Origin of the sequence: Stappia stellulata (assembly GCF_020176715.1) — a bacterium.
Taxonomy (GTDB): domain Bacteria; phylum Pseudomonadota; class Alphaproteobacteria; order Rhizobiales; family Stappiaceae; genus Stappia.
Map to the genome: position 1 here is coordinate 1 of NZ_JAIVMF010000009.1, position 114,178 is coordinate 114,178.

100 protein-coding genes and 1 other RNA gene (1 of these 101 cut by a window edge) are annotated in these 114,178 nt (G+C 66.5%); 31 read left to right on the forward strand and 70 right to left on the reverse strand.

Annotation, left to right across the window (positions count from 1 at the left end; translation table 11 throughout):
* Positions 1 to 248: 248 nt before the first annotated feature.
* The 8 genes from LC092_RS12080 to LC092_RS12115 form a co-directional block, all read right to left on the reverse strand.
* Positions 249 to 1,031, reverse strand: coding sequence for a succinate dehydrogenase iron-sulfur subunit (locus LC092_RS12080; protein ID WP_224806791.1), 783 nt, complete (start codon positions 1,029 to 1,031; stop codon positions 249 to 251).
* A gap of 55 nt (positions 1,032 to 1,086) precedes the next feature.
* Positions 1,087 to 1,932 carry an FkbM family methyltransferase gene (locus LC092_RS12085; RefSeq protein WP_224806792.1) on the reverse strand — a complete coding sequence of 282 codons (846 nt, stop codon included), beginning with the start codon at positions 1,930 to 1,932 and terminating at the stop codon, positions 1,087 to 1,089.
* A 35-nt stretch (positions 1,933 to 1,967) separates the two neighbouring features.
* Positions 1,968 to 3,797: a succinate dehydrogenase flavoprotein subunit gene (gene sdhA, locus LC092_RS12090; protein WP_224806793.1), complete on the reverse strand. Its 1,830-nt coding sequence runs from the start codon at positions 3,795 to 3,797 to the stop codon at positions 1,968 to 1,970.
* A gap of 4 nt (positions 3,798 to 3,801) precedes the next feature.
* Positions 3,802 to 4,185 carry a succinate dehydrogenase, hydrophobic membrane anchor protein gene (sdhD, locus tag LC092_RS12095; RefSeq protein ID WP_224806794.1) on the reverse strand — a complete coding sequence of 128 codons (384 nt, stop codon included), beginning with the start codon at positions 4,183 to 4,185 and terminating at the stop codon, positions 3,802 to 3,804.
* A 13-nt stretch (positions 4,186 to 4,198) separates the two neighbouring features.
* A complete protein-coding gene (sdhC, locus tag LC092_RS12100; protein ID WP_224806795.1) occupies positions 4,199 to 4,582 on the reverse strand; it encodes a succinate dehydrogenase, cytochrome b556 subunit in 384 nt (127 codons plus the stop codon).
* A 195-nt stretch (positions 4,583 to 4,777) separates the two neighbouring features.
* Complete coding sequence (locus tag LC092_RS12105; protein ID WP_224806796.1) at positions 4,778 to 5,458, reverse strand: sulfate transporter family protein; 681 nt, start codon at positions 5,456 to 5,458, stop codon at positions 4,778 to 4,780.
* 80 nt (positions 5,459 to 5,538) lie between these two features.
* Positions 5,539 to 6,480, reverse strand: a complete 942-nt coding sequence (gene nudC, locus LC092_RS12110; RefSeq protein ID WP_224806797.1) for an NAD(+) diphosphatase — start codon at positions 6,478 to 6,480, stop codon at positions 5,539 to 5,541.
* 41 nt (positions 6,481 to 6,521) lie between these two features.
* Complete coding sequence (locus LC092_RS12115) at positions 6,522 to 6,941, reverse strand: HIT domain-containing protein (protein WP_224806798.1); 420 nt, start codon at positions 6,939 to 6,941, stop codon at positions 6,522 to 6,524.
* A 199-nt stretch (positions 6,942 to 7,140) separates the two neighbouring features.
* On the opposite strand from LC092_RS12115, the gene LC092_RS12120 reads away from it, so the two are divergent.
* The 6 genes from LC092_RS12120 to LC092_RS12145 all read left to right on the forward strand — a co-directional run bounded on the left by LC092_RS12120 (position 7,141) and on the right by LC092_RS12145 (position 13,271).
* On the forward strand, positions 7,141 to 8,778 hold the full coding sequence (locus LC092_RS12120) for an acyl-CoA synthetase (RefSeq protein ID WP_224806799.1): 1,638 nt from the start codon (positions 7,141 to 7,143) through the stop codon (positions 8,776 to 8,778).
* Between the two features lie 55 nt (positions 8,779 to 8,833).
* Positions 8,834 to 8,930: signal recognition particle sRNA small type (gene ffs, locus LC092_RS12125), an RNA gene on the forward strand.
* Between the two features lie 154 nt (positions 8,931 to 9,084).
* Positions 9,085 to 10,992, forward strand: coding sequence for a DNA polymerase III subunit gamma/tau (locus LC092_RS12130; protein ID WP_224806800.1), 1,908 nt, complete (start codon positions 9,085 to 9,087; stop codon positions 10,990 to 10,992).
* A gap of 53 nt (positions 10,993 to 11,045) precedes the next feature.
* On the forward strand, positions 11,046 to 11,366 hold the full coding sequence (locus tag LC092_RS12135; RefSeq protein WP_224806801.1) for a YbaB/EbfC family nucleoid-associated protein: 321 nt from the start codon (positions 11,046 to 11,048) through the stop codon (positions 11,364 to 11,366).
* Positions 11,367 to 11,373: 7 nt separating this feature from the next.
* Positions 11,374 to 11,982 carry a recombination mediator RecR gene (gene recR / locus LC092_RS12140; RefSeq protein ID WP_224806802.1) on the forward strand — a complete coding sequence of 203 codons (609 nt, stop codon included), beginning with the start codon at positions 11,374 to 11,376 and terminating at the stop codon, positions 11,980 to 11,982.
* A 77-nt stretch (positions 11,983 to 12,059) separates the two neighbouring features.
* The gene (locus LC092_RS12145) at positions 12,060 to 13,271 is read left to right on the forward strand and encodes a lytic transglycosylase domain-containing protein (protein WP_224806803.1); all 1,212 of its coding nucleotides are present in this window, start codon (positions 12,060 to 12,062) and stop codon (positions 13,269 to 13,271) included.
* Positions 13,272 to 13,394: 123 nt separating this feature from the next.
* Here the strand turns inward: LC092_RS12145 and LC092_RS12150 are convergent, their stop codons facing one another.
* From LC092_RS12150 to LC092_RS12195, 10 genes are all read right to left on the reverse strand, one after another.
* Positions 13,395 to 14,885 carry a BCCT family transporter gene (locus LC092_RS12150; RefSeq protein ID WP_224806804.1) on the reverse strand — a complete coding sequence of 497 codons (1,491 nt, stop codon included), beginning with the start codon at positions 14,883 to 14,885 and terminating at the stop codon, positions 13,395 to 13,397.
* Positions 14,886 to 14,973: 88 nt separating this feature from the next.
* Positions 14,974 to 16,605 (reverse strand): ABC transporter ATP-binding protein, encoded by a 1,632-nt coding sequence (locus LC092_RS12155; protein ID WP_224806805.1) that lies wholly within the window; start codon positions 16,603 to 16,605, stop codon positions 14,974 to 14,976.
* Positions 16,602 to 17,105: a type II toxin-antitoxin system VapC family toxin gene (locus tag LC092_RS12160; protein ID WP_224806806.1), complete on the reverse strand. Its 504-nt coding sequence runs from the start codon at positions 17,103 to 17,105 to the stop codon at positions 16,602 to 16,604. The genes LC092_RS12155 and LC092_RS12160 overlap by 4 nt, the downstream gene beginning before the upstream one ends.
* 3 nt (positions 17,106 to 17,108) lie before the next feature.
* Entirely contained in the window at positions 17,109 to 17,345 is a 237-nt protein-coding gene (locus LC092_RS12165; protein ID WP_224806807.1) for a hypothetical protein, read from the reverse strand.
* Positions 17,346 to 17,398: 53 nt separating this feature from the next.
* Positions 17,399 to 18,556, reverse strand: coding sequence for an ABC transporter permease (locus tag LC092_RS12170; RefSeq protein WP_224806808.1), 1,158 nt, complete (start codon positions 18,554 to 18,556; stop codon positions 17,399 to 17,401).
* Between the two features lie 4 nt (positions 18,557 to 18,560).
* Positions 18,561 to 19,670, reverse strand: a complete 1,110-nt coding sequence (locus LC092_RS12175) for a microcin C ABC transporter permease YejB (RefSeq protein WP_224806809.1) — start codon at positions 19,668 to 19,670, stop codon at positions 18,561 to 18,563.
* Positions 19,671 to 19,755: 85 nt separating this feature from the next.
* Positions 19,756 to 21,636: an extracellular solute-binding protein gene (locus LC092_RS12180; RefSeq protein WP_224806810.1), complete on the reverse strand. Its 1,881-nt coding sequence runs from the start codon at positions 21,634 to 21,636 to the stop codon at positions 19,756 to 19,758.
* Positions 21,633 to 23,525 (reverse strand): extracellular solute-binding protein, encoded by a 1,893-nt coding sequence (locus tag LC092_RS12185; RefSeq protein WP_224806811.1) that lies wholly within the window; start codon positions 23,523 to 23,525, stop codon positions 21,633 to 21,635. The genes LC092_RS12180 and LC092_RS12185 overlap by 4 nt, the downstream gene beginning before the upstream one ends.
* 196 nt (positions 23,526 to 23,721) lie before the next feature.
* Positions 23,722 to 25,122 carry a diguanylate cyclase domain-containing protein gene (locus LC092_RS12190; RefSeq protein ID WP_224806812.1) on the reverse strand — a complete coding sequence of 467 codons (1,401 nt, stop codon included), beginning with the start codon at positions 25,120 to 25,122 and terminating at the stop codon, positions 23,722 to 23,724.
* Between the two features lie 698 nt (positions 25,123 to 25,820).
* Positions 25,821 to 26,384, reverse strand: coding sequence for a c-type cytochrome (locus tag LC092_RS12195; RefSeq protein ID WP_224806813.1), 564 nt, complete (start codon positions 26,382 to 26,384; stop codon positions 25,821 to 25,823).
* Between the two features lie 205 nt (positions 26,385 to 26,589).
* Between LC092_RS12195 and LC092_RS12200 the strand changes: the two genes are divergently transcribed.
* From LC092_RS12200 to LC092_RS12210, 3 genes are read left to right on the forward strand one after another with little or no spacing between them, the layout of a single operon-like run.
* A complete protein-coding gene (locus tag LC092_RS12200) occupies positions 26,590 to 27,354 on the forward strand; it encodes a 3-deoxy-manno-octulosonate cytidylyltransferase (protein ID WP_224806814.1) in 765 nt (254 codons plus the stop codon).
* 16 nt (positions 27,355 to 27,370) lie between these two features.
* Complete coding sequence (locus LC092_RS12205) at positions 27,371 to 28,261, forward strand: prephenate dehydratase (protein ID WP_224806815.1); 891 nt, start codon at positions 27,371 to 27,373, stop codon at positions 28,259 to 28,261.
* Between the two features lie 25 nt (positions 28,262 to 28,286).
* Complete coding sequence (locus LC092_RS12210; protein WP_224806816.1) at positions 28,287 to 29,288, forward strand: adenosine kinase; 1,002 nt, start codon at positions 28,287 to 28,289, stop codon at positions 29,286 to 29,288.
* A gap of 99 nt (positions 29,289 to 29,387) precedes the next feature.
* On the opposite strand, the gene LC092_RS12215 is transcribed toward LC092_RS12210, so the two are convergent.
* Together LC092_RS12215 and dapB are read right to left on the reverse strand one after the other, a co-directional pair.
* The gene (locus LC092_RS12215; RefSeq protein WP_224806817.1) at positions 29,388 to 30,008 is read right to left on the reverse strand and encodes a 2,3-bisphosphoglycerate-dependent phosphoglycerate mutase; all 621 of its coding nucleotides are present in this window, start codon (positions 30,006 to 30,008) and stop codon (positions 29,388 to 29,390) included.
* 38 nt (positions 30,009 to 30,046) lie between these two features.
* The gene (gene dapB, locus LC092_RS12220; protein ID WP_224806942.1) at positions 30,047 to 30,850 is read right to left on the reverse strand and encodes a 4-hydroxy-tetrahydrodipicolinate reductase; all 804 of its coding nucleotides are present in this window, start codon (positions 30,848 to 30,850) and stop codon (positions 30,047 to 30,049) included.
* Positions 30,851 to 31,370: 520 nt separating this feature from the next.
* On the opposite strand from dapB, the gene LC092_RS12225 reads away from it, so the two are divergent.
* Positions 31,371 to 32,279, forward strand: a complete 909-nt coding sequence (locus tag LC092_RS12225) for a substrate-binding domain-containing protein (RefSeq protein WP_412103577.1) — start codon at positions 31,371 to 31,373, stop codon at positions 32,277 to 32,279.
* Positions 32,276 to 35,035 (forward strand): EAL domain-containing protein, encoded by a 2,760-nt coding sequence (locus LC092_RS12230; protein WP_224806819.1) that lies wholly within the window; start codon positions 32,276 to 32,278, stop codon positions 35,033 to 35,035. The genes LC092_RS12225 and LC092_RS12230 overlap by 4 nt, the downstream gene beginning before the upstream one ends.
* Before the next feature lie 183 nt (positions 35,036 to 35,218).
* Here the strand turns inward: LC092_RS12230 and pnp are convergent, their stop codons facing one another.
* The 26 genes from pnp to LC092_RS12360 form a co-directional block, all read right to left on the reverse strand.
* Positions 35,219 to 37,336, reverse strand: coding sequence for a polyribonucleotide nucleotidyltransferase (gene pnp / locus LC092_RS12235; RefSeq protein ID WP_224806820.1), 2,118 nt, complete (start codon positions 37,334 to 37,336; stop codon positions 35,219 to 35,221).
* Between the two features lie 246 nt (positions 37,337 to 37,582).
* The gene (gene rpsO, locus LC092_RS12240) at positions 37,583 to 37,852 is read right to left on the reverse strand and encodes a 30S ribosomal protein S15 (protein WP_224806821.1); all 270 of its coding nucleotides are present in this window, start codon (positions 37,850 to 37,852) and stop codon (positions 37,583 to 37,585) included.
* Between the two features lie 3 nt (positions 37,853 to 37,855).
* Entirely contained in the window at positions 37,856 to 38,830 is a 975-nt protein-coding gene (gene truB, locus LC092_RS12245) for a tRNA pseudouridine(55) synthase TruB (RefSeq protein WP_224806822.1), read from the reverse strand.
* 5 nt (positions 38,831 to 38,835) lie between these two features.
* Complete coding sequence (rbfA, locus tag LC092_RS12250) at positions 38,836 to 39,258, reverse strand: 30S ribosome-binding factor RbfA (protein WP_224806823.1); 423 nt, start codon at positions 39,256 to 39,258, stop codon at positions 38,836 to 38,838.
* 94 nt (positions 39,259 to 39,352) lie between these two features.
* Positions 39,353 to 42,037, reverse strand: coding sequence for a translation initiation factor IF-2 (gene infB, locus LC092_RS12255; RefSeq protein WP_224806824.1), 2,685 nt, complete (start codon positions 42,035 to 42,037; stop codon positions 39,353 to 39,355).
* 7 nt (positions 42,038 to 42,044) lie between these two features.
* Positions 42,045 to 42,719 (reverse strand): RNA-binding protein, encoded by a 675-nt coding sequence (locus LC092_RS12260; RefSeq protein ID WP_224806825.1) that lies wholly within the window; start codon positions 42,717 to 42,719, stop codon positions 42,045 to 42,047.
* Positions 42,720 to 42,740: 21 nt separating this feature from the next.
* Positions 42,741 to 44,396: a transcription termination factor NusA gene (gene nusA / locus LC092_RS12265; protein WP_224806826.1), complete on the reverse strand. Its 1,656-nt coding sequence runs from the start codon at positions 44,394 to 44,396 to the stop codon at positions 42,741 to 42,743.
* Between the two features lie 116 nt (positions 44,397 to 44,512).
* Positions 44,513 to 45,130 (reverse strand): ribosome maturation factor RimP, encoded by a 618-nt coding sequence (gene rimP, locus LC092_RS12270; protein ID WP_318245924.1) that lies wholly within the window; start codon positions 45,128 to 45,130, stop codon positions 44,513 to 44,515.
* A 259-nt stretch (positions 45,131 to 45,389) separates the two neighbouring features.
* The gene (gene trmB / locus LC092_RS12275; protein ID WP_224806827.1) at positions 45,390 to 46,076 is read right to left on the reverse strand and encodes a tRNA (guanosine(46)-N7)-methyltransferase TrmB; all 687 of its coding nucleotides are present in this window, start codon (positions 46,074 to 46,076) and stop codon (positions 45,390 to 45,392) included.
* Between the two features lie 77 nt (positions 46,077 to 46,153).
* Positions 46,154 to 47,326 carry a methionine adenosyltransferase gene (metK, locus tag LC092_RS12280; RefSeq protein ID WP_224806828.1) on the reverse strand — a complete coding sequence of 391 codons (1,173 nt, stop codon included), beginning with the start codon at positions 47,324 to 47,326 and terminating at the stop codon, positions 46,154 to 46,156.
* A 113-nt stretch (positions 47,327 to 47,439) separates the two neighbouring features.
* On the reverse strand, positions 47,440 to 47,847 hold the full coding sequence (locus LC092_RS12285; protein WP_093809872.1) for a helix-turn-helix domain-containing protein: 408 nt from the start codon (positions 47,845 to 47,847) through the stop codon (positions 47,440 to 47,442).
* Between the two features lie 205 nt (positions 47,848 to 48,052).
* Positions 48,053 to 49,672, reverse strand: coding sequence for an apolipoprotein N-acyltransferase (lnt, locus tag LC092_RS12290; protein WP_224806829.1), 1,620 nt, complete (start codon positions 49,670 to 49,672; stop codon positions 48,053 to 48,055).
* 180 nt (positions 49,673 to 49,852) lie between these two features.
* On the reverse strand, positions 49,853 to 51,091 hold the full coding sequence (locus tag LC092_RS12295) for a transporter associated domain-containing protein (RefSeq protein ID WP_224806830.1): 1,239 nt from the start codon (positions 51,089 to 51,091) through the stop codon (positions 49,853 to 49,855).
* Between the two features lie 18 nt (positions 51,092 to 51,109).
* On the reverse strand, positions 51,110 to 51,637 hold the full coding sequence (ybeY, locus tag LC092_RS12300) for an rRNA maturation RNase YbeY (RefSeq protein ID WP_224806831.1): 528 nt from the start codon (positions 51,635 to 51,637) through the stop codon (positions 51,110 to 51,112).
* Entirely contained in the window at positions 51,634 to 52,653 is a 1,020-nt protein-coding gene (locus LC092_RS12305) for a PhoH family protein (RefSeq protein ID WP_224806944.1), read from the reverse strand. Before LC092_RS12305 ends, ybeY begins: the two co-directional genes overlap by 4 nt.
* Before the next feature lie 120 nt (positions 52,654 to 52,773).
* The gene (miaB, locus tag LC092_RS12310) at positions 52,774 to 54,210 is read right to left on the reverse strand and encodes a tRNA (N6-isopentenyl adenosine(37)-C2)-methylthiotransferase MiaB (RefSeq protein ID WP_224806832.1); all 1,437 of its coding nucleotides are present in this window, start codon (positions 54,208 to 54,210) and stop codon (positions 52,774 to 52,776) included.
* Positions 54,211 to 54,299: 89 nt separating this feature from the next.
* The gene (locus tag LC092_RS12315) at positions 54,300 to 55,154 is read right to left on the reverse strand and encodes a lysophospholipid acyltransferase family protein (protein WP_224806833.1); all 855 of its coding nucleotides are present in this window, start codon (positions 55,152 to 55,154) and stop codon (positions 54,300 to 54,302) included.
* A gap of 4 nt (positions 55,155 to 55,158) precedes the next feature.
* Positions 55,159 to 55,608 (reverse strand): Fur family transcriptional regulator, encoded by a 450-nt coding sequence (locus LC092_RS12320; RefSeq protein ID WP_224806834.1) that lies wholly within the window; start codon positions 55,606 to 55,608, stop codon positions 55,159 to 55,161.
* A 107-nt stretch (positions 55,609 to 55,715) separates the two neighbouring features.
* Entirely contained in the window at positions 55,716 to 56,204 is a 489-nt protein-coding gene (gene rimI, locus LC092_RS12325) for a ribosomal protein S18-alanine N-acetyltransferase (protein WP_224806835.1), read from the reverse strand.
* Positions 56,201 to 56,890 (reverse strand): tRNA (adenosine(37)-N6)-threonylcarbamoyltransferase complex dimerization subunit type 1 TsaB, encoded by a 690-nt coding sequence (tsaB, locus tag LC092_RS12330; protein ID WP_224806836.1) that lies wholly within the window; start codon positions 56,888 to 56,890, stop codon positions 56,201 to 56,203. The genes rimI and tsaB overlap by 4 nt, the downstream gene beginning before the upstream one ends.
* 177 nt (positions 56,891 to 57,067) lie before the next feature.
* Positions 57,068 to 57,622, reverse strand: a complete 555-nt coding sequence (locus LC092_RS12335) for a NifU family protein (protein WP_224806837.1) — start codon at positions 57,620 to 57,622, stop codon at positions 57,068 to 57,070.
* Between the two features lie 267 nt (positions 57,623 to 57,889).
* Positions 57,890 to 58,384: a universal stress protein gene (locus LC092_RS12340; RefSeq protein WP_224806838.1), complete on the reverse strand. Its 495-nt coding sequence runs from the start codon at positions 58,382 to 58,384 to the stop codon at positions 57,890 to 57,892.
* A 75-nt stretch (positions 58,385 to 58,459) separates the two neighbouring features.
* Positions 58,460 to 59,764: an ATP-dependent protease ATPase subunit HslU gene (gene hslU, locus LC092_RS12345; protein ID WP_224806839.1), complete on the reverse strand. Its 1,305-nt coding sequence runs from the start codon at positions 59,762 to 59,764 to the stop codon at positions 58,460 to 58,462.
* A 25-nt stretch (positions 59,765 to 59,789) separates the two neighbouring features.
* Positions 59,790 to 60,878, reverse strand: coding sequence for a hypothetical protein (locus LC092_RS12350; RefSeq protein WP_224806840.1), 1,089 nt, complete (start codon positions 60,876 to 60,878; stop codon positions 59,790 to 59,792).
* Positions 60,875 to 61,438 (reverse strand): ATP-dependent protease subunit HslV, encoded by a 564-nt coding sequence (gene hslV / locus LC092_RS12355; protein ID WP_412103578.1) that lies wholly within the window; start codon positions 61,436 to 61,438, stop codon positions 60,875 to 60,877. The genes LC092_RS12350 and hslV overlap by 4 nt, the downstream gene beginning before the upstream one ends.
* Before the next feature lie 135 nt (positions 61,439 to 61,573).
* On the reverse strand, positions 61,574 to 62,428 hold the full coding sequence (locus LC092_RS12360) for a DMT family transporter (protein WP_224806841.1): 855 nt from the start codon (positions 62,426 to 62,428) through the stop codon (positions 61,574 to 61,576).
* 436 nt (positions 62,429 to 62,864) lie between these two features.
* Here LC092_RS12360 and LC092_RS12365 point away from each other — a divergent pair, with 436 nt between their 5' ends.
* From LC092_RS12365 to LC092_RS12380, 4 genes are read left to right on the forward strand one after another with little or no spacing between them, the layout of a single operon-like run.
* Complete coding sequence (locus LC092_RS12365; protein ID WP_224806842.1) at positions 62,865 to 64,079, forward strand: aminotransferase class V-fold PLP-dependent enzyme; 1,215 nt, start codon at positions 62,865 to 62,867, stop codon at positions 64,077 to 64,079.
* Positions 64,076 to 64,933, forward strand: coding sequence for a thioesterase II family protein (locus tag LC092_RS12370; RefSeq protein WP_224806843.1), 858 nt, complete (start codon positions 64,076 to 64,078; stop codon positions 64,931 to 64,933). Before LC092_RS12365 ends, LC092_RS12370 begins: the two co-directional genes overlap by 4 nt.
* 38 nt (positions 64,934 to 64,971) lie before the next feature.
* Positions 64,972 to 66,894: a non-ribosomal peptide synthetase gene (locus LC092_RS12375; protein ID WP_224806844.1), complete on the forward strand. Its 1,923-nt coding sequence runs from the start codon at positions 64,972 to 64,974 to the stop codon at positions 66,892 to 66,894.
* A complete protein-coding gene (locus LC092_RS12380) occupies positions 66,884 to 71,161 on the forward strand; it encodes a beta-ketoacyl synthase N-terminal-like domain-containing protein (protein ID WP_224806845.1) in 4,278 nt (1,425 codons plus the stop codon). Before LC092_RS12375 ends, LC092_RS12380 begins: the two co-directional genes overlap by 11 nt.
* 9 nt (positions 71,162 to 71,170) lie before the next feature.
* On the opposite strand, the gene LC092_RS12385 is transcribed toward LC092_RS12380, so the two are convergent.
* The 7 genes from LC092_RS12385 to LC092_RS12415 all read right to left on the reverse strand — a co-directional run bounded on the left by LC092_RS12385 (position 71,171) and on the right by LC092_RS12415 (position 77,787).
* Positions 71,171 to 72,358 carry an MFS transporter gene (locus LC092_RS12385; protein ID WP_224806846.1) on the reverse strand — a complete coding sequence of 396 codons (1,188 nt, stop codon included), beginning with the start codon at positions 72,356 to 72,358 and terminating at the stop codon, positions 71,171 to 71,173.
* A 62-nt stretch (positions 72,359 to 72,420) separates the two neighbouring features.
* Entirely contained in the window at positions 72,421 to 72,993 is a 573-nt protein-coding gene (locus tag LC092_RS12390) for a hypothetical protein (protein ID WP_224806847.1), read from the reverse strand.
* Entirely contained in the window at positions 72,990 to 73,280 is a 291-nt protein-coding gene (locus LC092_RS12395) for a chorismate mutase (RefSeq protein WP_224806848.1), read from the reverse strand. Before LC092_RS12395 ends, LC092_RS12390 begins: the two co-directional genes overlap by 4 nt.
* Positions 73,240 to 74,304 carry a hypothetical protein gene (locus tag LC092_RS12400; RefSeq protein WP_224806849.1) on the reverse strand — a complete coding sequence of 355 codons (1,065 nt, stop codon included), beginning with the start codon at positions 74,302 to 74,304 and terminating at the stop codon, positions 73,240 to 73,242. The genes LC092_RS12395 and LC092_RS12400 overlap by 41 nt, the downstream gene beginning before the upstream one ends.
* Entirely contained in the window at positions 74,301 to 76,307 is a 2,007-nt protein-coding gene (pabB, locus tag LC092_RS12405) for an aminodeoxychorismate synthase component I (protein ID WP_224806850.1), read from the reverse strand. Before pabB ends, LC092_RS12400 begins: the two co-directional genes overlap by 4 nt.
* A gap of 1 nt (position 76,308) precedes the next feature.
* The gene (locus LC092_RS12410; RefSeq protein WP_224806851.1) at positions 76,309 to 76,959 is read right to left on the reverse strand and encodes an anthranilate synthase component II; all 651 of its coding nucleotides are present in this window, start codon (positions 76,957 to 76,959) and stop codon (positions 76,309 to 76,311) included.
* Positions 76,960 to 77,205: 246 nt separating this feature from the next.
* The gene (locus LC092_RS12415) at positions 77,206 to 77,787 is read right to left on the reverse strand and encodes an NADPH-dependent FMN reductase (protein WP_224806852.1); all 582 of its coding nucleotides are present in this window, start codon (positions 77,785 to 77,787) and stop codon (positions 77,206 to 77,208) included.
* 117 nt (positions 77,788 to 77,904) lie between these two features.
* Between LC092_RS12415 and LC092_RS12420 the strand changes: the two genes are divergently transcribed.
* A complete protein-coding gene (locus tag LC092_RS12420) occupies positions 77,905 to 78,300 on the forward strand; it encodes an MmcQ/YjbR family DNA-binding protein (RefSeq protein ID WP_318245925.1) in 396 nt (131 codons plus the stop codon).
* On the opposite strand, the gene LC092_RS12425 is transcribed toward LC092_RS12420, so the two are convergent.
* Positions 78,297 to 78,749, reverse strand: a complete 453-nt coding sequence (locus LC092_RS12425; protein WP_224806853.1) for an Lrp/AsnC family transcriptional regulator — start codon at positions 78,747 to 78,749, stop codon at positions 78,297 to 78,299. The genes LC092_RS12420 and LC092_RS12425 overlap by 4 nt on opposite strands.
* A 148-nt stretch (positions 78,750 to 78,897) precedes the next feature.
* Between LC092_RS12425 and LC092_RS12430 the strand changes: the two genes are divergently transcribed.
* Positions 78,898 to 80,103, forward strand: coding sequence for a methionine gamma-lyase (locus tag LC092_RS12430; protein WP_224806854.1), 1,206 nt, complete (start codon positions 78,898 to 78,900; stop codon positions 80,101 to 80,103).
* Positions 80,104 to 80,295: 192 nt separating this feature from the next.
* On the forward strand, positions 80,296 to 82,689 hold the full coding sequence (locus LC092_RS12435; RefSeq protein WP_224806855.1) for a transketolase: 2,394 nt from the start codon (positions 80,296 to 80,298) through the stop codon (positions 82,687 to 82,689).
* Here the strand turns inward: LC092_RS12435 and LC092_RS12440 are convergent.
* A complete protein-coding gene (locus LC092_RS12440) occupies positions 82,667 to 83,587 on the reverse strand; it encodes a LysR family transcriptional regulator (protein WP_224806856.1) in 921 nt (306 codons plus the stop codon). The two genes, LC092_RS12435 and LC092_RS12440, sit on opposite strands and share 23 nt — an antisense overlap.
* A gap of 102 nt (positions 83,588 to 83,689) precedes the next feature.
* Here LC092_RS12440 and LC092_RS12445 point away from each other — a divergent pair, with 102 nt between their 5' ends.
* A complete protein-coding gene (locus tag LC092_RS12445; RefSeq protein ID WP_224806857.1) occupies positions 83,690 to 84,187 on the forward strand; it encodes a lactoylglutathione lyase family protein in 498 nt (165 codons plus the stop codon).
* Positions 84,188 to 84,275: 88 nt separating this feature from the next.
* On the opposite strand, the gene LC092_RS12450 is transcribed toward LC092_RS12445, so the two are convergent.
* The 4 genes from LC092_RS12450 to dnaK form a co-directional block, all read right to left on the reverse strand.
* Entirely contained in the window at positions 84,276 to 84,881 is a 606-nt protein-coding gene (locus LC092_RS12450; RefSeq protein ID WP_224806858.1) for a class I SAM-dependent methyltransferase, read from the reverse strand.
* 94 nt (positions 84,882 to 84,975) lie between these two features.
* Positions 84,976 to 86,103: a molecular chaperone DnaJ gene (gene dnaJ, locus LC092_RS12455; RefSeq protein ID WP_224806859.1), complete on the reverse strand. Its 1,128-nt coding sequence runs from the start codon at positions 86,101 to 86,103 to the stop codon at positions 84,976 to 84,978.
* 12 nt (positions 86,104 to 86,115) lie between these two features.
* Positions 86,116 to 86,979, reverse strand: coding sequence for an FkbM family methyltransferase (locus LC092_RS12460; RefSeq protein WP_224806860.1), 864 nt, complete (start codon positions 86,977 to 86,979; stop codon positions 86,116 to 86,118).
* A 101-nt stretch (positions 86,980 to 87,080) separates the two neighbouring features.
* The gene (dnaK, locus tag LC092_RS12465; RefSeq protein ID WP_224806861.1) at positions 87,081 to 89,015 is read right to left on the reverse strand and encodes a molecular chaperone DnaK; all 1,935 of its coding nucleotides are present in this window, start codon (positions 89,013 to 89,015) and stop codon (positions 87,081 to 87,083) included.
* A gap of 464 nt (positions 89,016 to 89,479) precedes the next feature.
* Here dnaK and LC092_RS12470 point away from each other — a divergent pair, with 464 nt between their 5' ends.
* The 5 genes from LC092_RS12470 to LC092_RS12490 all read left to right on the forward strand — a co-directional run bounded on the left by LC092_RS12470 (position 89,480) and on the right by LC092_RS12490 (position 96,935).
* Positions 89,480 to 90,964 carry a SulP family inorganic anion transporter gene (locus LC092_RS12470; RefSeq protein ID WP_224806862.1) on the forward strand — a complete coding sequence of 495 codons (1,485 nt, stop codon included), beginning with the start codon at positions 89,480 to 89,482 and terminating at the stop codon, positions 90,962 to 90,964.
* Positions 90,965 to 90,995: 31 nt separating this feature from the next.
* Entirely contained in the window at positions 90,996 to 91,850 is an 855-nt protein-coding gene (locus LC092_RS12475) for a universal stress protein (RefSeq protein WP_224806863.1), read from the forward strand.
* 211 nt (positions 91,851 to 92,061) lie between these two features.
* A complete protein-coding gene (gene pdxH / locus LC092_RS12480; RefSeq protein ID WP_224806864.1) occupies positions 92,062 to 92,703 on the forward strand; it encodes a pyridoxamine 5'-phosphate oxidase in 642 nt (213 codons plus the stop codon).
* A gap of 164 nt (positions 92,704 to 92,867) precedes the next feature.
* Positions 92,868 to 94,850 carry a sigma-54-dependent Fis family transcriptional regulator gene (locus LC092_RS12485; RefSeq protein WP_224806865.1) on the forward strand — a complete coding sequence of 661 codons (1,983 nt, stop codon included), beginning with the start codon at positions 92,868 to 92,870 and terminating at the stop codon, positions 94,848 to 94,850.
* 285 nt (positions 94,851 to 95,135) lie between these two features.
* The gene (locus LC092_RS12490; protein WP_224806866.1) at positions 95,136 to 96,935 is read left to right on the forward strand and encodes an NAD(P)/FAD-dependent oxidoreductase; all 1,800 of its coding nucleotides are present in this window, start codon (positions 95,136 to 95,138) and stop codon (positions 96,933 to 96,935) included.
* Positions 96,936 to 97,013: 78 nt separating this feature from the next.
* Here the strand turns inward: LC092_RS12490 and LC092_RS12495 are convergent, their stop codons facing one another.
* Together LC092_RS12495 and LC092_RS12500 are read right to left on the reverse strand one after the other, a co-directional pair.
* Positions 97,014 to 99,464, reverse strand: a complete 2,451-nt coding sequence (locus tag LC092_RS12495) for a YbcC family protein (RefSeq protein WP_224806867.1) — start codon at positions 99,462 to 99,464, stop codon at positions 97,014 to 97,016.
* Positions 99,465 to 99,474: 10 nt separating this feature from the next.
* Complete coding sequence (locus tag LC092_RS12500; RefSeq protein WP_224806868.1) at positions 99,475 to 101,115, reverse strand: proton-conducting transporter membrane subunit; 1,641 nt, start codon at positions 101,113 to 101,115, stop codon at positions 99,475 to 99,477.
* Positions 101,116 to 101,217: 102 nt separating this feature from the next.
* Between LC092_RS12500 and LC092_RS12505 the strand changes: the two genes are divergently transcribed.
* The 5 genes from LC092_RS12505 to modC all read left to right on the forward strand — a co-directional run bounded on the left by LC092_RS12505 (position 101,218) and on the right by modC (position 105,302).
* Positions 101,218 to 102,165 carry a LysR family transcriptional regulator gene (locus LC092_RS12505; protein ID WP_224806869.1) on the forward strand — a complete coding sequence of 316 codons (948 nt, stop codon included), beginning with the start codon at positions 101,218 to 101,220 and terminating at the stop codon, positions 102,163 to 102,165.
* Between the two features lie 52 nt (positions 102,166 to 102,217).
* The gene (locus LC092_RS12510) at positions 102,218 to 102,598 is read left to right on the forward strand and encodes a winged helix-turn-helix domain-containing protein (RefSeq protein ID WP_224806870.1); all 381 of its coding nucleotides are present in this window, start codon (positions 102,218 to 102,220) and stop codon (positions 102,596 to 102,598) included.
* 72 nt (positions 102,599 to 102,670) lie between these two features.
* The gene (gene modA / locus LC092_RS12515; protein ID WP_224806871.1) at positions 102,671 to 103,459 is read left to right on the forward strand and encodes a molybdate ABC transporter substrate-binding protein; all 789 of its coding nucleotides are present in this window, start codon (positions 102,671 to 102,673) and stop codon (positions 103,457 to 103,459) included.
* Positions 103,460 to 103,494: 35 nt separating this feature from the next.
* Positions 103,495 to 104,190: a molybdate ABC transporter permease subunit gene (gene modB / locus LC092_RS12520; protein ID WP_224806872.1), complete on the forward strand. Its 696-nt coding sequence runs from the start codon at positions 103,495 to 103,497 to the stop codon at positions 104,188 to 104,190.
* Positions 104,187 to 105,302 carry a molybdenum ABC transporter ATP-binding protein gene (gene modC, locus LC092_RS12525; protein WP_224806873.1) on the forward strand — a complete coding sequence of 372 codons (1,116 nt, stop codon included), beginning with the start codon at positions 104,187 to 104,189 and terminating at the stop codon, positions 105,300 to 105,302. The genes modB and modC overlap by 4 nt, the downstream gene beginning before the upstream one ends.
* On the opposite strand, the gene LC092_RS12530 is transcribed toward modC, so the two are convergent.
* Positions 105,299 to 106,495 carry a cation:proton antiporter gene (locus LC092_RS12530; protein WP_224806874.1) on the reverse strand — a complete coding sequence of 399 codons (1,197 nt, stop codon included), beginning with the start codon at positions 106,493 to 106,495 and terminating at the stop codon, positions 105,299 to 105,301. The two genes, modC and LC092_RS12530, sit on opposite strands and share 4 nt — an antisense overlap.
* 260 nt (positions 106,496 to 106,755) lie before the next feature.
* On the opposite strand from LC092_RS12530, the gene LC092_RS12535 reads away from it, so the two are divergent.
* On the forward strand, positions 106,756 to 107,184 hold the full coding sequence (locus LC092_RS12535) for an Hsp20 family protein (RefSeq protein WP_224806875.1): 429 nt from the start codon (positions 106,756 to 106,758) through the stop codon (positions 107,182 to 107,184).
* Between the two features lie 115 nt (positions 107,185 to 107,299).
* Positions 107,300 to 107,551 (forward strand): DUF1150 family protein, encoded by a 252-nt coding sequence (locus LC092_RS12540; RefSeq protein WP_224806876.1) that lies wholly within the window; start codon positions 107,300 to 107,302, stop codon positions 107,549 to 107,551.
* Positions 107,552 to 107,647: 96 nt separating this feature from the next.
* On the opposite strand, the gene ptsN is transcribed toward LC092_RS12540, so the two are convergent.
* The 8 genes from ptsN to LC092_RS12580 form a co-directional block, all read right to left on the reverse strand.
* On the reverse strand, positions 107,648 to 108,112 hold the full coding sequence (gene ptsN / locus LC092_RS12545; protein ID WP_224806877.1) for a PTS IIA-like nitrogen regulatory protein PtsN: 465 nt from the start codon (positions 108,110 to 108,112) through the stop codon (positions 107,648 to 107,650).
* A gap of 79 nt (positions 108,113 to 108,191) precedes the next feature.
* Complete coding sequence (gene hpf, locus LC092_RS12550; RefSeq protein WP_224806878.1) at positions 108,192 to 108,767, reverse strand: ribosome hibernation-promoting factor, HPF/YfiA family; 576 nt, start codon at positions 108,765 to 108,767, stop codon at positions 108,192 to 108,194.
* Positions 108,768 to 109,164: 397 nt separating this feature from the next.
* Positions 109,165 to 110,733, reverse strand: coding sequence for an RNA polymerase factor sigma-54 (gene rpoN, locus LC092_RS12555; protein ID WP_224806879.1), 1,569 nt, complete (start codon positions 110,731 to 110,733; stop codon positions 109,165 to 109,167).
* A gap of 119 nt (positions 110,734 to 110,852) precedes the next feature.
* Positions 110,853 to 111,635, reverse strand: coding sequence for an LPS export ABC transporter ATP-binding protein (lptB, locus tag LC092_RS12560; RefSeq protein ID WP_224806880.1), 783 nt, complete (start codon positions 111,633 to 111,635; stop codon positions 110,853 to 110,855).
* 163 nt (positions 111,636 to 111,798) lie between these two features.
* Positions 111,799 to 112,359 (reverse strand): lipopolysaccharide transport periplasmic protein LptA, encoded by a 561-nt coding sequence (gene lptA / locus LC092_RS12565; RefSeq protein WP_224806881.1) that lies wholly within the window; start codon positions 112,357 to 112,359, stop codon positions 111,799 to 111,801.
* Positions 112,356 to 113,078, reverse strand: coding sequence for an LPS export ABC transporter periplasmic protein LptC (lptC, locus tag LC092_RS12570; RefSeq protein WP_224806882.1), 723 nt, complete (start codon positions 113,076 to 113,078; stop codon positions 112,356 to 112,358). Before lptC ends, lptA begins: the two co-directional genes overlap by 4 nt.
* Before the next feature lie 122 nt (positions 113,079 to 113,200).
* The gene (locus tag LC092_RS12575) at positions 113,201 to 113,836 is read right to left on the reverse strand and encodes a ribonuclease D (RefSeq protein ID WP_224806883.1); all 636 of its coding nucleotides are present in this window, start codon (positions 113,834 to 113,836) and stop codon (positions 113,201 to 113,203) included.
* 63 nt (positions 113,837 to 113,899) lie between these two features.
* Positions 113,900 to 114,178, reverse strand: partial view of an N-acetylmuramic acid 6-phosphate etherase gene (locus tag LC092_RS12580; protein WP_224806884.1) — the end only. 645 nt of this gene lie beyond the right edge of the window; only the last 279 of its 924 coding nucleotides appear in the window; its start codon lies off the right edge, out of view; it ends in the stop codon at positions 113,900 to 113,902.

Sequence of the window (114,178 nt, forward strand, 5' to 3'; positions counted from 1 at the left end):
TGCAAACGCAGTGCCTGCTCGCCGCCGCAGCCCAAAACATCAAGAAGATCGCAATGGCCCTCACAAAGCCCCCAAAACAAGCCCCAGCCTGAGGTGGCTGGACCAACCTAACCCTGAACCAAAACCGCTCAAAACCTCAGAACCAAAACTGCAAAAAAACAAACCCGCCGAAATCGACGGGTTTGTCAGCAGTCTGAGCCGCCCCGAGGGGCGGCTTTTCCGACTTTCGATGATGAAACCCGAGCGCGTCAGACGCGGCGTTCGACCATCATCTTCTTGATCTCGGCGATGGCCTTGGCCGGGTTCAGTCCCTTGGGGCAGGCCTGCGAGCAGTTCATGATCGTGTGGCAGCGGTAGAGGCGGAAGGGGTCTTCCAGATCGTCCAGACGCTCGCCGGTCGCCTCGTCGCGGCTGTCGATCAGCCAGCGGTAGGCCTGCAGCAGCACGGCCGGGCCGAGGTAGCGGTCGCCGTTCCACCAGTAGCTCGGGCAGGAGGTCGAGCAGCAGGCACAGAGAATGCACTCATAGAGCCCGTCGAGCTTGGCGCGGTCCTCGTGGGACTGGCGCCACTCCTTTTCCGGAGCCGGCGTCGTCGTCTTCAGCCAGGGCTCGATGGAGCGGTGCTGGGCGTAAAAGCGCGTCAGGTCCGGCACCAGGTCCTTGACCACCGGCATGTGCGGCAGCGGATAGATCTTCACCGGACCGGCGCCGATCTCTTCCATGCCCTTGGTGCAGGCCAGCGTGTTGGTGCCGTCGATGTTCATCGCGCAGGACCCGCAGATGCCCTCGCGGCAGGAGCGGCGGAAGGTCAGCGTCGGGTCGATCTTGTCCTTGATGTAGATCAGACCGTCGAGGACCATCGGGCCGCAGTCATCCTTGTCGATGAAATAGGTATCGACGCGCGGGTTGCGCCCGTCGTCCGGGTTCCAGCGGTAGATCCGGAACTCGTGCAGGTGGTTGGCGCCGGTCGGCTTGTCCCAGACCTTGCCCTCCGTCACCTGGGAGTTCTTGGGAAGCGTCAGCTGTACCATCTCGTTTCGCTCCGCGTTTGGCCCGCCGTCGTCGGCGGCCTCGTCATCTTGATCTTCAGGCGGACCGCCTGAAGATCGTGTTGTCCTTGGTCGCCCCGGCCGCGCGGTAGCCGCGCGCCTGAAGCCGTGAAATGCAATCGTCCTGCCAGTGCTCCCGGCAGTTCGTCTCCAGCAGGATGGCGCCCGGAAGGTCGCTGTCGTCGAGCCCCTGCAGATAGGGCAGCAAGGCCCGGTCCTCAAAGCCCTCCACGTCGATCTTCAACACGTCGACACGCTCGATGCGGTGGTCCGCCAGAATATCCGCAAGCGGGCGGACCTGCACGGGACGGGACCGCCAGTCGCCGGCCCATTCCCCGGTCGTCAGGTCGCTGACCAGCGTCGCGAAACCGCAGTTCGACGGTTCGCTCCACAACTCGAGCACCTCGTCGCGGGCGCCGACCGCGACATTTTCCACCTCGACATCGCCCAGCCGGTTGGCGGCCAGGTTGAAGGCGAGCTTGGCGGCCGTATCGCTGTCCGCCTCGATCGCCAGCACCCTGGCGCCGCGACGGGCGGCATCGAGGCTGTAGCTGCCGACATTGGCGCCGATATCCACGAAGACGACGCCCGGCCCCAGAACCTGCGACAACAGCCCGTGCTCGGCGCGTTCGGGAAGCCGGCCCCGGGCCATGATCTTGCGATCGTCGTAGTTGGCCTCTGGATAGAGACGAAAGCGCAGGCCATCGGCCTCCCGGTCGAACGGTCCGCGATAGTGACGGGCGACGAAGGCCCGCAGGCGCTTGCGCCAGCGCGGCGACAGTTCGTGCCGGTCGGCCAGCGCCCAGGCGAAGCGCGCCCGCCCCCCGGCACGATAGGTGCCGAAGGGAGAGTTCACATCCGTATACCTTGCCGCAATCGACATGGAGTTTCGCCTTTCGCTGCCCGGCGGGCGCGTGCTCAGTAGACGCGTGCCTTGGGCGCGATCTTCTTGGGATCGATGCCGCCCTCGGCCAGGGTCGTCAGCGGCTCGGTCACGACGGCGCGATAGTCGAGCCTGACCTTGCCGTCCTCGGCGACCCAGGCAAGCGTATGCTTGCGCCAGTCGTCGTCGTTGCGACCGCCGAGGGGACCGTCCTTGAAGTCCTCGCGGGCATGCGCGCCACGGCTTTCCTTGCGCGCCTCGGCGCCATAGACCGTGGTGATCGCATTGGCCATCAGGTTCTCCAGCTCCAGCGTTTCCACCAGATCGGAGTTCCAGATCATCGAGCGGTCGGTGACCTTGAGGTCGGACAATTCCCCCCAGATCGAGGAAATGCGCTGGCAGCCCTGCTCCAGGCTTTCCTGGGTGCGGAACACGGCGGCGTCTTCCTGCATGGCGCGCTGCATCTTCTCGCGCAGCTGAGCCGTCGGCGTCTTGCCGTCGGCATGGCGCAGCTTGTCGAAGCGGGCCATGATCTTGTCGCAGGAGGCCTCGTTCGGCGTCGGAACGGCGGTCTTCGGATCGACGATTTCCGCCGCGCGAATGGCCGCGGCCCGGCCGAAGACGACCAGATCGATCAGCGAGTTGGAGCCGAGACGATTGGCTCCATGGACCGAGGCGCAGCCCGCTTCGCCAACCGCCATCAGGCCCGGCTGGATCGCGTTCGGATCGTCCTTGGTCGGGTTGAGCACCTCGCCCCAATAGTTCGTCGGGATGCCGCCCATGTTGTAGTGGACGGTCGGAAGCACCGGGATCGGCTCCTTGGTCACATCGACGCCGGCGAAGATCTTCGCCGATTCCGAGATGCCCGGCAGGCGCTCGGCCAGGATGTCCGGGTCCAGATGGTCGAGATGCAGGAAGATGTGGTCCTTGTTCTTGCCCACGCCGCGACCTTCGCGGATTTCCATGGTCATGCAGCGCGACACGACATCGCGCGAGGCAAGATCCTTGGCCGACGGCGCATAGCGCTCCATGAAGCGCTCGCCCTCGGAGTTGACCAGATAGCCGCCCTCGCCGCGCGCGCCCTCGGTGATCAGGCAGCCGGCGCCATAGATGCCGGTCGGGTGGAACTGCACGAACTCCATGTCCTGGAGCGGCAGACCCGCACGGGCCACCATGCCGCCGCCGTCGCCCGTGCAGGTATGCGCGGAAGTGGCGGAGAAATAGGCGCGGCCGTAACCGCCGGTCGCCAGAACCACCATCTTGGCGGAGAAGCGATGAATGGTACCGTCATCAAGATTCCAGGCGATCACGCCCTGACACACGCCGTCTTCCGACATGATCAGGTCGAGCGCGAAATACTCGATGTAGAATTCGGCGTTGTTCTTCAGCGACTGGCCGTAGAGCGTGTGCAGGATGGCGTGGCCGGTGCGGTCGGCGGCCGCGCAGGTGCGCTGCACGGGAGGGCCTTCGCCGAAGTTCTGCATGTGACCGCCGAAGGGGCGCTGGTAGATGCGCCCGTCCTCGGTGCGCGAGAAGGGCACGCCGTAGTGCTCCAGCTCGTAGACCGCCTTGGGCGCCTCGCGGGCCAGATACTCCATCGCATCCGTGTCGCCGAGCCAGTCGGAGCCCTTCACGGTGTCGTACATGTGCCACTGCCAGCTGTCGGGCGTCATGTTCTGCAGGCTGGCGGCAATGCCGCCCTGCGCCGCGACCGTATGCGAGCGGGTGGGGAACACCTTGGAAATGCAGGCCGTCCGCAGACCCCGTTCGGCCATGCCGAGCGTTGCCCTGAGGCCCGCGCCACCGGCCCCGACCACCACAACGTCATAGCTGTGATCGACGAAGGTATAGGCTTGTCCTGCCATGTATTCAGCCTCCGAAGCTGATCTTGAGAACGGCGAACACCGACGCGAGGCCGATGAACGTCGAGAAGAAGATGTTGCCCATCAGGGCGAGGAATTTCAGGCCTTCGCCGTGGATGTAGTCCTCGATGATCACCTGCATGCCGAGCTTCATGTGATAGACGGCGGACAGGATCACGAGGAGCAGGACGATCGCGACGAGCGGATTGGCCAAAGCCGCGGAAACGCTCGCGTAATCGCCGCCCTGAAGGGCCACGACCAGAACCACGAAAAAGGAAATCAGCACCACATTGGCCACGGCGGTGACCCGCTGGCGCCAGAAATGCGAGGTCCCGTCCTTGGCCGAGCCAAGCCCGCGGACCCTGCCGAGAGGCGTGCGCATGTCATTCATCGTCTCATCTCCCTCAGCGAACCGCGTAGCCGATGACCCACAGCAGGATCGTGACCGCGACGGAGCCGATGATCGTGGCGCGGGCGAGCCATTCGCGCGCCTCCGTGCCGAAGCCGTAGCCCATGTCCCAGATGAAATGGCGCAGGCCGCCGAGCATGTGGTGGATCAGCGCCCAGGTGAAGCCGAACAGCACCAGCCGTCCGAGGAAGGATCCGAAAATCCCGTTCACGAATTCGAAATAGGCCGGCCCCGCTGCCGCGGACACCAGCCACCAGGCGACCAGGATCGTGCCGAAATACAATGCAGCGCCCGTGATGCGGTGCAGGATCGACATGACCATGGTCATGATGGGCTTGTAGATCTGGATATGCGGCGACAGTGGCCTGCTGTTTTTCATCCCGACATCCGGCATGGGTTGTTCTCCCGTCTCCCCTCAGCATCTACCGCTTACGTAAACGTTAGCTATAACAGGGGCTTGTATTGCAGCCTTCTACCCCCATCGCGGCGGCACGTCAAAATATCCTATCGGCCAAGGCGGATCGGGATTGGCAACAGCACAGCGAGGGACGTCCGCGGCGTCGCGGGAAAGCCGTCAATCGGGACGCAATTGCGATGACGTATAGGTAAGGCGCTTGTTCAGATGCACCATCATCACGGTCGCGAAAATCGGCGTCAGCAGGTTGAGGAAGGGAACCGCCAGAAAACCCGCGATCGCCAGCCCGGACAGAAAAACCGTTCCGGAGTGGGCCTGGCGAAAGGCGCGCGCCTCCGCCGGCGGCCTGTGCCGCATCGCGGCAAACTCGAAGAACTCACGGCCGAGCAGATAGCCGTTGACGACAAAGAAGGCGATCAGGTTGACGCCGGGCACCAACAGCAGGAACAGCGCAAAGATATTGCCGAGGATCACCACGCCGGTGAACTTGATCGCCTGGGGGATAGCCTCTGCAAGCGGCATCGGCCGTCCCGGCGGGTCCTGCGGATAGCTTCCCCGTTCGACGACCTCGGCGATATCATCCTGCAGGATGCCGGCGATCACCGCCGTCACGGGTGCGACAAGATAGCCGAGCACGAAGATCGCGCCGATCCCCGTGAGCAGCGAGAGCACCGTTTCCAGCCAGGGATAGGGAAGGGTCACCAGCGTCGCGACGGCCGCGTTCAATGCCACCCAGACCAGCAGGAGCAACAGCAGCGTATAGCCAAGCGTCTTCCAGAAGATCGCGCGCAGCGGCTGTTCGAAAATCTGGGTGAGTGCGCGCAGCGCGGAGGAAATCATTTTCGTCGGACGTCCTGATTCGGGGGCATGTCGGTCCGCTTCAGGTAGGTAACGGGACCGCTCGGCACAAGCCGCGCCGGTCAGTCCGCCTCCACCCAGGAGCGAATCAGCCAATGGGCGATGGACAGCGGCGGCGGGATCTTCAGCCCCTCGGGGTGACGCTCCTCCAGCATGGCAAGCGTCTCGTCGCGGCTGAACCAGCGGCAGGCCTCAAGCTCGGTCTCGTCCATGCGGATCTCGGTGCTCTCGGCGCGGCCCTCGCAGCCGATCATCAGCGAGGCGGGGAACGGCCAGGGCTGGCTCGCACGGTAACTGACGGCGCCGACATGAACGCCCGCTTCCTCCATCACCTCGCGCCGCACGGCTTCCTCGATGGTCTCGCCCGGCTCGATGAAACCGGCGAGCGTCGAGAACACCCCTTCCGGCAGGCGCGGCGGGCGCCCCATCAGGCAGCGGTCGCCATCGGTGACGAGCATGATTGCCACCGGATCGGTGCGCGGGAAATGCAGGCCGCCGCAGGACGGGCAGTCGCGGCGATAGCCGCCCTGGGTCATGGTGCTGGGCGCGCCGCAACGCGAACAGAAGCGATGGGTCGCGTGCCAGTGCAAAAGCGCGCTGGCCTGCGCCAGAAGTCCGAGGTAGCCGGGCGGCAAAACGCCCTGCACGGCGAGCGAGCGCGTGTCGATACATTTCAGATTGGCATATGCGGCCTCGATGTCCTCCACCGAGCGCGCCAGCGGAACGGCGAAGACGGGAGACGCATCCGGCTCGCGGAAGCCGAGCAGAACGCTGTCGTCGACGATCATGGCAAGGTCATCGCCAAGCGGGCGGGCGTGCAGGATGTCGAGCCGCCCGTCCGCGACGTCGATCACCGGGCGTCCTTCGCACATGAGCAAAAAGCGGGCGACGTCGGAGCCGCGGTGCGCCTCGAACCAGGCGGCGTCGCCGCGATGCTCGGACTGGCGCTCGAGCGGATTGCCCTTGAAGGCGAAATCGAAACCGATCTGCGGCAGGTCGTTCATGCGGTCATCGTCCTCGTGTCACGCCATGCGGTGCTGCGGGCTCACTGGAGTTCCCGCGCCACCGCCTGGGAAAGCCGCTCTGACAGTTCACGCCCGGCTCCGTCCGGATAAGGCTCGGCCGCGCCCACGCCCCACACCGGCCCCGGCCAGGCGGCGTCGCCGACGAACCTGGCAACGATATGCACATGCAGCTGCGGCACCATGTTGCCCAGCGCCCCGACGTTCAGCTTGTCGCAGCCGCTGACCGCTTTCAGGGCCTTGCTCGCGCCGGCGATTTCCTCGATCAGACGCAGCCGGTCGTCGGCACCGAGATCGACAAGCTCGGTGACATCGGCGCGCATGGGAACGAGCAGCAGCCAGGGGTAGCGCGCGTCGTTCATCAGCCGGACGGTGCACAGGTCGAGATCGAGGACAGCCAGGCTGTCGCCGGCAAGGCGGTCGTCGAGGGTGAAGTCGGACATGTGTGGTTCCCCGGCCGGACGGCGTTTGATGATGGCGGCACTATACAAGCGCGGCGCAGGGGCACCAGCCCCGCGTCATCCGGCCACGCTGCCGGAGAGCGCGACGCGGCCCGAACGACGATAGCCGTTGACGCCTCCGTGCTGCCGTTGCATCCAAATTCCCAAGGGGCATCACAGCCACCGGGGAGGGACCGCGCCAATGCTGACCGCAGCACGAACCTATGAAGATCTCGTCGCCACCTTCCGCTGGCAGGTGCCGGAGCATTACAACATCGGCGTCGACATTTGCGACAAGTGGGCGACGCGCGAGCCCGACCGCCCGGCGCTGGTCTGCATTTCGGAGGACGGCGGACGCGAGGAGGTCAGCTACGGCGCGCTGATGCGCCTGTCGAACCGGATCGCGAACCGTCTCGCCGCCGACGGCGTGACGCGCGGCGACCGGGTCGCCATTTTGCTGCCGCAGGCCAAGGAGACGGCCGCTGCCCATATTGCCGCCCACAAGCTGGGCGCGATCTCCATCCCGCTGTTCATGCTCTTCGGCGACGAAGCGCTCGCCTTCCGCCTTGGCGATTCCGGCGCGAAAGCCGTCGTCACCAACAAGACGGGCGCGAGAAAACTCGCCGCGATCCGCGACCATCTGCCGGCCCTTGAGCAGGTCTACACGATCGATGGCGCGCACTCCGGCACGACCGACCTTCACGCAGCGCTGGAAGGCCAGCTTGAGACGTTCACGCCCGTCGACACGCATGCCGACGACCCCGCGATCCTGATCTACACCTCCGGCACCACCGGCCAGCCGAAAGGCGCGCTGCATGGCCACCGCGTGCTTCTGGGGCATCTTCCGGGCGTCGAGATGAGCCACGACCTGTTCCCGCAGGTGGGCGACCGGATCTGGACGCCGGCCGACTGGGCCTGGATCGGCGGGTTGCTCGACGTGCTGATGCCCGCCCTGCATCACGGCGTCTGCGTCGTCGCCTGCCGCTTCGCGAAATTCACCGCCGAGGCCGCCTTCGAGCTGATGGCGCAAGAGAAGGTGCGCAACGCCTTCCTGCCGCCGACGGCGCTGAAGATGATGCGCGCGCACGGCGATCCGGACCCTGCCCTTCCCCTAGAGATGCGCACCATCGCCAGCGGCGGCGAAACGCTGGGCGCGGAACTGCTCGACTGGGGACGGCGGGTGTTCGGCGTGACGATCAACGAGTTCTACGGCCAGACCGAGTGCAACATGATCGTCTCGTCCTGCGCCGCGATCATGCCGCCGCGTCCCGGCATCATGGGTCGCGCGGTGCCGGGTCATGAGGTGCGCGTGGTCGACGGGTCTGGCGCGCCCGTCGCCGACGGCCAGGAGGGCAACATCGGCGTCAGACGCGGCGATCCGGTGATGTTCCTGCACTACTGGAACAACCGCCAAGCAACGGCAGCGAAATTCGCCGGCGACTTCCTGCTGACCGGCGACAGGGGCGTGCGCGACGCCGACGGCTGGATCCGCTTCGTCGGACGCGACGACGACGTCATCACCTCGTCCGGCTACCGGATCGGCCCCGGAGAGATCGAGGACTGTCTGATCGGCCATCCGGCGGTGAGCATGGCCGGCGTCGTCGGCAAGCCCGACCCGCAGAGAACGGAGATCGTCAAGGCCTATGTGGTGCTCGCCGAGGGCTTTGCGCCCGGTGCGGAGCTGGCGCGCGAGCTGCAGGAGTTCGTCAAACACCGCCTTGCCGCCCATGAATACCCGCGCGAGATCGCCTTCGTCGACACGCTGCCGATGACGACGACGGGCAAGATCATCCGCAAGGACCTGAGGCAGCGTGCGGCGGAAGAGACGGACGCGGGCTGATCGCTTGCCGGATTTTCCCTTGCAACGGGGGCGTGGAATCGACATATAGGGCGCGGGAGGTTGGTGGTGGACGAGCCACTCGCCAACCGGGTCAGGTCCGGAAGGAAGCAGCCCCAACGAGTCGGGCACGGGTCACCGTGCCAGCCTCCCACCCTTCCTCTTCAGCTTCCGAAACGTTCGTCCGTGCCGCGCTTTCGCGCCGGCAGGCGGGCGTATGCCGTTCCCCCTTCGCACACGCACAAGAAAACGCGCAAAGCGACGGAATAGCCCTCAACACGCGGCCCCCGCAGGTTTAAGCTGCCCGCCATGGATGACCTCGCACCGACACCCAGCAGCGACGCCCCGGACGCCGGATACCGCGTGCTTGCGCGCAAGTACCGGCCCGCGACCTTCGAGGATCTCGTCGGCCAGGAGCCGATGGTCCAGACCCTGCGCAACGCCTTCGAGACCGGGCGCATCGCCCAGGCCTGGATGCTGACCGGCGTGCGCGGCGTGGGCAAGACCACGACGGCGCGCATTCTCGCCCGCGGCCTCAACTATGAGATCCCCGGCGAGGTCGACCGGCCGACCGTCAATCTCGACAAGCCCGGCGTGCATTGCGAAGCGATCATGAACGGTCGCCATGTCGATGTGATCGAGATGGACGCCGCCTCGCACACCGGCATCGACGACATTCGCGAGATCACCGAAGCCGCGCGCTACCGGCCCGCGTCGGCGCGCTACAAGGTCTACATCATCGACGAAGTGCACATGCTGTCGAAGTCGGCCTTCAACGGCCTGCTGAAGACGCTGGAAGAGCCGCCAGAGCATGTGAAATTCATCTTCGCCACCACCGAGATCCGCAAGGTTCCCGTCACGGTGCTGTCGCGCTGCCAGCGCTTCGACCTGCGCCGGATCGACGCCGACGACATCGTCGGGCTGCTCAGACGGATCGCGCAGTCGGAGGCCATGGCCGTTTCCGACGAGGCGCTGGCGCTGATCGCACGCGCCGGCGAGGGATCGGCGCGCGATTCGCTCTCGCTGCTCGACCAGGCCATGGCCCATGGCGCCGGCACCCACGGCGAGACGGAGATCGGCGCCGAGACGGTCCGCGCCATGCTGGGCCTCGCCGACCGCGCCCGCGTCATCGACCTCTTCACCCATTTGATGAAGGGCGACGCGGCGGCCGCGATGGCCGAGTTCAAGGCGCAATATGCCGTCGGCGCGGATCCGGTCGTCGTGCTCTCCGACCTCGCCGAATTCACCCATCTCGTCACCCGGCTCAAGATCGTTCCGGAAGCCGGCGAGGAAGCCTCCGTCACCGAGACGGAACGCCTGCGCGGCCGGGAGCTTGCCGACAAGCTGTCGCTCCGGCTTCTGTCGCGCAGCTGGCAGATCCTGTTGAAGGGCATCGCCGAGGTGCAGGCAGCACCGAAGCCCAACCTCGCCGCCGACATGGTACTGGTACGCCTTGCCTATGCCGCCGATCTTCCCGACCCGGAAGAGGCGCTCAAGCTTCTGCGCGACGGCAAGGCCTCGGTTCTTGCCGCCTCGCTGCCCGCCACCCAGAACGCGCCTCCTGGACGCTCCTCGCCTCAGGCGCACGCACAGGCTCCGACCCCGGCGCCGGGCGCACCGGCCTCCGTCGAGGCCGCCTCACCGCAGCCGACGGCTCCGGCGCCCGCCATCGCGGCGGATCCCAACCCGCGCCGGTTTCAGGCGCTGGCCGGCGGCGGCGCCGGAAGCGGCAGCGCCTCCGCGACGGCCCCCTATCCGGCCCCGCGCCTGCTCCCTCAGCCGGAACCGACCGTGGCGCTTCGCTCGCTCGCCGATTGCGCCGAGCTTGCCCGGAAGAAAAGCGATCTCCATCTTCTGTTCATGATCGAGCACCAGATGCGGCTCGTGAACTTCGAGCCGGGCCGGATCGAGTTTCAGCCGACCGAGAAGGCCGATCCCGACCTTGCCGGAAAGCTCGGCCGCATGCTGAGCGAATGGACCGGCATGCGCTGGATCGTCAGCGTGTCGCGCACGCAGGGACGCCCGACGCTGCATGAGGAGCGCACGGCGAACCGGCATCAGCTCCTGTCCGATGCCAGGTCCGAGCCGACGGTCGCAGCCCTCCTCTCCGTCTTTCCCGGCGCCAAGGTGGTGGATGTGCGCATCCAGGAGACGGAGGACATGACCCCGCCTCTTGACATGGCGCCAGACGACGACGAAACCGAACCCGATATCTGAGACCCGGGGCCAGGCCCCGCCGGCCGCAGGGACTGCGCGCGAGGAGATCCGTCATGGACTTTTTGAAGATGATGAAGCAGGCGAAGCAGATGCAGGAGCAGATGGGCTCCCTGCAGGAGGAAATCGCCTCTGTGAGCGTCGAGGGCACCGCCGGCGGCGGCATGGTCAGAGTCACCATGACCGGCAAGGGCGAACTGACCGCGCTGAAGATCGACCCGTCGCTCGTCAAGGAAGAGGACGTCGAGATCCTCGAGGACCTGATCCTCGCCGCCCATCAGGACGCCAAGGCCAAGTCGGAAGCCCTGCTCCAGGAAAAGACCCAGGAACTGATGGGCGGCCTCGGCCTGCCCCCCGGGTTCAAGCTGCCGTTCTGATCCGAACATGAGCAACAAGGCGGTCGCGGGACCGGAAGTGGAGAAGCTGATCCAGCTCCTGGCCAAACTGCCGGGGCTGGGGCCGCGCTCGGCGCGGCGTGCAGCACTCCACCTGATCAAGAAGAAGGACCAGCTCCTGGTGCCGCTCGCCCAGGCAATGGGCGTGGCCGTGGACCGCGTCACCGTGTGTTCCACCTGCGGCACCGTCGACACCCGCGACCCCTGCACCATCTGCTCCGACCCGCGCCGCGACTCCTCGACCATCATCGTGGTGGAAGATGTCGCCGACCTGTGGGCGCTGGAGCGCGCGGCAGCGCTCAACTGCGGCTATCACGTGCTCGGCGGAACGCTGTCGCCGCTCGACGGCATCGGCCCCGACGACCTCACCATCGCCCGGCTGATCGAGCGGGTCGCCGGCGGCGAGGTCTCCGAAATCGTGCTTGCGGTCAACGCCACGGTCGAGGGGCAGACCACCGCCCATTACATCACCGACCGTCTGCGCGGCATGGACGTGCGCGTCACACGCCTCGCCCATGGCGTTCCGGTCGGCGGCGAGCTCGACTATCTCGACGAGGGCACGCTGACCCAGGCGCTCAAGGCACGGACCTCCTTCTGAGATCCCCGCGCCACGCCTTTCGCAGCAACGCCATTCATTGCTAGGATCGCCGGGCGCCCCACCCGCCGGAGATCCCGATGCCGCGCCTCGCCCTGCCCTGTCTGCTCGCTTTCCTCGTCCTGTCGATTGCGCCCGCGCTCTCGATCGCCGGCCCCTATGACACGCAGTTCCGCCAGTTCCTCGACCGCGAGATCGCCCCGGCCGCGATCTCCGCCGGCGTTCCGCAATCCGTCGTCACCCGCGAACTGTCCGGCCTGACGCCGGATACCTCGCTTCCCGGTCTCGGACGCCCCGATGCACCGGAGGCGCCGCCAAGCGTCAACTATCAGTCTGAGTTCCGCGCACCGGCCGGCTATTTCCGCGACAGCCAGTTCAACGCGCTCGTTGCGCAAGGCCGTCGCCTCGCGAAACAGCACGCGACGACGCTTGCCCGGATCGAGCGCGAGACCGGCGTCCCGGGCCGCATCGTGCTGGCGATCTGGGCGCGGGAATCGGGATACGGGGCGGCAAAAATCCCCAAGGACGCGCTGCGCACGCTCGCGACCCGCGCCTTCATGGGCCAGCGGCGCGATCTCTTCCGCCAAGAAACCATCGCGGCGCTTCAGATTCTCGCCGAAGGGCATATCTCCCGCGCGCGGATGAAAAGCTCCTGGGGCGGGGCCATGGGCCAGCCGCAGTTCCTGCCCTCAAGCTTCCTGCGCCATGCGGTCGACTACGACGGCGACGGGCGGCGCGACATCTGGACCTCGGTTCCCGACACGCTCGCCTCCATCGCGCGCTATCTCCAGTGGCACGGCTGGGTCGCCAATCGCGACTGGGGCTATGAGGCGGTGATCCCGCGATCCGTCTCCTGCACCAACGAGGGGCCGGATCGCGGGCGTCCGATCTCCGAGTGGGTCGCCGCCGGGGTGAAACGGGTGAAGGACCGCCCCTTCCCCGCGCATGAGGTGCCGCAACCGGGCTTCCTGCTGATGCCGGCCGGACGATACGGCCCGGCCTTCATCGCCACCGACAATTTCTACGTGCTGAAGTCCTACAATGAGTCCGACGTCTACGCGCTCTTCGTCGGCCATCTCGCCGACCGCTACGGCAACAACACAGGCTTCGTGCAGGACTGGACGCCGATCAAAACGCGCTCGCGCGGCGCGGTGCGCAAGATCCAGCTCGAATTGGAAGCAAAGGGCCACGACGTCGGCGGCGCCGACGGCCTGATCGGCTTCAAGACCCGCCGCTCACTGGGTGCTGCTCAGGAAAAGGCGGGGCGAAAGGCGACGTGTTGGCTGGAGTGAGGGACTGTCAGTCTTTCCCGGTGTCGTCGCGTTTCGGGAGCTTGCGGACCAGCAACCATCCGGCAAAGCCGATAAACGCAAAGGTGCCGATATTGAGGAGGGTATCGATCAGGTCGCCCGTGATCATTCAGACGTCTCCTCTCCAAGCGCGCGGACGAAACACACCATCAGCAAAACGGTGATGAAGACGAAGGGCAAGGCTCCGAGCGCGATCAGCTTCTTGATCGCATCCATCGATCCAGACAGGATCATCGCATAGCCCAAGACACCCAGGAGCACGCCCCAGACAAGCCGGATCCGCGGCTTGGGGTCGGGATCGCCGCCAGTCGAAAACGTGCCGAGCACAAAGGCCGCACTCACCACGCTGGTGACGATAAAGAGGAAGGCGGCAACAATCGTGGCAAGCGTCGTCACGGTCGAGAACGGCATGCGCTCCAAGAGCGCGAAGGTGGCACGTTCCGCGTTTGTCGCTGCCATTGCTGCCAGCTCTCCTGCGCCTTGGATCGTTTCATACAGGCCAATGCCGCCAAACACGCCGAACCAGATCACCGAAAACAGTGTCGGACCGATCAGCACACCGAACACGAACTCGCGGATCGTGCGCCCCCTGGAGATACGCGCGACAAACACCCCGACAAACGGCCCCCAGGCGATCCACCAGACCATATAGGTCAGTGTCCAGTCGGCGAAGGATTGCGCAACCTCGTCGCCGAAGAAGGTGAAGGTTTGCAACCCGCGGGGAACCACATCTGTCAGATACTGACCGAAACTGCCGAGAACCGAATTCAGGAGAAATTGCGTCGGCCCGAAAATCACCACGAAGACAACCAGCGCGATGGCGATCAGCATCGCCAGGTTGGACAGTTTCGACATGCCGCTGCCCAGATCGATCATCAGCGCCGGAAGATAAAACGCCACCATGGCAACGAATACGGCACCGACGAGCATTGCGCCCGGCCCGGTGCCGCCGACCAGGACATCGATGCCGTCGGCCACCTGGAACACGCCCATGGCGATCGATCCACCGACACCGATGGCAATGGCCACAATCGCCATGAAGTCCGACATCCACCCAAGCCCGCGTGCCCAGCGTTCCCGGGGAAACAGATAGGTTATCGGTGCACTGACCAGCATGGGCGTACCGCGCCGGAACGCGAAATAGGCGATCACCAGCGCCGTCGTTCCGTAAATCGCCCAGGCGTGGATCCCCCAATGAAAGATCGTGGTGACCAGCGCCCTTTCGGCAGCGGCAGGCTCTATGACAAAGTTTCGCGCGAATTCGAAGTGAATGAGCGGTTCGGCAACTGCCCAAAACAGCAGACCGACACCCATACCGGCGGCAAACAGCATCGCGATCCACGACGGGGTCGAGAACTCGGGACGGTCGTCATCCGTGCCCAGCCGGATTTCGCCGTAGCGGGAAAAGGCCAGGGCGAAACAGAAGAGCAGCATTCCCGAAACGGTCAGCATCAGGAACCATCCGCGGCTGCGGAAATACTGATCGACGATAGACGAGGCGATAGAGACCAGGCTTTCGGCATCGACCACCCCCCAAATACCGATAACCGATATCGATGAAAGGGAGCAGAAAAGCAGGGCTTGCTTGGCGGTCATATCGTGTCTCCCGGACCGTCCGCGTGCGAACCCGCACAAGAAAGAACTGTCTCATAGGTACCGGGTCGATCGCCCACCGACAATCGGCTTATTCGCTCACAATCCCCGCTCCGGCCGTTTCCAGGCGGAAGGCGGCGGCCATCAGCGCCTTGGTGTAGTCCGTTTCCGGGGCGTCGAAGACGCTGGCTGCGGGGCCGGCCTCCACCACCTTGCCGGCGCGCATGACGACCACCTCGTTGGCGAGCGCGCGAACGACTTTCAGATCATGTGATATGAAAAGATAGGCCAGATTGTGCCGCTTCTGCAGGTCGCGCAACAGGTCGACGACCTGCGCCTGCACGCTCATGTCGAGCGCCGAAGTCGGCTCGTCGAGCATGACGAATTTCGGTTCCAGCACCATGGCGCGGGCGATCGAAATGCGCTGGCGCTGGCCGCCGGAAAATTCGTGCGGATAGCGGAAACGCGTGTTGGCGTCGAGACCGACCTCGACAAGCGCGGCGGAGACCTTGGCGTCGCGCTCATCCGCCGAGATCGACGGGAAATGCACCTCCAGCCCCTCGCCGACGATATCGGCGACCGACATGCGCGGGCTGAGCGAGCCGAAGGGGTCCTGGAAGACCACCTGCATGTCGCGCCTCAAGGGGCGCATTTCCTTGGAGTTCAGCCCGTCGATCTCGCGCGACCCGAAGCGGATCTTGCCGGTGGAGGAGATCATCCGCATCAGGGCGAGGCCGAGCGTGGTCTTGCCCGAACCGCTCTCGCCGACGATGCCGAGCGTCTGGCCCTCGCGCACGGTCACATCGATCCCGTCCACTGCCTTGATGTGGTCGACCGTGCGGCGCAACAACCCGCGCCGGACCGGGAACCAGACCTTGAGATCTTCCGCCTCCACCACGATGGGTTTGCGGTCGTCGGTGACCGGCGGATCGCCCTTGGGTTCGGCGGCGAGCAGATGCTGGGTGTAGGTGTGTTCGGGCGCGGTGAAGATCCGCTCCACCGGGCCGCTTTCCACGATCTTGCCCTTGGTCATCACGCAGACCCGGTCGGCCACTTTTCGCACGATGCCGAGATCATGGGTGATGAACAGCATCGCCATGCCGGTGTCGCGCTGGATATCCTTCAGGAGCTGGAGGATCTGTGCCTGCACGGTGACATCAAGCGCGGTCGTCGGTTCGTCGGCGATCAGCAGGTCCGGTTCGTTGGCAAGCGCCATGGCGATCATCACGCGCTGGCGCTGGCCGCCGGAAAGCTGGTGCGGATAGCTGGTCAGCCGGGATTCCGGGTCGCGGATACCGACCTGGTTCAAAAGCTCCAGCACGCGGGCGCGGGCCGCCTGATCGCTCATGCCCCGGTGGATCTTGAGAACTTCCGCGATCTGCTTTTCCACCGGATGCAGCGGATTGAGCGAGGTCATCGGCTCCTGGAAGATCATCGAGATCTCGTTGCCGCGAATGCGCCTGAGCGCGGCGTCATCGGCCTTGAGCACGTCCTCGCCGTTGAAGAGCACCTCGCCGGTCGGATGCGAGGCCGCCGGATAGGGCAGGAGCCGCACGGTGGAGAGCGCGGAGACGGACTTGCCCGAGCCGCTTTCGCCGACAAGCGCGACCGTCTCCCCCTTGTCGATGTCGAAGGAGATCCGGTCGACGGCGAGGTTCGTCGCGCCGTTCTGGGTAAAGGCGACTGAGAGGTCGCGCACGGAGAGGAGCGGGGTGCCGGTCATTGCGGGGTATCCAAAAGAAAATCGACCACGGATTGGGTTGGGGCTTCGACCCTGAGTTCAACCGGTTTGCCGCCGCGCCTGTGACGGGACGCGGTCAGGGAGACGTTCGACGGCAGGCGACTGTCGAATGTAAGAAAATACCGGCACTCCAATCCGAGTGCCGCGGACAGGTGGATTGCATCCGGGAGCTTCAAGGAGGGGTGGAGTTGCCGAAGCACGGCCGCATCGTAAAGCGCCTCGCGCGACACCGGACCGACATCGAGCCAACTGCTTTGCGCGGAAATCCAGTCTGAATACATATCGACCAATCTGTCGTTGCCATCCCGAAACGGCCGGACCAAGAGCTCGGCGAGGGTGATTTCGCAGGTACAGGGGCGGAGGTGATCGGCAGCGGCGCAGCCAGCCACGAAATGCGTTAGCGGCGCGCGGCGCGCATCCATTTGTCCCTCGGCCAGCACAATGAAGATATTGGCATCAAGATAGACTCTGCCGGGGACCAATTCTCAATCGTCCCATTCGCTTCGAAGACCGCGAATCCTGTCGACCGCGTCTTCTACCGTCACGAATTTAGGCAGGGTCTTGCGGACCCGCTCCAGTTCCAGAAGAAGCTCCGATTTCGGCTCGCGCTTCGGCGCTTCCGTCTCCACGGTGACGGAAACGAGTGCCTCGTCCGGCAAGCCCTTGCGAAGCTCCTCGGGTAGGTTGGCAACCGGATAATGCCGCTTGACGATCTTGTTCATCCCCAGATCCTTTGAACCGGAAGCGTGGCAGTCTATCACGAAAAGTCCCCCCCTCACGCAAAGCTCTTGCGGGGGTCGAAGGCGTCGCGAACCGCCTCGCCGATGAAGATCAACAGGCTCAGCATCAGCGAGATCACGATAAAGCCGGTGATCCCGAGCCAGGGCGCCTGAAGGTTGTTCTTGCCCTGGGCCAGCAGTTCGCCCAGCGACGCCGAGCCGGGCGGCAGGCCGAAGCCGAGGAAGTCGAGTGCCGTCAGCGTCGAGATCGAGCCGTTCAGGATGAAGGGCATGAAGGTCAGCGTCGCCACCATGGCGTTCGGCAGGAGGTGCCGCCACATGATCTTGGCGTTGCCGACGCCGAGCGCGCGCGCCGCCGTCACATATTCGAAATTGCGCGCGCGCAGGAATTCCGCCCTGACCACGCCGACGAGCGCCACCCAGGAAAAGGCGAGCAGGATGGTGAAAAGGGTCCAGAAGCCCGGGATCAGCACCGACGAGACGATGAGGATCAGATAGAGCGTCGGGATCGCGGTCCACACCTCGATGAAGCGCTGGAACAGCAGGTCCAGCCAGCCGCCGTAGTAGCCCTGAACGGCGCCGGCCGCGACGCCGATCACCGAGGAGGCCAGCGTCAGCGCCAGACCGAAGAGCACGGAAATGCGGAAGCCGTAGACGAGGCGCGCCACCACGTCGCGGCCCTGGTCGTCGGTGCCGAGCCAGTTCCAGTTGCCGACCACGCAATTGGGATCCTCCGCGCCCAGCGGATAGCGACTGCAGCGCTCCTCCTTCTCCAGCATCCAGGAGGGCGGTGCCGGCGCCGGCACGGGAATTTCATTGTTGACCGTGCGGTAGGAGTAGCGGATCAGCGGCCACAGCATCCAGCCGTTGGCGTTGATCTCCTCCTGGATGAAGGGATCGCGGTAGTCGGTCACGGCGAGGAAGCCGCCGAATTTCTCCTCCGGATAATCCACGAAGATCGGCGCCAGCAGCTCGTCCTTGTAGACCACGACGATCGGGCGGTCGTTGACGAGGAATTCCGCGATCAGCGACAGGCCGAAGAGCAGGAGAAAGATCCACAGCGACCAGTAGCCCCGGCGGTTCGCCTTGAAGTTGGTCAGCCGGCGCTTGTTGATCGGCGAGAGAAAGCCGCGCGGACGGTCGATGTGGCCGGCGTTCGCGGCCGCCGGCTGCTGCAAGGAAGCGTGGTCCATCGCCTCAGACCTCCCGGCTCTCGAAGTCGATCCGCGGATCGATCCAGGTGTAGGTCAGGTCGGAAATCAGGTTCACCAGCAGACCCATCAGCGAGAAAATGAAGAGCGTCGCGAAGACCACCGCATAATCGCGGTTGATCACCGCCTCGAAGCCGAGCAGCCCCAGCCCGTCGAGCGAGAAGATCGTCTCGATCAGCAGCGATCCGGCAAAGAAGGACGAGATGAAGGCGCCCGGAAAGCCGGCGATGACGATCAGCATGGCATTGCGGAACACATGGCCGTAGAGCACCTCGCGCTCCGACAGGCCCTTGGCGCGCGCGGTCTGGACGTATTGCTTGCGGATTTCGTCGAGGAAGGAATTCTTGGTCAGGAGCGTCACCGTGGCAAAGGCGGAGAGCACCATAGCGGTCAGCGGCAGCGCGAGATGCCAGAAATAGTCGACGATCCGCGCCGGCCAGGAGAGCTGATCCCAGTTCTCCGAGGTCAGTCCGCGCAGCGGGAACCAGTCGAGGAACGATCCGCCGGCAAAGAGCACGATCAGCAGCACGGCAAAGAGAAACCCCGGGATCGCATAGCCGACGACGATGACCGCCGAGGTCCACACGTCGAACCGCGACCCGTCCTGCACCGCCTTGCGGATGCCGAGCGGAATGGAGATCGAGTAGGAGATCAGCGTCATCCACAGGCCGAGCGAGATCGACACCGGCATTTTTTCAAGGATCAGGTCGATGACCGCGATGTCGCGGAAGTAGCTTTCGCCGAAATCGAAGCGGGCATAGTCCCACAACATGGTGGCGAATCGCTCGAGCGGCGGCTTGTCGAAGCCGAACTGGCGCTCCAGGTCCTTGATGAACTCCGGATCGAGCCCCTGCGCGCCGCGATATTTGGAGCCGACCGCCGCATCGCCGCCGGAGCTTTCCGCGCCGCTGCCGGCGAAATCGCTGCCGCCGCCGGAAATCCGCGCGGTCGCGGACACATCCGTGCCCTGCAATTGCGCGATCACCCGCTCCACCGGCCCGCCCGGCGCGAACTGGATGATGACGAAATTGATCGCCATGATGCCGACGATCGTCGGCACGATCAGCAAAAGCCGCCGCAGGATATAGGCGCCCATCGTTTCAGCTGTCCTTGTTGTTCGTAACGATGTGTCTCGTGACGATGCGCTCAGCCGCGCCAGCGTGACATCTCATGCGCTGCGGTCAACCGCCCATGCCCAGCCGCTCGGCCTTCTGCGGATCCACCCACCAGTGCAGTTCCGGTCGAAAGTCGTAGGCGGGCGGATCGCCGGGACTGCCGAAGAGATCCCACATGGCCACGGTGTGCACCGGCTTGTACCAATGCGGCACCCAGTAGTAGCCAGCGCGCAGAACCCGGTCGAGCGCGCGCGCGGCGACCACCATGCGCTCGCGCGTCGGCGCCGACAGCGCGCTGTCGATCAGCGCATCGACCGCCGGGCTGCGGATGCCCGAGAGATTGGTGCTGCCCGGGGTTTCCGCCGACCGCGATCCCCAGAGCTGACGGATTTCCTCGCCAAGGGTCGCCGAAAGCGGAAAACGACGCGACACCACGTCAAAGTCGTATGTGTTGACCCGCGACTGATACTGCGCCGGATCCACGACACGAAAGCTCGCCTCAATGCCGAGTCGCGCAAGCCCCTTGGCATAGGGAAGAACCACGCGCTCGAATGTCGGCGAGTTCGACAGGATCTCGAACCGGAAGGGCGACCCGTCCGGCGCGAGCAGCGTTGTGCCATCCCGGCGGCAGCCGGCTGCGCGCAACAGCTGGTCGGCCTCGCGCAGCATGCTGCGGTCGTTGCCGGACCCGTCGGAGACCGGCGCCATCACCGCCGGCCCGAAGACCGCCTCCGGCAGTTCGTCGCGAAACGGCTCCAGCAAAGCCAGTTCCTCCGCCGACGGCTCGCCCTCGGCAAACATCGGCGAATTCTGGAAAAAGGACTGCGTGCGCTGATAGGCGCCGAAGAACAGCGACTTGTTGGTCCATTCGAAATCGAACACCAGGCCCAGCGCCTGGCGCACCCGCGCGTCGGCGAAGACCGGCCGCCGGGTGTTGAGGAACCAGCCCTGGCCGCCGGAGGGACGCCCGTCGGGAATGTCCTTGCGGATCACCCGGCCGTCGTCGACCGCCGGGAAATTGTATTCCGTCGCCCAGGTCTTGGCGGTAAACTCCTCGCGAAAGGTGGTGGCCCCCTTCTTGAAGGCCTCGAAGCCGGCGGTGCGGTTGCGGTAGAACTCGATCCGCAGGGTCTTGAAGTTGAAATGCCCGCGCGAGACGGGAAGGTCCTTCGCCCACCAGTCGGCCACCTGCTGGTATTCGATAAAGCGACCGATCTCGTAGCGCCCCACCTTGTAGGGCCCCGACGACAGCGGCGGGGTCAGCGTCGTTCCTTCAAAATCGTAGCGCGCGTAATAGGCCTTCGACAGGATCGGCATGCCGGTCACTGCAAGCGGCGTCTTGCGCGACTGGCGCCCGGTGAAGCGGATGCCCACGCGATGCGGCGACAGCACCTGCACTTCCGCCATTTCCGTCAGGACCTGGCGGATCGCCGGATGTCCCTTGTCCTTCAGCGTGGTCAGCGAGAAGGCCACATCCTCCGCGCTCAGCGGCGACCCGTCGTGAAACCGCGCCTCCGCGCGCAGGTTGAAGATATAGGCGTTGCCGTCGCCCGACACCTCCACCGTCTCGGCAACGAGCCCGTAGACCGCGTCCGGTTCGTCGAGCGCGCGCACCATCAGCGTGTCGAAACACATTTCCATCCTGGGCGGAGCGTCGCCGGTGAGGATGAAGGTGTTGAACGTGTTGAAGGTCTGCGGGTTCTGGTTGAAGGCCCAGGAGGGCGCGGTGAAGGCCATCCGCCCGCCCGCCGGAGCGGCTGGGTCGACATAGTCGAAGTGCTGGAACGACGGGCCGTATTTCAGGTCGCCGAACACGGACAGTCCGTGGCGCGGTCCGCCGGGCGCCTGGGCACGCGCGGTCGCGAAGGGAAAGGTCGATGCCGCGGCGAGCGCGGCCGCCCCGACGAGCACCCCGCGCCGCGTCGGCGTTGCGAAACCGGCGCTCATCCCTGCCTCCCGGCCTTGGCGGCCTTTTCCTCATCCCACCACCAGATTGACGGGAACCCGTGGCTGTACTCCGGCAGGTTCTCGGGATGCGAGAACCGGTTCCAGCGCGCGGTGCGGTCGACGTCGATATACCACTGCGGCACCACGTAGGAATGGGCCATCAGCACCCGGTCGAGCGCGCGCGTGGCCGCGACCAGTTCCGCGCGGTCGGCGGCGAAGATGACCTTCTCGATCAGGGCATCGACGCCGGGGTCCTTGATGCCGGCATAATTGCGCGACTGCGGCCGGTCGGCGGCCTCGCTGCCCCAGAAGTCGCGCTGCTCGTTGCCGGGCGACAGCGACTGGGCCCAGCCAAGCGTCGTCACGTCGAAGTCGCGCTCACGAATGCGGTTGACATATTGGGGCGTGTCGACGACCCGCAGGGTCATCTTGATGCCGATCCGCTCGAGATTGCGCGCGAAGGGCAACACGTACCGCTCCGAATTCGGATCATTGTCGACAAATTCGATCTCGAGCGGCTCCCCCGTCGCCACGTTGATCATCTGCCGACCGCGCAATTCGTAGCCGGCTTCCTTCAGGAGGGCGACGGCCTGGCGCATGTTGTCGCGCAAGCGGGCCGGATCGCCGTTGACCGGATTCTCATAGGGCTCGGTGAAGACGCGCTCGGGCACCAGGTCGCGCACGCTTTCCAGGATCTCCAGTTCCCGTCCTTGCGGCAATCCGCTGGAGGCGAGCTCCGTGCCGGCGAAGAAGGAGGGGATGCGCTTGTACTGGCCGAAGAAGACCGTCTTGTTGGCCGTTTCGAAATCGAACACGAGATTGAGCGCCTCCCGGACCCGCCGGTCGGCAAATGGCTCGCGCCTCAGGTTCATGACGAAGGCCTGCATGATGCCGCGGGCCTTGTCCGGGAAGGTCTCGAGCACGACCCGCCCCTGCTTCACCGCCGGGAAATCATATCCGGTCGCCCAGTTCTTGGCGCTGTTTTCCGCGCGGAAATCATACTGGTCCGCCTTGAACGCCTGCAGCAGCACCGTCTGGTCGCGGTAGCTGTCGTAGCGCACCTCGTCGAAATTGTTGGTGCCGACCCGCGTCGGGTGATCCTTGGCCCAATAGTCCTTCACCCGCTCGTAGACGACGAAACGGCCGGGTTCGATCGCCTTGAGGCGATAGGGGCCGGAGCCGAGCGGAAGCTCCAGCGTGCTCGACGCAATGTCGCGCGGCTCGCCGTTCGCCCCCGTGCCCGTCCACCAGTGCTTGGGCAGAATGATCATCTGGCCGACGATCTTCGGCAGTTCGCGGTTGCCGGGCGCATCGAAGGTGAAGCGCACCGTCCGCTCGCCCACGGCCTCTGCCTTGACCACATGGCGGTAGTAGAACGCCTGGCTGGGATTGACCTCGATCAGCTTCTCGAAGGTCCACACCAAGTCCTCCACGGAAATCGGGGTGCCGTCGTGCCAGCGGGCCTCCGGGTTGAGCCGGTATTCCACCCAGGCATAGTCGGCGGGATAGCGAAAGGCCTCGGCGATCAGGCCGTATTCGGCATTGATGTTAATCTCGTCGAGCGCGGGCTCCAGCAGCGAATCATACATCAGCCCGAGACCGGGCGCCGGATTGCCGCGCGACAGCACCGGATTGAGCGTGTCGAACCCGGACGGGTCCGACAACCGCACGGTTCCGCCTTTCGGCGCATCCGGATTGACGTAGTCGAAATGGGTGAAGCCTTCCGGGTAGCCCGGCTCGCCCGTCAGCGCTCCGGCATGGCGCCAGGCGGGTTCGGCCTGCGCCCGTGCGGCGCTCCCGCCGGTGTCCACAAGCACAAGGGCGAGAATGCCCAAAACCAGAGGAAGGATCTTCGCGGGCAGGATCGGTCGCACGAAAGGATTCTGCATGATGATCGCTTGGGTCCCTTGCTGGCGCGCCTGTTCCTTTAAAAGGACCGCCCGGCGCGCAACGGTCTTTTGTCCATGATGACTATATTAGGGAACCGAATGCCATCCCGACAGCGGCGAAACGCTTCATGACCAAAGTTTAATCGGATCGCACGCTTGCAGGCTTCCGATACGCGTCGGGCCGTTTCCGGCCGACTCAGGAACCCACAGCCTGGGCGACAGCCGCCTTGTCGCGATACATGCGTTGATCTGCAAGGGCCAGAATTTCGGAAATATTTGTCGCATCGTCGGGATAGGTGGCCCAGCCGACGCTGACCTGGATGGCAATCACGTGTTCGCCCACCCGGAGCGGCTCCTGAAAGGTCTGCCGGAGCCTGTCGGCGATGTTGGCGCTGCTGCGCTGCTGGATCAGCCCGGGCACCAGGACCACGAACTCGTCACCGCCAATGCGCGCGATCGTGTCGGATTCACGCGTTTCCTCGCGCAGCCGATCGCCGATCACCCGCAACACCATGTCGCCCACCGCATGACCGAAGGTGTCGTTGATCGGCTTGAAGCCGTTCAGGTCGATGAAGAACACCTGAAAGCCGATCCCGGTGCGCTCGCTCAGCGAGGCGAGTTGCTCCAGCCGATCGACCAGCAGCCGGCGATTGGGCAGTCCGGTCAGGTCGTCATGCAGTGCCATGGCGCGCGCGCGTTGCTGCGCATAGACCAGGAGGGCGGACAGGATCGCCAGCAGCGCCGTGGTTCCGGCGCCCGCCAGTCCGGCGAACCGGCTTTCCGACGACGTGTGCACCCATCCATCGACTGGTCGTCCGGAGATCTGCCACTCGCCGCTCGGCAGGTTGACGGGAAGCGTGACCGCCTCGCCCTCGAAGAGTTCCGGGTCGCCCATGATGATATCGCCCGCGGCACCGAGACCGTCGACGCCGCGCAAGGCGAACCTGTAGCCGCCAACCTCGGGCCGGATGCCCGCCCGGTCGAACAGCATGTCGGTGTCGACCACGACCGAGGCAACGCCCCAGTAGCGCCGGTTGTCGCTGGTCTGGTTGTCTTCCCCGGGCAATAGGATCGGCGAGCGCGCGATCAATCCGCGACCGCCCTGAACGAGGTTCACCGGACCCGCAACGATCGTGCGACGTTCTTCCATGACCCGTTTGACGGCGGGCCACTGGGCCTCGTTCTTGGCGTAATCCAGACCGATCGCGCGTTCGTTGCCGGCAAGGGGGTAGATGTAGCGCACCACATTTCCGGGTGCGAGCGCCAGAATGCCGATCGCCGGATTGGAGGCCGCGACCTCGCGGGCGAAGCGATCGAATTCCGATTGCGTTACCGCCTGATTGATCGCCGCATAGCTAACCAGCCCCTGGGTGATGTAGATTGTGGCGCTGACCTCGCCCTCCAGCCGGGCACGGACTTCAGAGAGGCGAGCCAGGGTCTCGGACCTTTGCTGCTCTTCCGCGCGCTGCTGCAGCAGATCGGAAACATATCGGGTAAGACCCAGGCCCAACAGGCAGACGATCAGGATCACGCCGACCACGATCAGCCGGTCGCGGGCCCGATTGTGGGGGATATCGATCTCCCGGGTCACAGGCATGCTCCAACCGTCCATCCGATGAGCCTGGCCGCAGGGTCCGACGAAAAACACGCAAGCGACCGGCCGCGCGCAACCGCCCGTGGCGCGCGCACGCGCGCATGGGTCGCGTGCCGACGCGATCCTCGCGACCGCGGTGCATGATGCCCCCATGCCATCCGCGTCAAAGGGAAGTCCGATACACCAGCCGGAATAGTTCCCGCTCCCCTAAATTCGACCCTGCCACAGCAAGCTTTATAGACGAACGCTCTCAAGAAACACAGTCTGCTCTCGCGGCGACTGCCAAGACCCCATGTAAACAAAAGAGGAAACATCGCACGACTCGAACATAGTCACCTGAAATTTCTCAAGATAACCCTACGACATACCGCCTCATACGGCGTTACCCTCACAGCAAGATCGAATCTGGTGACGGCCCCGCCAATAGGAAAAGGCCGGGAAAGACCCGGCCTCAAACTGCTGACGAAAGGTGCGAGTGCTCTCCCGCGCCCTACCAGCCAAGCAGAAGCGTGGCCCGGTATCGGAGAGCCAAAAACCTATCTCTTTTAATGAGTTGCCAGCAGCCGCATCGCGCCTCGCCGATCCCGGATCGCAGCTCGCGCTGCGTCCGGGATGCCGGGTTTTCAAAGGCTCTGCCATCAACCTCGAGCCGGAAGGGATCCGGCCTTATAGACTCACGTTCCGGCGCTCTCCCGCCTGTGCTACTGGGCAGCGTCCGGCAGCGGAACCGGATCGTCCGACAGGGTCCGGAGATAGGCGATCAGGTTGGCGCGGTCCTCGGGCTTGCGCATGCCGGCGTAGCCCATCGAGGTGCCCGAAACGACCTGCTTGGGCGCCGCGAGGAAAGCATCGAGGTTCTCGTAGGCCCAGGCTTCCGTGCTTTCGCCGTATTCCTGCATGGCACCGGAATAGCGGAAGCCTTCGACCGAACCGGGATGACGCCCGACGATGTCCCAGAGCACCGGGCCGACCTTGTTGGGGCCGCCCTGCTCGAAGGCATGACAGGAGGCGCAGGCGCGCAGCAGCTTCTCGCCGTCCTCGGCAGAGGCGCTGGCGAGGCGAACGCCGATCGGCTCGACCTGCGGTTCTTCGGCTGCCGCCTCGGCTTCGCCCTCGCCGCCGGCTTCGGCGACGACAATCTCGTAACCGGGCTTCTCCGGCTCGGACGGTGCGAAAATGATATCGGACAGCATGCCGAGACCCATCGTCACGAGAAGGACGAACAGGACGGCGCCGGCAATCGTGTTTAGCTTGGCAGAATTCATTCCCGCTGGCTCCAACTCCATCGGTTGCCAGGGGGCGCGCATGCGCCTCCCCCCGCGCAACCCCGCGCGTGGTGAAAAAGTCGCCGGAAACTACAAAGTTTTTGACGCTCGTGTCCATAGGTTTAAAAGGGCAATCCATGATACAAAACATCGCATCTTCGCTTCTCCCCAAAACGACGTGCCGAGCCGGGCACGCGAGGCGCCCATGAGCAGGGATGCGCCGGCCCGCGCGCTTGTCGTCATTCCGGCGCGGATGGCCTCCAGCCGCCTGCCCGGCAAGCCGCTTGCCGACATTGACGGCCAGCCGATGATCGTGCGCGTGCTCGAGCAGGCGCGCGCCGCCGATATCGGCCCCATCGTCGTCGCCTGCGACGACACGCGCATCGCGTCCGCGGTGGAAGCGGCCGGCGGTCGGGCAATCCTCACCGACCCGGAGCTGGCCAGCGGATCGGACCGGGTGCACGCGGCGGCGGCGGCGGCCGACCCGGAAGGCGCCTTCGAGGTCGTTCTCAATCTTCAGGGCGACGTCCCGATGATCGAGCCGGAGGCGATCCGCGCCGCCTTCGACCCGCTCCAGGACGAAGCCGTCGACATCGGAACGATCGCCACCGAGATCCGCAACGCGGCCAAGCGCGACGATCCGGGCTACGTCAAGACGGTCGGAACCCCGGTCGGCGAGCGCCGGCTGCGCGCGCTCTATTTCACCCGCGCGACCGCGCCCTCCGGGCCGGGGCCCCTCTACCAGCATATCGGCATCTATGCCTATCGCCGCCCGGCGCTTGCCCGCTTCGTCTCCATGCCGCCGTCGTATCTGGAACAGCGCGAGACGCTGGAGCAGCTTCGCGCGCTCGAGGCCGGCATGCGCATCGACGTCAGCCTGATCGACAGCGCACCGATGGATGTCAACACGCCGGAAGACCTGGAGGCCGTCCGTCAGGCGGTCCGCCACCGGCGCTCCCCTTCCTCATGACCCTGGTTTTTCGCCCATGACCGCAAACAAGAAGATCGTCTTTCAGGGCGAATACGGCGCCAACTCGCATACGGCCTGCCGCAATGTCTATCCGGACTTCGAGCCGGTCCCCTGCGCCACCTTCGAGGACTGTTTCACCGCCATCGAAAGCGGGGAAGCCGAGCTCGGCATGATCCCGGTGGAAAATTCGGTCGCCGGTCGGGTTGCCGACATCCACCACCTGCTGCCGCGCTCCTCGCTCCAGATCATCGGGGAGTATTTCCTGCCGATCCGCTTCCAGCTGATGGCAAAGCCCGGCACGAAGATCGAGGAGCTGAAGAGCGTCCAGAGCCATGTGATGGCGCTCGGCCAGTGCCGCAACATCATCCGCGAGCTCGGCCTACAGGCCATCGTCGCCGCGGACACGGCCGGCTCCGCGCGCATCGTCGCCCAGGGCACAGACCCGACGGCCTCCGCGCTTGCACCCGAAATGGCGGCGGAGGCCTATGGTCTTGAAATCCTGCGCCGGGACGTGGAAGACGCGGCGCACAACACGACGCGCTTCCTGATCCTGTCGCGCGAGCCGCTGCGCGCTGCCAACAACGGACCGACGGTGATCACCACCTTCGTCTTCCGCGTACGCAACGTGCCGGCCGCGCTCTACAAGGCACTCGGCGGCTTCGCCACCAACGGCGTCAACATGACGAAGCTGGAATCCTATCAGCTCGAAGGGCAGTTCTTCGCCTCGATGTTCTATGCCGACGTGGAAGGCCACCCGGACGACCGCTCCGTGTCTCTGGCGCTGGAAGAACTGGAGTTCTTCTGCGCGGAGCTGAAGCTGCTCGGCGTCTACCGGGCCGATCCGTTCCGCGACAAGATCCGCGAGCCGGAAGCCAACAGGGCGCTCCGCCCGACACCTGGAATCTGAACGAACAGCAAGGACACGCCATCACATGACACGCAGAAGCTTTGACGCCCTGTGCATCGGCAATGCCATTTGCGACGTGTTTTCACACGTCGAGGAGGATTTCCTCGTCCGGGAAAGCCTGGTCAAGGGATCGATGCGCCTGATCGATACCGACGAGGCGGTGCGGCTCTACGACAAGATGGGACAGACCACCCGGATTTCCGGCGGAAGCGCCGGCAACACGGCCGCCGGCATCGCCGCGCTCGGCGGCGCAACGGCCTATTTCGGCAAGGTGCATGACGACGAGCTCGGAACCGCCTACCGGCACGACATGCGCGGCACCGGCGTTCATTTCGACACGCCCGCGCTCGTCGAGGGGCCGCCCACGGCGCGCTCGATGATCCTGATCACGCCGGATGGCGAGCGCACGATGAACACCTTTCTCGGCGCCTGCGTGGAACTGTCGGAGGCCGACATCGAGCCCGAGACGGTCGCCGCCTCGGCGATCACCTACATGGAAGGCTACCTGTGGGATCCGCCCGCGGCGAAGAAGGCCTTCCTCAAGGCGGCCGAAATTGCCCATGCCAACCATCGCAAGGTCAGCCTGACGCTGTCCGACAGCTTCTGCGTCGACCGCTACCGCGACGAGTTCCTGCAGATGCTGCGCGACGGCACCATCGATGTGCTTTTCGCCAACGAGCATGAGCTCAAGGCGCTCTACGAGACCGCCGACCTCGACACCGCGATCACCAGCGTGCGCCAGGACTGTGCGCTGACCGCGCTCACCCTCGGCGAAAAGGGCGCCATGGCGATCACCCGGGAGAAGACCGTTCAGGTCGGCGCGGAAAAGATCGACGACGTGGTGGACCTGACGGGCGCCGGCGACCTCTTCGCCGCCGGCTTCCTGCTCGGTCTGTCGCGCGACTACGATCACCGCATGTCGGCCGAACTCGGCTGCCTGTGCGCTGCCGAGGTGATCCGTCACGTCGGCGCACGTCCCGAGCGCTCGCTGCGCCAGGTCGCAGAGCAGCAGGGCTTCGCGATCTGATCCGGCCCGCCGGCGCGCCTTGCCGGCTGCGAAATGAAAAAACCCCGGTGCGGCGGATCACGCTTCACCGGGGTTTTTTCGTGCAATCGCGCGACTGGCTCAGTCGGCGAGATCCTGGACGGAGGCGACCGTGCCCTCGTCCGTCAGCCGGTAGACGATCGGCGCGCCCGTTGCCAGTTCGCGCTGAAGGATCTGGTCCGGCGTCAGGCCCTCAAGCTCCATCACCAGCGCGCGCAGCGAGTTGCCGTGGGCGGCGACGATCACGCGCTTGCCAGCGAGCACCTGCGGCAGGATCTCGCTGTGGTAATAGGGAAGAACGCGCTCGGCCGTCATCTTCAGGCTTTCGCCGCCTGGAGGGGGGACATCGAAGGAGCGGCGCCAGATGTGCACCTGCTCCTCGCCGAACTTCTGGCGGGCCTCGTCCTTGTTCATTCCCGTGATATCGCCGTAGTCGCGTTCGTTCAGCGCCTGATTGCGGATCGTCTCCAGGTCTTCATGACCGAGTTCTTCCAGGATCAGCCTGAGTGTGCGCTGCGCGCGCGACAGGTCGGAGGTGAAGGCGATGTCGAAGTCGAGCTTCATGTCCTTGAGCTTGCGCCCGGCCGCACGTGCCTCCTCGACGCCCTGCTCGGTCAGGTCAGGATCCTTCCAGCCGGTGAAGAGGTTCTTGAGGTTCCAGTCGCTTTGGCCGTGACGGACAAGCACGAGAAGATGATCCATAGGTCAGGTCTCCGGGAAACAGGTCAGGTGGGTTGCAATCAGTCGGTCAGGCCGAGCACGTCATCCATCGAGTAGAGCCCGGGCGCCTTGTCCCGGGCCCAAAGGGCTGCCTTGATGGCGCCGCGCGCGAAGATCTGCCGGTCCTGGGCATGATGCGATAGCGTCACGGTTTCCAGCGGGCCGGCCAGAAGCACGCTGTGATCGCCGATCACCGACCCGCCGCGCAGGGTCGCAAATCCGATATCGCCGCGGGCCCGTTCGCCGGTGATCCCGTCGCGGACCCGCACCGAGCGCTGGCCGAGATCGACGCCGCGTCCCTCTGCCGCCGCCTCAGCGAGAAGCAGAGCGGTGCCGGACGGGGCGTCCACCTTGTGGCGGTGGTGCATCTCCAGGATCTCGATGTCGAAATCCTCGTCGAGCGCGGCAGCGGCACGGCGCACCAGCGCGGCCAGAAGATTGACGCCGAGGCTCATGTTGCCCGACTTGACGATCCGCGCGTGACGGGCAGCCGGACGGATCGCGGCGACATCCTCCTCGCTCATGCCGGTGGTGCCGATGACATGCACGCAGCGCGCCTGCGCCGCGAGCTCGGCAAAGGCGCGCGTCGCCGCCGGCGCGGTGAAATCGAGAACGCCGTCGGCGGCGGAAAAGACCGAAAGGGCATCGTCGGTCACGGGAATGCCCAGCGGCTGGAGACCGGCAAGCACACCGGCGTCCTCGCCAAGCGCCGCCGCACCGGGACGCTCGACCGCACCGCACAGTTCGACCGTCTCCAGCTCCGTGACCGCGCGGATCAGTGCCCCGCCCATCCGGCCTGCCGCGCCGACCACCGCAAGCTGCATTTTCGACATGGTCCGTCACTCCCGTCAGTGTTCGCTCGCGGTATAACAGCTTGACCGGTCGGCGCAACGGGAACCCGCCGCGCAAGGCGACCACTTTCCGCAAAAAAGGCAAAAGCAGAAAACCGGTCAAATAACCCGCAATTTTTACAATATGTAGTGGATCGAGAAACTTTGGAGGCACAACCCTTGAGAGTATTTCTCCGTTTATAATTCCTCAATCGGAGAATGATACTTGAAACGGCGCAGGGGATCATTCAGAGTCTTGATGACAGAAGTCAAAGCTTGGAATTGCAACGTGAGAATAAAAAATATTTGCGATCCAAAGCATATATTACTGATTCTGCTTATCCTGCCGGTTGCGCTTTTTGGAGTTGCGGCCGCGGATGACGGGACGTTGGGCGACTACTGGACGCTCAGGCAGTTCCATGCGCTCAATCCGCAAGAGGCCACGGTTGCGGAGCGCTTCGCAGACCGTGTCGGCAGTTCGGCCGAATCGCCGCCGTCCGCATTCGCCAAGCCCGTGCGCATCGCCGTAATCTATCCCGGACTGCAAGCCTCCGACTACTGGCGTCGGAGCGTTCTGTCGCTGCAGTCCCGGCTGCGCGAAATCGGCGTGCCGCATGAGATCGAGTCGCATTTCACCCGCCCGGGAAGCGAAATCCGGGAGCAGGCGCGGCTGATCTCGCAAGCCCTGACCCAGGACCCGGACTATCTCGTCTTCACGCTTGATGCCTTCCGCCACCGCGTCATCGTTGAACAGTTGATTTCCGGCGGGCGCCCCAAGGTCATCCTGCAGAACATCACCACGCCGCTGCGCAGTTGGGGCAAGGCGCAGCCGTTCTTCTATGTCGGTTTCGACCACACCGAGGGAACCCGGCTGCTGATTGAACACATTCTGGCCGACGACATGGCTGGTGTCACCGACTTCGCGATTCTCTACGGCCCGCCGGGCTACGTCAGCAGCGCGCGCGGCGACAGTTTTCGCACGGCACTCGCCGAACAGCCGGACAAGACCCTCGTTGCGTCCTATTACGTCGGCTTCGACCGCGAGAAGGCGCGCGCGGCAGCGCTCACGCTGCTTCAGCGCAATCCCGAGGTGGACTTCATCTACTCCTGTTCCACCGACATCGCGCTCGGCGTTATTGACGCGATCGAAACCCTCGGATTGCAGGGGCAGGTTCAGACCAACGGCTGGGGCGGAGGCAGTCAGGAGCTCGCGGAGATTGCCAAGGGTCGTCTCGCCGTCACGGTGATGCGGATGAACGATGACAACGGCGTTGCCATGGCAGAGGCCATCGCGCTCGATCAGCTTGGCCGGTCGGACGACGTACCCCTGGTCTATTCCGGAGAATTCGCGCTCGTCACACAGGCCCATGACGGGGCGAAGATCGAAGCCCTGAAAACCCGCGCGTTCCGCTACTCGCAATGACCAGGGGACGGGCTTTCAGCTTCAACCGCTTCGTGCTTGGCCTGTTTGCGGTGGCGCTCCTGACGACGTCCGCAGCGCTGTTTTCCATCAGCTACGTCGGCAGCCTGTCGATTGCGGATCGCGAGTTGCAGCGCTTCTCCGAAAAGGAGAGTGCGCTCGCAAATCTCGTTTACGGACAGGCTCTGAGCAGGCTCGACACCTTCATGCGCTCGCTGTCCGAGAACCCGGCCCTGCAAGCGGCCGTGCTCAGCGCGGACGACGAGACCCTCGGACAGTTTCTGGAGGAAACCACCCGCCACCCGATCGGCGTGCGACTTGAAATCCTGTTCCTCGACCGCGACGGAAGCGCCGATTGGATCGACGCCGGCTTTTCGCTTTTCGACGTGTCGACGATCCTGTCTGCCAAGCAAAGGGCGATGATGCCGAGCGGGATCTGGCAACTCTATTCCGGCGACCTGAATGGCCAGCTCACATTGCTTGCGGCCCAATCCATACCAATTGTGGATGACCGCGACGGACGGGTGCTCGGGCGCCTTGTCGGCGGGTTCGTCCTCAATGACAGCATCTCGCTGCTTGGCGAGCTGTCGCGCGCTGTGGATGCGGAAAGCCTCGCGCTGGTCTCCCGCGACCAAATCATCGCCGCGGTCGGCGACATCCGCCAGGCGGTCGATCTGACGCAGCTCGAGAAGGACCTGGCCGACCAGAGCCATACCCTGGTCGGCGACCGGCTTTACATCCGCAGCGCCCTGTCCGCCGACGTCTCGGGCGTTCCGGTCTATGTTGTCACGGGTCGCCGGGGCGAGACGATCGAAAACATCCAGTCCACCTACAAGGACCTCTTCGCCCCCTTCCTGCTCTATGTGATCGCAGGGTCCCTGTTTGCTGCCTATGCGCTGCACCGCGTCACCAGTCCCGCGCTGCATCGCCTCGTCTCCTATGCAAACCAGGTCCGGCATGGCGCCTCGGACATGACCTATCATCCCGGAAAGGTGAAGGAATTCAACAAACTCGGAGTGGCCCTGCAAGAGGCCTTCCACGAGTTGAAGGAGACGGATGCACAATTCCGCGGCCTGATCGACGGTTCTTTGCATGGGGTCAGCATCCATGCGAACCGCAAGATCCTCTACGTCAACGACGCCTTGCTCGACATCCTCGGATACGAAAGCACGGACGCCCGGCGCGAGCTGATCGGCTCGCCAGCAATCTGTCTTTTCGCGCCGGAAGAACACGAACGCCTTCTCGCCTATTACAAGGCGCGGCTCTCCGGCGTCTCGGTGCCCTCCGTCTACGAGGCGCGCGGGCTTTGCAAGAATGGCGAGCGGATCTGGGTCGAATTGCATGTGCGTCCGATCCGCTGGAACGGCGAAGCCGCATTCTATGTCACCATCGCCGACATATCCGAACGCAAACGCCAGGAAGAACTGATCATCCGCCAGGCCAATTTCGACAGTCTGACCGGCCTTGCGAACCGCAACCTGTTCCGCGACCGGCTGGTGCAGGCCGTTGCCCGCGCCCAGTGGGGCGGCGGTCTTGTGGCCCTGCTCTTCCTCGACCTCGACCGCTTCAAGAACGTCAACGACAGTCTCGGGCACAACGCCGGCGACGAGTTGATCAAGGCAACCGCCACGCGCATCACCGCTGTCCTCGACGACAATGACACCGTCGCCCGGCTCGGCGGCGACGAATTCGGCATCATCCTGACCGAGGTGCGCAGCGTGTGGGACGCGGAGCTGCGCACGGCGCGCATCCTGAAGGCCGTCGCCAAGCCGGTGCTTGTGGGAAATGGCCTGGAAGTGTTCACAACCGCCAGCATCGGCGTGACCGTATCGCCGAATGACGGCGACAACGATGAAACGCTGCTCCGGCAGGCGGATACCGCGATGTATCATGCCAAGGCAGATGGCGGGAACAAGCTGCGCTTCTTCTCCGGTCAGATGAACGCTCATATCGCGCGCAACATGAAGATCGAAAGCGCCCTGCGCCGGACGCTGGAGAAGAACGGCCTTAGCCTTCACTACCAGCCCGTGGTCGACGTTTCGCAGAACCGGATCCTGGGCTGCGAGGCGCTGGTGCGCTGGAGCGACCCCGAGACCGGCAGCTACTCGCCGGCCGAGTTCATCCCCATTGCCGAAGACACCGGTCTGATCGTTCCGCTCGGCGCCTGGGTGCTGGAGGAAGCCTGCCGCTTCCACCAGGAGTGCGCCGCGCGCGGGCTGACGCTGCCGATGATCAGCGTCAATGTGTCTCCGCGCCAGTGCCGTGACGACAATTTCGTCGACCTGGTGCGCGACACGCTTTCGCGCACCGGAATGCCGGCGGACCGCCTGCATCTGGAGATCACGGAAAGCGTGATGTTCGACGAGACCGCCTCCGACCCGATCGAGACGCTGCATGCGATGAAAAATCTCGGCGTGCGCCTGTCGCTTGACGATTTCGGAACCGGCTACTCGTCGCTCAGCAACCTCAAGCGCTTTCCCATCGACACCCTCAAGATCGACCGCAGCTTCGTGCGCGATCTGGAGACCAACAGCGACGACAGGGCGCTGATCGAGGCGATTGTGGTCATGGCGGCCCGTCTCGACATCGAGGTTATCGCCGAAGGGGCGGAAACAGACGGCCAGTGTCGCCTTCTGCTGTCGCTCGGCTGCCCGCGGATCCAGGGCTATCATCTTGGCCGGCCGATGCCCGAGGCGGATTTCGCGGACTTCCTGCGCCGCGGATCGGCCGTCAAGGCGCACGTCGGCGGCACGGCCTGACGATCCCAGGCTTCCCAACTCGTCCGGGCCGCCCGACCCCAAAGGGTCGGGGCGAGAGACGCCGTGGGGCGCGGAACTCCAACGCCGGCAACCACCATCAATAGACACGAAAAAAGCCGAGCATGATGCCCGGCTTCTTCCAGTTGCCGGCCCGGCGCGCGCAGCGCGACGGGCTCAGCCGACTTATGCGTCGGCTTCGATTTCCTTGCCGGTGTCCTGATCGACGACCTTCATCGACAGGCGAACCTTGCCACGCTCGTCGAAGCCCATGAGCTTGACCCAGACCTTGTCGCCTTCCTTGACCACATCGGTGGTCTTGGCGACCTTCTGCGGGGCAAGCTGCGAGATATGGACGAGACCGTCCTTGGCACCGAAGAAATTGACGAAAGCACCGAAGTCCACGGTCTTGACGACGCGGCCCTCGTAGATCACGCCCACTTCCGGTTCGGCCGCAATGGAGTTGATCCAGTTGACGGCCGCCTTGATCGCCTTGCCGTCGGCAGATGCGATCTTGACGGTGCCGTCGTCCTCGATGTTGACCTTGGCGCCGGTCTTCTCGACGATCTCGCGGATCACCTTGCCGCCGGAGCCGATCACTTCACGGATCTTGTCCACCGGGATCTTCATGACCTCGATGCGCGGCGCGTGTTCGCCAAGCTCTGCACGTGCCTCGGACAGCGCGCTGCTCATCTCGCCGAGAATGTGGACGCGGCCGTCACGGGCCTGATCCAGCGCCACCTTCATGATCTCTTCGGTGATGCCGTCGATCTTGATGTCCATCTGCAGCGACGTGACGCCCTGCTCGGTACCGGCCACCTTGAAGTCCATGTCGCCGAGGTGATCCTCGTCGCCGAGAATGTCGGACAGGACGGCAAACTTGTCGCCTTCCTTGATCAGACCCATGGCGATACCGGCCACCGGTGCCTTCAGCGGCACGCCGGCATCCATCAGCGCCAGCGAGGTGCCGCAAACGGTCGCCATCGACGAGGAGCCGTTGGATTCCGTCACTTCCGACACGACGCGAAGCGTGTAGGGGAACTCATGGTGCGGCGGAAGCAGCGGGTGCACCGCGCGCCATGCCAGCTTGCCGTGACCGATCTCGCGACGGCCGGGCGAGCCCATGCGGCCCGTTTCGCCGACCGAATAGGGCGGGAAGTTGTAGTGCAGCATGAAGGTCGCCTTGTAGGTGCCTTCCAGCGCGTCGATGAACTGCTCGTCGTCGTTGGTGCCGAGGGTGGCAACGACCAGCGCCTGGGTCTCGCCGCGGGTGAACAGCGCCGAGCCGTGGGTACGCGGCAGGATGCCGGCCTCGGAGACGATCGGACGGACCGTCTTCAGGTCGCGGCCGTCGATGCGCTCGCCGTTCTCGAGGATCGCGCCACGCACGATGGAGGCTTCCAGGCCCTTGAACTGGGCGCCGACAACGACCTTGTCGATGCCGTCTTCGCCAGCTTCTGCGCTCAGCGTCTCCATCACCTTCGCCTTGACGGCGTCGATGGCGTTCTTGCGCGCGGTCTTCTCGCGGATCGCATAGGCCGCGACCAGATCGTCGGAGGCCATCGCCTTGATCCGCGCAGCCAGCTCGCTGTGGTCGGGCAGGTTCAGCTCGCGCGGCGGGCGGGCAGCCGTTTCCGCCAGCTTGATGATCGCGTCGATCACCGGCTGGAGGTTGCGGTGACCGAACATCACGGCACCGAGCATCAGGTCCTCGGACAGCTCCTTGGCTTCCGATTCAACCATCAGCACCGCATCGCCCGTACCGGCGACGATCAGGTCGAGCTCGGACTCCGGCATGTCGTCGATATAGGGGTTGAGGACGTATTCGCCGTTGATGTAGCCAATGCGCGCGCCGCCGATCGGCCCCATGAAGGGAATGCCGGAAATCGTCAGGGCGGCGGAGGCCGCGACCATGGCGAGAATGTCGGGCGCGTTTTCCATGTCATGCGACAGGACCGTCAGGACGACCTGCGTGTCGCACTTGAAGCCGTCGACGAAGAGCGGGCGGATCGGACGGTCGATCAGGCGCGAGGTCAGCGTCTCGTGCTCCGACGGGCGGCCTTCGCGCTTGAAGAAGCCACCGGGGATCTTGCCCGCGGCGAAGGTCTTTTCCTGGTAGTTCACGGTGAGCGGGAAGAAGTCCTGGCCCGGACGGGGTTCCTTGGCGGCGACGACGGTCGCGAGCACCTTGGTCTCGCCGTAGGTGGCGAGCACGGCCCCGTCTGCCTGGCGGGCGATCTTGCCCGTTTCCAGCGTCAGCGGGCGTCCGCCCCATTCGACTTCCACACGATGAATATCAAACATGATTTATCCTAGCTTTCGGTCACCCGCGTGAACCGCCCACATGACGGCACACGGTACGTTCTGTCTTCAGTGGGACGCGGAAGCCTTTTGCCCCGCGTCTGCGTCAGGACGCGTCATGGGCAAGACAGCAAGAGGTTCGAGCGATGACACGCATCTTCGAACCCCTTGCTATCCTGCCCCATGACCGTCGCATCTTGCGTCAACGAAAACGCGGCACCCCTTGGGGGCACCGCGTCATCCGTATCCTTAGCGGCGCAGGCCGAGACGCTTGATCAGCGCCTGGTAACGCGGCTCGTCGGTCTTCTTCAGGTAATCCAGAAGCGACCGGCGCGTGCTGACCATCTTCAGGAGGCCGCGGCGGGAATGGTTGTCCTTGCCGTGGGTCTTGAAGTGGTCGGTCAGGTTGACGATCCGCTCGGTCAGGACGGCAATCTGCACGTCGGCAGATCCGGTGTCCCCTTCCTTGATCGCGTATTCCTTGATGAGTTCCGCTTTGCGTTCGGCGGTAATCGACATCGGTCAGGTCCTTTCGAGACTGATCGCGGCGGGTTCCTCCGCCGCGAGATTGAAAACGCGCTTCGGCAGCAACTCGCCCCGTTCGACCTCCCCGATCGCCACCAGTTCTCCAAGAGAAGTGACGGACACGAGGCCCTTGAACAGCGGCGCGTCACGCCCGCGCAGCAAAACGCCCTGCCCTCGTCTGAGGCGGGCGGCATCCTGTCGGGAGACGGCCAGCGCCGGGATGTCGTCCAGCGCGGTCGCTACAGGCAGAATAAGAGACGCATGGTCCTCGTCGAGGCCTTCGCCGGGCGCACACTGCCCCAAGTCCTCGAGAGTTTCCAGCGGAATCATGTCGTCCTCGCCGAAGGGGCCGACGAGAAGACGGCGCAGCGCGGTCACATGGCCGCAGCTGCCGAGGCGATGACCGAGATCGCGCGCCAGGGCGCGCACATAGGTGCCCTTGCCGCATTCGGCCTCAAAGACGGCGTGATCGGCATCCGGACACTCCACCAGGTCGAGCCGGTGGACCGTGATGTCGCGGGCGGCAAGCTCCACCTCGGCGCCGTCGCGGGCAAGGTCATAGGCGCGCGCGCCATCGACCTTGATCGCCGAATAGACCGGCGGAACCTGCGAGATCGTGCCGGTGAACTCCGGCAGAACCGCGAGGATCTCCTCGGCCGTCGGGCGCATGTCGCTGGTCTCGCAGACCGCGCCTTCGGTGTCGTCCGTCTCCGTCGCCACGCCCCAGCGCACGGAGAAGCGATAGACCTTGCGCCCGTCCATGGCGAAGGAGACCGTTTTCGTCGCCTCGCCGAAGGCAATCGGCAGGCAGCCGGAGGCCAGCGGATCGAGCGTGCCGGCGTGGCCGACCTTTTGCGGATGCAGGAGCCGCTTCAGGCGGGTCAGGGCATCGTTCGAGCTCAGGCCGACCGGCTTGTCGAGCACGAGCCAGCCGTCGATGCGGTTGCGGTTGGTTTTCTTGCGGCGCGACATAAGGGTTATCTGTCGTCCTCGGGACCGGCATCCTCGGCGTCGAGGTCGCGGCGCACGTCCCGGCTGTTCAGCAGGTTGGTGATCCGGTCGTCGTCATCGAAGCGGGTGTCGAGCACGAAGCGCAGGTCCGGCAGATACTTCATGGTCATGCGCCGGGCGAGATCGCGGCGGATGGTCTTGGCGGCGCGGTTCAGCGCCTCCACCACCTTGTCGGCGTCGCGGCCGCCCAGCGGCATGACGAGACAGCTTGCGAGGCGCAGGTCCGGGGTCATGCGCACCTCCGGGACGGAAATGATCGTTCCGTCGAGGTCGGGATCGGCCATGGTCCCGCGCGTCAGGATGTCGGAGACCTCCTTGCGCACGAGCTCGCCGACGCGCAGCTGGCGCTGCGACGGCATCCCGGCGGGTGTCCTGTTTGATGATGCCATGATCTTGTCCAAACGTGGGTGCGCGTGGCCGAAACGGAAACGCGAAGCGCCGGCGAGCGGACCCGCCGGCGATCGCATGTGTCTTCGCCTGGCCTTACAGCGTACGGGCGACCTCTTCGACCCGGTAACATTCGATGACGTCGCCGGCGCGCATGTCCTGGTAGTTCTCGAAGTTCATGCCGCACTCCTGGCCCGACTGAACCACCTTCACCTCGTCCTTGAAGCGCTTCAGCGTGCCGAGCTTGCCCTCGTGAATGACGACGTCGTCGCGGATGAGGCGCACTTCCGCGCCCCGCTCGACGGTGCCTTCGGTCACGCGGCAACCGGCCACCTTGCCGACCTTGGTGATGTTGAAGATCTCCAGGATCTCGGCGTTGCCGAGGAACGTCTCACGGCGTTCCGGCGAAAGCAGGCCCGACATGGCCGCCTTCACGTCATCCACCAGGTTGTAGATGATGTTGTAGTAGCGGATCTCGATGCCTTCGCGCTCGGCCGCGTCGCGGGCCTGCTTGTTGGCACGCACGTTGAAGCCGATGATCGGGGCGCCGGACGCCGCCGCGAGGGTGACGTCGCTTTCGGTGATGCCGCCGACGCCGGCATGCAGAATGCGGGCCTTGACCTCGTCCGTGCCGAGCTTGTCCAGCGCGCCGGCGATCGCCTCGACGGAGCCCTGCACGTCGCCCTTGACCAGCAGCGGAAACTCCTGGTGGCCGGATTCCTGCAGACGGTTCATCATCTGCTCGAGCGAGCCGCGCGATCCGGTCGCCACGACGGAGGCCTTCTCGCGCTTCTGGCGCTGGCGGTATTCGACGATCTCGCGGGCGCGGGCCTCGTTCTCGACGACCGCGACCATGTCGCCGGCCTCCGGCGTGCCCTGGAAGCCCAGGACCTCGACCGGCTTGGACGGCCCGGCTTCCTTCACCTGCTGGCTGTCCTCGTCGAGCATGGCGCGCACGCGGCCCCACTCGGCACCGGCAACGAGAATGTCGCCGACCTTGAGGGTGCCCTTCTGGACGAGAACCGTCGCCACCGGACCGCGGCCCTTGTCGAGCTGCGCCTCGATGACAGTGCCTTCCGCGGTGCGGTCGGGATTGGCCTTGAGCTCAAGGACTTCCGACTGCAGCAGGATCATTTCCAGCAGCTTGTCGAGATTGGTGCCCTTGAGCGCCGAGACCTCGACCTCGATGACGTCGCCGCCCATCGATTCCACGACGATCTCGTCCTGGAGTAGCTCGGTGCGCACCCGGGTCGGATCCGCCGACGGCTTGTCCATCTTGTTGATCGCCACGATGATCGGCACGCCGGCCGCCTTCGCGTGGGCAATGGCTTCCTTGGTCTGCGGCATGACGCCGTCGTCGGCCGCCACCACCAGGATCACAATATCCGTCGCCTTGGCGCCACGGGCACGCATCTGCGTGAACGCCGCGTGGCCCGGCGTATCGATGAAGGTGATCTTGTTGCCGTTGAGATCGACCTGATAGGCACCGATGTGCTGGGTGATGCCACCGGCCTCGCCCTGCACGACCTTGGAACGGCGCAGCGCGTCGAGCAGCGACGTCTTGCCGTGGTCGACGTGACCCATGATGGTCACCACCGGCGGACGGGGCTGCAGCGTGTCTTCGGCATCCGCCTCGGAGAACAGGCCGTCCTCGACATCGGATTCCGACACGCGCTTGACGGTGTGGCCCATTTCCTCGGCGATCAGCTCGGCCGTGTCGGCGTCGATGACGTCGTTGATCTTGAGCATCTGCCCCTGCTTCATCAGCAGCTTGATCACATCCACGGCGCGTTCCGCCATGCGGTTCGCAAGATCCTGGATGGTGATCGCCTCGGGCAGCACGACCTCGCGCGAGATCTTCTCGCGCACGACCTGCTGGCCGGCGCGCTTTTCCTTCTCGCGGCGACGGCGCAGCGAGGCGAGCGAACGGTTGCGGCCTTCGCCGTCGCCGGTCGCGGAGGTGATCGTCAGCTTGGACTTGCGGCGATCGTCGCCGGTCCGGCTCGGCGTGCGCACCGGAGCGGGCTTCGCGCGCTTCACCGCCTTCACGGTCTTGCGGGCCTCGGCATCGTCGTCGCCACGCGCGGCGGCAGGCGCCTTGCGGGCGGCACGGGCCGGCTCGTCCACGGCCGGAGCCGAGAGATCGGCGGCCGGTGCAACCGCGCCGATCGCGGCGGCGGCATCGGCGGCGCTGACCTTTTCCTTGCCTTCGTCGGCCGGTGCCTCGGCGGCACGCTTTGCCGCTTCTTCGGCGCGCAGCTTTTCTTCCTCGGCTTCACGCTTGGCGCGTTCGGCTGCCTCGGCCTTGCGGCGGGCATCCTCTTCGGCGCGACGGCGCTCTTCCTCTTCGCGGCGCTTGCGGTCCTCGACCTCACGCTCCTGCGCCTCGCGCAGGGCGGCCTGTCGGGCAGCAGCCTCGTCGTTGGTCAGGGTGCGCAGGATGTTGCCGCCACGCGGACGCTGGCCGGACGCGGAGCGGCGGGCAGCCGCAACGTCGGCCTTGTCGGATCCGCGCTCGATGTCGGGACGACGCTCGACCTCGGCACGCGGCGCAGCGGCGCGCGCGGCACCGGCGTCCGGAGCGTCCTGCTCGGCCTCGGGCTTGCCCTCCTGCCCCGGCAGGACGACACGACGCTTCTTCTTCTCGACCACGACCGCCTTCGTGCGGCCATGGGAAAAGCTCTGACGCACCGTTCCCTGTTCCACGCCGGAGCGCTTCAGGCCCAGGGTCTTGCGTTCCACGCTAATCGTCTTGTCGCCGGGATTCTTCGTTTCGCTCATATCGCCTTCAGTCCTGGATCACCGCATCGCTTACACCGCCATGTGAAGCCTCATTAAAGCCGGCCCGAAAACGCTCCAGATCCGCGATCCGGTCCAGGGCGTTTTTGGCTGCGCGGCCTGCAAGCAGTGCAGCATGTATCACATTTGACCGACCCAATGCCAAATCCAATTGAGTCGACTCGAAAGTCCGAACAATCCGGCATCCACCGGCGTCGGCAAATCGCGCCCGCGCGATCGCCGCGAGCTTTCCTGTTCCATCGTCTCCGCCGTCGCTGGCCTGGATCAGCCCAATGACCGGATCGCCGCCCCGCAGGGCCGCTTCCACCTTGGCAAAGCCGGATACGACCTCGCCGGCCTTGCGCGCTAGCGAAACGGCATTGAGAGCCGCACGTTCCAGCAGCGCATCGACCTCGGCGGCGAGATCGCCTTCCACGCGCACGGCCGCATCCTTGAAGCCGCGCGCGAAAACCTTTCTCTTCTGGGCCTCGGCCACACAGTCGCGTGTCGCCGTCACCCAGACGCCCCGACCGGGAAGCCGGCGCCGCAGATCGGCGACGACACGTCCGTCGGGTCCCGCCACGAAACGGATCAGTTGCGAGACAGGACGAACCTCACGGGTCAACGCACAGCATCGCTCCAAGGGTTCGTTCTGTCTCGGCACTCCCGTCTCCCAGCCGCGCATCCGCGAAGGATGCGCTCGTTCTCAAGCCTCGTGAACGACCCCGGTCGCGACCACGCCGCTGACCGCGTTCTCTTCGGCTTCGTCCTCGTCTTCGGCATCCGCGGACACCTCGTCATCGGCGCGAAGATCGTCTTCGGTGATCCATCCGGCCGCCAGTCGGGCCGCCATGATCATCTCCTCGGCCTCGGCACGAGACACCTCGAACCCGCTCAGCGCGCCGTCGTGGCGAACCGTCTCGCCATTGGCGCGTTCGGTCCAGCCGACCAGATCGTCAGTCGCGCAGCCGGCAAGATCCTCGACGCTGCGAACCTCGTCCTTGCCGAGCGCGACCATCATCGCGGTCGTCAGCCCGTTGATCGCGCGCAGGTCGTCGGAAACACCGAGCGCCTTGCGCTCCTCGTCGAGTTTCGCCTCGACCTCGTCCAGATACTCGCGAGCGCGGGCCTGGATCTCGTCGGCGGTCTCTTCGTCGAAACCCTCGATCGTCGCGATCTCGTCGCGCTCGACATACGCCACTTCCTCAACCGAGGCAAACCCTTCCGACGCCAGCAACTGGCCGACGACCTCGTCGACGTTGAGCGCGTCCATGAAGAGCTGGGTACGATCGGCGAACTCCTTCTGGCGCCGCTCGGACTCGTCATGCTCGGTCATGATGTCGATGGCCCAGCCCGTCAGCTGCGAGGCGAGGCGCACGTTCTGGCCGCGGCGGCCGATGGCGAGCGACAGCTGCTCGTCCGGCACGACGACCTCGATGCGCTGCGCGTCCTCGTCGAGCACGACCTTGGAGACTTCCGCCGGCTGGAGCGCGTTGACGATGAAGGTCGCCGCATCCGGGTTCCACGGAATGATGTCGATCTTCTCGCCCTGCAATTCGCCGACGACCGCCTGAACGCGGCTGCCGCGCATGCCGACGCAGGCGCCGACCGGATCGATCGAGCTGTCCTTGGAGATCACGGCGATCTTGGCGCGCGATCCGGGGTCGCGGGCGACCGACTTGATCTCGATGACGCCGTCGTAGATTTCCGGCACCTCTTGGGCGAAGAGCTTCGCCATGAACTGCGGGTGGGTGCGCGACAGGAAGACCTGGGGCCCGCGCTGCTCGCGGCGCACGTCATAGATGTAGGCGCGAATGCGATCGCCGGTGCGGAACAACTCGCGCGGGATCAGCTCGTCGCGGCGCACCACGGCTTCGCCGCGGCCGAGATCGACGACGACATTGCCGTATTCGACCCGCTTGACCACGCCGTTGACGACCTCGCCGATGCGGTCCTTGAATTCGTCGTACTGATGATCGCGCTCGGCTTCGCGGACCTTCTGGACGATCACCTGCTTGGCCGACTGGGCGGCGATGCGGCCGAAGTCGAGCGGCGGCAGCGGCTCGGCGATATAGTCGCCGACCTGGGCTGCCGGATTGCGGCGAAGCGCGTCCTCAAGGGCGATCTCGGTGGCGGGATTGTCGAGCTCCTCGACCACCAGCAGCAGGCGCTGAAGCTTGATCTCGCCCGTGCGGCCGTTGATCTCGGCGCGCACTTCGGTTTCGGAGCCATAGCGGGACCGGGCCGCCTTCTGGATCGCATCTTCCATCGCGGCGATCACGATGCCGCGGTCGATCGACTTTTCCCGCGCGACCGCATCCGCGATCTGCAACAGCTCAAGCCGGTTCGCACTGATTGCCATCTCAGTCCACTCCTCTCGCGCCGGTTCACTCCGGCGCTGTCTCCACTCACCACGCCTGCCGCCTGCAGACACGTCGCATTGTTCAGGCCGCCCCGCTCACCGGAGCCGCCCACACCTCAATCGGATTTCGCAGCCGCCTTCGCCGCCTTGCGGCGCGCGGCCTTTTCAGCCTTCAGCGCGGCCTCGACCAGCGCATCCGTCATGACCAGCCGCGCCTCGCCCATATTGGCCAGAGGCAGCGGAATATCCGGCACACCGTCGTCGGGAAGATCTTCAAGCCGAAGGATGAGATCGCCACCATCGACGCCGCGGATCTCGCCGCGGAACCGGCGCCGACCGTCGAGCGGCTCGGCCAGTTCCAGCTTGACCAGATGGCCGGCCCACCTGGCGAAATCGCTCGCCCGCACCAGCGGACGGTCCACGCCCGGCGAGGAGATCTCCAGATTGTACTCCTGGTTGATCGGATCCTCGACGTCGAGCACGGGCGCGATCGCCCGGCTGACCTTCTCGCAATCCTCGACCGACATGGTGCCGTCGGGACGCTCGGCCATGATCTGCAGCGTCAGCCCGTTCAGACCCGACAGCTTGACCCGCACGAGACGAAAGCCGAGGTCCAGGATCGCCGGCTCGACCATCGCGGAAATCCGCGCTTCCAGTCCGTTCTCACGGACGAACCGCGGCTCATGTAGATCCTGCACCTTGTTCTGGTCCTGCACCTGGTCCTGATCCTGCACCTGGATTTGATCCTGCAAAGAGGCCTCGTCTCGTTCCGTCCGCGCCCGGCGCGACGACGGTATTCCATCAGCGGCATCCGACATCAACGATCGCGCGGTTCGCGGACCGGTTCGTCCGCTGATCCCCGGCACCCGATGGGCCTTGGCCAAAACAAAAAGAGCGGGTCCCTGGCGGGGCCCACTCTCAGACTGCTCATGCGAGCCGCTAGAGAATTTAGTGCCTGCATAATACGCCTGGCGGCGCCGAAAGCAAGCAAATTCACAGGCGGCGGAATTCCAGGTAGCACCCGCGACGGCCTTCCCGGAAGGCCTTTTGCTCGTAGCGGGTCCCCGACCAGGGCTGCCAGGGCCTGCGCCAGTCGTCCGCCGTTCGGGCCGTCCATTCGAAGGCCGGATGGTCGCGCAGATGCGCCAGCGTCCACTCGACATAGGTCTCGATGTCGCTGGCGAAGCGCAAGGTCGCGCCGGGCTTCAGCACGCGGGCGTAGCGGTCGAGGTTGACCGGATTGATGAACCGCCGTTTCCAGTGGCGCCGTTTCGGCCAGGGGTCGGGATAAAGCTGATAGGCACCGTCGAGCGAGGCCTCCGGCAACCAGTCGAGCAGCTTGATCGCATCGTCGCCGTAGACGCGCAGGTTTTCCAGCCCCTCTTCCTCGATGTCGGCCACCGCCTTCGCCAGGCTGCTGACGAAGGGCTCGACGCCGATGAAGCCCGTCTGCGGCAGGCGGCGGGCCTCATGCAGCAGGTGCTCGCCGCCGCCGAAGCCGACCTCGAGCCAGACATCGGACACCGTGTGGGGAAACAGGGCGCGCAGGTCTTCGGGCGGGGCCTGCGACAGATCCGGCTGCAGGCGGGCGAGGCCGGCCTCGAAGATCTCGCGCCGGGCCGGGCGCAGCGGCTTGCCGACACGGCGGCCGAAAAAGGAACCCTTGGTGTGATCTATCATGACTGTCCGCGAGGCGCGCGCCGCGGTTACAACCGGGCGCGCGCCTCGTCTTTCATTTGTAAAGCGACGACGAAGGGTCAGCCCGCCGCATCACGCAGCGCATGGACCAGATCGATCTTCTCCCAGGAGAAGCCGCCGTCGTCTTCCGGATCGCGGCCGAAATGGCCGTAGGCCGCGGTGCGCGCGTAGATCGGACGGTTGAGGCCCAGGTGCTGGCGGATGCCGCGCGGCGTCAGGTTCATGACCTGGCGGATCGCCGTTTCCAGCTTGGCCTCGTCCACCTTGCCGGTGTCATAGAGGTCGACATAGACCGACAGCGGCTCGGCGACGCCGATGGCGTAGGAGAGCTGGATGGAGCAGCGGTCGGCGAGATTGGCCGCGACCACATTCTTTGCGAGGTAGCGCGCGGCGTAGGCGGCCGAGCGGTCGACCTTGGTCGGATCCTTGCCGGAGAAGGCGCCGCCGCCGTGCGGGGCTGCACCGCCATAGGTGTCGACAATGATCTTGCGCCCGGTCAGGCCGCAGTCGCCGTCGGGACCGCCGACCACGAAGGCGCCGGTCGGATTGACGTGCCAGACGGTGTCCTTGGAGATCCAGCCGCCGGGAACCGCGGTGACGATATAGGGCTCGACGATGGAGCGGATGTCGTCGGAGCTGAGCTTTTCATCGAGATGCTGCGTCGACAGCACCACCGAGGTGATGCCGACCGGCACGCCGTTCTCGTAGCGCACGGTGACCTGGCTCTTGGCGTCGGGGCCGAGCGCCGGCTCCTTGCCGGACTTGCGCGCTTCGGCCAGGAGTTCAAGGATCTTGTGCGCATAAAAGATCGGCGCCGGCATCAGGGCCGGGGTTTCGCGGCAGGCGTAGCCGAACATGATGCCCTGGTCGCCCGCGCCCTCGTCCTTGTTGTCCGAGGCGTCAACGCCTTGCGCGATATGCGGGGACTGGGCGTGCAGGTGCACGTCGATGTCGCAGGTCTCCCAATGGAAACCGTCCTGCTCATAGCCGATGTCCTTGATCGCCATGCGCGCAAGGTGGGCAATATATTCGTTGGTGATTGTGGCCGGGCCACGGGTCTCGCCCGCGATCACGACCTTGTTCGTCGTTGCCAGCGTTTCGCAGGCAACGCGTGCTTCCGGCATCTCGCCGAGAAAAGCATCGACGACCGTATCGGAAATGCGGTCACACACCTTGTCGGGGTGACCTTCGGAAACGGATTCGGAGGTAAAGAGATATTCTTGACGCGCCACGATCAACCGTCCTTCTGGGAAGAGTACAACAAGCGGCGGCGAGGAGCCTCGCCGCCGCCGAAGACACATGCCAGCGGACGCAAGCGTTCGTCAAGCCGAACGCGGCAGCTGCGTCACACTTCGTCGCCGGCAAGCGCGCGCACGAGATCCACGACGCGACGGCGCACCTTGGCATCCTCAATGCGGACGAAGGCCTTGTTCAGGGACAGGCCCTCCGAAGACGACAGGAAGTCGACGACATAGGATGCGGGTTTCGCCTCGCCGAAACCGTTGGCCTCGTCCGGCGTACCCGGCGCATCCTCGAAGAAAAAGGCAACCGGAACCTTGAGAACGGTCGCGATATGCTGCAAGCGGCTGGCGCCGATGCGGTTCGTGCCCTTTTCATATTTCTGAATCTGCTGAAACGTGATCCCGAGGGCCTCGCCCAGCTTCTCCTGGCTCATGCCAAGCATCATCCGCCGCAAGCGGACCCGGCTGCCAACATGCACGTCGATGGGATTCGGTGCTTTCTTGCTGTTCATTTTTGGTCTTCTTTCTGGCTCGTTCGGTTGCTGTGACCGCTTTTCTTTGTTTTTCACTTTTTGTCCGGCAGTGCCATCGGGCCCCGCATTTCGCGTCAGACACCTCCGGCGCCGGGGTCGTCGCCTCGTCATTATTACCAATTACAACCCGTTTGGCGAGGACAACGGGAACGGTTGTTATGATGCAGCGCGAAGGTGGCTGTCGTCAATCATTACGCGCATTCCGCAAGTACCCCGTTACAAAAAGGACGCCAAAACTTACCAAAAAGAGCGTAACCGGCGCGAAAGTACCCAGACGGGCATAGAGCGGTGGCAGGATCGCGGCGGGAAGACGGGTGTCGATTACGACCGCGGCCGCAAGGTCGCTGCGGGCAAGCGTGCGGCCGTAGGGATCGACCACGCCCGAGATCCCGGTGTTGGCCGCGCGCACCAGCGGCAGTCCCTGCTCGATCGCCCGCATCCGTGCTTGCGCGAAGTGCTGCCGGGGTCCGGGCGTATCTCCGAACCATGCGTCGTTGGTGACGTTGAGGATCCACCCGGGGCGGGCGTCACGGGTCGTGGCGGCGCCTGGAAAGATCGCCTCGTAGCAGATCAGCGGCAGGAACGCGGGCCCGGAGAGCGGCTCAAGCGTGCGGTGGCGGAAGCCGGCGCGAAACACGCCGGGCAGGGTCACGAGCTTTGTCAGGCCGATGCGCTCCAGCAGCGGCTTGAACGGCAGATACTCTCCGAAGGGGACAAGGCGCACCTTGTCGTAGGCGTCCCGCACCGCCCCGTCGCCATCGATCACATAGACAGAGTTATAGAAGACCCGCTCCGCGCCTTCTGCATCGGCGCGCACCGCGCCGGTGACCAGCGTGTCGGCGGGGCCGAGCAGCGCGGCAATCGCCGACAGCGCCTCCGGCGCATCCGTGAGCAGGAAGGGAACGGCCGATTCCGGCCAGATCACGATCCGCGGCAGATTGTCGCTGGTCGCCTCTGCGTCGCTCGCCGCGGACGGGTCGTTGCCCGTCCAGGGGCGTTTGCTCATTTCCAGATAGGAGGCAAAGACGCGCGAGCGGTTCTCCGGCTTCCATTTGTCCTCCTGCGCGATGGAGGGCTGCACGACCCTGAGCGCGACGGCTTCAAACTTCGCATCGCCGGCCAGCGACAGCCGCGCGATGCCGAAGACCGCAAGCCCGGCGAAGAGTACGACGGACATCACCGTCAGGCGGCGGCCTCCGGCGGTCTGGTCGACAAAGCCGGCCAGTCCGCAAAAGATCAGCGCGACCAGAAGCCCCAGACCGTAGATGCCGACCAGCGCGGCCGCCTGGGACAGTTCGGGGAGGGCGGCGAAGGCATAGGCCCAGGTGTTCCAGGGAAACCCCGTCAGCACATGCCCGCGCACAGCATCGGCGCCGGCAAGACCGAGGGCGAGAAAGCCGGCGCGCTGCCAGCGATCGCTCCAGAACACTCCCGCCACCCCGACGCCCAAGGCGGTGAAAAGGGCAAGCCCGGCCGGCAGCAGCAGCACGGCGAAGGGGATCATCCAGGCGTAGACGTCCGCTTCCACCAGAAAGGCGCGCCCGATCCACCAAAGCCCGGCGAGAAAGAAGCCGAAGCCGAAGAGCCAGCCGGGCAGGACGGCGGCGCGGAAGCGCGCAACCGCGCCCCGGCCTTCGCCGATCGCGCCGTCCAGCAACCACACAAGGCCAGGAAAGCTGATCGCAAGGACGGGAAACACGCCGAAGGGCGGCATGGCGAGTGCGGCAAGCGCACCGCAACCGGTGGCCAGAAGCAAACGACGCCAGCCGAATGCGAGAAGAAAAACTTGCGCTAAGCGCAGCACCGCAACCGCTCCTGCCTGACCGCGCGGCGCAGCCTGCGCCCCGGCGCCGGATTTTCCGGCGAATCACACGGATTTCGTTTGACGATCCGCGCAGGCGAGCGCGCGGTCAAGGGCGCGCCCGCGCGGCGCCCGGCCGTGCAGGTCGTCCCATCGTCTATCGGATCGGGTGGGGTCGGCGCATCACGCCGCGGTGTCGGGACGGCGCATCCGGCGCCGGGCCTCCACGAGGCGTGCGTCGGGCCGTTTCGTGCGGATGCGCAGGCGCTTGATCCGTCGCGGATCGGCGTCGAGAACCTCGAACTCCAGACGCGGGAGATCGCGGGAGGTGATCAGCTCGCCGCGCACCGGCACGCGGCCGACCAGTGTGAACACCAGCCCGCCCAGCGTATCGATTTCCTCGCCGAGGTCGCCCAGCTCGAAATCGGCGCCGATCGCCTCTTCCATCTCCTCGACCGGAACGCGCGGATCGGCGACCCAGACGCCTTCGGCGACCTTCTCGATCATCGCGTCCTCGTCCTCGTCGTGCTCGTCCTCGATGTCTCCGACGACGGTTTCGACGACGTCTTCCAGCGACACGAGGCCGTCGGTGCCGCCATATTCGTCGATCACCAGCGCCATCTGCACGCGATCCGCCTGCATCTTGGCCATCAGGTCGGTCGCCGGCATCGACGGCGGCACGAAGAGAACCGGGCGAATGAGCCCGGTGTCGCTCAACGGCAGGGAGAGATCCACCGACGACAGGTCGAAGCCGACCGAGCGGTTCGACCGGCCGTCCGTCGCCTCCGCGTCGCCCGACGGCGTGTCCGCCACCACGGGATCGCCGGAATCCTGCGCGTCGTTTTCGCCGCCGGTTGCGTCGGCGGTCTTTGCCGGCGGCGCGGCTTGCGCAGTGGTTTGCCCGGCCGCAGCCGCGGCCGCATCCGCGGCATCGCAGGCCCGGCTGTCCGCCGCCTCGGTGGCGCGGGCGGCGAAATAGGCCATCAGGTCCTTGATGTGCACCATGCCGCGCGGGTCATCCAGACCGTCATGGTAGACGGGCATGCGGGAATGGCCGGATTCACGGAAGATTTCCATCAGCCGCGCCAGCGGAACGCTGTCCTCGACGGAATCGATATCGGCCCGCGGGATCATCACGTCATCGACCCTGACCTCGCGCAGGCGCAGGATGTTCGACAGGAGGATGCGTTCCTCGGGGGTGAAATTGGTTCCGGAATCGGCTTCGCGGGCAAGCTCATCCTGAAGGTTCTGCCGGAGCGACACGGACCCGTTGGTCCTGAGCGCGGCAAGCCGCTTCAGTTGCTCGGCAGCCCAGGCGAACGGCGACCACCGTTGCTCGGCGGTGTCATCGCTCCGTTTGGAGCTGGCTTCGTCTCCGGACGGCGCCGGCTTGTCGGTACTTCGGGCCTCTGCATCATTCATGTGGTTTATGCGCCCCGATCAACGGGACGTCTCGCTCTCCATATCGGCGGGTATCGCCAGGTCATCCCCATAGGGGTCGGCAATTCCCAGTTCGGCCAGTATCTGCCGTTCCAGGGTTTCCATCTCCGCAGCTTCGCGATCATCGATGTGATCATAGCCGAAAAGATGAAGAAATCCGTGCGTCACAAGATGGGTAAGGTGATCGCAAAAGGGAATACCCATCTCGTCGGCTTCGCGCGCCACCGTCTCGCGCGCAAGCGCCAGATCGCCCAGCAGCGGCCCGAAGGGCGGCTCGTCCTCGTCGCCGCCCGGGAAGGACAGGACATTGGTCGGCGTGTCCTTTCCGCGCCACTCCCGGTTCAGCACCCGCACCCGGGCATCGTCGCTCAAAAGCACGGACAATTCCGAGCCCGGCACCAGCTCGAGCCGCGCCATCCGGCAGGTGGTGGAGACCACGCGCGCGACAAGCGCCTCCAGATCGTCCCCGTTTCCCCATCCGTCAGCCTCGACGGCGAGATCGATCGACGGCACGGCGGCATCGCTCATTTGCGCGGCCCCGGCGCGGATTTCGCCGCTTCCTCGGCCGCAAGCGAGGCTTCCCGGCCGGCCGCGTCATAGGCCCGCACGATGCGGGCGACCAGTTCGTGACGCACCACGTCGACCTCGGTGAAATCGACGCGGGCCACGCCCTCGATGCCGGTCAGCAGCGACAGCGCGTCGCGCAGGCCTGACTTCTGGCCCGGCGGAAGGTCGACCTGGGTCGGATCGCCGGTCACGATCATGCGCGAATTCTCGCCGAGCCGGGTGAGGAACATCTTCATCTGCATGGCGGTCGTATTCTGCGATTCATCCAGGATGACAATCGCATTCGACAGCGTGCGGCCGCGCATGAAGGCCAGCGGCGCAACCTCTATCATGCCGGACTGAAGCCCGCGATCGACCTTTTCCGCCGGCATCATCTCGAAGAGCGCGTCATAAAGCGGGCGCAGATAGGGGTCGACCTTCTCCTTCATGTCGCCGGGCAGGAAGCCGAGACGCTCGCCCGCCTCCACCGCCGGACGGGAGAGGATCAGCCGGGCCACGTCGCCGCGCTCCAGAAGTGCTGCCGCATAGGCGACCGCCAGGAAGGTCTTGCCGGTGCCGGCGGGGCCGACGCCGAAGATCAGGTCCGCCCGGTCCATCGCCCGGATATAGGCATCCTGCGCCGGCGTGCGCGCCAGCACGGTCTTGCGGCGGGTGGAAATCTGCGCGAACGACAGATGCGAGCGCGGCTCGATGGTCGGAAGGTCCAGTTGCGCCTCCTCGGCAATGGCCATGCGCAACGCGCCATCCACGTCGCCCGGATGCAGCTCCTGCCCCTGCTGAAGCCGGGCATAGAGTGCCTCGAGCGCGCGCCGCGCCTGCTCGCAGGCCGCGTGGCGGCCCTTGATGATCACCTGATTGCCGCGCGCGACGGCATCGACGCCCAGACGCTGTTCGATGAGGGCAAGATTCTGGTCGAACTGGCCGAACAGGTCGCCGACAAGGCGATTGTCGTCGAAGGCGAGCACGACATGCGTCATGTCCGAGGCGGAGACCGCAGCGCGGCTGCTGCCCCGGCTCTGGGTCCGGCTCTCGCCGGTCAAACGGCTACTCCTGGCATTCTGCCTCCTGGTGGCCTTGCGCGGACTGTCCCTGTCGGGTCATGCGACCTGAACATCCTGCCCGTTCACCGGGCGCGCGAACAGGGAATTTGTGCCCGTGTCCGTGATTTCCACCGCAACGATCTCGCCGATGCGCGTTTCCGGCAGATCGAGCTGCACCGGTTGCAGCCAGGGCGAGCGCCCCGTCAGCTGTCCGGGATTGCGGCCGCGCTTCTCCAGCAGCACGTCGCAGCTGCGACCGACCATCGCCAGGTTGAACGCACGCTGCTGGTCCGCGATCAGCGCCTGAAGCTCGGCAAGCCTTTCGCCCATCACGGCGTCGGGCACCTGTTCGTCCAGCGAGGCTCCCGGCGTGCCGGGGCGCGGGCTGTATTTGAACGAGAACGCCGAGGCGTAGCCGACCCGCTCGACCAGATCCATCGTGTCGCGGAAATCGGCGTCGCTCTCGCCCGGAAAGCCGACGATGAAATCGCCCGACAGCGCCAGATCGGGCCGCGCCTCGCGGATGCGGTCGATCAGGCGGAAATAATCGTCGCGCGTGTGGCGGCGGTTCATCGCCTTGAGAATGCGGTCGGAGCCGGACTGCACCGGCAGGTGCAGATAGGGCATCAGCTGCGGCAGGTCGCGGTGGGCGGCGATCAGCGCGTCGTCCATGTCGCGCGGGTGGCTCGTCGTGTAGCGCAGCCGGTCGAGACCGGGGATCTCCGCCAGACGGAACAAGAGTTCGCCCAGCCCCCAGCTGCGGCCGTCGCTGCCTGCGCCGTGCCAGGCGTTGACGTTCTGCCCCAGAAGCGTGACTTCGCGCACGCCGCGCGCGGCCAGACGCTCCGCCTCGCCGACGATCTGCTCGACCGGGCGCGACACTTCCGCGCCACGGGTATAGGGCACGACGCAGAAGGTGCAGAACTTGTCGCAGCCTTCCTGAACGGTGAGAAACGCGGAGACCGTGCGCTTGGAAGCCTGCGCAGCGGATGGTTCGGCCAGGTGGCGGAACTTGTCCTCGATCTCGAAGTCCGTCTCGACCACGCTTTCGCCGCTGGCGGCGCGCTTCACCAGATCCGGCAGGCGGTGATAGGTCTGCGGCCCGAAGACGAGGTCGACGACGGGGGCGCGGCGGGCGATCTCCTCGCCTTCCGCCTGCGCCACGCAGCCGGCGACGCCGATCATCGTGTCGATGCCGCGCGCGGCGCGCTCCTGCTTCAGCTTGCGCAGCCGGCCGAGCTCGGAATAGACCTTTTCCGCCGCCTTCTCGCGGATGTGGCAGGTGTTGAGGATGATCAGATCCGCCTCGTCGAGCGTCTCGGTCGGCGTAAAGCCGTCCGGCACCAGCGCGTCGGTCATCCGCTCGCTGTCATAGACGTTCATCTGGCAGCCATAGGTCTTGACGAAGACGCGGCGGCCGCCCGGCGCGCCGGATACGGCGGCGTCGGCGGGCGTGTCGGCAGGCTTTGTGACGCTGGTGTGTTCGTCGCTCATCATATCCCCGGGCAGGCCTTTCGGCCGGTGCCGTGTGGTGTGTCGCGGATCTCGGATCAGGGATCCTCGATCATGAAACCGGGCCTGCTTTACCCGTTTTTTGCCGCTTTGAGAATAGCAGCTTCCGCCTCGGAATCCGATTCCACACCCGCGGCCGGCAGCGCACGGCCGGCGCGTGCCTCGGCCGCCATCTCCCGGACGCTGCGCTCGAGCCTGCGCGTCAGCATCTTGCGGTCGTTGCCCGGCGACACGCGCAGCGGCCCGCCCCAGACGACGGTCACGTCCACGGCCCCCTTGCGCACCACATTCATGAAATGCGGGATCATCTCCATGTCGCCATACCAGGCGACATGGGCGCGGAACTGCCGCCCCATCGGCACGCCCTGCAAGTCCGTATAGGCCAGCGCCAGCGGCTGGATCCACACGTCCTCGCCCTCGCCCGCCACCGCATGGCGCGCGGCGCCGATCAGGGCGGAGCGAAACGGCAGCACCTCGTTGCCGCTGTTCGAGGTTCCTTCCGCAAACAGCACCATGGCATCGCCCTCAGCCAGGCGCGCGCCCAGCTCGCTTGCGGTGCGCGCCGTGGCGCTGCGCCGCTCCCGGTCGACGAAGACCGAGCGCTGCAGCTTGGCGAACAGCCCGAACACCGGCCAGGAGGCCACTTCCGACTTGGCGACAAAACTGAGCGGCATGCGGCTGCCGAGCACGGTGATGTCGAGCCAGGAGACATGGTTGGCGGTGATCAGCAGGGGCCGGTCGCGCGCCGCCCGGCCGATCTCCCTGACGCGAATGCCGACGAGCGCGCAGGCCATGCGGTGCCAGACAACCGGCAGCCGGCGCTTCAGCTCGCCGGGGATGCGCAGGGCCACCCATTGCACCGGGATCATCGGCAAGGTGATCGCCGTGAGGGCGGAGAGGACGGCAAAGGCGCGCAGCCTCGACATCGCGTCAGTCCCGTTCGCCGGACCCGGGCGAAGAGCCGAGCGGAATGCCGTAAAGCTCGAGCCGGTGATCGACGAGACGATAGCCGAGGCGCACGGCGATCGCCTCCTGCAGGCGCTCGATTTCCTCGTTGCGGAACTCGATCACGCGACCGCTCTTCAGGTCGATCAGATGGTCGTGATGCTCATCCGGCACGGTCTCGTAGCGCGCCCGCCCGTCGCGGAAGTCGTGGCGCTCGATAATGCCGGCGTCCTCGAAGAGTTTCACCGTGCGATAGACGGTGGAGATCGAGATGCGCGGATCGTTCAGCACGGCGCGACGGTAGAGCTCCTCGACATCGGGATGGTCGCTGGCATCCTCGATCACGCGGGCAATGATCCGGCGCTGTTCGGTCATGCGCATGCCCTTGGCGACGCACACGTCCTCCAACGACTGCGAACTTCCGAGATCGGACATCTCGCCTGCCTCTTTCTGGTCGCCGGTTCCGGCCCGAGGGCCGGCGGACCCGGCCGTGCTCCGGTCGAAGCGACCCGCCTGGAGCGGGCGCCACCATGCCCAGCCGATTACGCCAGATCGACGCGCATGACAAGCGCACCGCCGTCGCCGTCGCTGTCCTGATAATAGCCCTTTCGGGTGCCGACGGTGTGAAAGCCCAGCGACTTGTAGAGCGTGACCGCGGCCGCATTGGCGGCGTCGACCTCCAGGAACAGCGCCTTGATCCTGTCCGCATAGAGCCTGGAGATCGCGGCGCGCATCAATTGCGCGCCGACGCCCCGCCGCCGCTGGCGCGGATCGACGGCAATCGTCAGGATTTCCGCCTCGTCGGCCGCCTCGCGCACGATGACAAAGCCCAGCGCCGCCCGGCTGCCCATCACATTCGCGCGGCGCGCCTGCAGGATGAAGACGCCCGGCTGGCGCGCCAGCGCAACCAGCTCGTCCGCGCCCCAGCCGACGGGAAACGACCGGTCGTGCAGATCGGCAAGGGCGTCGAGATCCTCGCGACGCGCCTCCTCGATCACCGGCGGCGGCGCCCAGAACCACCAGAAGGTCATGCCAAAAGCCTCGCGTCGCGGCGCGCCGGCGCGGCATCGGGCGCACGCAGATAAAGCGGCTCGGGCCGCGACGTCCCGGGATCCGCCAGCGCCCCGAGGCGGGCGACATCCGCGATCGCCGGCCAGCCATGGGCGTGAAGCACGGCCAGGTCGCCGCGTTGCGTGGCCGCGACGATCTTCTCCGCCCCGCTTCCGGCCAGGCACGCCCCTTCGGGCAGCTCATCGCCGAGCGCTGCGGCCGCAACCGCGCGCGCGGCATCGCACGGCGTGCCATCTGAAGAAAATCCCTGGATGTAGACGTCGGCCCCGCGCCCGGCGATGGTTGCCCAGATCGCGGCTCCACTGCGCTCCGGGGCGTTCTCGCGCCGGGCCCGGGCGGCAAGGGCCGCGAGCGTGGAAACGCCAACAGCGGGCACATGCACCACCAGTGCGATCCCGCGGGCCGCGGACAGTCCGACGCGCAAGCCGGTGAAACTGCCCGGTCCGACGGTGACGACGACCCGGTCGAGTTCGCTGAAGGCGATGCTTGCTTCCGCCGTCACCTCGCCGATCATGCCCATCAGCCGTTCGGCGTGGCCACGCCTGAGCACCTCGCTCGCCTCCGTCAGGCGCGCGGAAGCCCCTTCGCCGTCAAGGACGGCGACGGAACAGGCGTCGAGCGCGGTATCGATCGCAAGGAGGCGCATGCAGCGAGTAAACCCATAGAGGCAGGATCCGTCGACCCGACCATTTGCTAGCTGGTCTTTGCCGAAATCGCGAGCCCCGCACGGGCCTAGATCCGGTCCATCAACGAAAAACCGCCCGCCGACGCAAAACGGCCCGGCGCAAGCGCCGGGCCGCCGAAACGCTTTTCAGCGGCACGATTACATCGCGCGCACTTCCTCGACTTCCGGAACGAAGTGACGCAGCAGGTTCTGGATGCCGTGCTTGAGCGTGGCCGTGGAGGACGGGCAGCCGGAGCAGGCGCCGCGCATCGACAGATAGACGACCCCGTCGCGGAACCCGCGGAACGTGATGTCGCCGCCATCCTGGGCAACCGCCGGACGCACGCGCGTCTCGATCAGCTCCTTGATGGTGCCGACGGTCGTCTCGTCGCCCGCCTCGAAGAACTCCTCGGCGCTTTCCTCGGCCATCTCGTCGCGGGTGACAGGCGCGCCGGACATGAAATGCTCCATGATCGCACCCAGCACCGCCGGCTTGATGTGCTGCCATTCGGCATCGCCCTTGGTCACCGAAATGAAGTCATGGCCGAAGAAGATGCCCTCGACGCCCTCGACCTCGAACAGCTTTTCCGCCAGCGGAGATGCGCCCGCATCCTCGGACTTGCGGAAATCCATCGTGCCTTGCGGCAACACGACACGGCCGGGCAGGAACTTGAGTGTCGCCGGATTCGGCGTCGCCTCGGTCTGAATGAACATGATGCTCTTTCCTTTGTCGCTGGTGGCGCCACCCCTGTCCAACCGTATCGAGGTCGAGAGGCAACGCCGCGCGCTCGTCGTCATTTTGCCAGCCATTTGCGACGAGACGACCCGCGCACTGTCTTGAACAGTATAGAGGGCCGCGGCCGCGAATTCCAGATTGGAATTGTTCCAGAGTGGCATTTTCACCGCGTTTTCGTGTCTCGGTCTTGCAGGATATACGCAACGTGACCCGCGAGCGGATCTCAGACGCCCCGCAAGGGTCGCTCAGGCGAGGGCCGCAATCGATTCGTCGTCGAGCGTCGCCGGAACGATGGTGACGGGGATGGGAAAACTCGCCGCGCCCTTGCCGGCGATCGCCGAAACGAGCGGCCCCGGCCCTTCCGAGCCGCTGCCGGCGGCAAGAACGAGGATCGCGATGTCGGCGTCCTCCTCGATCAGGGCGAGGATCTCGTCCGACCGGTTGCCTTCTCGCACGACAAGCTCGGGCTCGGTCCGGGCCACGGACCGCACGCGGTCGGCTGCCTTTTCAAGGCAGTTTTCCGCGTTTTCGCGGGCCTCGGCGCGCATGATATCCTCCACGCCCAACCAGTGCTGGAAATCGCCGGGCGCAATGACATAGAGCAGAGTGGCAATGCCGTTGGTGCGCTCCGCGCGCTTTGCGGCATAGACAATCGCCCGGTCGGCCTCCGACGTCTCGTCGACGACGACGAGAAACTTGCGGCGGTGACCTTCCTCGAAGCTTTTGCGGATCGCTACCATGGGCGCATGCTGCCACCGGCCACGTCATGCGGCAAGCACCATCCTGTCCCACCCGATACGGCGCGACGGCAGCGGCTAGAGAATGAAACGCGACAGGTCGACATTCTTGGCCAGCTCCCCGATGTTTTCGCGCACATAATCCGCATCGATCACCATTGTCGTGTCGCCGGCATCGGGCGCGGTGAAGGACACCTCGTCGAGCACGCGCTCCATCACCGTCTGCAGGCGGCGCGCGCCGATGTTCTCGATCGTGGAGTTGAGATCGACCGCAATGGAGGCGATTTCCTCGATCGCGTCGTCGGTGAACTCCAGCGTCAGCCCTTCCGTTCCCAGAAGCGCGACATACTGCTTGATGAGGCTCGCCTCGGTGTCGGTCAGGATGGCGCGGAAGTCGTCCTTGGTCAGCGCCTTCAGCTCCACGCGGATCGGCAGACGGCCCTGCAGTTCCGGCAAGAGGTCCGAGGGCTTGGAGACATGGAAGGCGCCGGAGGCGATGAAGAGCACATGGTCGGTCTTCACCGGGCCATGCTTCGTCGAGACCACCGTGCCCTCGATCAGCGGCAGCAGGTCGCGCTGAACGCCCTCACGCGACACGTCGCCACCGGTGCGCTCGCTGCGGGCGCAGATCTTGTCGACCTCGTCCAGGAACACGATGCCGGCGTTTTCCACCAGATCGATCGCCTCCTCGATCACCTTTTCCTCGTCTAGCAGATTGTCCGCCTCCTGCTCCAGCAGGATGTCGTAGCTTTCGCTCACCTTGACCCGGCGGGTCTTGGTGGCTCCGCCCAGCGCCTTGCCCAGCATGTCGGAGAGGTTCATCACGCCGATGCTGCCGCCGGGCATTCCGGGCATGTCGAAGCCGGGCATCTGCGGCTGGGCGCGCACCTCGATGTCGATTTCCTTGTCATCCAGCTCGCCGGCGCGGAGCTTCTTGCGGAAGCTGTCCTTGGTCGTCGGGCTGGCATTCTTGCCGACCAGCGCCTCGACCACGCGCTCCTCGGCCTGCAGATGCGCCTTGGCCTCGACGGACTTGCGCTTGGCCGTGCGCACCAGCGCAATGCCGGCCTCCACCAGATCGCGCACGATCTGCTCGACGTCGCGCCCGACATAGCCGACCTCGGTGAACTTGGTCGCTTCCACCTTGACGAAGGGCGCATTGGCAAGCCGCGCGAGCCGCCTGGAAATCTCGGTCTTGCCGACGCCGGTGGGGCCGATCATCAGGATGTTCTTCGGCATCACCTCCTCGCGCAGCCCTTCCTCGAGCTGCTGACGGCGCCAGCGGTTCCTGAGCGCGATGGCAACGGCGCGCTTGGCATCCTTCTGGCCGATGATGTGCCGGTCCAGTTCGGAAACGATCTCGCGGGGAGAAAGCGTGGTCATGACGGGATCTCTCGTTGAAGGAAGGTCAATCGACGGCGGGCAGATAGCGCAAGGCCGTCATCGAACGGAACGGGATCGCGACCACGCGGCGCACGCGGCGCCAGCCCGAGCCCAGGAGCAGGATGAAGCAGCCGAGCACAACGAGCGTTGCCGCCAGCGTAACCTCGCCCGAGGGGTCGACCGACCCCAGCAACTGGGCGATGGCGACGCCGAAATAGCCGAGGCCGGAGACGAGCATCGCCCTGCGGTCCACCAGAACGGCGACGAGCGCGAGCACGACGAACAGCCCGATCACCGCAAGCGCGTCGCCCGCGCCCTGCGGGTTCGCATCGGCGGTCGCCAGCATCAAGATGGAATGCACCAGCAGGGGCGCGGCGAGAAGATGCAGCCAGAAGGCCTTGTCGCTTGCGGTGGTGACGCGCATAACGTCGCGGCTGTCGAACCACATGGCGGCGATGAAGGTCGCCCCACCGGCTGCCAGCGTGAACCAGGCGAGATGCGCCTCCAGGAAGCCCGGCACTGCCGTTTCCAGCAGGACCGCGACAAGAAACAGAAGGCTGCCGGCAATGCCCGCCGCGCCGACCGGAACGCCGAACCGCCAGTGATGCAGACCGGCACCGCAGACACCGATCAGGGCCGGCAGGATCGCCGAGCCGGCGTTGGTCGCCAACAGCTCCTGCGACCCCGAAAACAGCGGACCGGAGGCCATCGCCAGGAGGCCCGCGAGGAGGAACACGGGCGCAAACACCACCGCCAGCAGGAAGGAGGGCAACGCGAGGCGCATCCGCCGCGCGAAGATCTCCGACAGCATCCAGATGACAGCGGCCAACAGCCCGGCGACGACGGCATCCGGCAGGAAGGCGCCCAAACCGTAGGCGGCCCCGACCAGCAACATGACGATGCCGATGGACAGGAAAACGTCATGGAAGCCGCGTGCGAAACGGACTTCCTCCGCATCCGCGACGGAAACCCCGGTGCGCGCCTCCTCCTCCGAGCGCCACAGCTCCTGCATGCGCTGCACCTGATCGGGGGAGACGATGCCGGCCGCCTCCGCGCGCCGCAGCCGGGCCGTCATCTCGTCTGCGGTCCAGGCCTCGCCCGCCAGGGTGGTCACGCGGTGCTCTCCAGCGATTCGATCGTCACATTCTCGTTGGTGTAGACGCAGATCTCGGCGGCGACCTTCATCGCCTTGCGGGCGATTTCTTCCGCGCCCAGGTCGCTGTCGGCGAGCGCACGGGCGGCGGCCAGCGCGTAGTTGCCGCCAGATCCGATCCCCATGATGCCGCCCTCCGGTTCCAGCACGTCGCCGGTTCCGGTCAGCACCAGCGAAATGGAACTGTCGGCGACCAGCATCATCGCCTCGAGCCGGCGCAGGTAGCGGTCGGTGCGCCAGTCCTTGGCAAGCTCGACGCAGGCGCGCATCAGCTGCCCGGGATATTGCTCGAGCTTGGCCTCGAGCCGCTCGAACAGCGTGAAGGCATCCGCCGTCGCGCCGGCGAAGCCCGCGATCACCTCGCCCTTGGCAAGCGGGCGCACCTTGCGCGCGGTGCCCTTGATGACCGTGGGGCCGAGCGAGACCTGGCCGTCGCCGGCGATCACGACGCGTCCGCCCTTGCGCACGCTCACGATCGTCGTTCCGTGCCAGCCCGTGGGATCGTCCTGCGAGTGCATCATTCACCTTTCCAGCCTGTCCTGCCTTGCCGGGACGGATCACCGGCAAGACCGTTTCCGCCTATGTAAGCCCAGCGCGCGCGTTTGCAAACCGGCCCGCCCTGCCGGCCGGCCTGCAACCGCTCCCGAAGAGATATTTCACTGTTTTCGCGAATAGAGGGAAATCACCAGCCCAGAGGCAAGAATGCAGAAAATGCCGATTACATCGACGCTTCCGGGAATTTCCGAAAAGGCGAAGTATCCGATGAAGAAGGCGCTGATCAGTTCCAGATAGGCCAGCGGGGAGATCACCGAGGCCTCCGCGTGGCGGAAAGCGGCAATCACCATGAAATGGCAGGCAGTGGAGACAAGACCCATCGCCGCAACCAGCAGCAACTCGGATGCGGAGAACCAGGACCACGTGGCAATGGCAAAGGGTGTGAGCAGAAGCGTCCCGACACAGACCTGGAAATAGAGCGCGACCATAGGCGGGGCGGTGGTCGCCGCCGCCCGCGTCGCGATCAGATAGCCGCCGAAGAGCAACCCGCTGATCACCGCCAGCAGGGAGCCAAACTCGACCTCGACCCCCGGCTTGATGATCAGCAACGCGCCGATCACTCCGAGACCGCCGCCGATCAGACGGTTCGGCGTCAGGCGTTCGCGGAGAAAGATCACCGAAAGCACCGATGCGATGATCGGCCCGACGAAATAGCCGCCGAGGCCGGTGGCAAGCGGAATCTCAACGATTGCAAAGAGGAATGTCGTCATTGCGCCGACGATGAACACGGTGCGAACCGTGTTGGCGAGTGCCCCCTTGCCCAGATCGCGCAGGTTTCCGCCCTGGCCGAAAAACAGCACGGAGACGATCAGCGCTGAGCCGAAATAGCGCGACCAGGCCACCAGGAACGGCGAGTGCTCGGCGCTCAGGTGTTTGGCAATCCCGTCGACAAAGGGAACGGCGAGCGATGCGGCGGCCATCAGGCCAATGCCGACAAGGGGAGTTGCAGGCCTCATTCAGGTCTCCGGAACGGAATAATCTAAAGGTGAAAAAAATGAAATCACACGCCCTGATGCGCATTGCCGGACCCTAGCGGGCCAGGACTGAGCCGTCCAGATCGATCGGCGCCTTTGGCCGGCGGCACGGCCGGGACTGGCAGCTTCAAGCGGCCGGAGCCAGCCTCCCGGGCGCCCCGTGCTGCGGCGCGGAAAATTCAGGCGATCCGCATTGACAATCTTCGGTTTTAAAATATGCTTACCTACAACCAATTAATATTATCATCATTAATAATAATACGTTTTTTGACTTCGAGACACTCTAACAAGTGACACCCAGGACGCCGAGGTTTGTCTTTTGCAAATGGACGCTCAATCGACCAGGACGCCGGCGGGCCGTGTGCTCGACGCGCGTCCCGTTACCCCGCCGCCACTCGGCCCGTCACGGAAGATAGATGTGGATCTGGCGCGGGCAAGGACGCCCGGCCTTGCCAACATCACCCATCTCAACAACGCCGGCGCCGCCCTGATGTCGGAGCGGGTGCTGAACACCGCGATCGAGCACCTGCGGCTTGAAGCGGTCGTCGGCGGCTATGAGGCGGCCGACCGGGCGCAGGCGCGCATGTTCGCCGTCTATCGCTCCACCGCCGCCCTTCTCGGCTGCGCGCCGGACGAAATCGCGATCATGGAAAACGCCTCGCGGGCCTGGGCGCTGTTCTTTGCCAGTCTCGACCTGGCACCCGGCGATGTCGTGGTGACGACCGAGGGGGAATATGCAAGCAACTTCATGTCGATGCTTCAGGCCCGGCGGCGCTGTGGCATCGAGATCGAGGTCATCGCGCCGGGCCCGGACGGCACGGCGGACGCCGACGCGCTGCGCAAGCTGATCGACCGTCACGGCCGGCGCATCCGGCTGGTGTCGCTCACCCATGTCGCGACCAACAACGGCGCGATCTCTCCGGTCGAGACCTTGTCGCGGATCGTGCGCGAGGCGCGCGGCTCCGGCGCGCTCGCCCCCAATGCGCTGGTTGCGGTGGATGCCTGCCAGACGGTCGGGCAAATGGACGTCAACGTCGATGCGCTCGGCTGCGACATGCTGACGGCGACGAGCCGCAAGTTCCTGCGCGGCCCGCGCGGGGTCGGCATTCTCTATGTGCGACGCGCGCAACCGGGCCTGGCAGCGGCAGTGGAGCCGCGGATTCTCGACATGCGCAGCGGCTTCTGGAGCGGCAGCGACGAATACCGCATCTATGCCGAGGCCGAACGGTTCGAGACCTGGGACAAATGCGTTGCCTCGAAGCTTGCCTTCGGCGCGGCCGTCGACGAGGCCCTGGACTGGGGGCTCGATGCCATCGAGGCGTCGATCGGCGCGCTGTCGGCGGTGCTGCGCGAGATGCTCGCCGACCTGCCGGGCGTGCGCCTGTGCGACACCGGTTCGCGGCAATGCGGGACCGTGACCTTCGACCTCGACCGGGGCTCGCCCTATGCGCTGGTCTCTCATCTGCGCGAACGGACCATCAACATCGGCGTCTCGGATCGCGACCTGGTGCGCCTCGACATGGACCGCCGCAACCTGGAAGCCGTCGCCCGCTGTTCCGTCCACTATTACAACACGGTGGAGGATCTGGAGCGGTTCATCGCGGCGACCGACCACTACGTGAGGTCCGCATGACGGCGCGCCGCACGCCGGCGTCGCCGCTGCCGCCGACGGTGTTTCAGGCCGCGGCGGGCGACGACACGCTTCTCGACCTGCATTGCCTGGCCTTCGCTGGCGGCAGCGTGCAGAGCTTCCGCCCTTGGGGCGCCGCCCTTCCAGCGGCCATCGCGCTCACGGGGCTGGAACTGCCCGGGCGCGGCCTGCGCGCGGACGATCCGCCGGCGAAGGGGTTGTCGTGCCTGCTCGACGAACTCGTCGACCGCATCGCATCGCGGCCGCCCCGGCCAATGGCGCTCTTCGGCCACAGCATGGGCGCGCTCATCGCCTTCGAACTGGCGCGGCGCCTGACGCGCGAGGGCGGGGTCGGGCCGGTCGCGCTCTTCGTCTGCGGTCACGCCGCGCCGCATCTGGCGGCAAAGCGGCACAATGGCCTGCATGCCCTCGACGATACGGCGCTGGTGCGCCAGTTGCGCGCCTGGGGCGGAACCCCGCCGGACCTGCTCGACGACTCGGCCCTGCTGCAGCGGATCCTGCCGCCGCTCCGGGCGGATCTCGAACTCTGCGAGACCTACGCGCTTGAGGACGGCGCCCCGCTCGACATCCCGATCTTTGCCTATGCGGGCGAGACCGACGAGACCGAACCCGTCGAGGCGGTGCGGGCATGGAGCGCGCACACGCGCGCGGCGTTCCGCTTTACCGCCTTTCCCGGCGGGCATTTCTTTTTCCTCGAATCCGCCCGCGACGCCTTCCTGCAGCGGCTCGCCAGCGACCTTCGCCTGGTGTGCAGCACGCTGCTCGCCGAGCGGGCCGCCCCGCACGAGCGTTCCGGCGCAGCGCCGGCACGGGCGCTTGCAGCCGGCGTCGCCTGAAGCCGGGCGCAAGCGCATCCCAACCGGAGGACGATCCGATGGACCACCATGAGAGCCTGCAACGCGACACGACCCGGCCCCGCCCGCTGCATGCGCATGTCCAGGACCATGTGCGGATCGCTCCCGATGCCCCGGCGATCCGTGACGGTGCGCTTTCCCTGAGCTACCGCGAGCTCGACGCCTGGGCCAATGCGACCGCCACCGCGCTTGTCGATCTCGGCGTGCGGCCCGGCGACCGGGTGGCGCTGGTGCTGGAACGCTCCGCCGTCGCTGTCTGCGCCATGCTGGCGGCAATGAAGGCCGGCGCGGTCTATGTGCCGGTCGACCTCGCCTATCCGGCCGAGCGCATCCGCTTCATGCTGGACGACAGCCAGTGCGCCGCGATCCTCACCGACGGCAGCCGCCCCCTCGACGTCGCGGGCCTGCCGGTGCTGAGCCTTTCGCCCGCCGACGCGGCCTCCACACCGGCGGCATCCGCTCCAGAGCGGACGATTGGCGCGGATGATCCCGTCTACATGATCTACACCTCCGGCTCGACCGGCCGGCCGAAGGGGGTTCCGATCCTGCATCGTGGCGTGCACGGGCTGCTTTTCGGCAATGACTATTACGCGGCCGGGCCGGGCGACCGCTTCCTGCAGACCGCGCCGATTGCCTTTGACGCCTCGGTCTTCGACATCTGGGGCGCGCTCGCGAACGGCGCGGAGCTCGTCTTCTACCGCGAGCGCATCCCGACGGCCGCGACGCTCGGCGCGGCGATCGCCGATCACCGCATCACCACGCTGTGGCTGACCCCGTCGGTGTTCAACGGCATCGCCGCCGAGAACCCCCGCATTTTCGCCGGCGTCCGCCAGCTGGTGCTGGGCGGGGAACCGCTGTCGCCGCACCATGTGCGTCTGCTCTATGACGCGGTTGCCGACATCACGGTGATCAACGGCTACGGCCCGACCGAAAACAGCGACTTCACCTGCTGCTACCGTGTGCCGCGCGATCTCGCAGCGGACGCGCTGCGCATTCCCGTCGGCCACCCGATCGGCGGCGACGAGCTCTTCATCCTCGATGACGACGGTCGGCCCGTTGCCGATGGCGAGACCGGCGTGCTGCATATCGCCGGCACGCGCCTTACCCCCGGCTATCACAACCGCCCGGAGCTGACCGGGGCGGCGTTTCGCCCGCATCCGCATGATCCCGCGCGGCAGGTCTATGCGACCGGCGACCTGGCGCGACGCACGGAGCAGGGCCTTTATGATGTCCTCGGCCGCCGCGACGACCAGGTGAAGGTGCGCGGCCACCGCGTCGAGCTGCCGGAAATCAATGCCGCGCTGGAGCGCCACCCGATGGTGCGGCAGGCGGCCGCGGCGCTCAAACCGCTGCCGTCCGGCGAGAACGGATTGTGCGCCTATCTCGTCGCCGAGGAGGGATCCACCCCCACCACGGCGGAGCTGCGGCGGTTTCTGGCGCAAAGCCTGCCGGACTACATGATCCCGTCGCTGTTTGTGGCGCTTCCCGCCCTGCCGCTGACCCCCAACGGCAAGCTGGACCGCGCCGCCCTGCCGGACCTCGATACGGCCGCCCGCCTGCCCGCCGGCGGCACGCGCGATGCGCCCCGCCCCGGCATGGAGGCGCGGATTGCGCGGATCTGGTGCGATTGCCTCGGCCTTACAGAGTGCAGCCGGGAGCAGACATTCTTCGAGCTCGGCGGCACGTCGCTGCTGCTCGCCAGGGTGCAAACGGCGCTGGAAAGCGAGCTTGAGACGAAGATCCCGGTCACCGCCCTCTTCGACCACCCGCGCCTGATGGATCTCGCCACGCATCTTCAAAGCCGGCTAAGCGATGGAACGACTCCGGGGAGCCGCGCGGATGCAGGCGCAGGCGGGGATACGACTTTGCGCCGGCGCGTTGACCGCCGCCTGCGCGCCCGCACCCGTCCCGTCCGCCTGCCGGAGAGCCGCCGTGACACATGATGCAACCGCCGGCGGCTGGCCGGAAACCTCCGTCGCCATTGTCGGCATGGCCTGCCGCTTTCCCGGTGCCGACGACCTTGCGTCCTTCTGGGAGATGCTCTGCGTGGGGCGCGACGCGCTGCACCGCGATCCGGCGCGGGCGGAACCCGGCTACCAGCCGGTGCGGGGCCTCGTCAGCGAGCCGGAAGGGTTCGACGCCGCCTTCTTCGGCATTCCCACGCGCGAAGCCTGCTATCTCAATCCGCAGCACCGGCTGTTCCTGGAAACCAGCCATGCGGCGCTGGAGAACGCGGGCTGCGACCCGGCACGCTTCGACGGCGCGATCTCCGTCTATGCCTCCTGCAGCCAGAACCGCTATCACGAACAGCTGTTACGGATCGTCCGCTCGCCGGCGGAACGCAGCCTCGCCTACAGTTCCAACTACGCGGAATATGCGCCGAGCCGGGTGTCCTACCGCCTTGACCTGCGCGGCGAGAGCATGGCGGTTCAAACGGCGTGCTCCTCCTCGCTCGTCGGCATTCACATGGCGTGCCAGAGCCTTCTGTCCGGCAGCAGCGACATGGCGCTTGCCGGCGGGGTGAACGTCGCGACGGCGGAAGAATTCGGCTACCGCACCCAGCAGGGACTGCATTTCTCGCTGTCCGGTCATTGCCGCCCCTTCGACGCCCGCGCCGACGGCATGGTCTCCAGCGACGGGGTCGGCGTGGTCGCGTTGAAGCGGCTGGACGACGCGCTGGCCGACGGCGACCACATCTGGGCGGTGATCCGCGGCTCCGCGATCAACAACGACGGCGCGTCGAAGATGAGCTACACCGCGCCCGGCATCGACGGACAGGCCGAGGCCATCGCGCTGGCGCAGGAGCTCGCCGACGTCCATCCCGAGACCCTGTCCTATATCGAGGCGCATGGCACCGGCACGCTTCTCGGCGACCCGATCGAGGTCGAGGCGCTGACCCGCGCCTTTCGGCTGAAGACGCAGGCGACCGGGATCGCGGCACTCGGCTCCCTGAAGGCCAACATCGGCCACACGGTGCATGCCGCCGGCGTCGCCAGCACCATCAAGCTTGCGCTGATGATGCACCACCGCAAGATCCCGCCCGCCCCCGGGTTCGAAACGCCCAATCCGGCCATCGACTTCGCCAACACCCCCTTTCGCATTGCAACTGCGCTTGAAGACTGGAAGAGCCCCGGCGCTCCCCGCCGTGGCGGCGTCAGCGCACTCGGCTTCGGCGGCACCAACGCCCATGCCATCCTGGAGGAAGCGCCGCGACGGCCCGAGCGACCGCCGGCGAGCGCCCCCGCCGTCCTGCCGGTCTCCGCCAAGACCGCGACCGCGCTGAAACGGATGGTCGAGGCCCTGGGGTCGGCCTTCGCCGCCGATCCCGCGCTCGACATGCGCGACGCCTCGCGCACGCTGCGCGAGGGCCGCGGCACCCATTCCCATCGCGCGGCCGTCGTTGCAGCCGATGCCGCGGAGGCGGCCCGGCGCCTCGCGGCGCTTGCCGGGGCGCAAACGCCCTCCGGCTCCTGGGTCCCGCCGCTGTTCGTGTTTTCCGGCCGCACCGGCGAGGAGACGCCGGAAGAGCTTTCCCTGTCCGGCGCGTTTCCGGCGTTTCGCGACGCCTGCGCCGAAGCCCGCGCCGCCCTGCCCGCGCGGATCGCCCCGGAACCGGCCGATGCCTTCGTGCTCGCCCATGCGCTTGTCAGCCTGTGGCGCGATCTTGGGGTTCTTCCCGGCGCCTGTGTCGGCACCGGGCCGGGACGGCTGTTCGCCCGCCACCTGTTCGCGGCCAGCGTGGAAGGCGGCGCCAGTCGCGCCGCTCGCCTTGCCCGGGCGGCGGCGGAGCTGGCGGAAGAGCCCCCCTTTGCCACGACCTGGTCGGCTGTCGTCGCCGACCCCGCAGATAAAGCGCCTGCGGCCGGGGGCGAGGTCCTGGACCCGCTGGGTGCTGCGCTGTGCCTTGCAACGGGCGAAACCGGCGGCATCGCGAAAATCTCCCCGCGTCCGGCAGCAGCCGGCGCGGAAGCCAAGCCCGAGCGCGCGCAGCACCGCCCCCCGGTCACGAGTTTCGCCGCGCAGTGTCTGTCGCAGGGCCGACCGGTGATCGAGATCGGGCCAGACGGGTTCCTTTCCGACCTCCTGCGCATCGAGGCCACCCCGGCGACCCTGCCGCTGATCGTCTCCAGCCTTCCGACCGCAGGACCGCGCCCGGCCCATCGACCGGACGCAGTGTCCCATCTGCTCACCGCGGCCTCACGCCTTTGGCAGGCGGGCGCGCCGGTTCGCCTCGATGCGTTTCCGCAGGCGTCGGACGCCCGGCTGGTGCCGCTTCCCGGCTATGCCTATGAGCGCAAGACCTACGGGCTTGCCGATCTTGCCTCCGGTCGCGGATCTAAGCCGGTCGCGTCCGCGTCTCCCGCAGCTTCCGTCGAGGCGCGGACGAGACCCCGCAAGCAGGCCGACATCGCCGACTGGTTTCACCAGCGCCGCTGGCGCGCGACCCGCCTGCCGGCGCCCCATGACGCGGCTCGTCCGGACGAAGACACCACGTCACCGGCGCGGATCGTCTTCCTCCGCGACCCGCAATGGCAACAGGCGCTCACTGCCGCCCTGCGCCAGACGGGCGCGGGCCGCGTGATCGAGGTCCGACCCGGCACCGGCTATGAACGCCACGGAGAGGACCGCTTCACCATCGATCCCTCGGATACCGCCTCCCACAAGCTGCTCTTCGACGCGCTGGAGCGCGACGGGGTGGCGTGGCGCGACCTGCTCTATCTGTGGTGCGACACTGCTACTCCCGACGCGAACCTTTCAGCCAGCGTGCTCTGGCCGCTGGCGCTTGCAAGAGCGCTCGGCGGGCGACGGGACAAAAGCCGCCTGTGGTTCGTCACCTGCGGCGCGCAGCATCTGCCGGGCGACACGACCATCGCGGCCGAGGCCGCGCCGCTTGCCGCGTTGGCGCGGGTGATCGCGCAGGAGCACCGCACGCTCGACGCCCGCGCGCTCGACCTGCCCCTATCCCTCGATGAAACGCCGGATACGGGCGCGCGCGCCATCGGCTGGATCCTCGATGAGCTTCACGATCCCGGTGACGAGCGCGAGATCGCCTGGCGCGGCCGGGCGCGCTTCGTGCCGGAACTGGTGCCGGCAAGGCCAACAGACGCGGACGCCTCCGCCGCGACCGGCGCGCGCCTGTGGGGCGGCGGCGGTGCGCATGTGATCTTCGGGGGAACCGGCCATGTCGGGCTGGCGCTTGCCGGCGAGATCGCCCGGTCCGCACCCGATGCGCGGCTTTATCTCGCCTCGCGCTCGGGCAGGGTCCGCGACGCCGGGGCAGAGGCGCTGTCGGCGCTCTTGAACAGCGGCGCGCATGTCTCGCTGCACGCCGTCGATCTCGCCGATGGCGGCGCGGTGGCGGAACTGTTTCGCAAGGCGCAGGCGGAGAGCGGCGCCATCGCTACGGTGATCCATGCCGCCGGCGTGGTCGACACCGATCACCTGAAGTTCATCCGCGACACGCCGCCGGCCCTTGCCGCCGACCTCCTGGTTCCGCATGTCGCGGGCATGCGCGCGCTCGCCGATGCGGTGGCAGAAACGCCGGTCGGCAAGGTGCTTCTGTGTTCCAGCCTGTCGTGTTTCGTCGGCGGGTTGAGCTACGGCGCGCATGCCGCCGGCCATCGCCACATGGATGCCGTGGCGCTGCGCGAGAGGCTTGCGGGCCGTTCGAAAGCCGCGTGGATTGTCGTCAACTACGACACATGGCACGTGCCGTCGCGCGAGAAGACCATCGGCGCGGGCGGCGCCGACTGGGCCATCGAACCGGCGGAAGGCGCGGCCGTGCTTGCGCTTGCAGCCGCTGCCGGCGCCGGCGAGCACGCGATTTCGACGGTGCCGCTCACCGACAGGCCGGGGCTCTCCGACACCGCGTCGTCGCGCCCTGCCCCGCCTTCGCCGCAAGGCGCGGCCGCGCCGCAGGATCGCGCGCCGGCACCGGTGCGCGCCCCGGCTGCGGCGGAGGAGCCGGCCGCCGACGGTCTGGCCGCCATGGTTGCCGCCTGCTTCAAGGACGTGCTCGGCGCGGACACGGTCGGCCCCCAGGACAATTTCTTCGAGCTTGGCGGGGAATCGCTGATGATGCTCGACGTGATCGACCTGATCCGGCAGCGCAGCGGAATTTCGGTTCCCGCTGCCGATGCCTTCAAGGCGCTGACGGTGGCCGACATGACGCGCCTGTGCGAGGCGCAGGCGACGACCAGGGAAACTTAGCCGGCTGTTTCAGCCCGGAACCGGCCGTCGCATGAAGACGACCGCCGCAACCAGCGCCCCCGCGCCGAGCGAGCCTGCCACCAGCGCCAGCGGCGCAATCCCGGCGCGGTCCAGAACCGCGCCGCCGGCCCAGGCGCCGGCGGAAATGCCGATATAGATCAGCGAGCTGTTCAGCGACAGGATCAGCGTGCCGCCCCCACCGGCATGGCTGAGCAGGCGGTGCTGGATCGGCACCAGATACATGTAGCTGGCGATGCCCCAGACGAAGCCGACGGCGACCGTAAAGAGCGCCGCATCGCGCCAGACGACGAGCGCGACGAGAAGCGCCGTCTGCGCCGCCACCGCGCCGACGAGCACCTGCAGCGGCCCGAGCCGGTCGGTCAGGATCCCGGTGGCGAAATTGCCGGCGAGCGCGCCGATGCCATAGGCGAGCAGCACCGCCGGGAGGATCGGCGCCCCGGCGTAGGTGGTTCCGTCGAGGATCACGCTCACATAGGTGTAGACGACGAATTCCGACAGCACGATCAGGAAGGTCACCAGCAAGAGCCCGGCGGTTGCCGGGGTCAGCGCGCGCGAGGCGCTCGCAGCCGCCGGGGCAGCCGCGCCGACGGGCAAACGCCCCATCAGCGGCGCCAGGATCGCCAGCGCGACGAGGCCCAGCACGACGACGAAATAAAACGCATAGCGCCAGTCGAACATCTGGCCGATCAGGGTCGCAAGCGGGATGCCGGCCGCCTGGGCGACGGTCATGCCGCCGAAGATCACCGCAAGGGCGGCGCCCTTACGATGCGGCGGCACCAGATCGGAGGCAAGCGCGGTTGCCGCCGGCGTGAAGATCGCAGCCCCCAGCGCCGACACGATCCGGCCCGCGACGATCTGGTAAAAGCCCGTCGCCAGACCGCAGGCCAGATTGCCGGCGAGAAAAAAGCCGATGGCCAGCAGGATCACCCGGCGCCGGTCGAGCCCGCGCAACAGCCAGGCGCTCAGCGGCGCGAAGACGGCATAGGACAGCGCATAGACCGACACGAGCTGCCCGGCGCGCGTTGCCGGAATCTCCAGGCTTTCGGCGATCTCGTTGAGCACGCCGATCACCACGAAGGTGTCCATGCCGATGGCCACCGCGCCCACGCCCAGCGCCGCCAGCAGCACCGTCTGGTGCGAGACGCCGCGCAGGGTCTTCGATCCGCTACCGCTCATGTCGCTCCGTCTTCAAGGGTGTCGCAGGGGTCGCCGTTATCGCCGGCCAGACGATCACACCCTCACCCCGCATGCAACTCTGGATAGGGATTTCCCATCAGCTTCCCGCGATAGCGCGGTTTCGGGCCATAGACGATCCAGGTGGTGACCACCTCGCCGATCACCCGCATGATCTCGAGCGCCTCTGGATGGTCGCGCGCGGAGCGGGTGTAGGCGACGCCGGCCTCGTAGCGCCCGGCGAGCAGGCCCTGCTCCACGACCGGTTTGGTGGTCTCGAAGGTGATCTCGCGCCAGTCGGCCTCGTTCACATAGCCGAGCGCGGGTTCCGGCACGCCCAGCGTTTGCGGCCTGGCGACGTCGCGGCGCTTGACCAGCGCCATTTCCTGGGTCGGCAGGATGAAGGTGTCGACCACATGGAGCCGGCCGAGAAACCGCTCGGTCACCTGATGCACGTTCAGATGCGCGCTGCACTGAAGCACGTAGGAATTGCCCTCTTCCACCGCGCGGGCGGCGGCCGCGACCAGATCGTCGCACAGCGCGATGTCGGCCTCCTCGACCCCCTGGAACGCGAGATACCGCTTCAGCGCGTGCTCGTGGCAGCTTCCCGCCGGGCCGAGCGTGTGAAAGCGGATCATCGCTCGATGATCCGGTCTTCCAGCGCGCAGGCCTCGCCGATGATCAGCCCGTAGAGCGCGCGAACGAACTCCGGATCGAGCCCCTGGTCCGCGCCCAGTTTCGCACAGCGGCTCTTCACCTCCTCCACCCGGTCGGGCTGCATCATGGCGATGCCATGGCGGCGCTTGGTGTGCGCCACCTGCGCGCATATCGTCAGGCGTTCGGCCACCAGCGTGACCAGCTTCTCGTCGATCGCGTTCAGCTGGTCACGATAGGGCGCCAGCAGGCTTTGCGTGTCGGCCGTCATCCGTTCCGCTCTCCCTTGTGTCAGGCGCTGTATCAGCCTCAAGGCCGATCAGACCCTTGGTGAAATGCGCGGCACAGTCCTCCAGCGCGGAGAGCAGGTAGCCGCCCTCCTGCACCACGCAGACCGGCAGCCCGCTTTGGCGAAGGATCTCGCCCACCCCGGCGAAGACATCCGGCGACAGGCGCCAGCCGCCATGCGGATCGCCGTCGATCACGTCGTAGCCGAGCGACAGCACCAGCATCCCGGCACCGGTTGCCACGGCCTGCTCCACGAGACGGGACACCACCGCCAGATAGGCTTGCGCATCCGGCGGCGCGTCAAAGGCATGAAACACATGTGCGGGAAGGGCCGGCGCCAGATCCGGCTGATGCGGAAAGGCGACCTCGCCCGGGGCATGGCAACTGAACACCGCGATGTCTGGATGGGCGGCGAGACAATCCGTGGTGCCGTTTCCCGCGTGATAGTCGATGTCGATCACCGCGACCCGCGCCCGCGTCTGGCGACGCAGCGCCAGCGCCGCGAGCGCCGCATTGTTGAGAAAACAATAGCCGCCGAAGAACCGCCGCCCGGCGTGATGCCCGGGCGGACGGCACAGCGCATAGACATGAGCCGCCTCCCCGCGTCCGAGCGCGGCGGCAGCGGCAACGGCCGCCGTTGCGGAAGTCAGGGCGCGGGCTGCGGAATCGGCTGCCACCGGCGTGTCCTGCTCGACGCCGGGCGCCGCGAAAGCCTGGCCCTGCGGCGTGATCGCGGGGGCGGCCGGATGCGGTCCATGTTCGAGAAACGCCAGATAGGCCGGGTCATGCGCCAGCGGCAAGAGGCTGCGCAGCATGCGCGGCGTGCGCTGCGGGATCTCCGCGCCGCGCGCCCGAGCCCCGGCCGCCCGCAGGATCCCGGAACGAATGCGCGCGGTGCGCTCGGCCACCTCATTGGACGGTCTGAGCGTGCCGCGTGCTGTGCGGATCGCGGCGCGCGGTTCGGCGCGATGCGCCACGTCGAAGATCAGGAGGCCGGGCCGCGTCATGCAAGGCTCCGCCGCATGCGCTGGCCGGCCGGGGCATATCCGGCGCGGGCATAGAACGCCTGCAATCGCTCCGCCTGAGGATGGCCGGGCTTCGGCAGGGACACTTCCACCAGCGGCAGGCTCCGCCGTCGCGCTTCCGCATCGACCGCCGCAAGCAGCGCCGCGCCGACACCGCCGCTGCGCGCGCCCGCGTCGACCCAGAGTTCCTGCAGCACGGCATAATCCCCCGAGGTGCGCGCGGCCCGGACCACGGAGACGAGCGCGACGCCGGCAATGGCGCCGCCGTCCGTTTCCGCGATGCGGATGAAGCCGAGGCTCTCGTCCTCGGCAAAGCCTTCGCAGACGGCGCGTGTCGCCCCGGCGCGGAACTGCGGCCCCGGCCCGCCAAGTTCGCGCAGCAGCGCCTCCACGGCTGCGGCCACGGCACCGGCCTCGTCCTTGCGCGGCCGGCGCACCCTTGCCCCGGTGACGGTTTGGTCCAGAGGCGTGGCACCGGCATTCGCAACCTGCGGGGCGCTTTCGGTCGAGGCGCCCGCCGCCTCGGCAACGGCGGCCATCGGCGCGCGCGCCTTCAGCAGGATCTCGTCGAACTCGGCCTGCGGGTCGGAGAGATAGACGATCGCCCCGCCGCAGCCGATGGACACATGGCCCGGCGTGCAGACGACGGTGCGGATGACGATGTTGAGGTCGACCGCGCCGGTCAGCGACAGAAAGCCGATGGCGCCGGAATAGACGCCGCGCGCCGCGCCCTCCAGCCGGTCGATGATCTCCAGCGTGCGCACCTTGGGCGCGCCGGTCATCGAGCCGCCTGGGAAACAGGAGGCAATGCAACTCACCGGGCTTTCGTCGGCGCGAAGCCGTCCGCGTACGACGGAGACGAGCTGGTGCACCGTCTGGTAGCTTTCCACATGCATCAGGCTTGGCACATGCACCGAGCCGGTCTCGCACACCCGGCCGAGATCGTTGCGCATCAGATCGACGATCATCAGGTTTTCCGAACGGCTTTTCTCGTCAAGCCGCAGGCTTTCGGCAATCGCCGCGTCGCGGGCCGGATCGGGGTCGCGCCGTTCCGTTCCCTTGATCGGCTTGGTCTCCACGGTTCCGTCCGGATCGATGCGCAGGAAGCGCTCAGGCGAGGAACTGGCAATCGCGAGATCGCCGAAGCGCAGGAAGGCGGAATAGGGCGCGGGGTTGCGGCGGCGCAAGATGCAGTAGAGATCGAGCGGATCGAGATCCACCTCCGCCTCGATGGTGTTGGTGAGGCAGATCTCGTAGCTTTCGCCGGCGGCGATTTCCTCAAGGCATTCCTCGATCCGCGCCAGATAGGCGGCACGATCATGGCGCAGGCGGAACTGCGGCGCCTGTCTCGCCGGTCTTGCTGCGGACGGCGCCGGCTCGCGAACCTTCCCGAGCGCATCAATCGTCTCGTCCACCCATCGCTGCGCGGCGCGGCAATCCGCCGGATCGCCGTGACAGGCCAGGGCGATGGCATGCACGGTGCCGCCCCGGTGATCGAACGCCAGCAGGCGGTCGGCGAACAGGAAGGCGGCGTCCGGCGTCGGCGCCTCATGCGCGGCCGCGCCGCAGGTCAGGCGCTTGAGTTCATAACCGAAAAAGCCGACATGCCCGCCGACGAAGGGGCAGTCGAGACCGGGCGGCGGATCAAGGGCGGGCGTCCTGTGAACCCCGTCCAGGTAGTCGAACACAGACGTCGCGAGCGGCCGGGGCGCGCCGTTGCCCCCGGTCCGGATCTCGCCGCACTGGCCGCCGTCGCGAAAGATCACGGAACGGGCATGCGGACCGGAGGCATCGCCCATGAAGGAGAAGCGCGACAGCCCCGGCACCAGGAGGCTGCTATCGAGCCAGAAGGCCTCGCGCGCCGCGCCGAAGAGATGCACGAACACGGCCTCCGCCGAGACGGACAGGGCCTGGCTGCGCCAAACGACCTCGAACGCGCCACTGTGCGTGTCGGCGGTCTCGGGCGGATCGATCACGTCAGCCACCTCAGACCCCCTCCGGCTCGAGGCGCGCGGGCGCGACCCGCCCCATCCGCGCGGCGGGACGGGCACCGGCAGGCGCGACAAAATTCGCCAAAAGCGCGGCGCCATGTTCGGAGCAGATCGATTCTGGATGAAACTGCACTCCCCGCAGCGGCCGGCTGCGATGGCGCACCGCCATGATCAGCCCCTCGCGGGTTTCGGCAATGCTTTCCAGGCACGCAGGCAGCGGCGGACGGGCGATCAAGGAATGATAGCGCGTGACGTCGAAGGCGGCCGGCAAGCCTGCGAACAGGGGATCGGGGCGGCAGTGAATGCGGCTGATGCGTCCGTGAAAGGGTTCGGGCGCCCGCCCGACATCACCGCCGAAATGCGCGACAAGGCATTGATGCCCCAGGCAGATGCCAAGCACGGGACATTCCGCATACCGCAGGACATCCATCGAGGACCCGACATCGGCCGCGCGCTGGGGCGTGCCCGGTCCCGGCGACAGGATGATCCGGCGATGCGGTATCTTGCGGATCTCGCGCCAGGGAACCGAATTGGGAAGAACCACCGGCTCTTCCCCGGCCGCTTCCGCGACCATCTGCGCCACGTTGAAGGTGAAGGAATCGTAGTTGTCGACAATGATCGTCCCGCCAGCAGGATTGATAGACATTCGAGACCCCGGAAAAGCCTGGTACCGCGCAAGACGCGCTCATTCAGCCCGGTCTGGCGCATGAGGGCGCGACCGCTGACGTGCCGGGTCACCGTATCAAGGCGGAGCGAAAATCGTCAAAGTTACTTTTTGAATTTATGCACGTTTAAATAGAATTCCAACGACTGACGGTCCGGACCGCGCCTGCAAGCAACCCGCTGGCGCGGTCCGGACATCCGTGTCGATCATGCGTGAAGGTTGCGCCGATCAGGCCCTCAGCGCCGCTTCGTCGATCAGGCGCTTGACCATCGCCTCGAGCAATCCGGCGGCGCGTTCATTGGACAATACACCATCGTCGTCAAAGGCGGAGGCAGCGGCGGGGACCGTCGACATCTCGGGGATGACCAAGGCGCCATAGCCGATTTCCATGATCGTTCGCAGCCCCATCAGGCCGCGAATGCCGCCCAGCGCGCCGGGCGAGGCGGCGCCAAGCGCGAAGACCCGGCTCTTGAAGGCCGCCGCCGGCGGCTCGCCATCGGCAGACAGACGCGACACCCAGTCGAGCGTGTTCTTCAACAAGGGGGAGACCGAGGTATTGTACTCGGGGCTGGCGATGAAAATGCCGTGATGGGCCTGCATCACCTCTTTCAGCGCCTTCGCCGCCTCGGGTACGCCCTCATTCGCTTCCAGATCGCCGTTGTAGATCGGCATCGGATAGTCGGCCAGAGAGATCCGGGTCGCCTCGGCGCCGGCTTCGGATGCGGTCCGCGTCACCAGTTCGGCAAGACGCGTATTGTAGGAGCCGGACCGGGTCGACCCGGAAAACGTGAGAATGCGAACGTCTTTCATGAAATACCTCACAGTCGATTCAAAGAGGGGCCGGCGGAAGCCAGACGGAACCCAGTCACCTGATATAAACAGGATACGGGTGTTGACCAGTGCGGGTGCGACAGGAGGGCAACAGACATGATGACACGGGCGCAGTTCGACGCGCATTGCAGCGCGCTTCCCGGCACGACGCATGTCGTTCAATGGGGCGACGCCTCGGTCTGGAAGGTCGGCGGCAAGATCTTCGCCATCTGCTCGAACTGGGGCACCGCAAGCGCGGACGCCATCGCGTTCAAATGCTCCGACCTCGCCTACCAGATGCTGTGCGAGCGCGACGGCGTGGGTCCCGCCCCCTATCTGGCGCGGGCGAAATGGGTGCAGGTCCGCAGCAATGACGCCTTGAGCGACGACGATATCCGCGCCTATGTCATCGAGGCGCACAAGCTGGTCGCGGCGAAACTCACGCGCAGGCAGCGGGCGGATCTCGGCCTGCCTGATTCCAAGAGCGCCGATCCGAAGCCCACAGATACCTAGCCCGGAAGCACCTGGCTGCGCTTGACGACGCCGAAGGCGAAGCTTGAGTCCAGCGAGGCGATGCCGGGGATCTTGTGGATGCGCCGGCGGATGAAATCCTCGTAGTCGGCAAGAGAGGCGACGACGACCTTGAGGAGATAGTCCCGGTCGCCTGCCATCAGGTAGCAGTCCATGATCTCGTCGATGCGCGCCACCGCCGCCTCGAAGGTCCCGACGCTGTCCTCGGCGTGACGCTCCAGACGCACCTGCAAAAACACGGTGACCGGCAGGCCGTAAGCCTCCTGATCGACGATCGCGGCATAGCCGGAGATCACGCCCGCCTGTTCCAGATTGCGCACGCGGCGCAGGCAGGGCGAGGGCGACAGGTTCACCTTTTCCGACAGGTCCTGATTGCTCAGCCGCCCGTTGTGCTGCAGGGCGCGGATGATCTTGCGGTCGGTTTCGTCCATGAGACCCCCAATAATTGGCAGGATCTGCCAAAATATGATCTTCAAGTGGCATAATTCGCCAGAAATGCGCAGCCGGCAAGCCCTACCGTAGCGACAGGAAAGCCCGCCGGTCGGCGGGACCATCTCTTGTGCGGTGAGGATCTGACCCATGCTGACAAACGCCCCCCTCGGTTTCGCGACGCGCGCCATCCACCACGGCTACGATCCGATGGACAATGAAGGCGCGCTGACGCCGCCGGTGCATTTCACCTCGACCTTCGCCTTCGACACGGCCGAACAGGGCGGCGAAATCTTCGCCGGCGACCGGGCGGGCCATGTCTACAGCCGCATCTCCAATCCGACGCTGGCGCTGCTGGAAGACCGCATCGCCGATCTCGAAGGCGGCGAGGCCGGCGTCGCCTTCGGCTCCGGCATGGGCGCGATCACCGCCGTGATGTGGAGTTTTCTCTCCCCCGGCGACGAGATCATCGTCGACAGGACGCTCTATGGCTGCACCTTCGCCTTCTTCCGCCACGGGCTGGCGAAATTCGGCATCACCGTCACCCATGTCGACCTGCGCGATCCGAATAACCTTGAAGCGGCGATTTCCGAGCGCACCCGCATCGTCTATTTCGAAAGCCCGGCCAATCCGAACATGCGGCTCGTCGACATCGCGGCGGTCTCCAGGGTCGCCCATGCCGCCGGCGCGCGCGTTGTCGTCGACAACACCTATGCGACCCCGGTGCTGACCCGGCCGCTCGAACTTGGCGCCGACATCGTCGTGCATTCCGCCACCAAGTATCTGGGCGGACACGGCGATCTGGTCGCGGGCCTCGCCGCCGGATCGGCGGAAGACATGCAGCAGGTGCGGCTCGTCGGACTGAAGGACATGACCGGCGCGGTGATGGCGCCGCTCACGGCCCATCTGGTGTTGCGCGGACTGAAGACGCTGGAACTCAGGATGGAGCGTCACTGCGCCAACGCCATGGCGATCGCCGAGCTGTTGGTTCATCATCCGGCGGTTGCCGTCGTGCACTACCCGGGCCTTGCCGGCTTCCCCCAGCACGATCTCGCGGCACGGCAGATGCCGGGCTTCGGCGGCATGGTCGCCTTCGAACTGACCGGCGGCGCGGCGGCCGGCATCCGCTTCATGAACGCGCTTTCGCTGGCGCGGCGCGCGGTCAGCCTGGGCGATGCCGAAACGCTGGTCCAGCACCCGGCGAGCATGACCCATTCGACCTATACGCCGGAGGAGCGTGCCGCGCATGACATCTCCGACGGGCTGATCCGCCTGTCCGCGGGTCTCGAGACCCGGGCCGACATTCTCGCGGATGTTTCGGCGGCGCTCGACAGCCTGCGCGCGCAGGCCGCCTGATCCGCCAGACCGAGGCAATTTCGGGAAATGCTTTGCAATATCGCCAAATTCTGGAACAAAATTTGGCGATATTGATCGAAAACGCGTCGAAATTGGCCTGAAATTGCGCAGATCCCGCCCTATCGTCAGGACCAACGAGGCGCGGTGCACGAGACACCGCGCCACCGGTCACGACGCACGAGAGGACCTATCATGACGACGCCCGCCAAGACCCGGCTGAAACAGATCGAGCAGAAGCTGCTGTGGCTCGCCTGCTGGACGATCCACAACGCCAACCACCTGCGCGAGAAAAGCCCGGACGGGCTGAAGGTGGGCGGGCATCAGGCCTCCTGCGCCTCCATGGCCTCGATCATGACCGCGCTCTATTTCACCAGCCTGAGGCCCCAGGACCGGGTGGCGGTGAAGCCCCATGCCTCGCCGCTGTTTCACGCCATGCAGTATCTCGCCGGCAACCAGACCCGCGAGAAGCTGGAGGCCTTCCGCGCCTATGGCGGCGCCCAGTCCTATCCGAGCCGGACGAAGGACGTTGACGATGTGGATTTCTCCACCGGCTCCGTCGGCCTCGGCGTCGCGATCACCGCGTTTGCCTCGATGGTGCAGGACTATCTGGGCGCCAAGGACTGGGCAAAGCCCGGCCCCGAGGGGCGCATGGTGGCGCTCGTTGGCGACGCCGAGCTTGACGAGGGCAACGTCTACGAGGCGTTGCAGGAGGGCTGGAAGCACGGGCTGCGCAACACCTGGTGGATCATCGACTACAACCGCCAGAGCCTCGACGGCGTCGTCCGCGAGGGTCTCGCCGGCCGCATTCAGGCAATCTTCGGCGCCTTCGGCTGGGACGTGGTGCTCCTGAAATACGGCGCGCTGCAGCAGCAAGCCTTCGCGGAAAAGGGCGGCGACAAGCTGCGCAACTGGATCGACACTTGCCCGAACCAGCTCTATTCCGCGCTCGCCTTCCAGGGCGGGGCGGCGTGGCGCAAGCGGCTGCTCGACGACATCGGCGACCAGGGTCCGGTGACGGCGCTGATCGAGCGCCGCTCCGACGCCGAGCTCCTGGAACTGATGACCAATCTCGGCGGGCATTGCATCGAAACACTCAGCGAGACCTTCGCCGAGCAGGCGAAACACGACCGGCCGGTCGCCTTCCTCGCCTATACGATCAAGGGCTGGAACACGCCGCTCGCCGGGCACAAGGACAATCACGCCGGGCTGATGACCCCGGCGCAGATGGAGAGCTTCCGCCAGGCAATGGGCGTGCGCGAGGGGTACGAATGGGACCCGGCCGAAGGCCTCGACATGACGCCGGCCGAACTTGACGCCTTCGTCCGCCAGACGCCGTTTTTCGCCAAGGGCGTGCGCCGGCATGGCTCGCCGCATGTCGCGACACCGGGGCCGCAGTTCCTCGACGACAAGCAGCTTTCGACCCAGGCCGGTTTCGGCAAGATCCTGGATGCGCTGGCAAAGTCCGACCATCCGCTGGCCGAGCGGGTGGTGACCACCTCTCCGGATGTGACCGTCTCGACCAACCTCGGCCCCTGGGTCAACCGGCGCGGGCTGTTCTCGCGCGAGGACATGGCCGACACCTTCCGCGACCAGCGCATCCCCTCGACGCAGAAATGGGGCTTCTCGCCGAAGGGCCAGCACATCGAGCTCGGCATCGCGGAGATGAACCTGTTCCTGCTCCTGGGGGCTGCCGGCCTGTCGCATTCGCTCTTCGGCGAGCGGTTGTTGCCGGTCGGAACCCTCTACGACCCGTTCATCTCGCGCGGGCTCGATGCGCTCAACTACGCCTGCTATCAGGACGCCCGCTTCCTGGTGGTGGGCACGCCGTCGGGCGTGACGCTTGCGCCGGAAGGCGGCGCGCACCAGTCGGTGGCAACCCCGCTGATCGGCATGAGCCAGGACGGGCTGGCCTCCTTCGAGCCGGCCTGGCTCGACGAGCTGTCAATCCTGATGGACTGGAGCTTCGACTACCTGCAGCGCGACGGCGAGGGCGACCCCGACGAGCGCACCTGGCTGCGCGACGAGACCGGCGGCTCGGTCTACCTCAGGCTCTCAACGCAGGCGCTGGAACAGCCGGCGCGGCGCGAGGACGAGGCCTTCCGGCAGGGCGTGATCGACGGCGCCTACTGGCTGCGCGAGCCCGGACCCAACTGCGAGGTGGTGATCGCCTATCAGGGCGTCGTCGGGCCGGAAGCGATCGAGGCGGCGGGCCGCATCGGCACCGACCGCCGTGACATCGGCGTGCTCGCCGTGACCTCCGCCGACCGGCTCAACGCCGGCTGGCACGCGGCGATGCGCATGCGCAAACGCGGCAGCCGCGGCGCCATGAGCCACATCGAACGGCTGCTTTCGCCGCTTCCGGCCCATTGCACGATGATCACGGTGATCGACGGCCATCCGGCGACGCTCGCCTGGCTCGGCTCGGTCTGCGGCCACCGCACGGCGGCGCTCGGCGTGGAGCATTTCGGCCAGACCGGCACGATCGCCGACCTGCATCACCATTTCGGGATCGACGCCGACGCCATCGTCGCCGCGGCTTCCGAACTGGCACCCGGACGGCCCGTCAGGCTGGTGAACCCGATCTGAGGGGATCCCCCTCCAGATCCCGGGCGACCTCGGCAATCAGAGCGGAGACGCGGGACATGCGGGCCGGCATCGGGCGGCCACGCTCTGACGCCAGCCAAAGCTCATGCCGGCGCGTCTCGCGCAGCGGCGCGATGCAAAGCCGATCCCTTTGGGGGAAGGCCTCGACGCCGCTGCGCGGCAGCAGCGTATAGCCGATACCGCGCGAGACCGGCGCCGGGATCTGACTGATCTGATTGACGAAGCCGCGAACCTGCAGGTCGTCCGAGCCCCTGAACGCCTCGGGGTAGTTGAGTGCAAACAGCTCGTCCGCGTACCCGAACCCGTCCGGATGCGCAATGAACCCCCGTGCTTCCAGGTCCTCGAAATCCGGTTGTCCAGCGTCCGCGTCGGCCGGCAGAACAAGGCACAGGTCCTCCGCCCCGATGCGTTCCGCATGAAGCCTTGGATGCTCCGGCTTGCGATCGACGACGCCCAGATCGAACCGCCGCGTTGCAATCCCCTGCAAGATCGCGCTTTGGGGCGTTGCCTCCATGCGGATCTGCAACAAAGGCGAGGCAATCATCAGATCCATCACCCGCGGATAGAGCAGCATGGCGAAACTGCCGGAACAGGCGACGGAGATCGCTCCGACATCCGGCGAATCCTCCCGGATTTTCTCGAGAAGATCCCGCTCCTCCAAGCGCCGCGCCCGACCCAGCGCCCAGATGTCCTCACCCGCCGCCGTCAAGGCGAAGGATTTGCCATGCCGGGATATCAGCGCCTGGCCAAGCTGTTCTTCAAGCTTGCGGACATGTTGCGACACACCCGGCTGCGTCATTCCCAGATGCTCCGCCGTGCGGGTGAAATGCCCCGTTTCACAAAGAACCGTGAAGGTTTCCAGCCAGGTCGCGTTGATCATTTTGATTTCTTTTTGTTATTTAAATCAGAATAAATGATAATTTTTCATGTATCGCCGTCAAGGGTAGATTTGCGCCATCACATCCAAGACGAGGCACTCATCATGCGACCCACACCCAGAAGTTTTTCCCATATCGGCCTGTCCGTGCCCGACGTGGAGGCGGCCGTGAAATTCTACACCGAGGTGCTTGGCTTCTACACGATCATGGAGCCGACCGAGATCGTCGAAGACGACAGCGATATCGGGCAAATGTGCAAGGACGTCTTCGGACCCGGCTGGACAAAACTGCGCATTGCCCATCTCGCCACAGCGGACCGTGTCGGCATCGAGCTGTTCGAGTTCGTAGGCAACAGGGCCCCTGACGACAATCTCGCGTTTCGCCAGCACGGAACGTTTCACTTCGCCATTCAGGACCCGGACCTTGAAGGGCTTCTGGCAAAGATCGTTGCTGCCGGCGGAAAGCAGCGCATGCCGATCAGGGAGTATTATCCGAACGAGAAGCCCTACCGCATGGTCTATGTCGAGGATCCGTTCGGCATTGTCTTCGAGCTCTACAGCCACAGCTACGAGCTGACATACTCGGCCGGCGCCTACACATGATCCCGGGCCACAGCAGACACAGCGGCGACGACACGCCGCCGCCGCGGTCTTGCGGAGAGGTCGCGGAAAGCAGGCCGGCGAGGGGCCGTCACACCGTCTTGCGGTAGACCCAGACCCGCGCCGGGGGCAGGTTTTTCAGGATCCAACCGCTGCGCTCGACGGAGAACAGCTCCGGCTCGGGTGCGATCGGCGGGACCAGCGCGTAGGAAAACTGGATGAAGGGCGCGCCCGGCGGCAGCAGCTCGAAGGCCTGCATCAGCAGCGAACGGCGTTCCTCTTTCGGCCGCGAGAACAACGGCATGGAGGAGACGATGCTGGCAAGCGAGCCTTCCGGCACATCGGCCAGCGTCTCGCGCAGCTTGTAGGCGTCGCCCTGGACCACCTTCATGTCGGGATAGCGGCGGCGCAGCAGGGCGCAGAAGCTCTCGTTGTATTCGAGCGCGATCACGCGGGCCGGCAGCAGGCCGCGCTCCAGGATGGCATGGGTGACGACGCCGGTTCCGGGACCGATCTCCAGCACCTGTCCGGGCCGGTCGGTCTCGATGAAGGCGGCCATGCGCCGTGTCAGGTCGGGACCGGACGGGCTGACGGCACCGGTGGTCAGCGGGTTCTCCGCCCAGCTGCGGATGAAGCGGACCTCGTCGGCAAGCTTCGCCGACAAGCCCTTCACCTTACGAGCGGAAACCTCGAGCATGCTGAAATCCCTTGAGAAAACGAATTTGCCATCAATGCGCAAGTCTCATGGCAAATTCAAGGCATACCCGCATGCCGATACCTGCAGCGGGACATCACGTTCCCAGATTGTCGAGGAAATCCTTCACCTTGGCGAAGAAGCCATGCGATTCCGGATGGGTTTCGCCGGAGGATTCCTCCTCGAATTCGGCAAGCAGCTCGCGCTGGCGCTTGGTCAGATTGGTCGGCGTCTCGACCGTCACCTGAATGTAGGTGTCGCCGAAACTCTGCGAGCGCATCACCGGCATGCCCTTGCCGCGCAGGCGGAACTGCTTTCCGGCCTGGGTGCCTTCGGGCACCTTAACGCGGGTCATGTCGCCGGCAAGCGTCGGCACCTCGAACTGGCCGCCGAGCGCCGCCGTGGTCATGGAGATCGGCACCCGGCAATAAAGATCCGCGCCGTCGCGCTGGAAGAAGGCATGCGGGCGGATCGACAGGAAGATGTAGAGATCGCCCGACGGGCCGCCGCGCAGGCCGGCCTCGCCCTCGCCGCCAAGGCGGATGCGGGTGCCATCCTCGATGCCGGCGGGGATGCTGACGGAGAGATTGCGGTTGACGGTCTTGCGGCCGGCGCCGCCGCAGTCGCCGCAAGGGTCGGAGATCACCTGGCCGCGCCCCTGGCAGGCGGCGCAGGCGCGCTCCAGCGTGAAGAACCCTTGCGAGGCGCGCACCCGGCCCGCACCATTGCAGGTGCGGCAGGTGGTGGGCGCGCTGCCGGGCTTGGCACCCGAGCCGGAACAGGCCTCGCAGGAGACCGACGTCGGCACCTCGATCTCCACCGACTTGCCGGTGTAGGCGTCTTCGAGCGAGATCTCGAGATTGTAGCGCAGGTCCGCGCCCCGGTCGCGGCCGCCGGAGCGGCGCCCGCCGCCCATGCCGAAGAACTCGTCGAAGATGTCCGACATGGCGGAGGCGAAATCGCCGGGATGGCCGCCGCCCTGCGCGCCGAAGCCGCCGTTTTCGAAGGCGGCATGGCCGAAGCGGTCGTAGGCCGCCCGCTTCTGGCTGTCCTTCAGCGTGTCATAGGCCTCGCTCACTTCCTTGAAGCGGCCCTCGGCCTCCGCGTCGCCTGGATTGCGGTCGGGGTGATATTTCATCGCAAGCTTGCGGTAGGCGCTCTTCAGCACCGTGCCGTCGGCATCGCGGGAGACCCCCAGGACCTCGTAGTAATCACGCTTTTCCATTCGGTCGTTCCATCAGCTTGGGCGGGAGGCGCGCGTCAGCAGCGCATTCAACCGCGTGCGGCGATCGAGCCGGTATCCGTTGTCGAGGCAAAGGCGCACCACCGGTGGCAGGTCGGCCCCCTTGCCGGCTTCCACGACGATGAGCTGCGGCCAGAGCGTGTCCGGCGCACCGGAAAACAGTCCGCGCAACGCGCCCTCGTCGTGGCCTTCAAGATCGATTTTCATCGCGTCGATCCGGGAGACCCCGTGACGCGCACAGATCTCCTGCACGGTCAGGATCTCCACGGTGTCGGCGTCGGAGGCCTCCGCGGCGCGAACCATATGCTCGCCCCGGTTCTGGCCGTGCGTCACGATCGCGCCCCGACCGGCGGTCTCGCCGACCGCAACGGGAGCAACCGCAACGATGTCCGACGCGCCGGAGGCGGCGAGATTGTCTTCCAGCCGCGCCCGGGTTTCCGGGTCGGGCTCGACCGCAAGCCCCTGGAACGGACGGTTCGCCTCGCGGGCGACCGACACCATCCACAGGCTGTAGAGACCGACGTTGGCGCCGAGATCGACAAAGACGAAGGGCGCGGACGACGAGGAGAGACACGCCTCGCGCAAGGCCATGCGCTCGCCGAAGTCGAAGAGCTGGACGCCGGCGACCGCGCGCTTCTCGCAGCGGTTGGACGCCGGATAGAGCCGCGCACGAACGCTCGGGAACACCTCGACGTCGAAGGGGCCGGGACGGCCGCGCACCACCAGGCGGCGGATCGCGGACACGCAGATCCGGCCGAGGCGGTTCTTCGGCATCAGCGCCGCCATCCGGCGCAAGGACTCCAGCGGCCCCGAAAAGGCATGGGCGCCGAATGGAGGATCAAGCGAACGCGGCGTCATGCCCCCGGTCCCAGTTCCGTCTGAAATGTCGCGAAATGCGGGCGGCCCGCAAACGAAGACGGCGCAGCCCCCGTGGGGACTGCGCCGGTTCGATTGCCGGGTCAGGCCGACTTCTTGTCGTTCTTGTCGTCGTCGTCGCTGACTTCCTCGAAGTCGGCATCGACGACGTCGTCATCGGCCTTGGGCGCGTCTTCCGCACCCTCCGCCGAAGCGCCGGCCTCTTCTTCCGCCTGGGCCGCCTTGTACATGGCCTCGCCCAGCTTCATGGAGACTTCCGACAGCGCCTGGGTCTTGGCCTGGATCGCCTCCAGGTCCTCGCCCTCCAGCGCGGTCTTCAGCTCGGCGATGGCGGTCTCGATGGCGCCCTTGTCCTCGGCCGAAACCTTGTCGCCGTAGTCCTTCAGCGACTTTTCGGTCGAATGCGCCAGCGCCTCGCCCTGGTTGCGGGCCTCGACGAGCTCCTTGCGCTTCTTGTCCTCGTCGGCGTGGGCCTCGGCGTCCTTGACCATCTTCTCGATGTCGGCATCGGAGAGACCGCCGGATGCCTGGATCCGGATCTGCTGCTCCTTGCCGGTGCCCTTGTCCTTGGCCGACACGTTGACGATGCCGTTGGCGTCGATGTCGAAGGTCACCTCGACCTGCGGCACGCCGCGCGGCGCCGGCGGGATGCCGACGAGATCGAACTGGCCGAGCATCTTGTTGTCAGCCGCCATCTCGCGCTCGCCCTGGAACACGCGGATCGTCACCGCGGTCTGGTTGTCCTCGGCGGTCGAGAAGGTCTGGCTCTTCTTCGTCGGGATCGTCGTGTTGCGGTCGATCAGACGGGTGAAGACACCGCCCAGCGTCTCGATGCCGAGCGACAGCGGCGTGACGTCGAGAAGCAGCACGTCCTTGACGTCGCCCTGCAGCACGCCGGCCTGAATGGCCGCACCCATGGCGACGACCTCATCCGGATTCACGCCCTTGTGCGGCTCCTTGCCGAAGAAGGTCGAGACCACTTCCTGGATCTTGGGCATGCGCGTCATGCCGCCGACGAGAACGACCTCGTCGATCTGGCCCGCCGCGATGCCGGCATCCTTGAGGGCCGCCTTGCACGGCTCGATCGTGCGCTGGACCAGATCGTCCACCAGCGATTCGAACTTGGCGCGCGTCAGCTTCATCGTCAGGTGCTTGGGACCGGAGGCATCCGCCGTGATGAACGGCAGGTTGATCTCGGTCTGCGACGAGGAGGACAGCTCGATCTTCGCCTTCTCGGCCGCTTCCTTCAGGCGCTGCAGCGCGAGCTTGTCGCCCTTCAGGTCGATGCCCTGGTCCTTCTTGAACTCCGACGCGAAGTAGTCGACGAGGCGCATGTCGAAGTCCTCGCCGCCGAGGAACGTGTCGCCGTTGGTCGACTTGACCTCGAAGACGCCGTCGCCGATCTCGAGGATCGACACGTCGAAGGTGCCGCCGCCGAGGTCATAGACCGCGATGGTCTTGCCGTCGTTCTTGTCGAGACCATAGGCGAGCGCGGCCGCCGTCGGCTCGTTGATGATGCGAAGCACCTCGAGGCCGGCGATCTTGCCGGCGTCCTTGGTCGCCTGGCGCTGCGCGTCGTTGAAATAGGCCGGAACCGTGATCACGGCCTGGCTGACGGTCTCGCCGAGATAGCTCTCGGCGGTTTCCTTCATCTTCTGCAGGATGAAGGCGGAGGCCTGCGAGGGCGAATATTTCTCGCCGTCGATCTCGACCCATGCGTCGCCATTGTCGGCCTTGACGATGTTGTAGGGGACAAGCTCCTTGTCCTTGGCGACCGTCGGGTCGTCATAGCGACGGCCGATCAGGCGCTTCACGGCGAACAGAGTGCCGGTCGGATTGGTGACTGCCTGGCGCTTGGCCGGCTGGCCGACGAGGCGCTCGCCATCGTCGGAAAATGCCACCATCGACGGCGTCGTGCGCGCGCCTTCGGAATTCTCGATAACCTTGGGGGTCTTGCCGTCCATGACGGCGATGCACGAGTTGGTCGTGCCGAGGTCGATACCAATGACCTTTGCCATTTTCACTTCTCCTTTTCAGCAGACCGGTCGGACCCATTGCGGCATCGGGCCGGTCCCTATGTCAGTGCGTCCCGCTTATCAGTACGGATTTCAGGTCAGCTTGTTGGTGCAATCTGATTTGCCCCCGCGAAAAGCCGCTGCATCGCGACCCTGCCCCGGTGACAAGACGTGCCCGCTATATAAGTGGCTGCTTCGCGCACCGCAAGGCACAGGCGCGGACCGACTGCAAACGCGCAGGCGCCGCGCGCCGTCCACCGCAGACGGAAACCCCGCAAGGCGCGCATGACGCGGCGGCCGGCCGTGTTGCAATGCAAAAGGCTTCGCCCTAAAACGCAGGCAACCGCAGGACCCGACGGTCCGGGACGGCCCGCAGCGGCCATCGACCCATGGCGGCGCGGACGCGCCCACGGAACTGCAGCGAGACGCGCCGGCGGCCGACTTCGCGCGACAGAATTGGATATTTCATGTTCTCACTCCTCGCCTACCGCGACCAGTGGACCGGCAACGTGCGCCGCGATCTGCTCTCCGGCCTCGTGGTCGCGCTGGCCCTGATCCCCGAGGCAATCGCCTTTTCCATCATCGCCGGGGTCGATCCCAAGGTCGGCCTCTACGCGTCCTTTTCCATCGCGGTGATCACCGCGATCGTCGGCGGACGGCCGGGGATGATTTCCGCCGCCACCGCCGCGACCGCCGTGCTCATGGTCACGCTGGTCAAGGAACACGGGCTGCAGTATCTGCTCGCCGCCACCGTGCTCGCCGGATTGCTGCAGATCGTCGCCGGCCTGCTCAGGCTCGGCGACGTGATGCGCTTCGTGTCGCGCTCGGTGATGACCGGCTTCGTCAACGCGCTCGCCATCCTGATCTTCATGGCGCAGCTGCCGGAGCTGATCGGCGTGACCTGGCTGACCTATGCGATGGTCGCCGCCGGCCTTGCGATCATCTACCTGTTTCCGCGCCTGACGACGGCGGTGCCCTCGCCGCTGGTGTGCATCCTGGTGCTGACGGCGGCAGCGATTTTCTTCGGCTTCGACGTGCGCACCGTCGGCGACATGGGCGAGCTGCCGGACACGCTGCCGGTGTTCCTCATCCCCGACATTCCGCTGACGCTCGAAACGCTGATGATCATCCTGCCCTATTCGGCGGGTGTCGCGGCGGTCGGCCTGCTGGAAAGCCTGATGACGGCCTCCATCGTCGACGACCTCACCGATACGGAGAGCGACAAGAACCAGGAGTGCATCGGCCAGGGCGTCGCCAACACCGCCACGGGCTTCATCGGCGGCATGGCCGGCTGCGCGATGATCGGCCAGTCGATGATCAACGTGAAGTCGGGCGGTCGCGGCCGGCTGTCGACCTTCGCCGCCGGGGTGATCCTCCTGTTCCTGATCGTCGCGCTCGGCGACTGGGTGAAGCAGATCCCCATGCCCGCGCTGGTCGCGATCATGATCATGGTGTCGATCGGCACATTTAGCTGGTCGTCGATCAAGAACCTGCGCGATCATCCGCGCTCGTCCTCGATCGTCATGGTGGCGACCGTCGCCGGTGTCGTGGTGACCCACAATCTGGCCATCGGCGTGGTGATCGGCGTGCTCCTGTCGGGCATCTTCTTCGCCTGGAAGATCGCGCAGATCTTCCGCGTCACCTCGACGCTCTCCGACGACGGGCGCGCCCGCACCTACGTCGTGGAAGGCCAGGTGTTCTTCGCCTCGGCGGATGCCTTCACCGCCGCCTTCGACTTCAAGGAGGTGCTCGAGCGGGTGACCATCGACGTCAGCCGCGCGCATATCTGGGACATCTCGGCGGTTGCCGCGCTCGACATGGTGGTGTTGAAGTTCCGCCGCGAGGGCGCCGACGTCGAGATCATCGGCATCAACGAAGCGAGCGAGACCATCGTCGACAAGCTCGCCCTGCACGACAAGCCGGGCGCGCTGGAACGGCTGATGGGCCACTGAGGCCGGAAATGACACCGGAAAGGACTGAAACATGTCGAAGCTGATCGCCCTGGTGGACGGCTCGCTCTATTCGCACAGCGTGTGCGACCACGCCGCCTGGATCGCCAAGCGCAACGGCGCCGCCGTCGAGGTGCTGCATGTGCTCGGACGCCGGCAGGCGGAGGGCGGGGCCACCAATCTCTCCGGCAACATTGCGCTCGGTGCCCGCACGACGCTGCTCAACGAACTCTCCGATCTCGACGCGCAGATGGCCAAGCTCTCGCAAAAACGCGGACGCGCCATCCTCGACGACGCAAAGCGCGTGCTGGAGGAAGACGGCGTGAGCGCGGTCACCACGAGGCTGCGCACCGGCGACATCGTCGAGACCCTGGCAGATGTGGAAGCCGACGCCGATCTCGTCGTCATCGGCAAGCGCGGCGAGGCAGCGGATTTCGCCAAGCTGCACCTTGGCTCGAACCTGGAGCGCATCGTGCGCTCCTCGAAAAAGCCGGTTCTCGTCGCCGCCCGCGCCTTCAAGCCGATCAAGCGCTTTCTCGTCGCCTATGACGGCGGCACCAGCAGCATGAAGGCCATCGACCATATCGCCCGCTCGAAGGTCTTCGCCGGACTGGAATGCCGGTTGCTCACCGTGGGGGCCGACAACGCGGAAACCCGGCGCAAGCTCGACAATGCCACCGCGACGCTGGAAGCCGGCGGCTACGAGGTGCGCGCCGGCATCGTCCAAGGCCAGGCGGATGCGGCCATCGCAGCGACCGTGGACTCGGAAGGGATCGACCTCCTGGTGATGGGCGCCTACGGCCATTCGCGCATCCGCTCGCTGATCATCGGCTCGACCACGACGGAAATGATCCGCTCCTGCAAGGTGCCGGTGCTGCTGTTCCGCTGAGCGGGCCCGGGCCTTCCTGCCGCGGAAGGTCCGGTTTCAGGTCTTCTCTGCGGAAGGCCCGGTTCCGCATTCCATTTTCCGGAAGGCCCGGTTCCGGTCTGGCCGTTCCCGGCACACGCGCTATACATAGGCAACGAGCGGTCGCGACGTGGCGCGGCCGCTTCCCGCCAGACAGATCCGCCCGCTTCAGAAGAGAAGGTCAGGACCCGCCATGACGCGCGACGCCGACACCGCCGAACGAGACGCCAAGGACCTTGAAAAACGCGTTGCCGAGGGCGACCCGTTCACGCTGTTCGGCGAATGGCTGGCTCTGGCGGAACAGAAAGAGCCGAACGACCCGAACGCCATGGCGATCGCCACCGCAGGGTCGGACGGCCTGCCCGACGTGCGCATGGTGCTGTTGAAGGGCTTCGATACCGCCGGCTTCGTGTTCTACACCAACACGGAATCGCAAAAGGGCGTGGAGCTGTCCCAGAACATGCAGGCCGCCGGCGTGCTGCACTGGAAGTCGCTGCGCCGGCAGGTGCGCTTCCGCGGTCCCGTCGAGCAGGTCTCCGACGGCGAGGCCGACGCCTATTTCGCCTCGCGCCCGCGCGACAGCCGGATCGGCGCCTGGGCGAGCCAGCAGTCGCGGCCGCTGGAAAGCCGTTTCGCGCTGGAAAAGGCCGTGGCTCGGCAGGCCGCGCGCTTCGGTCTTGGCGAGGTGCCCCGTCCGCCGCACTGGACCGGCTACCGGATCAAGCCCGTCTATATCGAGTTCTGGATGGACAAGCCCTTCCGCCTGCACGACCGGCACATCTTCCGCCGCGACACGCCGGACGGCACCTGGACGACCGAACGCCTTTATCCCTGAGCGCTCTCCCGGCAACGCGGCTCGCCTCGCCGGGCCGCCACCTTCCAAGCCTTCCGTAACGGAAAGAAATCCGGCATTCGCGTCCTGCGGAGTGGACGCGAGCCGTACGGCCGTGCTCTACTTTCGCGATCAAATCCGCGAACGGGAGGAGCGGACGGTCGATCATGGGACAGAGATCCTCGTCGCCCCAGGTGGCGCATATCACCGAAATCGAGCGCGTCCTGAACGGGCAGATGTCGACCCGCGACGACGTGGTGGTGGAATCCTGGAAACGCTGCGTGCGCGAGCACGGGCTGGATCCGGCGCGCTCGCAACCGGCCTATATCGTTCCCGACAGCCAGTTGCGCGCCCATCGCGAACAGTCCGAACGACTGATCTCCATTGCCCGCAGCGGCATCGAGAACCTGTTTCGCCAGGTTGCGGGCCAGAATTACGTGCTGCTTCTGGCCGACCGCGCCGGGATCACTGTCGACTTTTTCGGCGATCCCGCCTTTGAGGACGACTTGCGCCGGGCGGGGCTTTACCTGGGCGCCGACTGGTCGGAGGATCTCGTCGGCACCTGCGGCGTCGGTGCCTGTATCGCCACCGGCCAGCCGATGACGATCCACCAGAGCGACCATTTCGACGTCGCCCATACGCCGCTGAGTTGCACCGCCGCGCCGATCTTCGACACAGGCGGGAATCTCTCCGCCGTGCTCGACATCTCGCTGCTGCGCTCGCCGCAACCCAAGGCGAGCCAGCATCTGGCGCTGCATCTGGTCACGGCCTCCGTGCGCCGCATCGAACTGGCCAACCTGATGGCGACCATGCGCCGCGACTGGGTGCTGCGGCTGGCCCATTCGCCGGAATTCCTCGACGTCGACCCGGAAGCGGCCATCGCGCTCGACGCCTCCGGGCGCATCATCGGCCTGACCCACGACGCGGCCTCGATCCTGGGACGGGCCGACGGCAAGGGGTTGCGCGCGCCGTCCGCCTATATCGGCGCGCCCTTGTCCGGTTTCTTCGACATCGGCATCGACGACCTGCCCGCCCTCACCCGCGGCCGCGCGGCGGAAGACCGGGTGGCACGACTGAGGGACGGCTCGGCCATCTTCTGCCATGCGATCGCACCGACCACCCATCGCCAGTCGATCAGGGCGCCCGCGCGGGCGATCCCGGCGCCGCTGAAGGCGCTCGGCGGCGACGACGCCGACATGAAATCCCTGCAACTCAAGGCGGCCCGGCTCGCCGACGAACCGCTGCCGATCCTGATCACCGGCGAGACCGGCAGCGGCAAGGAACGCCTCGCCCGCGCCCTGCACCAGAGCCGAGGCAAGCCCGGCCCTTTCGTCGCGGTCAATTGCGCGGCGATCCCCGAAGCGCTGATCGAGGGTGAATTGTTCGGCCATGCGCCGGGCGCCTTTTCCGGCGCGCTGTCGAAAGGCCGCCCCGGCCTGATCGAGGAAGCCGACGGCGGCGTGCTGTTTCTCGACGAGATCGGCGACATGCCGCTTGCGCTTCAGGGCCGGCTGTTGCGCGTGCTCTCGGAAGGGGAAGTGACCCGGCTCGGCGAGGCCCGGGCGCGGCCGGTGCGGGTGAAGACCGTCTCCGCGACCAATCGGGACCTCGGCGCGCTACTGGAAAGCGGCCGGTTCCGCCACGACCTCTATTACCGCATCGCCGCCGCGACGCTGGCGCTGCCGCCGTTGCGCGCGCGCACCGACTTCGAATGGCTGCTCGACCGGCTGCTGGGCGCGATCGGCAACGAGCGTGGCCAGCGCCTGCGCCTCGACCCTGCCGCCCGCCTCGCCCTGATCCGGCGCGACTGGCCCGGCAACATCCGCGAGTTGCTCAACGTTCTCAACGTGGCGGCGGCAATGTGCGAGGACGCCACGATCACGCCCGAGGACCTGCCGCACGACGCGACGGCCAACTCCGCGCCCCTGCCGGAGGCCGGTCAAACCGCCGGCCTCGCCCAGCGTGCGCGAAGGCAAGCACCACTGCCGGGATCGCCCGCAGGTCCCGTCGCGGAGACGGCGACCAACGTCGCGGAGCTCGCCAGGGTTCTGGAGGCCTGCAACGGCAACATCAGCGCCGTCGCCCGCCGGCTCGGCATCGACCGCACCACGGTCTACCGCCGCATGAAGAGGCTGGGCCTGATGCACTGACGCGGCCGCACTCCGGCCCAGTCGGAGTGTTGCACCGCGCCTGTTGCGTGCCTGTTGCGCGCCACGGTGCAACAGTGTTGCACGCAACAGCCCGGCCGGCGGCATCGCCACAGGTTCCGACCCGGCGCTTCGCGTTTTCTCCCGATGTTTCAATCCCCTCGCCGGGGATGCGACCGGTCCCGGCGCGACTGGCACGCGCCTTGCGATCCCGCGAACGACGGATGCGGGCCGGAGGAGGCCACGCCATCCGCGCATCATGTGAAAAATCCCATGGGAGGGAACCGAATGCTCGATACATCGCCGAACGCCAAGGCCCAGGGCGCGCTGTCTTCGCTGGACGAGGCGCTGGCTGCCCACGACATCGAACGGGCCGTGGCGCTGTTTCAGGACGATTGCTACTGGCGCGATCTCGTCACCTTCACCTGGAACATCAAGACGATGGAAGGAAAGGACGAGATCCGGGAGATGCTGTCGTCGCAGCTCGCGACGACGAAACCCTCGTCCTGGCAGCTTGCCGACGGAGAGGACGCCAGCGAGGATGACGGCGTGGTCACCGCCTGGATCACCTTCGAGACGGATGTCGCGCGCGGCTTCGGCCTGATGCGGCTGAAGAACGGGCTGATCTGGACGCTTTTGACCGCGATGACCGAACTGAAGGGCCATGAGGAGCCGCTCGGCTTCGAACGTCCGCTCGGCGCCCGCCACGGCGCGGCGAAGAACACCAAGACCTGGGCGGAGGCGCGCGAGGAGGAGTTGCGCACGCTCGGCTTCGAGAAGCAGCCGCATACGGTGATTATCGGCGGCGGACAGGGCGGCATCGCGCTCGGCGCGCGGCTGCGCCAGCTCGGCGTGCCGACCATCATCATCGAAAAGAATCCGCGCGCCGGCGACAGCTGGCGCAACCGCTACAAGTCGCTCTGCCTGCACGATCCGGTCTGGTACGACCACCTGCCCTATCTGCCGTTCCCGCCGAACTGGCCGGTGTTCGCGCCCAAGGACAAGATCGGCGACTGGCTGGAGATGTACACCCGCATCATGGAGCTGAACTACTGGTCCTCCACCACGGCCAAATCCGCCCGCTACGACGAGAAGGCGGGCGAATGGATCGTGACGGTGGAGCGCGACGGCAAGGAGATCGTGCTGCGGCCGAAGGAACTGGTGCTGGCGACCGGCATGTCCGGCAAGGCCAATGTGCCCAATTTCCCCGGCATGGACCGTTTCAAGGGCGACCAGCATCATTCCTCCAAGCACCCCGGTCCGGATGCCTACAAGGGCAAGAAGGCGGTGGTGATCGGCTCCAACAACTCCGCCCACGACATTTGCGCCGCCCTTTGGGAGCACGACTGCGACGTCACCATGGTGCAGCGAACGTCCACCCATATCGTGAAGTCGGACACGCTGATGGATATCGGCCTCGGCGGGCTCTACTCCGAACAGGCGGTGGCCAATGGCGTGACCACGCAGAAGGCGGACATGATCTTCGCCTCGCTGCCCTACCGGATCATGCATGAGTTCCAGATCCCGCTCTACGAGCAGATGAAGGAACGCGACGCCGACTTCTACGCCGGACTGGAGAAGGCCGGGTTCCAGCTCGACTGGGGCGCGGACGGCTCGGGCCTCTTCATGAAGTACCTCAGGCGCGGCTCCGGCTATTATATCGACGTCGGCGCGAGCCAGCTCATCATCGACGGCGAGATCAAGCTCGCGCACGGCCAGGTGAGCGAAATCACCGAAACCGGCGTGAAGCTCGACGACGGAACGGAGCTTCCGGCCGATCTCATCGTCTATGCCACCGGCTATGGCTCGATGAACGGCTGGGCCGCCGATCTCATCAGCCAGGAGGTCGCGGACAAGGTCGGCAAGTGCTGGGGGCTCGGCTCCGACACGCCGAAAGACCCCGGACCCTGGGAGGGCGAGCAGCGCAACATGTGGAAGCCGACACAGGTTCAATCGCTGTGGTTCCACGGCGGCAACCTGCACCAGTCGCGGCACTATTCGCTCTATCTGGCGCTGCAGCTCAAGGCGCGTATGGAAGGGATCGATACGCCCGTCTACGGGCTGCAGGAGGTGCATCACACCGGTTGATTCACTTACCCTGCCGGACATGACGACGGGCGCGGGGGGATCTCCCCGCGCCCGTTTTCGTATCCGGAGGCGTGAGGGCTACGCCGCCTCGTCCGTGCGGAGTACCGGAGCCGGGGCGGTGACATCCGCCCAGTCCTCGAAGGCGAGATCGCCGGCGTAACGCGCCGAGATCCGACCCGCGTCGTCCATCGCGAAGAGCGAGATCCAGCCGCTGTCGAGCAGCTGCCGGACGCCCTCCTGGCGCGCGATCACATCGCGGATCGCTTCCTGCGGCGCCTCGATCACCACCGACAGCCGCCGCGGGGCATGGGCTTCCCGCTCGCCGTCGTGCAGGGACTGGAAGGGCAGGCCGACCCTGAGATCGCCGCCGCCGCCTTCCAGCACGCCGATGCCGCCGACGACATTGTGCAGCACCTTGTTGCCCGAGCCGAAGACCCGCTGGTCGACGCTGGAGCCGTAATACTGGAGGTTGATCCAGCTCGCGACCACCATCGGCGCGGTCATCACCACCTCGAGCACGCCGAAACCCTCGTCGGCTCTCCAGTCGTATGTGTGCAGGAAGGCCCGCCCGCCAAGGTCGACCTTCGCCGTGCGCGCGCGCGGCGCGGCGATGAAGGCGGAACAGCCGGCAAGGCCCCACTCGGGCCGCACCTGCGCCCAGTCCGCCGCCCGCGCCGCGATGTCCTGCTCGCTGGCGCCGGCGATCCGGAGCACCCGCTCCGCCCGCGTCAGCCGGCCCGCGACCTGCAGGGCACCAGAGAGCTTCGCGAGATCCTCCGCGTGAGAGGCCGGCAAGGTCGCGGCATCGAGGATCGCGACCTCGTCGGTGGTCGTGTCGTGCAGGCCGGCGACGAAGAGCGTGTCCTCGGGGATCGCGATGCCGCGCCCGGCGAGCGCTGCACGCACCTCAGGGTCGTTGAGGACGGCGGCGGCGACCCGCGCGTTGGCCTCGCCCGACTGGCCGCCGCAGGCACCGCAGTCGAGCCCGTGGGCATGCGGATTGTTGCGGCTGGTCGCGCCATGGCCGACGAGGAAGACGATCCGCGCGAAGTCTTGCGTCAGCGACATGCCCCGCAGCGCGCCTTCGGCGGCCGCAATGCGCTGCTCCAGCGGCAGGCCGGTCGCCTCTCCCGCTGCGGTCGACGGCGCCAGCGCCGGCGGCGCGGCGGCGAGCCTTGCGTCCGCCCGCTTGCCAAGCGCAAAGCCATCGGCCGCGAGCTTGCCGAGATAGCCGAGCCCCGCCGTCTCGACGAAGGCGAAGGAGGACACGGCCGCAAGCTTGAACGCCGCCCAGGCGGAGGCCATCCGCTTCGACAGGTCCGCTCTTTCGGCGACGTCCTTTGCGGGAACCGCCTCGCAGACGAAAGCCTGCGGCGCCAGAAGCACCGGGCAGCGCGCGCTGCGCGCCTCCTCGCCCGCCCCCTTGTAGGCGATGGCAAAGCCGAAGAAACCGGCAAAGCCCAGCGTTTCGACCTGCGGCGCAACGCTTTCCAGCGACCGCCGGTAGACCTCGGAGCGCACGTCGATGCAAAAGACGGCCTGAACACCCGGGCCTGGAGTAGCAATGTCCGTTGCATCGGCACTCGCCGCCGACCCGGCCTCCAGATCCCGCGCCAGCCGACGCGCGTCGCCCCGCTCCAGCGCCGTCTGCAACAGGCAATCGAGCTGCAGCGCGCGCGCCGGCTGGTCGCTTTGCGCATAGGCGGCGGCCGCCGTCTGCCATGCCTCAAGCAGGGCGGAATTCTCCGCATTCGCCCGCAGCACCGCGAGGTCATACGCAAGCCGGATGGCAAGAAGCTGCAAGGGGGTATCGTCGCTCCTGCCCTCAAGCCCCGCCTGCCAGGCGGCATGCCGGGCATAGGCCGCCCAGCCGCCGACGCTCATCATGAGCCGGTGGAAATAGAGCTCCAGCGCATCGCCCTGAAGGCCAAGCTCGGCGGCGGCTTCCTCGACAAGCGCCGCCGCCGTCTCCGGCAGGGCGGCGAACTGCGCCCGCAGGCCGGTGAGGCCAGCAGCATCCGGCGTCCGGTCGATCCGCGCATCCATCAACCAGCCGGCGTAAAGACCGTCGACGGGCCGCGCCCAGGCCGCCTGTCCGGAATCGAAGACGTTGGCCGCATGCGCGGAGATCCGATCGACGACAAGGTCGCTCCAGGCGCGCCCGTCGGCGTCGCCGGCAAGATCGACCAGCGTCGGCAGCGGCTGGACGTCGGTCTCGGGCAGGTCGCGTGCCAACCCGATCAGCGCCGCCGCGTCCTTGGGCAGATCCCCGCCCGGCATCGCGGCACGGGCGGCGAGAACATCCTCCGGCGCGATCTCGCCCGCCTCGAGCGCGGCGAGATAGACGCTGCGCGGCTGCAGGGTCCGGGCGCCGGCAACCCGGGCCAGCCGCTGTGCCGCCTGCGGCAGGGAGAGGTCGGCCATCCCGAGATAGGGATTGACGGCGACAAAGGCTTGCAGCGGCCACACGGGCGCGACACGGGCGCAAGCGGCGTCAGCAGCAACAAGGGCTTTGGTCTGAGCGGTCATTGTTCGATCCTCATGCTTTGCTGTGGCCGGGGGCGGTGTAGGCGCCGGCGAGACGGTTGAAGAGCGTGTTGACGTAAAGGCCGTTTGCAAGATGAACGCGCGCGGCGCGCCAGGCGGGCGAGGCAGCGCGCGCCGGCTCGACCATCTGAAACACCGTCACGACACCGAAGGAGACGACCGCCAGCAGCATGACGGCGATCCCGGCCGCATCCGCAGCCGGCGGCGGCGGCAGCACTCCGGCATAGAGCGTCTGCGCCAGGGCATGCAGCGCGAGATAGGCGAGCGTGACGGCGGCGGAGACCGCAAGCAGCCGGCCGAGCGGCAGCGACGGTGCGGTGGCCGTGTCGCCGACCGCGACTTCGGCGTCCTGCGGGCCGGCGTGCACCAGCATCAGGGCCAGGCCGAAGACCAGGATCGCGCCCAGCGCAATCGCCTGGGGCGAGGCGGCAGCAGTGCCGGCGGCCGTGTCGGCGAAAATCGCCCCCAAGAGCGCCGAGAAGCCGAACGAGAGCGCCACGGTGACGGCGAGCGCAAGCCCGCCGGCAAGGGCGATCCGGCCCGGCGCAGGCGAGAGCCTGGCGAGCGCCCGGGTCTCGCCGACCGTCTCGGCGGCGCTGCCGGCGGAAAGGAAGGCATGCGCCTTGTAGAGCGAATGGGCGACCAGATGCAGGGTGGCAAGCGCGAAGAGGCCGAGGCCGCATTGCAGCAGCATGAAGCCCATCTGCGCCACCGTCGACCAGGCGAGCGACACCTTCACGCTCGTCTGGGTCAGCATCACCACGGCGCCGAAGAGCGCGGTGAAGCCGCCGACGATCGCAAGCAGGTGCAGCGACGGCGTAAACAGCATCAGCACATCGGCGAAGCGGATCGCGAGGAACCCGCCGGCGTTGATGATGCCGGCATGCAGCAGCGCGGAAACCGGCGTCGGCGTGTCCATCACCTCCGGCAGCCAGCCGTGGGTCGGGAAGGCCGCCGACTTGACCAGCGCGGCAAGCGCGATCAGCACCGCTGCGAAGCCGACACCGGCGGGCGCGGCCTCCATCCGTGCGGCCTCCCCCAGGATTGTGGCGATGTCGGTCGTGCCGAAAGCGAGCGTCAGCGGCACCAGCGCGCCGATCAGCAGCATGTCACCGAGCCGGGCGGCGATGAATTTCTTGCGCGCCGCGATCACCGCCCGCCGCCTGTCCGCGTAGAAGACGAGAAGACCATGCAGCGCGAGGCTGGTCGCGATCCAGGCCATGGCGAGCTGGACAGTGTTTCCGCTGGTCACCAGCAGCATCACGGCGGCGAGCGTCAGGCAGAGCCGGCCCATGAAGAGGCCCTGCCGGGCATCGCCATCGAGATAAGTCGCGCTGAAGCGGACCACCACCACACCGACCGTTGCAACAAGCGCCAGCATGGTGACGCTGAGAGCGTCGAGCCGCAGCGAGAGGCCGATGCCGCCCGCACCGATCAGCGGCGAGGTAAGCGGACCGGAGATGGCAAGCACAACCGCACAGGCAAGAGCCGCGGCAAGCGCGACAAGGGATGCAAGGCCTGCGGCCGCAATCGCATGGCGCGGGCGCATGCCCGGTTCGGTACGCGCGACGAAGGCGGCAACCAGCAGGGCGGCAGGCGCGACAAAGAGCAGAAAAGCAACCATCGGGGTCATGTGAGCCTCCAGAACGATCCGTTTGCGAGGGGATAGCAGAGGCAAAACGATCTATTAAATTCATTGTCTGGATGTTATCGTTCTATAAAAAGGAACGAACGAATGGCGACGCTGAACTACAACCACCTGCGCTACTTCTGGGCGGTGGCGCATGAGGGCAATCTCACCCGCACCGCCGAGCGGCTGAACGTCTCGCAATCGGCGCTGTCGACACAGATCCAGAAGCTGGAGGCACAGGTCGGCCACGCGCTGTTCGCCCGCCGCGGCAAACAATTGCATCTGACGGAAGCCGGACGGATCGCGCTCGACCATGCGGATGCGATCTTCGCCACCGGCTCGGAGCTGATGGCGACGCTGACTGGAAGCAGCGCACCGGCGCGTCAGGTCATTCGCGTCGGGGCGCTGTCGACGCTCTCGCGCAACTTTCAGGTCGCCTTCCTGAAGCCGCTGTTGTCGCGCCAGGACGTGGAGGTGGTGCTGCGCTCGGCGGGCCTTGGCGAATTGATCGCGGCTCTCGAAGCCCTGCGGCTCGACGTGATCCTGATCAACCAGCCGCCGGCGCGCGACGCGGCGACCCCCTGGATCACGCATCGTCTGGCCGAACAGCCCGTCAGCCTCGTCGGCACGCCGCATCGAACCGAACCGCACGGCGGCGATCTTGCCCGGCTGATCGACGCCAACCCGCTGATCCTGCCGCCGCTGGAGAGCAGCGTGCGCACCGGGTTCGACGCGCTTGTCGACCGGCTGGGTCTGCGTCCGAAAATCGCCGCGGAAGTCGACGACATGGCGATGATGCGCCTGCTGGCGCGCGAGGACATGGGCCTTGCCGTGGTGCCGCCCATCGTCGTGGAGGGTGAACTGGCCAGCGGCCGGCTGATCGAGGCGACCCGTCTTCCCGCGCTCGGCGAAACCTTCTATGCGGTGACGCAGGCCCGCCGTTTTCCCAATCCCCTTGTCGCGGAGCTGCTGAGGGCGGTAGGAGACGATCCGGTCCTGCCCGCCGCGCAGGCGGGGGCCGATGGCGATGGTGCCGCGACCGGGTCCGGATGAGGGGCGCGCGTCCCCGTTTCCGCTTTGTCCGACCCTGCAGTAGGCTTGCCGCATGACCCAGGATCCCTCCCCCGCCCGCGTGCGGTTGCGTCTCGTCTTCAGCCCAGATTTCGCGCTGGGGCCGGGCAAGGCCGACCTGCTGGAAGGCATTGCCGAGACCGGCTCGATCGCGGCGGCCGGCCGCCGCATGGGCATGAGCTACAAGCGGGCCTGGTCGCTGGTGGAAAGCCTCAACGCCGCTTTCGCCGCACCGCTGGTGGCGCGCAGCCGGGGCGGCGCGCGCGGCGGTGGAGCCGCGCTCACGGAGATGGGCGAGCGGGTGCTCGCCCATTATCGCTCCGCCCAGCTAAAGGCCGCCACCGCCGCGAAAGAGGACGTCGAGAGCCTGAGCCGGCTGGTCCGGATTGCCCCGCAAGACGATCAGGCGGATTGACAGGGACCGTCGCAAGAGGCGATATGTTCCGTCAGACATATCGACTTGCCGCCCGTCCGGAGTCTCTTTCCCATGCCCACGCCCTTGCGTCCTGCGCTCACGTGCCTGTGGCTTGCGCTTGCGGTGACGCTCCTGCCGGCAGGTGCCGCCCGCGCGGAAAAGGCCGAGGCCGTCACCGTGTTTGCCGCCGCCAGCCTGAAGACGGCGCTGGATGAGGTCGCCGCGCTCTGGCGGAACGAAACGGGCGTGGAGGTCGTCGTCTCCTATGCCGGGAGTTCCGCGCTCGCCCGCCAGGTCGAGGCCGGGGCGCCGGCCGATCTCTTCATCTCCGCCAATCCGGGCTGGATGGACCGGCTGGAGGCGGCCGGACTGCTGCGCGCGGAAAGCCGGCGCGACCTTCTCACCAACGCCATCGTCCTGATCGGCCACGGCCGCGATGTCGCGCCGGTGACGCTGTCGCCGGATCTCGACCTTGCCGGCCTCATCGGCGACGGACGGCTCGCCATGGCGCTGGTCGACGCGGTGCCGGCCGGGATCTACGGCAAGGCCGCGCTGGAAACGCTGGGGCTGTGGGATAAGGTCGCCGCCAAAGTGGCGCAGGCCGACAATGTCCGCGCTGCCCTTGCCCTTGTCGCCATCGGCGAGGCGCCCTTCGGCATCGTCTATGCGACCGACGCGCTGGCGGAGGACCGGGTGAGCGTTGCCGCGCGCTTTCCAGCCGACACGCATCCGCCGATCCTTTATCCTGCGGCCCGAACCGCCGAGAGCGCCCATCCGCAGGCCGATGCCTTGCTGGCATTCTTGCGCGGACCGGCCGCAATGGCGGTGTTCCAACGGCACGGATTTTCGCCCGCGTCCTGATATTGAGGCGCGCGCCCTGAGGAGACGACGCACGCATGCCGTTCCTGTCCGCAGACGAATGGACTGCCGTTGCGCTGTCGCTCCAGGTCTCGCTGTGGGCGACGGCCGCGAGCCTGCCGTTCGGCATCCTCGTCGCGCTGGTGCTGGCGCGTGGCGACTTCCCGGGAAAGCAGATCCTCAACGGGCTGGTGCATCTGCCGCTGATCCTGCCGCCGGTGGTGACCGGCTACATCCTGCTCGTCACCTTCGGCCGGCGCGGCCCGGTCGGCGCTTTTCTTGAGGAACAGCTCGGCATCGTGCTCGCCTTCCGCTGGACGGGCGCCGCCCTTGCCGCTGCGATCATGGCGTTTCCGCTGATGGTGAGGGCGATCCGGCTGGCGATCGAGGCGGTCGACCCGAAGCTTGAACAGGCCGCCGGCACATTGGGCGCGTCGCGCGTGCTGGTCTTTGCCACGGTCACCCTGCCGCTGATCCTGCCCGGGATCATTGCCGGCGCCGTCCTCGCCTTCGCCAAGGCGATGGGCGAATTCGGCGCGACGATCACCTTCGTCTCCAACATTCCCGGCCAGACACAGACCCTGCCGACGGCGATCTACGCCTTCCTGCAGGTGCCGGGCGGCGAGGCCTCCGCGCTGCGGCTGGTGATTATTTCCGTCGCCGTCGCCATGACCGCGCTGATCGTCTCGGAGGGCGTGGCGCGCCTCGTTGCCAGACGGATCCGCGGCACATGAGCCTCTCCGTCGCCGTCACCCATCGCTTTCCCGGCTTTTCGCTCGATGTCGCCTTCGAGGCACCGCCCGGCGTCACGGCGCTGTTCGGCCGCTCGGGTTCGGGCAAGACCACGCTGGTCAACGCCGTCGCCGGCCTGATCCGGCCCGACACGGCGCGCATCGCGGTCAATGACACCGTCCTCCACGACAGCGCCGCCGGCGTGTGGCTCGCGCCGCACAAACGTCGCATCGGCTATGTCTTCCAGGAAGGCCGGCTGTTTCCCCATCTCAGCGTGTCGGCGAACCTCGCCTATGGCGGCTGGTTCGCCCCGCGCGGCGCGGTGGAGCCCGGCGAGCGGGAGCGCGTCGTCGCCATGCTCGGGCTCGGCGCCTTGCTGGACCGCCGCCCGGCGACGCTGTCGGGTGGCGAGAAGCAGCGCGTCGCCATCGGCCGGGCGCTCTTGAGCGCGCCGCGCCTGCTCCTTATGGACGAGCCGCTTGCCGCCCTCGACGACGCCCGCAAGGCCGAGATCCTGCCCTATCTGGAACGGCTGCGCGACGAGACCGACATTCCGGTCCTTTATGTCAGCCACTCGGTCACCGAGGTGGCGCGGCTTGCGACCACGGTCGTCTCGCTCAGCGACGGGCGCACCACCCGCGTCGGCAGCCCGGCGGAAGTTCTGGCCGATCCGCGCGCGGTGCCGACGCTCGGCATCCGCGATGCCGGTGCCATGGTCTCCGCCGTGATCCGCCGTCATGCTGACGACGGGTTGAGCGAGCTGGACGGTCCCGGCGGCCCGCTGCTGTTGCCGCGCATTGCCGCTCCAGAAGGCACCCGGGTGCGCGTGCGCATTCACGCCCATGACGTGATCCTGGCGCGCGAGGCGCCGGCGGGCATCTCCGCCTTGAACGTGCTCAAGGTGACGGTCGCGGCGGTGCGCGCCGGCGAGGGACCAGGCATGGTGGTACAGCTCGACGCGGGCGGGGAACGGCTGCTGGCGCGCATCACCCGGCGCTCGGCCCGCGCGCTGGAGATCGCGCCGGGCCTTGCCTGCTACGCCATTCTGAAATCGGTCGCCATCGCTCCGGAGGATATCTGGATCGCCAGCGGCGAGGAGACGGGCGCTTCCTAGCGCGACGCGTCGGCATCTTCCTGCGGCGGCGCCGCACCGGCCTCGCCGAGGCGGGCAAGGACAAAGGCCGTGACCAGCGGGCCGAAGAGCTCGAAGACCACCGTCGTCGCCACCGTCACGGTGATGATCGCATCGGCATGTTCGGGAAGGGCGCTGGCGCCGACGAGCGCCATGCCGAGCGCGACGCCGGCCTGCGGCAGCAGCGTCAGCCCGAAGAGCCGCGCCTGCGCCGGCGTCAATCCTCCAAGCCGCCCGCCGAGCCACCCGCCGGCGACGCGCCCGGCGACCCTGAGCAGGATGAAGGCGATCCCCAGCGGACCGGCGACGATGACGGCTGCAAGATCCACCGACGCGCCCGCCAGCACGAAGAACAGGATCAGGAACGGCCAGCTGACATATTCGATCTCGTGGAACGGCCGCTCGTGATGCCTGGCGAGATTGACGATGACGACGCCGGCGGTCATGCCCGCCAGCAGGGCGGAGACATCGAGCCACATCGACACGCCGGCGCAGACCAGGACCAGGCCGAGCGCTTCCGCCAACGTCGGTTCGCCCGGCTGGATGCGGCCGGTGAGGACCGACGCCGGCAGGCCGATTGCAAGGCCGACGGCGATCGCCCCGCCGACATCCGCGACCCCTTCGCCCAGCGCGACCAGCACACCCTGCGACCCGATGCCGACAAGCCCGAGCACGATGGAAAAGGCGATCACGCCCCAGGCGTCGTCGATGGCGACCACGCCGTGCAGCACCCGCGTCACCGGTCCGTCGGCATGGACGGAGCGCACCACGTCACGGGTCGCGGCCGGGTCGGTGGCAAGTGCTATGCCGCCGAGAAGCATGGCCATGGCAACGGGAACGCCGATGGCCGTCAGACCCAGCGTCATCACCGCGAAGGAGGCGGCCGTGACCGCGAGCGACACCGACAGGATCGCCCGGCCATGCGCCTTCAGCCGCGGCCGCGACAGCTCGCCGCCGAGCAGGAAGGCGATCATCGTCAGGGTCAGCGTGGCGGTGGCGTCCCGCCAGCCGTCGGTGGCGCCGGGGAGCATGTCGAGCCCCGACGGGCCGACCAGAATGCCGAAGAGGACCAGCAGCGTGATGCGCGGCAGCCGGGTCATCCGGCCAAGGGCATCAAGCCCGATGCCGGCGAGCACCAGTAGCCCGAAGGTCAGGAAGACAAGACTGATATCCATGACGCGCGGCCGCTCCCAGAAAGATGGCCGCATCCTATCTGCGCGAGCCGCGCGATCAAGCGGCTGCGGCGATATGCAAGGCGGCTGCACGCGGTTTCTTGAAACCCGCGGCGCGACCCGCCATATATAGGCATGACAGGGGCATGACGCCCCGGCCGGATGCCACTCTCGGGTCCGGTTTGCATAAACGTCCCGACGCGTCATCACCGTGGCGTGCGGGTCGGCTCCAGACAGGCCGCTTTGAAAAAGGGCTTATGAACATGACGCGCATGTCTGCGTTTTCCAGTCCGCTGCTGCTCGGCTTCGAGGACATCGAACGGGTTCTCGACAGGGTCAGCAAGGGTGCGAACGACGGCTATCCGCCGTATAACATCGAGCGCCTGCCGAAGAGCGGACAACACGGCGAAATCATCCGTATCACGCTTGCGGTCGCCGGCTTCACCCGCGACCAGCTCGACGTCAGCGTCGAGGAAAGCCAGCTCGTGATCCGGGGACGCCAGGAAGACGACAAGACCCGCCAGTTCCTCCACCGGGGAATTGCGGCGCGGCAGTTCCAGCGCGCCTTCGTGCTGGCCGAGGGAATAGAAATCCTCGGCGCGGACCTCAAGGATGGCCTGCTCTCGATCGACCTCGCCCGCCCGGAACCCGAACGTATCGTGCGCCGCATCGAAATCGACGCCCGAGACTGACGACGACGCATCCGCGCCCGGACGCAGGACGCACCGCGACACGGTGCCGACAGCGCCCCCGCGGCCAGGGACCGGCGGCCCGACCGGCCGGCCACTTTGGTGAAGGAGGATCGCGATGAGCGACCATACCGAACACATGCAGCCTGGAGAGTTCAAGGCACTTGGCGCCGGCCAGATCGCCTACGTCAAGGCCATGACCTCCGACGATCTCACGACCCTGTTTCCGGATGCCCCGGACATGGAACCGGGACTGAAACTCTGGGTTCTTCTCAACGCCGACGGAACGCCCATCATGCTGAGCGACAGCAAGGAAGTGGCGCTGGCCAATGCGGCCGAGCACGAGCTTTATACGGTCGCGCTTCACTGAAGCCGCGGAGTGTCTGTTCCGAACCCCGCAACTGAAAAAGCGCCTGCCGGCAACGGCGGGCGCTTTTTTTTGAGGTGGGTCGGTGGCGCGCGGCCATCAGGCCGCGTTGGAGGCCATTTGCTGCGTCAGGAGCGTGTAGAGCGCAGAGGCGTCGTCGCTTGCCCTGAGCTTGGCCACGGTGCCGGGATCGCGCATCCGCCGCGCGATGCGCGCCAGCGCCTTGAGATGATCGGCGCCCGCGCCTTCCGGGGCGAGCAGCACGAAGACGAGATCGACCGGCTGGTCGTCGAGGGCGTCGAAATCGATCGGCCGGTCGAGACGCGCGAACAGGCCGACGAGACGGTCGAGCGCAACCAGCTTGCCGTGCGGAATGGCAATGCCGTTGCCGACGCCGGTGGAGCCGAGGCGCTCACGCTGCAACAGCGTATCGAAGATGTCGCGTTCGGGCAGCCCGGTAACGGCCGCAGCCTTGGCCGCAAGCTCCTGCAGAGCCTGCTTCTTACTGTTGGCCTTGAGACTGGGAACAACCGCTTGCGGCGAAATGAGATCGCTAAGATCCATGATTCGACCCGTGGGTTTGAGCAGAGGGACGTGGCACGGGGTTTCGCGCGCGAACGCGCGCGAAACCGCCTGACGCCAGCTATTTCGGGGCGTTTTCCGGGTCAACCCACCCGTAGTTTCCATCCGTCCGGCGATAGACAACATTCACCGTACCGTTGCCAGCATTGCGGAACACCACCACAGGTGCCTCCGACAGGTCAAGCTGCATGACGGCCATTCCGACCGTCATTGTCTTCACCCTGGCCGAGGTTTCGGCCACCACCAGCGGCGAGAAATCGGCCGGAACCTCTTCTTCTTCCTCGTAGGAGGCAAGCACGTAAGAGGTTGCCTCGAGGCTTTCGCGGCCATTGGCCGCGTGGGCATGATGGTCCTTCAATTTGCGCTTGTAGCGGCGCAGGCGCTTTTCGATGCGCTCGGCGGCGGCATCGAAGCTCTGACGCGGGTCCTGGCTGTCGGCGGAGACCTGAAGGTCGATGCCGGTGTCGAGATGCAGCAAACACTCCGAGCGGAAGCCGGAGCCTTCGCGACCGACGGTCACGTGCCCGGTGTAGCCGCCATCGAAATACTTCGACACGGCCTCATCGACACGGTCCTCGATATGCGTCCTGAGCGCATCGCCGACGTCGACATTCTTGCCGGATACCCGCAGTGTCATGGGAACCTCTTCTTGTTCTGGACAGTTCTGAACTGATGCCGGTGTTTCCGGCATCGCGCATCCGGGAACCCTGTGTCCCGGCATGGGCCCGTCTTCGCATGCGCCGGACGCGCAGCGGCCAGTCTTGCACCGGCCGCACGTCCTGAGGGCGGCTCTATAAGCGCCCGGCATGGCGAAGTCAAATGACGTCGGGACCGGCGCAGTGCCCGGCGGGAGTCGACACGTGGAAGCGCCTGATTGCGCAGCACCTTCATGATCGCCCACCTGAGTGCGACACATGTCGCGACTTTGTCCTGATCCTCGTTGCCGGTCAGTCTAGCGGGTTCGCAAGGGTCACGCCATCGCGCAAAAACCCGAAGGCCAAACGCCCGAGGACACCCCTGTACGCCGCGCCGCGCTAGGCCGGTCTGGCCCGTTTTTCGCGACGCCGTTGTACGGAAGAGGGAATACGCAGGGATTCCCGGTACTTTGCAACTGTCCGCCGCGCGATATCGATGCCGTCGTCCTGCAGCACCTTCACGATGGTGTCGTCGGAGAGGACCGCATCGGGGCTTTCCGCGTCGATCAGCGCCTTGATCCGGTGACGCACGGCCTCCGCGGAATGGGCATCGCCGCCGCCGCTGGCGGGAATGGATGCGGAGAAGAAGTACTTCAGTTCGAAGATGCCGCGCGGGGTCGCCATATATTTGTTGGAGGTCACCCGGCTCACGGTCGATTCATGCATGGAGATCGCATCGGCGATGGTGCGCAGGTTCAAGGGCCGCAAGTGCTCCACCCCCTTGGCCAGGAACGCATCCTGCTGCCGCACGATCTCGCTGGAGACCTTGAGGATGGTGCGCGCGCGCTGGTCGAGGCTCTTGGCCAGCCAGTTGGCGGTCTGGAGGCAGTCGCTGAGGAAGCTCTTCTCGCCCTCGCCGCGCGCCTGCCGGCTGACGGTGGCATAATAGGTCTGGTTCACCAGCACCCGGGGCAACGTGTCGCTGTTGAGCTCCACCGACCAGCCCCCATCGCGGGCCGGGCGCACCAGCACGTCCGGCACCACCGGCTGGATCAGCGTCGCGCCGAAGGCGCTGCCGGGCTTGGGATCGAGCGCCCGCAGTTCGGCGATCATCTCCGCGAGATCCTCGTCGTCCACGCCGCACAGGCTGCGCAGGCCGGCATAGTCGTGCCGCGCCAGGAGGTCGATGTTCTCGATCAGGCGGGCCATCGCCGGATCGTAGCGGTTCCTGTCGATCAGCTGGAGCTTGAGACATTCGGCGAGCGAGGTGGCGAACACCCCGGTCGGCTCCAGCTTCTGAAGGGCATGCAACACCCTGTCCAGACGGGCCCGGTCGAGGCCCATGCGCTCCGCCGTCTCGTCCAGATCGAGGCGCAGGTAGCCGGCCTCGTCCAGATTGTCGATCAGCGTGCGGGCGACCAGCCGGTCGACCTCGTCGGACAGAACAAGCACCATCTGGTCCGCCAGATGCTGCTGAAGCGTCATGTCGGAGGCGACAAAGGCCTCCAGATTGTAGTCCTCGCCGCCACCGCCGGACCCGCGCGAGGCGCCGAGACCGCTTTGGAAGGGGTCGCGCTGCAGTCCCTCGCCGGCGCTAGCGCCAGCTTCGGGACCGGTCCGCGTTCCGGGATCGTCGGGATAGACATTGCCGAGATCGGTATCGAGACGCCCGGCGATCTCCTGCGCGCTGTCGGACAGCTCGGAGCGGATCCACTCGCCGTCGTCGCCGCCAGACTCGCCACGGTCGCCTCCGGCCTCTCCGGCCTCCGGCGCGTCGCCGCCGGGACTGTCGGACGCAGGCCCGTCGCCCTCGACGCGCTCCAGCAGGGGATTGCGTTCCATTTCCGCCTCGACGTAGCTCGTCAGGTCGAGGCTCGACATCTGCAGAAGCTTGATCGCCTGCATCAGTTGCGGCGTCATGATCAGGGACTGGCCCTGACGGATCTCTAGCTTCGGCGACAGGGCCATTCAGATCCCCGGTATCCGTTACAGGAACAAAACCCTCGCACAGGGGCGAGGCCGGCACCGGGACGGGCTGCGTCCCGGTTGGTCCGCTTCTTGCTTTGTAACTTATCGAGGGAGTCGCATCAAAGCGTAAACTGCTCACCGAGATAGAGACGGCGCACATCCGGGTTGGCGACGATCTCGTAGGGCGAGCCTTCGGTGAGCACTTCGCCGGCGGCGATGATATAGGCGCGGTCGATCAGACCCAGCGTTTCGCGCACGTTGTGGTCGGTGATCAGCACGCCGATGCCGCGCTGGGTCAGGTGCCGGACCAACTGCTGGATGTCTCCGACGGCAATCGGATCGATGCCGGCAAAGGGTTCGTCGAGCAGCATGAAGGTGGGCCGGCTGGCCAGTGCCCGGGCGATTTCCACACGCCGCCGCTCGCCGCCCGAAAGCGCGATCGCCGGAGACTTGCGCAAATGGGTCACGCCGAACTCGTCGAGAAGCGATTCCAGATCCTCCGCCCGCTGCCGGCGGTCGGGCTCGACCACCTCCAGCACGGCGCGGATGTTGTCCTCCACCGACAGGCCGCGGAAGATCGAGGCTTCCTGCGGCAGATAGCCGATGCCGAGCCGTGCGCGGCGATACATCGGCAAGCGGGTGATGTCGAAGCCGTCGAGCCGGATCGTGCCGTGGTCGGGCTGGATCAGTCCGGTGATCATGTAGAAGCAGGTCGTCTTGCCCGCGCCATTGGGGCCGAGCAGGCCGACGGCCTCGCCGCGCTGCACCGTGAGGCCGACGTGGCGCACCACCTGGCGGCGCTTGTAGCTCTTGCCGATGCCATCGACGACGAGCAGGCCGTCCTCGGCTCCGGGCGCATGCCCGCTTGCAGCGGACGTCGCGGCGGAAGGCGAATTGAACAAGGAAAAGAGCTTCACGACATACCCATTGCGCGCAGATGAAAGGCGACACGGACCGACATGCGCCACCGGGTCCCGCAACCGCTGCGCCCGCAGGCGCGATTGCGCGGCCGACAGCCCCCGCTCGTCAGAAATACGCAGCGGCAGGGGCGCTGTCGAGAGTTGATCAGTTCCGCGGCGCCTGGTTGTTGATGCTGTTGGGCTGGATCAGCACCCGCACGCGGCCGTTCTTGGGCGCCTCGAGATCCGCCTGGCCGGTCTTGAGATTGACCGTCAGCCGATTGCCGGTGACGACATTCGGCCCCTGCGACAGCACGACCTCCTTGCCGGTCATCACCATCATCTGCCGGTTCATGTCGAAGGAGGCGTTCTGGCCGGTCGCCTTCTGGTCCTTGGAGGCGATCAGCACGCGGCCGCTCGCTTCCAGCCGGGCAATGCGCTGGTTGACGCCGCCGGCGGCCGATCCGTCGTAATAGACGACGAGCCGCTGGGTCTTGAGAACCGCATCGCCCTGGGTGACGACGACGTCGCCGCTAAAGACGGCGCTCTGGCTCTTGTCCTGGACCTGGAGCTCCTTGGCCTCGATCTGGATCGGTTCGCGGTCGTTGGAGCCGAAGCCGGCGAAGGCATCGGAAAAGGTCTGAGCCGCAGCGGGACTGGCGGCGCCGAGGATGAGCGCGGCGAAACCGATCGCAAGGCGGCGGGTCAGGGGCCGGAGGTCTGTCATTGGGTCGTCTCCGATTGAGGCGGCTGGATGGTCATCTGGATTCCCTGCGTGAAGGTCAAGGTGCCGTTGTCCTGGTCGAACTGCATGCGCCCGGCGCGCAGCGCGCCGAAGGAAGACGTGAGCTCGACCGGATCATCGCTGCGAATTGTGCCGGTTTTAAGCGCGATATCGAGCGTCCCGAAGGTTGCCGTCTCGCCGTCGTTGGTCACCACATCGATCCCGTCGGCCAGGAGCAGCGTTTCTTCCGCGCTGTTGTAGGTGCCGCGCGTCGCCGTGATCTCCAGCGACTGGTCGGCGGAAATCCGCAAGTCCGCCACGATGGTCTCGAGGTCGATGATGCGCGGATCGCTGATGCGCTGGATCGCGCGCTTGGCCGACACGCGGTAGGAGCGATCACCGTCGTTGCCGGACAGTTCCGGACTGTCCATGACAAGCCCGTCGGCGGTGAAACTCACCGTGCCGAGGCCCAGCCCGCTCAGGTAGTTGCTTACCCCGATCATGCCGGCGATCACCAGAAGCAGCACAAGCCCGCTTGCCGGCACCAGGATGCGCATGATGCGCACCCGGCGCGAATGGCGGCGCGACGCCGCGCGCGCGGCAGCACGAACGCCGGGCGTACGCCCGGCCTCCGCCGCCCGGTCCGTGCCGGACACCTGATCCGCCTCGCCGGGGATCCCCCCGGCCTGCGGATGACGATGGGCAAAAGCCTCTTGATCCATGCAAGCCCGAATCCGGAACCGCCACGCCCGTCAAGCGCGGCCCTTGCGCATGATATAGGCGCTTCGGTCCCGCTTGTCTGCCCGTTGCGTCAGCCATGGCGCGCAAACGCGCCCGTCGCTTCCTAGCTGTGGGCAAAAATGTCGGTGTCGTCCCAGCCGGCAAGGTCGAGGCGGGCCCGGGTCGGCAGGAAGGCGAAACAGGCCTCGGCAATCGCCGTGCGGTCCTCGCGCACGAGCCGCTCCTGGAGCTTCTCGCGCAGGCCATGCAGGTAGAGCACATCGGAGGCGGCATAGGCGAGCTGCGCCTCGCTGAGGGTTTCCGCCGCCCAGTCGGAGCTTTGCTGCTGCTTGGAGATCTCGACGCCCAGCATCTCGCGCAGCAGGTCCTTCAGGCCGTGCCGGTCGGTGTAGGTGCGCACCAGCCGCGAGGCGATCTTGGTGCACCACACCGGCGCACAGGAAATGCCCAGCGCGTTTTCCAGAACGGCCACGTCGAAGCGCGCGAAATGGAAGAGCTTGTGCTTGGACGGATCGGCGAGAAGCCGCTCCAGGTTCGGCGCGCTGCGCTGGCCGGCGGCGATCTGCACCACATCCGCCGTGCCGTCGCCGGGCGACAGCTGGACCACGCACAGCCGGTCGCGATGCGGCTTCAGGCCGAGGGTTTCGGTGTCGATCGCAACCGCGTCCGCGGCCTGATAGGCGGAAAGCTCCGGCGACGCGAGGTCGGGCAGGTCACCGCGATGAAGGCGAATGGTCATGGGGCATCCTCGGTTCTGAACGCCGCCTTGATAAAACCCTTTGCCGCCCGCGTCCATGGCGCCTCACGAGGAGGCGCCGGCCTCAAGCGCCTTGACCGCCGCGCGGAGATCGCCGGACGCCGTTTCCAGCAGCCGCGCCGCCGCCTCCGGCGTTGCTCCCTTCAACACCAGGATAGCCTGCTTGACGTTCTGGTCGCAGGCCTGAAGTGCAGCGCGGGCCGCGGCCTCGTCGCAGCCGGCGATATCGGCGACGATCGCGCGTGCCCGCTTGCGCAGCTTGGCATTGGTCGCACGCATGTCGACCATATGCCCGCCGTAGACGCGCCCCAGACGCATCATCAC

What these genes read in the sequence shown, in the direction of transcription:
- LC092_RS12080 (WP_224806791.1), bottom strand. Translation starts at nt 1,031, where the DNA reads ATGGTACAGCTGACGCTTCCCAAGAACTCCCAGGTGACGGAGGGCAAG.
- LC092_RS12085 (WP_224806792.1), bottom strand. Translation starts at nt 1,932, where the DNA reads ATGTCGATTGCGGCAAGGTATACGGATGTGAACTCTCCCTTCGGCACC.
- sdhA (WP_224806793.1), bottom strand. Translation starts at nt 3,797, where the DNA reads ATGGCAGGACAAGCCTATACCTTCGTCGATCACAGCTATGACGTTGTG.
- sdhD (WP_224806794.1), bottom strand. Translation starts at nt 4,185, where the DNA reads ATGAATGACATGCGCACGCCTCTCGGCAGGGTCCGCGGGCTTGGCTCG.
- sdhC (WP_224806795.1), bottom strand. Translation starts at nt 4,582, where the DNA reads ATGAAAAACAGCAGGCCACTGTCGCCGCATATCCAGATCTACAAGCCC.
- LC092_RS12105 (WP_224806796.1), bottom strand. Translation starts at nt 5,458, where the DNA reads ATGATTTCCTCCGCGCTGCGCGCACTCACCCAGATTTTCGAACAGCCG.
- nudC (WP_224806797.1), bottom strand. Translation starts at nt 6,480, where the DNA reads ATGAACGACCTGCCGCAGATCGGTTTCGATTTCGCCTTCAAGGGCAAT.
- LC092_RS12115 (WP_224806798.1), bottom strand. Translation starts at nt 6,941, where the DNA reads ATGTCCGACTTCACCCTCGACGACCGCCTTGCCGGCGACAGCCTGGCT.
- LC092_RS12120 (WP_224806799.1), top strand. Translation starts at nt 7,141, where the DNA reads ATGCTGACCGCAGCACGAACCTATGAAGATCTCGTCGCCACCTTCCGC.
- LC092_RS12130 (WP_224806800.1), top strand. Translation starts at nt 9,085, where the DNA reads ATGGATGACCTCGCACCGACACCCAGCAGCGACGCCCCGGACGCCGGA.
- LC092_RS12135 (WP_224806801.1), top strand. Translation starts at nt 11,046, where the DNA reads ATGGACTTTTTGAAGATGATGAAGCAGGCGAAGCAGATGCAGGAGCAG.
- recR (WP_224806802.1), top strand. Translation starts at nt 11,374, where the DNA reads ATGAGCAACAAGGCGGTCGCGGGACCGGAAGTGGAGAAGCTGATCCAG.
- LC092_RS12145 (WP_224806803.1), top strand. Translation starts at nt 12,060, where the DNA reads ATGCCGCGCCTCGCCCTGCCCTGTCTGCTCGCTTTCCTCGTCCTGTCG.
- LC092_RS12150 (WP_224806804.1), bottom strand. Translation starts at nt 14,885, where the DNA reads ATGACCGCCAAGCAAGCCCTGCTTTTCTGCTCCCTTTCATCGATATCG.
- LC092_RS12155 (WP_224806805.1), bottom strand. Translation starts at nt 16,605, where the DNA reads ATGACCGGCACCCCGCTCCTCTCCGTGCGCGACCTCTCAGTCGCCTTT.
- LC092_RS12165 (WP_224806807.1), bottom strand. Translation starts at nt 17,345, where the DNA reads ATGAACAAGATCGTCAAGCGGCATTATCCGGTTGCCAACCTACCCGAG.
- LC092_RS12170 (WP_224806808.1), bottom strand. Translation starts at nt 18,556, where the DNA reads ATGGACCACGCTTCCTTGCAGCAGCCGGCGGCCGCGAACGCCGGCCAC.
- LC092_RS12175 (WP_224806809.1), bottom strand. Translation starts at nt 19,670, where the DNA reads ATGGGCGCCTATATCCTGCGGCGGCTTTTGCTGATCGTGCCGACGATC.
- LC092_RS12180 (WP_224806810.1), bottom strand. Translation starts at nt 21,636, where the DNA reads ATGAGCGCCGGTTTCGCAACGCCGACGCGGCGCGGGGTGCTCGTCGGG.
- LC092_RS12185 (WP_224806811.1), bottom strand. Translation starts at nt 23,525, where the DNA reads ATGCAGAATCCTTTCGTGCGACCGATCCTGCCCGCGAAGATCCTTCCT.
- LC092_RS12190 (WP_224806812.1), bottom strand. Translation starts at nt 25,122, where the DNA reads ATGCCTGTGACCCGGGAGATCGATATCCCCCACAATCGGGCCCGCGAC.
- LC092_RS12195 (WP_224806813.1), bottom strand. Translation starts at nt 26,384, where the DNA reads ATGAATTCTGCCAAGCTAAACACGATTGCCGGCGCCGTCCTGTTCGTC.
- LC092_RS12200 (WP_224806814.1), top strand. Translation starts at nt 26,590, where the DNA reads ATGAGCAGGGATGCGCCGGCCCGCGCGCTTGTCGTCATTCCGGCGCGG.
- LC092_RS12205 (WP_224806815.1), top strand. Translation starts at nt 27,371, where the DNA reads ATGACCGCAAACAAGAAGATCGTCTTTCAGGGCGAATACGGCGCCAAC.
- LC092_RS12210 (WP_224806816.1), top strand. Translation starts at nt 28,287, where the DNA reads ATGACACGCAGAAGCTTTGACGCCCTGTGCATCGGCAATGCCATTTGC.
- LC092_RS12215 (WP_224806817.1), bottom strand. Translation starts at nt 30,008, where the DNA reads ATGGATCATCTTCTCGTGCTTGTCCGTCACGGCCAAAGCGACTGGAAC.
- dapB (WP_224806942.1), bottom strand. Translation starts at nt 30,850, where the DNA reads ATGCAGCTTGCGGTGGTCGGCGCGGCAGGCCGGATGGGCGGGGCACTG.
- LC092_RS12230 (WP_224806819.1), top strand. Translation starts at nt 32,276, where the DNA reads ATGACCAGGGGACGGGCTTTCAGCTTCAACCGCTTCGTGCTTGGCCTG.
- pnp (WP_224806820.1), bottom strand. Translation starts at nt 37,336, where the DNA reads ATGTTTGATATTCATCGTGTGGAAGTCGAATGGGGCGGACGCCCGCTG.
- rpsO (WP_224806821.1), bottom strand. Translation starts at nt 37,852, where the DNA reads ATGTCGATTACCGCCGAACGCAAAGCGGAACTCATCAAGGAATACGCG.
- truB (WP_224806822.1), bottom strand. Translation starts at nt 38,830, where the DNA reads ATGTCGCGCCGCAAGAAAACCAACCGCAACCGCATCGACGGCTGGCTC.
- rbfA (WP_224806823.1), bottom strand. Translation starts at nt 39,258, where the DNA reads ATGGCATCATCAAACAGGACACCCGCCGGGATGCCGTCGCAGCGCCAG.
- infB (WP_224806824.1), bottom strand. Translation starts at nt 42,037, where the DNA reads ATGAGCGAAACGAAGAATCCCGGCGACAAGACGATTAGCGTGGAACGC.
- LC092_RS12260 (WP_224806825.1), bottom strand. Translation starts at nt 42,719, where the DNA reads ATGCGCGGCTGGGAGACGGGAGTGCCGAGACAGAACGAACCCTTGGAG.
- nusA (WP_224806826.1), bottom strand. Translation starts at nt 44,396, where the DNA reads ATGGCAATCAGTGCGAACCGGCTTGAGCTGTTGCAGATCGCGGATGCG.
- trmB (WP_224806827.1), bottom strand. Translation starts at nt 46,076, where the DNA reads ATGATAGATCACACCAAGGGTTCCTTTTTCGGCCGCCGTGTCGGCAAG.
- LC092_RS12285 (WP_093809872.1), bottom strand. Translation starts at nt 47,847, where the DNA reads ATGAACAGCAAGAAAGCACCGAATCCCATCGACGTGCATGTTGGCAGC.
- LC092_RS12295 (WP_224806830.1), bottom strand. Translation starts at nt 51,091, where the DNA reads ATGAATGATGCAGAGGCCCGAAGTACCGACAAGCCGGCGCCGTCCGGA.
- ybeY (WP_224806831.1), bottom strand. Translation starts at nt 51,637, where the DNA reads ATGAGCGATGCCGCCGTGCCGTCGATCGATCTCGCCGTCGAGGCTGAC.
- LC092_RS12305 (WP_224806944.1), bottom strand. Translation starts at nt 52,653, where the DNA reads ATGACGCATGTCGTGCTCGCCTTCGACGACAATCGCCTTGTCGGCGAC.
- miaB (WP_224806832.1), bottom strand. Translation starts at nt 54,210, where the DNA reads ATGAGCGACGAACACACCAGCGTCACAAAGCCTGCCGACACGCCCGCC.
- LC092_RS12315 (WP_224806833.1), bottom strand. Translation starts at nt 55,154, where the DNA reads ATGTCGAGGCTGCGCGCCTTTGCCGTCCTCTCCGCCCTCACGGCGATC.
- LC092_RS12320 (WP_224806834.1), bottom strand. Translation starts at nt 55,608, where the DNA reads ATGTCCGATCTCGGAAGTTCGCAGTCGTTGGAGGACGTGTGCGTCGCC.
- rimI (WP_224806835.1), bottom strand. Translation starts at nt 56,204, where the DNA reads ATGACCTTCTGGTGGTTCTGGGCGCCGCCGCCGGTGATCGAGGAGGCG.
- tsaB (WP_224806836.1), bottom strand. Translation starts at nt 56,890, where the DNA reads ATGCGCCTCCTTGCGATCGATACCGCGCTCGACGCCTGTTCCGTCGCC.
- LC092_RS12335 (WP_224806837.1), bottom strand. Translation starts at nt 57,622, where the DNA reads ATGTTCATTCAGACCGAGGCGACGCCGAATCCGGCGACACTCAAGTTC.
- LC092_RS12340 (WP_224806838.1), bottom strand. Translation starts at nt 58,384, where the DNA reads ATGGTAGCGATCCGCAAAAGCTTCGAGGAAGGTCACCGCCGCAAGTTT.
- hslU (WP_224806839.1), bottom strand. Translation starts at nt 59,764, where the DNA reads ATGACCACGCTTTCTCCCCGCGAGATCGTTTCCGAACTGGACCGGCAC.
- hslV (WP_412103578.1), bottom strand. Translation starts at nt 61,438, where the DNA reads ATGATGCACTCGCAGGACGATCCCACGGGCTGGCACGGAACGACGATC.
- LC092_RS12360 (WP_224806841.1), bottom strand. Translation starts at nt 62,428, where the DNA reads ATGAGGCCTGCAACTCCCCTTGTCGGCATTGGCCTGATGGCCGCCGCA.
- LC092_RS12370 (WP_224806843.1), top strand. Translation starts at nt 64,076, where the DNA reads ATGACGGCGCGCCGCACGCCGGCGTCGCCGCTGCCGCCGACGGTGTTT.
- LC092_RS12375 (WP_224806844.1), top strand. Translation starts at nt 64,972, where the DNA reads ATGGACCACCATGAGAGCCTGCAACGCGACACGACCCGGCCCCGCCCG.
- LC092_RS12385 (WP_224806846.1), bottom strand. Translation starts at nt 72,358, where the DNA reads ATGAGCGGTAGCGGATCGAAGACCCTGCGCGGCGTCTCGCACCAGACG.
- LC092_RS12390 (WP_224806847.1), bottom strand. Translation starts at nt 72,993, where the DNA reads ATGATCCGCTTTCACACGCTCGGCCCGGCGGGAAGCTGCCACGAGCAC.
- LC092_RS12395 (WP_224806848.1), bottom strand. Translation starts at nt 73,280, where the DNA reads ATGACGGCCGACACGCAAAGCCTGCTGGCGCCCTATCGTGACCAGCTG.
- LC092_RS12400 (WP_224806849.1), bottom strand. Translation starts at nt 74,304, where the DNA reads ATGACGCGGCCCGGCCTCCTGATCTTCGACGTGGCGCATCGCGCCGAA.
- LC092_RS12410 (WP_224806851.1), bottom strand. Translation starts at nt 76,959, where the DNA reads ATGTCTATCAATCCTGCTGGCGGGACGATCATTGTCGACAACTACGAT.
- LC092_RS12415 (WP_224806852.1), bottom strand. Translation starts at nt 77,787, where the DNA reads ATGAAAGACGTTCGCATTCTCACGTTTTCCGGGTCGACCCGGTCCGGC.
- LC092_RS12420 (WP_318245925.1), top strand. Translation starts at nt 77,905, where the DNA reads ATGATGACACGGGCGCAGTTCGACGCGCATTGCAGCGCGCTTCCCGGC.
- LC092_RS12425 (WP_224806853.1), bottom strand. Translation starts at nt 78,749, where the DNA reads ATGGACGAAACCGACCGCAAGATCATCCGCGCCCTGCAGCACAACGGG.
- LC092_RS12430 (WP_224806854.1), top strand. Translation starts at nt 78,898, where the DNA reads ATGCTGACAAACGCCCCCCTCGGTTTCGCGACGCGCGCCATCCACCAC.
- LC092_RS12435 (WP_224806855.1), top strand. Translation starts at nt 80,296, where the DNA reads ATGACGACGCCCGCCAAGACCCGGCTGAAACAGATCGAGCAGAAGCTG.
- LC092_RS12440 (WP_224806856.1), bottom strand. Translation starts at nt 83,587, where the DNA reads ATGATCAACGCGACCTGGCTGGAAACCTTCACGGTTCTTTGTGAAACG.
- LC092_RS12445 (WP_224806857.1), top strand. Translation starts at nt 83,690, where the DNA reads ATGCGACCCACACCCAGAAGTTTTTCCCATATCGGCCTGTCCGTGCCC.
- LC092_RS12450 (WP_224806858.1), bottom strand. Translation starts at nt 84,881, where the DNA reads ATGCTCGAGGTTTCCGCTCGTAAGGTGAAGGGCTTGTCGGCGAAGCTT.
- dnaJ (WP_224806859.1), bottom strand. Translation starts at nt 86,103, where the DNA reads ATGGAAAAGCGTGATTACTACGAGGTCCTGGGGGTCTCCCGCGATGCC.
- LC092_RS12460 (WP_224806860.1), bottom strand. Translation starts at nt 86,979, where the DNA reads ATGACGCCGCGTTCGCTTGATCCTCCATTCGGCGCCCATGCCTTTTCG.
- dnaK (WP_224806861.1), bottom strand. Translation starts at nt 89,015, where the DNA reads ATGGCAAAGGTCATTGGTATCGACCTCGGCACGACCAACTCGTGCATC.
- LC092_RS12470 (WP_224806862.1), top strand. Translation starts at nt 89,480, where the DNA reads ATGTTCTCACTCCTCGCCTACCGCGACCAGTGGACCGGCAACGTGCGC.
- LC092_RS12475 (WP_224806863.1), top strand. Translation starts at nt 90,996, where the DNA reads ATGTCGAAGCTGATCGCCCTGGTGGACGGCTCGCTCTATTCGCACAGC.
- pdxH (WP_224806864.1), top strand. Translation starts at nt 92,062, where the DNA reads ATGACGCGCGACGCCGACACCGCCGAACGAGACGCCAAGGACCTTGAA.
- LC092_RS12485 (WP_224806865.1), top strand. Translation starts at nt 92,868, where the DNA reads ATGGGACAGAGATCCTCGTCGCCCCAGGTGGCGCATATCACCGAAATC.
- LC092_RS12490 (WP_224806866.1), top strand. Translation starts at nt 95,136, where the DNA reads ATGCTCGATACATCGCCGAACGCCAAGGCCCAGGGCGCGCTGTCTTCG.
- LC092_RS12495 (WP_224806867.1), bottom strand. Translation starts at nt 99,464, where the DNA reads ATGACCGCTCAGACCAAAGCCCTTGTTGCTGCTGACGCCGCTTGCGCC.
- LC092_RS12500 (WP_224806868.1), bottom strand. Translation starts at nt 101,115, where the DNA reads ATGACCCCGATGGTTGCTTTTCTGCTCTTTGTCGCGCCTGCCGCCCTG.
- LC092_RS12505 (WP_224806869.1), top strand. Translation starts at nt 101,218, where the DNA reads ATGGCGACGCTGAACTACAACCACCTGCGCTACTTCTGGGCGGTGGCG.
- LC092_RS12510 (WP_224806870.1), top strand. Translation starts at nt 102,218, where the DNA reads ATGACCCAGGATCCCTCCCCCGCCCGCGTGCGGTTGCGTCTCGTCTTC.
- modA (WP_224806871.1), top strand. Translation starts at nt 102,671, where the DNA reads ATGCCCACGCCCTTGCGTCCTGCGCTCACGTGCCTGTGGCTTGCGCTT.
- modB (WP_224806872.1), top strand. Translation starts at nt 103,495, where the DNA reads ATGCCGTTCCTGTCCGCAGACGAATGGACTGCCGTTGCGCTGTCGCTC.
- modC (WP_224806873.1), top strand. Translation starts at nt 104,187, where the DNA reads ATGAGCCTCTCCGTCGCCGTCACCCATCGCTTTCCCGGCTTTTCGCTC.
- LC092_RS12530 (WP_224806874.1), bottom strand. Translation starts at nt 106,495, where the DNA reads ATGGATATCAGTCTTGTCTTCCTGACCTTCGGGCTACTGGTGCTCGCC.
- LC092_RS12535 (WP_224806875.1), top strand. Translation starts at nt 106,756, where the DNA reads ATGACGCGCATGTCTGCGTTTTCCAGTCCGCTGCTGCTCGGCTTCGAG.
- LC092_RS12540 (WP_224806876.1), top strand. Translation starts at nt 107,300, where the DNA reads ATGAGCGACCATACCGAACACATGCAGCCTGGAGAGTTCAAGGCACTT.
- ptsN (WP_224806877.1), bottom strand. Translation starts at nt 108,112, where the DNA reads ATGGATCTTAGCGATCTCATTTCGCCGCAAGCGGTTGTTCCCAGTCTC.
- hpf (WP_224806878.1), bottom strand. Translation starts at nt 108,767, where the DNA reads ATGACACTGCGGGTATCCGGCAAGAATGTCGACGTCGGCGATGCGCTC.
- rpoN (WP_224806879.1), bottom strand. Translation starts at nt 110,733, where the DNA reads ATGGCCCTGTCGCCGAAGCTAGAGATCCGTCAGGGCCAGTCCCTGATC.
- lptA (WP_224806881.1), bottom strand. Translation starts at nt 112,359, where the DNA reads ATGACAGACCTCCGGCCCCTGACCCGCCGCCTTGCGATCGGTTTCGCC.
- lptC (WP_224806882.1), bottom strand. Translation starts at nt 113,078, where the DNA reads ATGGATCAAGAGGCTTTTGCCCATCGTCATCCGCAGGCCGGGGGGATC.
- LC092_RS12575 (WP_224806883.1), bottom strand. Translation starts at nt 113,836, where the DNA reads ATGACCATTCGCCTTCATCGCGGTGACCTGCCCGACCTCGCGTCGCCG.